This window comes from Prevotella sp. OH937_COT-195 (assembly GCF_003932845.1).
Classification (GTDB): Bacteria; Bacteroidota; Bacteroidia; order Bacteroidales; family Bacteroidaceae; genus Prevotella.
Genome location: NZ_RQZH01000007.1, coordinates 1 through 94,572, shown reverse-complemented (window position 1 = coordinate 94,572; position 94,572 = coordinate 1). Strand labels below are relative to the sequence as shown.

Sequence of the window (94,572 nt, the reverse complement as noted above, 5' to 3'; positions counted from 1 at the left end):
AGCTCTTTTATTCCTGTTCAAAACAATAAGAGAAATGCTAAGAGAGAGGTCATTGATGAATCAATTCCCGCTTAGCATCTCTTTTTAAGGGACGACTAAATTAAGCCTTTGTATGCTTAATAGTCTTATAGGAACAAAAAATCTTAGAAAAAGTGTCGAGGTTATATGGAATAGGGATAGAAGTGCATTTTCTGTAATGGACATTTTAATTGCTATTAGAAATGATGGTAAAAAGAAAGTGTTGAATTCCCAAGGTGATATAGTGCTACTAGAAAGTTTTTTTGATAGCGTTGACAGTGTTTTGGAGTTTCTTGAAAATACTGGATTGGCAACTGTCTTTAGGGAAGGTAAAATAAATGATTTAGTCGATTATGTGTTTGGAATCGAGACCGGCCTCGATAGCAATGCACGCAAAAATAGAAGTGGCCATTTAATGGAGAATATGGTTGCCGATGTGTTTAGAAGAAATGGGATAAATTTTAGACAAGAAGTGTATTCTAGAGAGTGGGCAGAGGTTACTGAGGCTCTTGGTGATGATGAAAAACGTTTCGACTTTGTCATTTATGCCCACAATGTCACTTATCTAATTGAGGTTAATTTCTATAGTGGTGGCGGTTCAAAACTTAATGAAGTTGCCCGTTCTTATTCAGATATTGCTCCAAAAATAAATGCTTTGCCTGGCTTTGAATTTGTTTGGATTACAGATGGAATTGGCTGGAAGTCTGCTCGTAATAAACTACAAGAGGCGTATGGTGAAATACCAAGCGTATATAATCTGACAAATATTAATGAATTTGTCGATTCAATAATAAGAAATCCTAATATGTAGGAAGTTCCGAATGTGTGATTTTTAGTGCTTTAGAACATGGTGACTCCTTATTACAGATCTCCTGCAAACGATTTTCTTCTTGCGTATGGAGATTCGTTTAAATTGCTTAGGGAATTTGATTTTAAGTTTGACATGATATTTGCTGACCCCCCATATTTCCTTTCAAATGGTGGAATATCATTGCAGAGTGGCAAGGTGGTTTCCGTTGATAAGGGGAATTGGGACAAAGGGAAAACAAAGGAAGAGATGCTGGTATTCAACATGGAATGGCTGGGATTGTGCCGTGACAAACTTAAAGAAAATGGGACAATATGGATTAGTGGAACATATCATAATATTTTCTCTGTGGCAAACTGTCTTACAGAACTTGGCTATAGGATACTTAATGTTATTACTTGGCAGAAAACAAATCCGCCTGCTAATATATCATGCCGCTTTTTTACTTATTCTACAGAGTTCATAATATGGGCACGCAAGTTGCATAATAAACCACATAAATTTAATTATGAACTTATGAAAAAGCTTAATGGTGATAAGCAGATGACAGACGTGTGGCGACTGCCTGCCATAGGGAGATGGGAGAAATCTCAGGGAAAACACCCTACACAAAAACCGTTAAGCATACTTACACGCATTATACTATCATCTACTAACGTTGGTGATTGGGTTTTTGATCCTTTTAGCGGAAGTTCTACAACAGGTATTGCTGCAAATCTGTGTGGCAGAAGGTTTGCAGGCATAGAACAGGAAGAGTCTTTCTGTATCATGTCTAAAGCAAGGCGAGAAGAAATTGAACGACTTGAGGCAAAAGAAAATCTTGTTCAACATATTTCGGATTTGAGAGAGTTGGATAGGGAATATATTGTTCGTGAAGATGTTCACCATGAAAATATAAATGTTCCATTTTAACCCAAATTGGCCAAGGACTCTGATAACTGATTTGGGTTAAAATATGGATTTTAATCATGGTGTATTAACTTTTAACTTGGAAAATTTGCGCGTTCCGAAAAAAAGTAGTACTTTTGCACCCGAAATTCGTGGCAACACGTTAAAGGCTTGAATAATAACAAGAAGTTTAACATATAATTTTTAAGCAAAGACATGATCATCGTTCCAGTAAAAGATGGTGAGAACATCGAGAGAGCATTGAAGAAATTCAAGAGAAAGTTTGAGAAGACCGGAGTTATTAAAGAACTTCGTGCACGTCAGCAGTACGACAAACCTTCTGTTTTGAAGCGCCTAAAGATGGAGCATGCAATCTACGTGCAGAAACTCCGTGCCGCAGAGGACTGATGTTTCTTAAGGTGGTGATTCGTAAATCCTGCCTTGACTATTAAATAAAACCGACGGATAAAGAAAGTCGGAGCGTGTCTTTTCACGCTCCTTTTCTTGTTTGTATGGTTTTTTATATTCTTTTTGTGAAAAACACGCCTACATATTTTGCGGTTCCAAAAAAAATGCGTATATTCGCTGACGAAAAACAACGACTATGAGCATGACCATCGGAAATTTTATTGATTATCTGCGCTACGAAAGAAACGTTTCGGAGCTTACGGTCGTGAAATATTCGTACTCGTTGGAGTTACTTCGCAGATTTGTCCAAGAAAAATGCGGAGGCTTGTCGTGGGAAGATGTTGACAGTGACATTATAGGTGACTGGATAGAACATGAGATGGAGACCGGATGTAAGGCGCGCACTGTGTGCGGGTATCTGACAGCCGTGAAATCGTTTTACAGATTCGCCATGGAACGAGGGTTTATAGACAGTGACCCGGCGTACAGGATGGAGGGTCCGAAAAAAGATAAGTTGCTGCCATGTTTCGTTAAAGAAAAAGATATGAACCGTCTGCTTGACGACATTGAGTGGAAAGACACTATTAAAGATGTTCGCGCCCGTACCATTATATTAATGTTTTATGAAGCGGGATTGAGAGCGGCGGAACTTATAGGTCTTGATGACGCGCATGTGGATTTCTTGAACAATCATGTCAAGGTTACGGGAAAGAGAAACAAGCAGCGCATCGTTCCTTTCGGTGGAGAGTTGCACAACGAACTGAAATATTACATCGAGGTGCGCGATAGGGAACTCGTCAGGCAATGCGATGCCCTGTTTGTTGATGACAAAGGCATGCGCATGAAATACGGACAGGTGCGACAGTTGGTGCGCGACAAACTCGGACTGGTTACGACCATGAAGAGGCGTTCGCCACACGTGTTGCGTCATTCGTTTGCCACCGCAATGCTGAATAACGAAGCAGGCTTGGAAAGTGTGCAGAAACTGCTCGGGCATGAAAGTATCGCCACGACGGAGATATATACCCATGCCACTTTCGAACAATTGAAGAGAGTATATATTAAGGCCCACCCGAGGGCGTAATTCTTTAACCTTATAAAACCGGAGGTAATATGGAGATTAAAATTCAGCCAATCCATTTTGATGCAACGGAACAATTGCAGGCATTCGTGGAGAAGAAAGTGTCGAAGTTGGAGAAATCGTTCGAAGACATTAGTACTGTTGAGGTGCAACTTAAAGTGGTAAAGCCCGCCACGGCAATGAACAAGCAGGCGAGCATAGCAGTAGTTGTTCCCGGACAAAAATTATTCGTCGAGAAAACTTGCGATACTTTTGAGGAAAGTATAGATGTTTGCGTTGATTCCATGAAAGTGCAACTTACCAAATTTAAAGAAAAACTACGTAACAGGTAAAAAAAACATGAAAAGTTTTGGCGATTAAAAAAAACGTCGTATCTTTGCAGCCGTTTTAGAACATGTCCTTCGTCACGAGTTTTGACGGCTGCAAGGATTTGCCTCTTTAGCTCAGTTGGCCAGAGCACGTGATTTGTAATCTCGGGGTCGTTGGTTCGAATCCGACAAGAGGCTCTCCGGCGGGCAAAAGGAAAAAGGCGGAGAATGAGGACGTGTAAAAAAGGGTGGTTTCCAGAGCGGCCAAATGGGGCAGACTGTAAATCTGTTGTCTTTCGACTTCGGTGGTTCGAATCCATCACCACCCACATCAGTGGATTTTTTGCGGGGTTTTGTTTGAGCCAAATTCAGTTGATTTGATAGAGGCATAGATGAAATGCCGTTATGCGGAAATAGCTCAGTTGATAGAGCACTAGCCTTCCAAGCTGGGGGTCGCGGGTTTGAGTCCCGTTTTCCGCTCAAATGCTGTAATAGCTCAGTGGTAGAGCACTTCCTTGGTAAGGAAGAGGTCCTGAGTTCAACTCTCAGTTACAGCTCTACTGTTTTATCAACCGTGTGAAGCAGAAAAAACGCGATTATTCATTAATTAAATAAAAGTAAAGCTATGGCTAAAGAGAATTTTGTGCGCACGAAACCGCACGTTAATATTGGTACTATCGGTCACGTTGACCATGGTAAGACTACTCTTACGGCTGCCATCACAACAGTATTGGCTAAGAATGGTCTTTCTGAGGTAAAGTCTTTTGATCAGATTGACAATGCTCCGGAAGAAAAGGAGCGTGGTATTACTATCAATACCTCTCACGTTGAGTATGAAACGGCAAAACGTCACTATGCACACGTTGACTGTCCGGGACACGCCGACTATGTGAAGAACATGGTTACGGGTGCTGCCCAGATGGACGGTGCCATTCTCGTTTGTGCTGCAACTGACGGTCCTATGCCTCAGACACGCGAGCACGTGCTTCTTGCACGTCAGGTAAACGTTCCGCGTTTGGTTGTTTTCCTGAACAAGTGCGACATGGTTGAGGACGAGGAAATGCTCGAACTCGTAGAAATGGAGGTTCAAGAGATTCTCGCTCAGTATGAATTTGAGGACGATACTCCAATTATTCGTGGTTCTGCTCTTGGTGCGCTCAACGGCGTTGCAAAATGGGAAGAGAAAGTAATGGAACTCATGAGTGTCTGCGACGAGTGGATTCAGGAGCCTCCGCGTGCTACCGACAAGCCATTCCTTATGCCGGTTGAGGACGTGTTCTCCATCACAGGTCGTGGTACTGTTGCCACAGGTCGTATTGAGACCGGTGTTATCCATGTTGGTGACGCAGTAGAACTTCTCGGTCTCGGCGAGGACAAGACTTCTACCGTAACAGGTGTTGAGATGTTCCGCAAACTTCTTGACGAAGGTCAGGCAGGTGACAACGTTGGTCTGCTCCTCCGCGGTATCGACAAGAACGAAATCAAACGTGGTATGGTACTCTGCCATCCGGGTCAGATTAAGCCGTTCAAGAAATTCAAGGCTTCTATCTATGTTCTTAAGAAAGAAGAGGGTGGTCGTCATACTCCGTTCGGAAACAAGTATCGTCCGCAGTTCTATCTCCGTACAATGGACTGTACGGGTGAAATCACATTGCCGGCAGGCGTTGAAATGGTAATGCCCGGTGACAACGTTGAGATTACCGTGGAACTTATCTACGCTGTAGCCTTGAACAAGGGTCTGCGTTTCGCTATCCGCGAGGGTGGTCGCACGGTAGGTTCCGGTCAGATTACAGAAGTTTTCGAAGACTAATCTGAAACATCCATTGCGTATTTGATTATTGCATGTACGCTTGGAATAAATAAATGAGGTTCCGCTCCCTGCGGGCGGAGCCTCATATACGGGAATAGCTCAGTTGGTAGAGCATCGGTCTCCAAAACCGAGGGTCGTGGGTTCGAGTCCTCCTTCCCGTGCCAAGAAAGAAAAATGATATGTTCAAGAAGATATTCATGAAAGTAGCAAATTATTGCAAAGTCTGTTACAACGAACTTGCGCATAAGACTACTTGGCCATCACGTGCCGAATTGACCCATACCGCAATGGTTGTGTTATCTGCTTCCCTTGTCATTGCGCTCGTGGTATTCGGCATGGACTCGTTGTTTAAATGGGTTATGAGTATGGTTTATCCCGGTTAATCTCTTAAAGGAAAATGGCTCAGACAGGAAAAAAATGGTATGTGCTTCGCGCTGTGAGCGGCAAGGAGGCCAAGGTGAAAGAATACATCGAGGTCGAATTGAGTCACAACGAGTTGCTTTCTAAGTATGTTTCCCAGGTGGTAATACCTATGGAGAAACATGCTGTTTCGCGTGGTACTAAGCGTGTAGTCAAGGAGAAAATTGCTCTCCCCGGTTATGTGCTTGTTGAGGCGGAACTAAAAGGCGACGTTGCTCATACATTGCGTTTCATGCCTAATGTCTTGGGTTTTCTTGGAGGTTTGGATAACCCCTCTCCCGTAAGCGAGGCTGAAGTGAACCGTATGCTTGGCATAGCAGATGATACCGAGATACAGGAAGAGGTAATCATTCCTTACTTGGTTGGTGATGCCGTCAAGGTTACGGATGGACCTTTCAGCGGATTTAGCGGTAACATCGAAGAGGTGGATACCGAGAAACACAAGTTGAAGGTCATGGTAAAGATTTTCGGTCGGAACACTCCGCTGGAACTCAGTTTTATGCAAGTTGAAAAAGAATAGTTGCGCTGTTACGAGCGTGTATATTCTTTTTATATAAAAATCAAATTTTAATTAACAAAAGAAATGGCTAAAGAAGTTGCTGGATTAATCAAATTACAGATTAAAGGTGGCGCTGCGAATCCTTCTCCCCCAGTAGGACCGGCTCTCGGTTCGAAGGGTATTAATATTATGGGATTCTGCAAAGAGTTCAACGCCAGAACCCAGGATAAGGCAGGTAAGATTCTTCCTGTCGTTATCACTTACTATACCGACAAGTCATTCAGTTTCATTATCAAAACCCCGCCGGCAGCAGTACAGTTGATGGAAGCTGCAAAGGTAAAGGGTGGTTCTGCCGAGCCAAACCGCAAGAAAGTCTCTTCGGTGACATGGGAGCAGGTGAGAGCAATCGCAGAAGACAAGATGACAGACTTGAACTGTTTTACGGTAGAGTCTGCAATGAAACTCATTGCCGGAACAGCACGCAGTATGGGTATCACTGTAAAAGGGGACTTCCCTGGATAATTTTTAATAACTTCAATTTTAAAGAAAATGAGTAAACTGACAAAAAATCAGAAAGCAGTTGCCGATAAGGTTGAAGCAGGGAAAGCATACTCTTTGATGGAGGCCGCACAGTTGGTGAAGGATATTACTACCACCAAGTTCGAGGCTTCTCTTGATATTGATGTACGCTTGGGTGTGGATCCACGCAAGGCTAACCAGATGGTACGCGGTGTCGTATCGTTGCCGCATGGAACCGGTAAGGTTACTCGCGTGTTATGCCTCTGTACCCCTGACGCGGAAGCTGCTGCCAAGGAGGCAGGTGCTGACTATGTTGGTCTTGACGAGTATATCGAAAAGATTAAAGGTGGCTGGACTGATGTTGATGTTATCATCACAATGCCGTCCTGCATGGGTAAAGTAGGACCTTTGGGACGCGTTCTCGGTCCTCGCGGATTGATGCCCAACCCAAAGAGTGGCACTGTTACTATGGACGTTGCCAAGGCCGTTAAGGAAATTAAGCAAGGTAAGATAGACTTTAAGGTTGACAAAGCCGGTATAATCCACACGTCTATTGGTAAGGTCACAATGACCCCCGAGCAGATTTATGGAAATGCAAAGGAGTTTATCAATACAGTTATCAAACTGAAGCCTGCTGCTGCCAAAGGTACATATATCAAGAGTATCTTCCTATCAAGCACTATGAGTGCAGGTGTCAAGGTTGATCCAAAGACAGTTGAATAACACTTAAAGTACGGAAAACGATGAAAAAGGAAGTAAAAGATACTATCATAGTAACACTTGGTGAGCAGTTGAAACAATATCCTCATTTCTATCTGATAGATGTTACCGGTCTGAATGCAGAGGAGACAAGCAATCTGCGTCGCAAGTGTTTCAAGAATGAAATCAAGATGGTCGTTGTGAAGAATACTCTTCTGCACAAGGCTTTCGAGGCTTCGGAAATTGATTTTGAACCTTTGTACGGCACATTGAAAGGCAATACTGCGGTTATGTTCACAAATGTGGCTAACGTACCTGCAAAACTGCTCAAAGAATATGCCAAGGTAGGCGTGCCCTCACTGAAGGGTGCTTATGCCGAGGAAGGCATCTTTGTCGGTGCCGACAAGTTGGAGGAACTCTCTGCCATCAAGAGCAAGAGCGAACTTATTGCAGATGTTGTGGCATTGCTGCAGTCTCCAATCAAGAACGTTGTATCCGGACTCAATGCCGGTGGCAAGGTTCACGGACTGCTTGACGCTATCGCTGAGCGTAACAAATAAGCGACCTTATTGAAACATTAATATTAAAAAAACAATTAAAAATTATAATAAAAATGGCAGATATTAAAGCTATTGCTGAAGAGTTGGTAAACCTTACAGTAAAAGAAGTAAGCGAATTGGCAACAGTCCTGAAGGACGAGTACGGAATTGAGCCTGCTGCTGCAGCTGTTGCTGTAGCTGCTGGTCCTGCTGCTGGTGCAGCTGATGCAGCAGAGGAGAAGTCTTCTTTCGATGTTGTTCTCGCTGAGGTTGGCGGTGCTAAACTGCAGGTTGTAAAGGCTGTTAAAGAAGCTTGTGGTCTTGGTCTGAAAGAGGCTAAGGATCTTGTTGACGGTGCTCCTTCTACCTTGAAAGAAGGTCTTTCAAAGGACGAGGCCGAGAACCTGAAGAAGGCTATCGAAGAGGCCGGTGCAAAGGTTGAACTGAAGTAATTCAGACTTGTTTTAATACAAATACGGTTAAGATCTCCTAAGTAGGGGGGTCTTAACCTTTTCTTGTCTTTTGGCTGTTTTCGGCAGAGACTTAAGAGACCTTGGAATCCCGAGTAGTCGGAGATTTCCCGAAAATAATTAACACCTTATTTATTTAATAAATATATGGCTTCAAAAATTGTTGATAACAGAGTAAACTTTGCCAGCGTGAAGAATCCCATGCCGTATCCGGATTTTCTCGATGTGCAATTAAAGTCTTTCAAGGACTTCTTACAGTTGGACACACCGCCGGAGGAACGCAAGAACGACGGACTTTACAAGGTGTTCGCAGAAAATTTCCCTATTGCAGACACTCGTAACAATTTCGTACTTGAGTTTCTCGACTATTTCATAGACCCACCTCGTTATACCATAGACGAGTGCTTGGAGCGTGGACTAACATACAGTGTCCCGTTGAAGGCCAAGATGAAACTTTATTGCACAGACCCGGAGCATGAGGATTTCCCGACATTTGTGCAAGATGTGTATCTGGGCAACATACCTTACATGACGAGTAACGGCACTTTCGTGATAAATGGTGCCGAGCGTGTCGTGGTGTCACAGTTGCACCGCTCGCCGGGTGTGTTCTTTGCACAGGGAATTCATGCTAACGGAACTGCTCTTTACAGTGCACGCATAATTCCGTTCAAAGGTTCTTGGATAGAGTTTGCCACTGACATCAACAATGTCATGTATGCTTATATCGACCGCAAGAAGAAATTGCCCGTGACAACATTGTTGCGTGCGATAGGCTATGAGAACGACAAGGATATCCTTGAAATTTTCGGTCTTGCCGAGGAGGTAAAGGTAAACAAGAAAAACATGAAAGAAGTCATAGGGCGCAAACTAGCTGCCCGTGTACTGAAGAGTTGGAACGAAGATTTTGTTGACGAAGATACCGGCGAGGTAGTTTCCATCGAGCGTAATGACGTAATGATGGAGCGCGAAACCGAAATAACCAAAGATAACGTCAACGAGATTCTTGAAAGCGGTGCTTCCACCATTCTCCTTCACAAGGACGAAGAGGCTGCCTCGAAATATTCCATTATCTTCAACACTCTTGCCAAGGACATCACCAATTCGGAGAAGGAAGCGATATTCTATATTTACCGACAACTGCGCAATTCAGAGCCTTCCGATGATACGAGTGCTCGCGAGGTAATTCTCAACCTTTTCTTCTCTGACAAGAGATACGATCTTGGCGATGTGGGACGTTACAGAATAAACAAGAAACTCGGTCTGGATACCGACATGAACGTGCGTATCCTTACCAAGGAAGACATTATAGAGATTATAAAATATCTCATACAATTAGTCAACTCCAATGCTACGGTTGACGATATTGACCACCTCTCCAACCGCCGTGTGCGAACGGTAGGCGAGCAGTTGTCAAACCAATTCTCAATAGGTTTGGCACGTATGAGCAGAACAATCCGCGAACGCATGAACGTTCGTGACAATGAGGTGTTCCAGCCTACCGACCTTATAAATGCCAAGACGATTTCGAGTGTGATCAACTCGTTCTTCGGCACCAATCCGCTGTCCCAGTTCATGGATCAGACTAACCCGCTTGCCGAGGTAACTCACAAACGCCGTCTTTCGGCACTCGGTCCCGGTGGTCTTAGTCGCGAACGTGCCGGCTTCGAGGTTCGTGACGTTCACTATACCCACTATGGTCGTCTTTGTCCGATTGAATCTCCCGAAGGTCCCAACATCGGTCTTATATCATCGCTTTGCGTATATGCAAAGATTAACGAACTCGGATTTATCGAGACTCCGTACCGCAAGGTTAAGGAAGGTATGGTTGGTCTTAGGAATGAAGATATTGTATATCTTACCGCAGAGGAAGAGGAAGGGCACATCATAGGTCAGGGCAATGCACCACTTAATGATGACGGATCGTTTATTCGTGATTTCGTAAAGTGTCGCCAAGATGCGGATTTCCCTGTCGCCGACCCGGACGAGGTTGATCTTATGGACGTTTCGCCGCAGCAGATAGCATCTATTGCTGCCGGACTGATACCGTTCCTCGAGCATGATGATGCACACCGCGCCCTGATGGGATCCAACATGATGCGTCAGGCAGTTCCGCTTCTGCACAATGAGGCTCCCATCGTGGGAACGGGCATAGAGAAGCAGGTTTGCGAAAATTCACGCACCATGATTACTGCCGAAGGCAATGGTGTAATAGAATATGTAGATGCCACAACGATACGTATATTGTACGACCGCACCGAGGATGAAGAGTTCGTAAGTTTTGAGCCGGCACTCAAGGAATACCGTATTCCGAAATTCCGCCGTACCAATCAGAACATGACCATTGACCTTCGACCCATCTGCGAGAAAGGACAACGTGTTAACAAAGGCGAAATTCTCACGGAAGGATATGCCACCGAAAACGGAGAACTCGCACTCGGACGTAATCTACTCGTTGCTTACATGCCTTGGAAAGGTTACAATTACGAGGATGCCATCGTTCTCAATGAACGTGTTGTCCGCGATGACGTACTTACATCTGTTCATGTTGATGAATATACGCTTGACGTACGCGAGACAAAGCGTGGAATGGAAGAGTTTACCTCAGACATTCCAAACGTAAGCGAGGAAGCCACTAAAGACCTCGACGACAACGGTATTATACGTGTTGGTGCGCGTGTTGAGCCGGGTGATATACTTATAGGTAAGATCTCTCCGAAGGGAGAGAGCGACCCGTCGCCGGAGGAAAAATTGTTACGCGCAATCTTCGGAGACAAGGCAGGCGATGTGAAAGACTCTTCACTCAAGGCAAACCCGTCGTTGAGTGGTGTCATCATTGACAAGAAACTCTTCTCGCGTGCAATAAAGTCGCGACAGTCTAAACAACAGGATAAAGTAATTCTTGCAAAAATAGACGAAGAGTATGAGGCAAAAATGGACGACCTTAAGGACATCCTCGTGGATAAACTTATGTCGCTCACCGAAGACAAAGTGTCGCAGGGCGTAAAAGACTATACCGGAGCCGAGATAATTACCAAGGGCAGCAAGTTTACCGTTGCCGTACTGAAAAATCTCGAGTACGACGGAATACAGAGCAACAACTGGACTGACGATGATCATAAAAATCATCTCATTCAGGCTCTTATAATGAACTATATAAAGAAATACAAACTTCTTGATGCCGAAAGCAAACGCCGTAAGTTTGCCATCTCAATAGGCGATGATTTACCTTCCGGCATTCTGCAGATGGCTAAGATATATGTTGCCAAGAAACGTAAGATTGGCGTGGGCGACAAACTTGCCGGTCGTCACGGTAACAAGGGTATCGTTTCCAAGGTGGTGCGTCAGGAAGACATGCCATTCCTCGAAGATGGTCGTCCCGTTGACTTGGTACTCAACCCGCTCGGAGTGCCTTCCCGAATGAATCTCGGACAGATATTCGAGGCCATCCTCGGTGCTGCGGGCAAACGTCTCGGCGTTAAGTTTTCCACACCGATCTTCGATGGCGCAAAACTCGAAGACCTTCAGGAGTGGACAGATAAAGCCGGACTGCCGCGTCTGTGTTCGACGCACTTGTACGATGGTGAGACAGGCGAACAGTTCGACCAGCCGGCAACCGTGGGAATAACCTACTTCCTCAAACTCGGTCACATGGTCGAAGACAAGATGCACGCACGTTCCATCGGTCCGTACTCTCTCATCACTCAGCAACCGCTTGGTGGTAAGGCACAATTCGGCGGACAGCGTTTTGGAGAGATGGAGGTTTGGGCATTGGAAGCATTCGGTGCCAGCCATGTACTTCAGGAAATACTCACAATCAAGTCCGATGATGTTGTAGGACGTTCAAAGGCTTACGAGGCCATAGTGAAAGGCGAGGCCATGCCGACACCCGGCATTCCCGAGTCACTCAATGTGTTGCTTCACGAACTACGCGGTCTTGGGCTTAGCGTAAAACTCGACTAAAATTCAGTTTAGGTATCAAAAACTTAAGGATTAAGAATTGAAATATGGCATTCAAGAAGGATTCAAAGATAAAGAATAATTTCACGAAGATTACCATCGGTCTTGCTTCACCGGAGGAAATCCTCGAAAGCAGTTTCGGCGAGGTTACCAAGCCGGAGACAATAAACTACCGTACATATAAGCCCGAGCGCGACGGTCTTTTCTGCGAGCGCATATTCGGTCCCACGAAGGACTATGAGTGTGCATGCGGAAAATATAAGCGCATACGGTATAAAGGAATAGTCTGCGACCGATGCGGCGTCGAGGTTACGGAGAAAAAGGTACGCCGTGAACGTACCGGACATATCGAATTGGTAGTACCGATAGCACATATATGGTATTTCCGCAGCCTGCCGAACAAGATTGGATATCTGCTCGGAATACCTACAAAGAAACTCGATTCGGTAATATATTATGAGAAATATATCGTAATTCAGCCGGGTATAGTTGAAGGTAGGAAAGACGCGGAAGATGCAGAAATAAACGGATCGCACAAGTTCGACTTGCTGTCTGAAGACGAGTATATCGCAATAATGGACAGTCTGCCAAGCGACAATGAATATCTTGAAGACAGCGACCCGAACAAGTTTGTGGCAAAGATGGGTGCCGAGGCTGTGTATGACCTTCTTCAAGGTCTCGATCTCGACACATTGTCATACGAGTTGCGCAACCTTGCCAATACCGACTCTTCACAGCAGCGCAAGACCGAGGCTTTGAAGCGTCTTCAGGTGGTTGAGGCTTTCCGTCAGAGCAAGGATATAAACAAACCGGAATGGATGATTTTGAAGATAGTACCCGTTACTCCTCCGGAACTTCGTCCGCTTGTACCGCTCGATGGCGGACGCTTTGCCACATCCGACCTAAACGATCTTTACCGCCGCGTAATCATTCGTAACACCCGACTGAAGAGACTCATGGAGATAAAGGCTCCCGAGGTAATCTTACGCAACGAGAAGAGAATGTTGCAGGAGGCGGTCGATTCTCTGTTCGACAACTCGCGCAAGTCTTCGGCAGTGAAGAGCGAGAGCAACCGTCCGTTGAAGTCTCTGTCCGATTCGTTGAAAGGTAAGCAAGGACGTTTCCGTCAGAACCTGCTCGGTAAGCGTGTCGATTATTCTGCACGTTCTGTAATAGTTGTAGGTCCGGAATTGAAAATGGGCGAGTGCGGACTTCCGAAACTAATGGCAGCCGAACTCTACAAACCGTTTATCATACGCAAACTCATCGAACGCGGAATAGTTAAGACTGTGAAATCCGCAAAGAAAATCGTAGATCGTCGCGAACCGGTTATCTGGGATATTCTCGAAAACGTTATGAAGGGACATCCGGTGCTTCTCAACCGTGCTCCTACTCTTCACCGTCTCGGTATTCAGGCGTTCCAGCCTAAACTCATCGAGGGAAAGGCAATCCAGTTGCACCCGTTGGCATGTACGGCATTCAATGCCGACTTTGACGGCGACCAAATGGCAGTCCATCTCCCGCTGAGCAACGAGGCTATCCTTGAGGCGCAGTTGCTGATGCTCCAAAGTCACAACATTCTCAACCCTGCAAACGGTGCACCAATCACTGTTCCTTCGCAGGACATGGTACTCGGACTGTATTACATTACCAAGATACGCCCCGGAGCAAAGGGAGAAGGACTTATGTTCTACGGTCCCGAAGAGGCAATCATAGCTTTCAACGAAAAGAAGTGCGACCTGCACTCACAAGTAAAGGTTATGGTTAAGGATCTCGACAACAACGGAAATCTTGTTGATCGCATGGTTGAAACATCCGTGGGTCGTGTAATTGTAAATGGAATAATCCCCGAAGAAGTGGGATTCGTAAATAAGGTAATATCCAAAAAATCTCTGCGCGACATTATCGCCGATGTAATAAACAAGGTTGGATTTGCCGAGGCATGCGAATTCCTCGACGGTATCAAAAACCTCGGATACCGCATGGCGTATCTCGCAGGACTGTCTTTTAACCTCGATGACATCATAATACCTAAGGAAAAGGAAAAACTCGTACAAAAAGGAAACGATGAGGTGCAGGCCATAAAAGGCAACTATAACATGGGTTTCATAACAGACAACGAGCGTTACAATCAGGTAATCGACACTTGGACACATGTTAACAACCGTCTCGGAGACATTCTTCTGAAACAGATGACAGAGGCCGACCAAGGTTTCAACGCCGTATATATGATGCTCGATTCCGGAGCCCGTGGTTCGAAGGATCAGATTAAGCAGCTTGCCGGTATGCGCGGACTTATGGCAAAACCGCAGAAAGCAGGTGCCGAAGGACGCGGTACCATCGAAAACCCGATTCTCTCTAACTTCAAAGAGGGAATGTCGGTGCTCGAATACTTCATATCCACCCACGGTGCCCGTAAGGGTCTTGCCGACACCGCCATGAAGACTGCCGATGCAGGTTACCTCACGCGCCGTCTTGTCGATGTTAGCCATGACGTAATAATCAACGAAGAGGATTGTGGTACGTTGCGTGGTTTGGAATGCACGGCTCTGAAAAACGGCGAGGAAGTAATATCTTCCTTGTATGAACGAATCCTCGGACGAGTATCCGTACACGACATAACACATCCTTCCACGGGCGAACTGCTCGTGTCAGCAGGCGAGGAAATAACCGAGAAAGTGGCACATGCCATAGAAGAGTCGCCGATAGAGATGGTCGAAATCCGCTCGGTGCTTACCTGCGAGAGTAAGAGGGGTGTCTGCATGAAATGCTATGGGCGCAACCTCGCCACACAGCGTATGGTACAGAAAGGAGAGGCTGTCGGTGTCATCGCGGCACAGGCAATCGGAGAGCCGGGTACACAGCTCACGTTGCGTACATTCCATGCCGGTGGTGTGGCCGGTAGCGCGGCAGCCAATGCAAGTATTGTCGCAAAAAGTGACAGCCGCATAGAATTTGAGGAAATACGTGCCGTACCGTTCGTAGAAAAAGGCGAACAAGGCGAAGTGAATTGTCAGATGGTTGTCAGCCGACTGGCGGAGGCTCGCTTCGTTGACGTGAACACCGGAATAGTGCTTTCCACGGTGCCGGTTCCGTATGGCTCATCACTGTATTTCACCAACAAGGCGGAAGTTAAAAAAGGCGACCTCGTGGCAAAGTGGGATCCGTTCAATGCTGTCATAGTTACAGAATATTCAGGTACGTTGCGATTCCAAAACGTCGTTGAAGGAACTACATACAAGGCGGAGACCGACGAGACAACCGGACTTACCGAGAAAATAATAATCGAGTCGAAAGACCATACGCATGTTCCTACCTGCGATATAATAAATGCCGATGGCGAAGTACTGGGAACCTACAGTTTCCCGGTGGGAGGACACGTTATCGTAGAGGACGGACAAGTGGTAAAAACCGGTACCACACTCGTCAAGATACCACGCACCGTCAATATGGGAGGCGACATTACCGGCGGTCTGCCGCGTGTTACCGAACTGTTCGAGGCTCGTAACCCGAGCAACCCCGCGGTCGTATCCGAAATCGACGGCGAGGTGACAATGGGTAAAGTAAAGCGTGGCAATCGCGAGATAATCGTAACATCCAAGACAGGCGAGCAGAGCAAATACTTAGTTTCGCTCTCCAAGCAGATCCTTGTGCAGGAACACGATGCCGTTCGTGCAGGAACTCCGCTTTCGGATGGTGTCATCACACCGAGCGATATTCTTGCCATAAAGGGTCCTACTGCCGTTCAAGAGTATATCGTTAACGAGGTGCAAGACGTTTACCGCCTGCAGGGTGTGAAAATCAACGACAAGCATTTTGAGATAATCGTACGTCAGATGATGCGTAAAGTGCAAATCAACGAACCGGGCGATACCACTTTCCTTGAACAGGAAGTGGTTGACAAACTCGATTTCGTTGACGAGAACGACCGCATCTGGGGCAAGAAATATGTTGAAGACCCGGGTGACAGTGAGATCTTGCAGAAAGGGCAAATCATATCCGCACGCAAGTTGCGCGAAGAAAACTCAAGTCTTAAACGGCGCGACCTGCGTCTGGTACAAGTGCGCGACGCAATGCCGGCTACATCTACACAGATATTGCAGGGTATCACGCGCGCCGCACTTCAAACTAAGAGTTTCATGTCGGCCGCATCGTTCCAAGAGACAACAAAGGTTCTCAACGAGGCTGCAATACGCGGAAAGGTTGACCCGCTCGACGGAATGAAAGAGAACGTTATCTGCGGTCACTTGATACCGGCCGGTACAGGTCTCCGCGAGTTCGACAAACTCGTGGTAGGTTCGCGAGAAGATTACGAACGAGTATTGGCAAACAAGAAGAACGTTATCGACTTCTCGGTAAAAGAGAACGAGGAGTAATAAAGACTATCTATATTGACAATGAAATCCCGGGGAGCAACCTTGTTCCCCGGGATTTTTTGTCGGCATATATTTTTTTGGAGTGTAAGAAAAAAATGTTACCTTTGCAGACATAATAAAATGACAGAGTAGATTATGGGAAAAATAATACTGACCGGTGACCGTCCCACGGGTCGACTCCATTTGGGACATTACGTGGGATCGTTGCGCCGTCGCGTGGAGCTGCAGAACGAAGGAGACTATGACAAGATGTTCGTATTCATTGCAGACGTGCAGGCTCTCACTGATAATGCCGACAACCCCGAGAAGGTGCGACAGAACATCATTGAAGTGGCACTCGATTATCTCAGCGTAGGTTTGGATCCGTCCAAGATCACGCTTTTCATTCAGTCCATGATTCCCGAACTCGCAGAACTGACGGTGTATTTTATGAACCTCGTTTCTGTGGCACGCCTGCAGCGCAATCCTACCGTAAAAACCGAGATGGCAATGCGCAATTTCGGGCAAGGCGTACCGGCAGGCTTCTTCACATATCCCATATCGCAGGCCGCTGACATCGCATTCTGCAAGGCCACCACTGTGCCTGCGGGCGAGGATCAGGAGCCTATGCTGGAACTGTGCCGAGAGATAGTGAGGCGTTTCAACACAACCTATGGCGAGGTTCTTGTAGAACCGCAGATAATGCTTCCGGAAAACAAGGTATGTCTCCGTCTGCCGGGTCTCGACGGCGGTGCCAAGATGTCTAAGAGTCTCGGCAACTGCATATATCTGTCAGACACGGCAAAGGAAGTGGAACTGAAAGTAAAGACGGCATACACCGACCCCGAACACATACGCGTAGAAGACCCGGGACATGTCGAGGGCAACATCGTGATGACATATCTCGATGCCTTTTCCACCGATGACGATTTTGCCGAGTTCTGGCCCGAATACAAGAACCTTGACGAGGTGAAAGAACACTACTGTCGTGGAGGACTGGGTGACATGAAATGCAAGAAATTCCTTACAAAGGTGCTTAACAGCCGTCTCGAACCCATCCGTCGGCGTCGCCATGAGTTCGAAAAGGATATTCCCGAAGTGTATAACATCCTCAAAAAAGGTTCCGAGGCAGCCCGCGAGGTAGCGGCACAGACATTGCACGAGGTGCGGGAGGCTATGCGCATAAACTATTTCGATGATGCCGAACTGATAAGGAAGCAGTCGGAGAAATATTCTGAAAATGGATAATTGGCGATAAAATAATATTAATTATATAAAAGTAATATCATGGAAGAAAATAAAAACCAACAGGGAGGTTTGCAGATGGAGTTGCCGCAGGACGTGGCTCAGGGACACTATGCCAATTTCGCGATAATAACCCACTCAAGCAGCGATTTCGTCCTCGACTTTGCCCGTATCCTTCCGGGAGTCCCCAAGGCTCAGGTAAAGAGTCGCGTAATCCTTGCTCCCGAGCACGCCAAACGTTTGTTGCAGGCAATGCAGGAAAATATCATGCGCTACGAGACACAGTTCGGCAAGATACAGATTCCCAACCAGCAGCCCCGTACCATAGCCCCGTTTGGCAATGGTAATCCGGAGGCTTAGTCTTACAAGTAAATTACATTTCACGATAAGTCCCGCATGCAGCATCGGCAAAGAGATGAATTAATAATGTATGCGGGACTTATCGTCATTTATCACAAGTTTTTCCTGCATTTTAACCCCAATCGGTCATTATAACCCTCAACCGATTTTGTTCGATTGTTGAGCAGATGTGCAGCCGTTTCATCGAAGGCGTAGCGGGCTATGTTGAGATATAATGGCCGCGCAGATGTCAGCAAGCGGGCTAAAGCGGTTGGGAAGCGTAACGGCAATAGCAAATCTAAGCAAATGCGGTCTGATGACCGATTTGGGTTTAAGTCTGAAAAAAGAAAGAGGTATGTTTCGGATTAATATCTCTGAACTCTTTTCTGTAATCTCCTAATTCTTTATATGTCAGTCGTATTGCTGACCTTTATATGCCACCTTTACTTGTTAGCCGTTTTCGTAGATTATGAAAAGATTTTCTGAAGATTCGCTGATTCCTTGCTTGCTGTCTTTAAGTTTGATGAAACACATTGTCGAAATACTCTTTGCCGATTCTTTATCGGCAGCATCCGTTTCCCCAAAATCATCATACTTTTTATCTCTAATAACTATTTCTTTGATGACTTACTTTCAAGTATTTGGCACGAATTATTGCAGATTAGAAATTGGTGACACTGAGATATATACTGCATTTTGTCGTAATTACCACCTGTTTCCAAACCAATTTAGGCGGATTTGTTTTCCAATTCTGCCTGTTTTGAAAAGTAATTTAGCCCAATTTGCATCGCAAATCTGCCGAAATTGCACTACTTTATACATGTGATTGATACAAGTAACAATGCGAAAACTATGTTTCTACGGCATGTAAAAAATGATTGGAAATTGTCGGATTGTACATTTTAAGTAATTAAAAAAAACGTATCTTACAGTTATTTTTTGTTAAAACTATAGCTGTGTAAAAAAACGGTTTTATTATTGTTAGGTGGAAAAAAAAAATATTCGTACCTTTGCACCTCAAATTGTACGAACGATAAAGAGTGTTCGTAAAGTGTTGAAAATAACGAAAATAAATATATAAATTCAAAAAAGTAAAACAATGCCTACAATTTCACAATTGGTAAGAAAAGGCAGAAAGGTACTCGTTTACAAGAGCAAGTCGCCGGCGTTGGACTCTTGTCCTCAGCGTCGCGGTGTGTGTGTTCGCGTATATACGACGACCCCGAAGAAGCCTAACTCAGCAATGCGCAAAGTTGCGCGTGTACGTTTAACTAATCAGAAAGAGGTGAACTCTTACATTCCGGGAGAAGGTCACAACCTGCAGGAGCACTCCATCGTGCTTGTTCGTGGCGGTCGTGTAAAAGACCTTCCGGGTGTACGTTATCACATCGTGCGCGGAACGCTTGATACCGCAGGCGTTGCCAATCGTACGCAGCGTCGTTCAAAGTACGGTGCAAAGCGTCCGAAAGCAAAGAAGTAAAGACATTGCGGCGGTCAGGCTAAAGCCGGAGATGGCTTGAGTCCGACCCCCGTTTTAAACAACGTCAGGGGCAGACGCTAACGTCCCCGAAAATAAAAAATAACAGTTTTGCTGGAGAATTGTTTATACAGGTTGAGTAAATGTCTTGGTGAAGACGTTGAAGAACAGAACAGGCAGCCCCATGCAGAATAAAAATTACAAAACAGTAAAATGAGAAAAGCAAAACCAAAGAAGCGCGTGATCCTGCCGGATCCGAGATTCAATGACAAGAAAGTGTCAAAGTTCGTTAACCATCTGATGTACGATGGAAAGAAGAATACATCGTACGAGATTTTCTACAAAGCACTTGATGCCGTGTCTGCAAAGATGCAGAACGAGGAAAAGCCGGCTCTCGAAATCTGGAAGCAGGCTCTTGACAATATTACCCCACAGGTGGAAGTAAAGAGCCGTCGTATCGGTGGCGCAACATTCCAAGTGCCTACGGAAATTCGTCCGGATCGCAAAGAGAGCGTTTCGATGAAAAACCTTATCCTCTATGCACGCAAACGCGGTGGTAAGAGCATGGCAGACAAACTGGCAGCCGAGATAATGGACGCATACAACAATCAGGGTGGTGCCTACAAACGTAAAGAAGACATGCATCGCATGGCAGAGGCTAACCGTGCATTCGCTCATTTCCGTTTCTAAAAAAACAGAGGTAAAAAGGTAAACAGAAATAGGTTAAGATACAAAATGGCAAAACAAGATTTATATTTGACCCGCAACATCGGCATCATGGCTCACATCGATGCCGGTAAGACCACAACGTCCGAGCGTATCCTATATTACACCGGAAAAACTCATAAATTGGGTGAGGTGCACGATGGTGCCGCAACCATGGACTGGATGGCTCAAGAGCAGGAGAGAGGAATTACCATAACCTCTGCCGCCACCACATGCTATTGGCAGTATAACGACAAGCAGTTTAAAATAAACCTGATTGACACTCCGGGGCACGTTGACTTTACCGCAGAGGTAGAGCGTTCGCTGCGTGTTCTTGACGGAGCAGTGGCCACATATTGTGCCGTTGGCGGCGTACAGCCGCAGAGCGAGACAGTATGGCGTCAGGCAGACAAGTACAACGTTCCTCGTCTTGGCTATGTTAACAAGATGGACCGTTCCGGTGCAAACTATTTTGACGTGCTGACACAGATGAAGGAAGTGCTTGGTGCCAACCCCGTATCTTTGGTCGTACCCATCGGGCAGGAGGAGACTTTCAAAGGAATAGTTGACCTGTTGAAGATGAAGGCCATCGTATGGAATAACGAAGCACAAGGCTCGGAGTTCGAGGTTACGGAAATTCCGGAAGACCTGAAAGAAGAGGCACAGGAATGGCGTGACAAACTTGTTGAGGCTGCTGCCGAGTTCGACGAGTCTTTGATGGAGAAATTCTTCGAAGATCCCAACTCGATAACGGAGGAGGAACTGATGGCTGCCATACGCAAGGGAACACTCGCCATGGAGTGTACACCGGTACTCTGCGGTTCTTCTTTCAAGAACAAAGGCGTTCAGACACTTCTCGACTATGTATGCGCATTCCTCCCGTCGCCACAAGACACGCCTGCCATTGTGGGCGAGAACCCCAATACCGGTGAGGAAGAAGAGCGCAAACCGTCTGACAGCGAGCCGACATCGGCATTGGCATTCAAGATTGCCACAGACCCGTATGTAGGTCGCCTCGTTTTCTTCCGCGTATATTCGGGTAAGGTTGAGGCCGGCTCGTATGTGTTTAACACACGTTCCGGCAAGAAAGAACGCGTAAGCCGTCTGTTCCAGATGAACTCGAACAAGCAGCAGCCGATGGAGAGCATCGATGCCGGTGACATTGGCGCAGGCGTTGGCTTTAAGGACATACGCACAGGTGATACGCTCTGCGACGAAGAACATCCGGTAATCCTTGAGAGCATTACGTTCCCGGATACCGTGATTTCCATCGCCGTAGAACCAAAGAGTCAGGCAGACATTGCCAAACTTGACAACGGTCTCGCAAAACTGGCAGAGGAAGACCCCACGTTTACCGTACATACCGACGAGCAGAGCGGACAGACCGTTATCTCCGGAATGGGCGAGTTGCACCTTGACATTATTATCGACCGTCTCAGACGCGAATTCAAGGTGGAATGTAACCAAGGCAAACCGCAGGTTAACTACAAAGAAGCAATTACTAAGGAGGTTAACCTCCGCGAGGTATATAAGAAACAGTCAGGAGGACGTGGTAAGTTTGCCGACATTATTGTCAACGTTGGTCCGGTTGATGCAGATTGGGACATTAAAGAAAAGGGTGGCTTGCAGTTCGTCAATGAGGTTAAAGGCGGTAACGTACCCAAGGAATTCGTTCCGGCAGTACAGAAAGGCTTTGAGGACGCAATGAAGAACGGCGTACTCGGAGGATACACCGTTGATTCTCTCAAAGTAACGCTGCTCGACGGCTCGTTCCACCCGGTTGACTCCGACCAATTATCTTTCGAATTGGCTGCACGCAACGCATACAAGAATGCATGCGTTAAAGCAGGTCCGGTACTCATGGAGCCAATAATGAAACTCGAGGTTGTGACACCCGAGGAGAACATGGGTGACGTAATCGGCGACTTGAACAAACGTCGCGGTCAGGTGGAAGGCATGGACGAGGCTCGCAGCGGTGCCCGCATCGTGAAAGCAATGGTTCCGCTGGCAGAGATGTTCGGATATGTTACATCACTGCGTACCATCACTTCGGGACGTGCAACAAGCTCGATGGAGTACGACCATCATGCGCCGCTCTCTTCGAGCATCGCCAAGACTGTACTCGAGGAGGTGAAAGGACGTGTAGATCTCGTGTAACAAAAAAGGAGCCGCTGAGTAAATGACTCTTTAGCGGCTCACCTTTGATTATACACAACAAAACAATATTAATAATAAAAAACAAAAGACAATGAGTCAGAAAATCAGAATCAAGCTGAAGAGTTACGACCACCAGTTGGTTGACAAATCGGCAGAGAAGATCGTTAAGGCCGTAAAGGCCACGGGCGCCATCGTGAGCGGGCCGATACCACTCCCCACGCACAAGCGCATCTACACCGTGAACCGCTCCACTTTCGTTAACAAGAAAGCTCGCGAACAGTTCCAGTTGAGCAACTACAAACGTCTCATAGACATCTACAGCGCAACGTCAAAAACCGTTGACTCGCTGATGAAACTCGACCTGCCGAGCGGTGTGGAGGTAGAGATAAAGGTATAACAAACGGCTGAGGCTTATTTGGCATCCGTGAGGATTGCCGTAGCGGCCGGAGTCAGATATATAAACATAAACTATTATAAACATTAATTGAAATGCCAGGATTATTAGGAAAGAAAATCGGAATGACATCCGTTTTCAGTGCCGACGGCAAGAATGTGCCGTGCACTGTTATCGAAGCTGGCCCTTGTGTTGTTACCCAAGTAAAGACCGTTGAAAAAGACGGTTACGAGGCTGTTCAGTTAGGTTTCGGCGAGGCAAAGGAGAAGAATACTACCAAGCCTATGTTGGGAATCTTCAAGAAAGCAGGAACAACACCGAAGGCTCACTTGGCCGAGTTCAAGTTTGACGAGGAGCATAGCCTCGGAGACACAATCACTGTGGAAATCTTCAACGGCGTTGACTATGTTGATGTTGTTGGCACCTCAAAGGGTAAAGGTTTCCAAGGTGTCATGAAACGCCACGGATTCGGTGGTGTGGGTCAGGCAACACATGGTCAGGACGACCGTGCTCGCAAGCCGGGTGCAATCGGTGCTTGCTCTTACCCCGCAAAGGTGTTCAAGGGCATGCGCATGGGCGGCCAAATGGGAGGTGACAGGGTGACAACCCAAAACCTCAGAGTGTTAAAAGTAATACCAGAAAGCAACCTTCTCATCGTGAAAGGTAGCGTTGCTGGCTGCAAAGGTTCAACCGTAATAATTAACATCTAATGGAAATTAACGTATTAAACATCAAAGGTCAGGAGACCGGAAGAAAGGTTACGTTAAACGAATCTATCTTCGGAATTGAACCGAACGACCACGTTATATATCTTGACGTGAAACAATATCTCGCAAACCAGCGTCAAGGCACTGCCAAGACAAAGGAACGCAGCGAGCATGCAGGTTCTACACGCAAACTTATACGCCAGAAGGGCAGCGGCGGTGCACGCCGCGGCGACATTAACTCGCCGGTACTCAAAGGTGGTGGTCGCGTATTCGGTCCGCAACCGCGTGACTATGGCTTCAAACTTAACAAGAAAGTAAAGCAACTGGCACGTAAGAGCGCACTCGCATACAAGGTTAAGGAAGATGCACTCCTTGTTGTTGAAGACTTCGATATGGAGGCTCCAAAGACGAAAGATTTTATAAATATTACTAAAAATCTTAAAGTTGAAGGAAGGAAAGTGCTTCTCGTTTTGCCAAAAGTAGAAAAAAATGTATATTTGTCGGCTCGTAATCTGCAAAAAGCAGAAGTAATGGTGGCTTCGGACATCAATACTTACAAAATTCTCAACGCTGACGTACTCGTCATCGCTGAGAGTTCGTTGCAGGCTATCGATGAAGTTTTAACAAAGTAATTAGGAGATACAGACATGGCATTTATAATCAGACCATTGGTTACCGAGAAGATGACCAAGATTACAGACAAGCGCCCCAACCGCTACGGCTTCATAGTAAAGCCGGAGGCAAACAAGCTTGAGATTAAAAAAGAGGTTGAGAGTCTGTATAACGTTACGGTTGAAGACGTAAATACAATGCGCTACTCAGGCAAACGTTCAAGTCGATATACAAAGGCTGGCTTGATACGTGGCCAGAAAGCGTCTTTCAAGAAAGCCATCGTTACCTTGAAAGAGGGCGATACAATCGATTTTTATAGCAATATCTAAATAGAAAAATGGCAGTACGTAAATTTAAACCCGTTACTCCGGGTCAAAGACACAAGATTATTGGCACGTTCGAGGATATTACTGCATCCGTGCCAGAGAAGTCTCTCGTTCGCGGTAAGCATTCAACCGGTGGTCGAAACAACACCGGTAAGATGACCGTTCGCTATATTGGCGGCGGTCACAAGCGCAAGTATCGCTTCATCGATTTCAAACGAGAGAAAGATGGTGTTCCGGCAATAGTGAAGACAATCGAGTACGACCCGAACCGTTCGGCTCGTATCGCATTGCTTTTCTATGCCGATGGTGAAAAACGTTACATTATTGCTCCTAACGGACTTGAGGTTGGCGCAAAATTGCTCTCCGGTGCAGAGGCTGCACCGGAGGTGGGAAATGCACTTCCTCTTGCAAACATCCCTGTGGGTACGGTTGTTCACAACATCGAACTCCGTCCGGGTCAGGGTGCGAAAATGGTTCGTTCGGCTGGTAACTTTGCTCAGCTTACTTCTCGTGAGGGCAGTTATTGTGTTATTAAACTTCCTTCGGGCGAGACTCGAAAGATTCTCTCTGCCTGCAAGGCAACGGTAGGTGTGGTTGGAAACGCCGATCATGCTCTTGAACAGTCCGGTAAGGCAGGTCGCTCACGCTGGTTGGGTCGCCGTCCTCGCAACCGAGGCGTGGTAATGAACCCGCACGATCACCCGATGGGTGGTGGCGAAGGCCGTCAGAGCGGTGGACATCCACGTTCACGCAAGGGCTTGTATGCTAAGGGTCTCAAGACACGTGCCCCTAAGAAGCACTCTAACAAGTACATTATTGCAAGAGCAAGTAAATAACAAAGTAAACTGAAGTAAATTATGAGTCGTTCATTAAAAAAAGGTCCATACATCAACGTGTCGCTTGAAAAGAAAGTTCTCGCCATGAACGAGAGCGGCAAGAAGACAGTGGTTAAAACATGGGCCAGAGCTTCAATGATTTCCCCGGATTTCGTGGGACATACTGTTGCAGTTCATAACGGAAACAAATTTATCCCTGTTTACATTACTGAAAACATGGTGGGTCACAAACTCGGAGAGTTCGCGCCGACCCGTCGCTTCGGCGGACATGCAGGTAATAAGAAATAATGCAGGGACGAGAAACCATTTTTAAACAAGAACAATAATGGGAAAAAGAAAAAGATTAGCGGCTGAACAAAGAAAAGAAGCCCTTAAGACATTGTATTTTGCGAAATTGAAGGGATGCCCCTCTTCTCCACGCAAGATGCGCTATGTCGTTGATATGGTACGCGGCATGGAAGTGAACCGTGCGCTCGGCGTACTCCGATTCTCAAAGAAAAAGGCAGCCATAGATGTTGAGAAGTTGCTCCGCTCCGCAATAGCAAATTGGGAGACGAAGAACGACCGCAAGGCAGAGGATGGCGAACTGTTTGTATCGAGAATCTTTGTTGATGAAGGTGTCACGATGAAACGCATGCGCCCTGCACCACAGGGACGCGGCTACCGCATACGCAAGCGCAGCAACCATGTGACAATATTCGTAGATACTAAACCTAACGATGAAAATTAATAAGCAGAATGGGACAGAAAGTTAATCCAATTAGCAACCGCCTTGGTATTATTCGCGGTTGGGACTCGAACTGGTTCGGAGGTAAAAACTTCGGTGACAATCTGGTAGAAGACCAGAAGATCCGTAAGTATCTGAACAAACGTTTGGAGAAAGCTATGGTGTCGCGCATAGTAATAGAGCGCACACTGAAGTTGGTTACAATAACCATCTGCACGGCTCGTCCGGGTATCGTCATCGGTAAAGGTGGACAAGACGTTGACAAACTCAAGGAAGAATTGAAGAAACTCTACGACAAGGAGATTCAGATAAATATCTTCGAGGTAAAGCGACCGGAACTTGATGCCACGATTGTGGCAAACAACATCGCCCGCCAAGTGGAAGGAAAAATTGCCTATCGCCGTGCCATCAAGCAGGCTGTGGCAAACACAATGCGTGCAGGCGCCGAGGGAATAAAGGTGCAGATTACCGGCCGTCTTAACGGTGCCGAGATGGCACGCAAGGAAATGTACAAAGAGGGACGTACCCCGTTGCACACTTTCCGTGCCGACATCGACTACTGTCATGCAGAGGCTCTTACAAAGGTGGGACTGCTGGGTATTAAGGTATGGATTTGCCGCGGCGAGATTTACGAGAAGCGTGACCTTGCCCCGAACTTCACACAAGAGAAGGGCAACAGCGGTCGTGGTAACAATGGTGGTCGCCACCAAGGCGGTCGCGGTAATCGTAAGAGAAACAATAACCGTTAAATTAAGAAATCATCATGTTACAGCCAAAAAGAGTAAGATATAGAAGACCTCAAGACGGACGCGGCAACAAAGGCAACGCCCACAGAGGTACAACACTTGCCTTCGGTTCTTTCGGAATCAAGACACTTGATGCCAAGTGGCTCGACAGCCGACAGTTGGAGGCTGCGCGTGTGGCAATAAACCGTTACATGCAGCGCGAAGGTCAAGTCTGGATTCGAGTATTCCCCGACAAACCAATTACCCGCAAGCCGGCAGACGTACGTATGGGTAAAGGTAAGGGAGATCCTGCCGGATGGGTTGCACCGGTAACACCGGGGCGTATTCTCTTCGAAGTAGAAGGCGTTCCTTTTGACATCGCCAAGGAGGCTCTCCGTCTCGGTGCTCAGAAACTGCCTGTCAAGACAAAGTTTGTAGTAAGACGTGATTACGATAAAAATGCTTAGGAAAGATGAAAAACAAGGAAATAAGAGAGCTTGAGACTAAAGAACTCGAAGAGCGTATTGATGCCGAGGTTGCTAAACTTCAACAGTTGAAGCTTAACCACTCAATAACTCCTCTGGAGAATCCATCTCAGATTAAGTTGCTTCGTCGTGACATCGCGCGTATGAAGACAGAATTGCATCAGAGAGAACTTAATAAATAACAATGGTCCAGATGGAAACAAGAAATTTAAGAAAAACAAGACAGGGTGTCGTTATCAGCAACAAAATGGATAAAACCATTGTTATTGCATCAAAGTTCAAGGAGAAGCACCCAATCTACGGTAAGTTTGTGCAGAAGACCAAGAAGTATCATGCACACGATGAGAAGAATGAGGCAAATGTAGGAGATACTGTACTCATCATGGAGACCCGTCCTCTGTCGAAGACAAAGAGATGGAGATTAGTTTCAATAATCGAAAAAGCTAAGTAATTATGATACAAGTTGAATCAAGACTTACAGTAGCTGACAACAGCGGCGCACGCGAGGCACAGTGCATACGAGTACTGGGAGGTACACGCCGCCGTTATGCAAGCGTTGGCGACATCATAGTGGTTGCCATAAAGAACGCAATACCTACAAGTGACGTTAAAAAAGGTGCAGTGTCAAAAGCTTTGGTAGTGCGCACGAAGAAAGAAATACGCCGTGCAGACGGATCGTATATTCGCTTCGACGACAACGCATGCGTGCTGCTGAACAATGCCGGAGAATTGCGCGGCAGCCGTATATTCGGTCCCGTGGCTCGCGAACTCCGTGCAGTGAACATGAAGGTTGTTTCTCTGGCACCTGAGGTCCTTTAATAATTTTAAAAGTAAATAAGTAATGACGAAGTTACATATAAAGAAAGGTGATGAGGTGATAATACTCGCCGGCAAAGATAAAGGCCAGAAGGGTAAAGTCCTCAAAGTCTTGGTAAAAGAGCAGAAGGCTATAGTGGAAGGCTGGAACATGGTTTCCAAGAGTTCCAAGCCCAGCGCCAAGAACCCTCAGGGAGGCATCATTAAGATTGAAGCACCCATTCATATCTCAAATTTAAGTCTGATAGATCCGAAGAGCGGAAAGCCCACACGTATTGCCATCAAGGTAAACGAGGAAGGCAAGAAAGTACGCATCGCTAAAAAGTCTGGGGAGGAAATCAAATAATGGATACAGCACAATTAAAGAAAGTGTATAACGAGCAGATTGCTCCGGCACTTGAGAAACAGTTCAACTACACTTCCAAAATGCAGGTTCCTGTACTCAAGAAGATCGTGGTTAACCAAGGTTTGGGAGACGCGACCCAGGACAAGAAGATTGTTGATGTTGCCATCAATGAGATTTCTACAATCACAGGACAGAAGGCCGTGGCCACATATTCAAAGAAGGACATCGCCAATTTCAAACTCCGCAAGAAGATGCCTATCGGTGTTATGGTAACACTGCGTCGCGAACGCATGTACGAGTTCCTCGAGAAACTCGTGAGAGTGGCACTTCCTCGTATCCGCGACTTCAAGGGTATCGAGAGCAAGTTCGATGGACGTGGCAACTACACACTTGGTATTCAGGAGCAGATAATCTTCCCTGAAATAAATATCGATACCATAGACCGTATTCAGGGAATGAACATAACTTTCGTTACGTCTGCAAAGACAGACGAGGAGGGATTTGCATTGCTCAAGGCATTCGGTCTTCCATTCAAGAACGCTAAAAAAGATTAACAGATATGGCAAAAGAATCAATGAAAGCCCGCGAGGTGAAGCGCGCTAAACTGGTTGCTCGCTATGCAGAGAAACGTGCAGCATTGAAGAAGATAATCGCCACGAGCGAGGATCCGGCCGAGGCCTATGAAGCTGCTCGCAAGTTGCAGAGCATCCCTAAGAACGCCAACCCGATACGTCTGCACAACCGCTGCAAGATTACGGGACGTCCGAAAGGATACATGCGCCAGTTCGGACTTTCTCGTATCCAGTTCCGTGAGATGGCTTCTGCCGGTCTCATTCCGGGAATAAGGAAAGCAAGTTGGTAAGACATTGAAACGGTGTGACGGACGTGGGTGTATGGTATTACCGCCACCCACCACCCTGCACCAATACCTGAAAAGGATATTCTTTAATATTGTCGGGGTAGTCCCGATTAATTAAACATTTTATATTTTATGACAGATCCAATAGCAGATTATCTGACGAGGTTGAGAAACGCAATCATGGCCAATCACCGTGTTGTGGAAGTTCCGGCTTCAAACTTGAAGAAAGAAATCACAAAGATTCTCTTCGAGAAGGGTTACATCCTGAACTATAAGTTTGAGGATGACGGTCCTCAGGGGACAATCAAGGTTGCCCTGAAGTACAATCCCAAAACTAAGGAGAGCGCAATACGCTCCCTCAAAAGAGTGTCAAAACCGGGACTTCGCAAATATACCGGTTACAAGGACATGCCGAGAGTAATTAACGGACTGGGTATCGCAATAATATCCACGTCTAAAGGTGTAATGACTGACAAAGAGGCTTCCGTACAGAAGATAGGCGGCGAGGTTCTTTGCTACATTTATTAATGGGGAGGGCTCGCAAATGTCAAGAATAGGTAAATTGCCAATAGCAATCCCTGCTGGAGTTACTGTTACTCAGAACGACGGTCTCGTTACCGTTAAAGGTCCTAAGGGAGAACTTTCACAGAAAGTGGATTCTTCCATCATTATGAAGATGGAGGATGGTCAAATAGTTTTTGAGGTTGATGAGAAAAGCCCGGTAAACTACAAGCAGAAGAACGCGTTCCATGGCTTGTATCGCGCATTGGTCAACAACATGGTTGTTGGTGTGAGCGAAGGGTACAAGAAAGAACTCGAACTTGTCGGCGTGGGTTTCCGTGTATCGAATCAAGGAAACCTCATGGAATTCCAACTTGGTTATACGCACCCAATCTTCTTGCAACTTCCGAAAGAAGTAAAGGTTGAGACAAAGATGGAGCGTAACCAAAACCCTCAGATTATTTTAGAGTCTTGCGACAAGGAGTTGCTCGGACTCATTTGTGCTAAAATTCGTTCTTTCCGTATGCCGGAGCCTTATAAGGGCAAGGGTATCCTGTTCAAAGGCGAGGTTATACGCAGAAAGTCCGGTAAATCGGCTTCTGCAAAATAATTTTAATTGATTTTACTATTATGACAACAAAGAAAGTAGAAAGACGAATTAAGATAAAGTTCAGAATTCGCAAGAGCGTGAATGGGACAGCAGAGCGTCCTCGTCTTAGCGTGTTCCGCAGCAACAAGCAGATATATGCGCAGGCCATCAACGATTTGACCGGTACAACTCTCTGTGCTGCATCTTCTCTCGGAATGGAGAAACTGCCAAAGAAAGAACAGGCAGCCAAAGTGGGCGAGTTGTTCGCAGAGAAAGCAAAAGAGGCAGGTATCACACAAGTGGTATTCGACCGTAACGGCTATCTCTATCACGGACGTGTTAAGGAATTGGCAGACGGTGCCCGTAAAGGTGGACTTAAATTCTAAATATTATTATGGCAATGAATAATAAAGTAAAGATAAATAGTGACGTTGAGTTGAAAGACCGTCTGGTCGCCATTAACCGAGTTACCAAGGTGACAAAGGGTGGCCGCACCTTTACATTCGCAGCAATCGTTGTAGTCGGAGACGGCAATGGCGTCATCGGCTGGGGGCTTGGTAAGGCAGGCGAAGTTACCGCCGCGATAGCAAAAGGTACTGAGGCTGCAAAGAAAAACCTTGTGAAAGTTCCCGTATTGAAGGGTACCATCCCACATGAGATGGAAGCACGATACAGTGGTGCACATGTGTTCTTGAAGCCGGCTTCCGCCGGTACCGGACTTGTAGCCGGTGGTGCCATGCGTGCAGTACTCGACAGCGTGGGTGTTACGGATGTGCTCGCAAAGAGCAAGGGGTCTTCGAACCCGCACAACTTGGTAAAGGCTACCATACTTGCACTAACCAAGATGCGTGATGCATATACCGTGGCAGGAATGCGCGGCGTGGATATGAAAAAAGTGTTTAACGGTTAAAACTTAGGAGGTTTCTTATATGGCAACATTGAAAATAAAGCAGATAAAGAGCAAGATTGGTGCTCCCATTGACCAGAAGCGTACGCTGGAGGCACTTGGTCTGCGCAAGATTTCTCAGGTGGTAGAACGTGAGGACACTCCTTCTCTCCGTGGCATGATACGCAAGGTTCATCATCTGGTAACCATTGTAGAGTAAACTTATAGTCTAACGTTTAAACAGTCAACAATTATGAAATTGAATAATTTAAAGCCGGCACCGGGTTCTACACATGCCCGCCGTCGCATCGGTCGTGGTCCTGGTTCGGGTTTGGGTGGAACATCAACCCGCGGACACAAGGGTGCAAAGGCACGTTCCGGCTATAAGAGAAAGATCGGATTTGAAGGTGGTCAGATGCCATTGCAGCGTCGTGTTCCGAAGTTTGGTTTCAAGAACATTAACCACAAGGAATACTTCGCAGTAAACCTATCGACTCTTCAGAGACTTGTGGATGAGAAGCAACTGACCAAGATTGGTATCAAGGAACTTGTTGATGCCGGACTAACAAACGACAAGGTGCTTGTTAAGATCCTTGGTAACGGCGAACTTAAGGCTAAGATCGACGTTGAAGCAAACGCTTTCTCTAAAACTGCTGAAGAGGCCATTAAGGCAGCAGGTGGTAACACAACTATAATCTGATCTTAAATGAAAAAGTTTATTGAATACCTGAAGAATTGCTGGAGGGTAGAGGATCTGCGCGAGCGAATCCTCATTACCGTCCTGTTTGTTGCAATATATCGTTTCGGATCGTTCGTGGTGCTTCCGGGCATCGATCCCGGCGACCTCGAGAGTTTGCAGAAACAGACGGCAGGCGGACTTATGTCCCTCCTCGACGCATTCTCAGGAGGAGCATTCTCCCACGCGTCAATATTCGCATTGGGAATCATGCCGTATATCTCGGCTTCCATTGTGATGCAGTTGCTCGCCGTTGCTGTGCCTTATTTCCAAAAGATGCAGCGTGAAGGAGAGAGCGGACGTAAGAAGATACAGTGGTACACGCGTATCCTCACGGTAGGTATCTTGCTGTTTCAAGCTCCGTCTTACCTTATCAATCTTCGTGCCCAATCGGCAGGAGCACTTGCCACAGGTATTTCATGGAATTATTTCATCATCGTCGGAACGATAATTCTCGCCGCCGGCAGTATGTTCATTCTATGGCTTGGAGAGCGCATAACTGACAAAGGTATCGGAAATGGCGTATCAATAATAATTATGATTGGTATCATTGCACGTCTCCCACAGGCTTTCATACAGGAAGTGGGTTCGCGTTTCACTGCCATAACCGGTGGTGGATTGGTAATGTTCATCATAGAGATACTTATACTGTATATTGTCGTCTGTCTTGCAATCCTGCTTGTACAAGGAACTCGCAAAGTTCCCGTGCAGTATGCAAAAAGACTCGTGGGCAACAAGCAGTATGGAGGTGCACGCCAGTACATTCCGCTGAAGTTGTTTGCCGCAAACGTGATGCCTATCATCTTTGCACAGGCGTTGATGTTCATTCCGTTGACGATTATAAATTATGTTACCGAACCCGGCTTCATAATGCGCAACCTGATGGATCATCGCAGTTTCCTGTATAATATCGTATTCGCAATCCTTATAATTGCTTTCACATATTTCTATACGGCAATTACGCTTAATCCCACTCAGATGGCAGAAGACATGAAACGCAACAACGGTTTTATTCCCGGTGTTAAGCCGGGCAAGCCTACGGCAGAGTATATTGACACCGTGATGTCACGCATCACGTTGCCCGGTTCTCTGTTCATTGCCTTCATAGCCATAATGCCGGCACTCGCAGGCTTCTTGAATGTACAGGATGCTTTTGCGCAGTTCTTCGGCGGCACGTCGCTCCTCATTCTTGTCGGTGTCGTAATCGATACCTTGCAGCAGATAGAAAGCCGGTTGCTCATGCGCCACTACGACGGCCTGCTCAACTCGGGTACGTCGCGTCAACGTGGCGGTGTCTCTGCTTACTAACTCTTTTCTGCTTTAGATGAAGATATTTCTTAAGACAGAAGATGAAATCGAGCTAATGCGCCGGGCTAACCAACTTGTTGGCAAAACGCTCGGCGAATTAGCTAAACATATTAAACCCGGTGTTACCACACTTCGGCTTGACAAAATCGCAGACGAATTTATCCGTGACCACGGTGCAATTCCCACTTTCAAGGATTTTCCCAATCCTTACGGAACGCCGTTCCCGGCAAGCATCTGCACATCGGTTAACGATGCGGTGGTTCATGGAGTACCAAGCGAAAGCGAGGTGCTGAAAGACGGAGACATAATCTCCATTGATTGTGGAACACTGCTTGACGGTTTCAACGGCGACTCGGCCTATACTTTCTGTGTCGGCGAAGTTGCGGACGATGTGAAGAAACTCCTCAAGACTACACGTGAGGCTCTTTATCTCGGAATACAGAATGCTATTGCAGGTCGTCATCTCGGAGATATAAGCAGTGCCGTACAAACCCATTGCGAGAAAGAAGGATACGGGGTGGTGCGCGAACTTACAGGACACGGCATAGGTCGTGAAATGCACGAAGACCCGCAAGTACCCAATTACGGTCGCCGAGGCAACGGAGTATTGCTTAAGGCAGGCATGTGTATTGCGATTGAACCCATGATAACAATGGGCGACAAGAGCATATACATGATGCCGGACAGATGGACAATACGTACTCGTGACGGAAAGCCCGCAGCACATTTCGAGCATACCATTGCGATAAGACAGGGAAAGGCAGAGATTTTATCAACTTTCGAGGAAATAGAAAACATTAATTAATAGGACAAGAAAACATACATGGCAAAACAAGGGGCTATAGAACAAGACGGAACTATCATCGAGGCTCTCTCGAACGCAATGTTTCGAGTAGAACTTGAGAATGGTGTGCCAATAATAGCGCACATATCCGGGAAAATGAGAATGCACTACATCAAGATATTACCTGGCGACAAGGTCAAGGTGGAGATGAGTCCCTACGACCTTACAAAAGGCAGAATAGTATTTAGATACAAATAAACTTAGAGAGAAATGAAGACAAGAGCATCATTAAAGAAGCGCACCCCCGACTGCAAAATAGTACGTCGAAAAGGTCGCTTGTTCGTTATCAACAAGAAAAACCCGAAGTATAAACTGCGTCAGGGTTAAAGTTAAATAAGCATAAAAAGGCAGAAGTCTCAAATATTCTTCTTAACTTTGCATGCTTTTTAGCAGGTTTTTGAAATTTAACACATTATTTTTTCATTTAAAACAATGGCAATAAGAATTGTTGGAGTAGATTTGCCCCAGAACAAACGTGGCGAAATCGCATTGACTTATATCTATGGTATAGGTCGAAGTAGTTCAGCAAAGATATTGGATAAAGCCGGTGTGAGTCGCGACCTCAAGGTTAACGAGTGGAGCGACGACCAGGCAGCCAAGATCCGTGAAGTTATCGGCGCTGAGTACAAGGTAGAAGGTGATCTCCGCAGCGAGATCCAGATGAATATCAAGCGACTGATGGATATTGGTTGCTATCGTGGAGTCCGTCATCGTAACGGCCTTCCCGTTCGTGGTCAGAGCACCAAGAACAATGCCCGTACACGCAAGGGCAAGAAGAAGACTGTTGCTAACAAGAAGAAGGCCACTAAGTAATTCACAATTATCAATTTAAAATTAACAATTAAGAATTATGGCAAAGAAAACAGTCGCAAAAAAAAGAAATGTGAAAGTTGACGCTCTTGGTCAACTTCATGTACACAGTTCTTTCAATAATATCATAGTAACATTGGCAAACGGTGAGGGACAAGTTATTTCATGGTCTTCGGCAGGTAAGATGGGTTTCCGCGGTTCCAAGAAAAACACTCCTTACGCAGCACAGATGGCAGCAGAGGATTGCGCCAAGATTGCATACGATCTCGGTCTCCGCAAGGTGAAAGCCTACGTCAAAGGGCCGGGTAATGGTCGTGAGAGCGCAATTCGCGCCATTCACACCGCAGGTATCGAGGTAATCGAAATTGTTGACGTTACACCGCTGCCGCACAATGGCTGCCGTCCTCCGAAACGTCGTCGTGTATAAAATTCAGTTTCCTGAGATTTGCAATCATCGTATTGTACAATCCCAAGAAGAAATGAAATAATAAATAAAGAATTTATATCAAAGTATTATGGCAAGATATATTGGACCGAAATCAAAAATTGCACGCCGTTTTGGTGAACCCATATTCGGCGCAGACAAAGTTTTGTCCCGGAGGAACTTCCCTCCCGGACAGCATGGCCAGAACCGTCGTCGCAAGGTGTCGGAGTATGGGGTCATGTTGGCAGAGAAGCAGAAGGCTAAATACACTTACGGTGTGCTTGAGCGTCAGTTCCGCAACTTGTTCGACAAGGCAGCCAAATCGGGTGGTATAACCGGCGAGGTTCTCTTGCAGCATCTCGAGTGCCGTCTTGACAACATTGTGTTCCGTCTCGGTATTGCTCCTACTCGTGCAGCTGCTCGTCAGTTGGTAAGTCATCGTCACATTGTTGTTGACGGTAAAGTAGTAAACATCCCTTCTTATTCGGTAAAGCCGGGACAGATAGTCGGCGTACGTGAGAAATCAAAGTCTCTTGAAGTAATCGAGAATGCACTCGCAGGATACAACCACAGCAAGTATCCTTGGATGGAGTGGGACAGTGCCTCAAAAAGCGGCAAGTTCCTCCATGTGCCTGATCGTGCCGACATTCCGGAGAACATCAAGGAGCAGTTAATCGTAGAATTATATTCTAAGAACTAATCAAATCATTAAATTAATGGCGATATTAGCATTTCAAAAACCTGATAAAGTAGTGATGCTGGAGGCAAACGACAAATTCGGCAAGTTCGAATTTCGTCCTCTTGAGCCGGGCTTCGGTGTTACCATAGGTAACGCCCTGCGCCGCATTCTCCTTTCATCGCTCGAGGGCTATGCCATCAACACCATCAAGATTGCCGGTGTTGAGCATGAGTTCTCATCCGTTCCCGGTGTAAAAGAAGATGTTACCAACATCATCTTGAATCTGAAGCAAGTTCGCTTCAAGCAAGTAGTAGAAGAATTTGAGAACGAGAAAGTTAGTATCACCGTAGAGAATTCCACCGAATTCAAAGCTGGTGACATAGGCAAGTATCTGACTGGATTTGAAGTGTTAAACCCGGATTTGGTGATTTGTCATTTAGACTCAAAGGCATCGATGCAAATCGATCTCACGATAAACAAAGGACGCGGATATGTTCCTGCCGACGAGAATCGCGAGTTCTGCACCGATGTCAATGTAATTCCAATCGATTCTATTTACACCCCCATCCGCAACGTCAAGTTCGCAGTAGAGCCGTATCGTGTTGAACAAAAGACCGACTACGACAAACTCGTTCTTGAAGTAACGACGGACGGTTCCGTACACCCGAAAGATGCACTTAAAGAGGCAGCCAAGATCCTCATCTATCACTTCATGCTCTTCTCTGATGAGAAGATCACCCTTGAGAATACAGACGTAGAGGGTAATCAGGAGTTTGACGAGGAGGTTCTTCACATGCGACAGCTTCTCAAGACGCGTCTTGTTGACATGAACCTCAGTGTTCGTGCCCTTAACTGTCTGAAAGCAGCCGATGTTGATACACTCGGCGACCTCGTTCAGTATAACAAGACCGACCTCTTGAAATTCCGCAACTTCGGTAAGAAATCGCTTTCAGAGCTTGATGATTTGCTCGAGAGTCTGAATCTACAGTTCGGAACCGACATTTCAAAGTATAAACTGGAGAAGGACTGATTCATTTATATAATGTGAACTCCTTTTCCGAAAGAAAAACAAAAAAATGAGACACGGTAAGAAATTCAATCACCTCGGTCGTACTGCCGATCATCGTCACGCATTGCTTGCAAACATGGCAATTTCGCTGATTGAGCACAAAAGAATCACTACGACCGTTGCCAAGGCCAAGGCACTTAAAAAGTATGTAGAGCCACTGATAACTCGTTGTAAGGACGACTCAACCAACTCGCGCCGCGTAGTGTTCCGCTATCTGCAGAACAAAGAGGCACTGAAGACTCTCTTCGGAGAAATCTCACAGAAGGTTGGCGACCGTCCGGGCGGATACACTCGCGTGATAAAACTTGGAGCACGTAAGGGCGATGGCGCAGAAATGGCTTTCATCGAACTTGTGGACTTCAATGAAAACATGGCAAAGACTCCCAAAACGGCAGCAAAGCGTACGCGTCGCGCCGGAAAGAAGTCTGCACCGAAAGCAGCGGAGACTCAGTCGGAAACAACAGAAGAGGCAAAGGCAGAATAAGTGTAAAAACTTTAATAACTATCATAAACTCCCGTCCTACCTTGAAAAGGGGACGGGAGTTTTTTTATATCTGTCTGCTGTTTGCATTAATGTCATCTTGCCCAGCGATTTCCGACTCGTTTTCCCGATTTAGGGTTTTCCCTATGTTAAAATAGGGAAAACGGCATCATCGTTTCATGGGAAATTAATATCTTTGCTCTGACTAACAAGATGTTCCATGGAGATTTCTTTTGCGGGGCATAATTATATAAACTAAAAAACGTGGTGAGTATGAAAAAGGTTTTATTTGCAGTGATGCTTTCAACTATCTTGTTTAGCGGTTGCACAACATACACCGGTGCCGGTGCTTATCGGGGGGCAGGCATAGGAGCAATGATCGGTTCTGCAATCGGTGGTATCACCGGTGGCGCACGAGGCAGCGATATTGGTACTTTGGTAGGCATGGCGGGCGGTGCCGCCGTAGGTGCTGCAATAGGCAGTTCTTACGAGGATTCGAGATTGAAACGTATGGATGAAGTTCGCGAGCATCGTTATCGCGACTATCAGTATGAACGTTCCGATATTGACCGGTGCGAGGAATATCGGCAGAGGAATGAAAACAATGATGCGGTGTATAATTTTGAAAATAACGGCACAGAGTTTTCTTTAGATCCCGTCAAAAGTGGCGATGACCGCATATACGATTATAATGACAATGACTATAACAGTGGTTACAGTGCTTCGACACCACGCTCTTTCGACCCGTTGTACGGCAGTGACAATGGGGTAAGTGCCACTTTCAATCCCAAATTGGAGATACGCAATGCCCGTTTTGTTGACGATGATATGGACAACACATTGCGTGCATCCGAGATGAGCAAGATTATATTCGAGGTTTATAACAACTCCGACAGAGTATTGTACGATGTACAGCCCGTTGTCGAGGAAGTATCCGGTGCAAAACATATTTATATCTCTCCGTCTATTCATGTCGAGAGCATTGCTCCGCACCGCGGGATACGATATACTGCCACCATTCAGGCAGGCAAGAGACTGAAAGACGGCAATGCCCGTTTCCGTATCCGTGCCATTCAGGGCAACGAGCAAGTTACGTCGCGCATCACGGAGTTCGATGTTCGCACGAGTCGCCGCTGATGGTTAAAAGGGCTTCGTTTGAATATGAAGTTTTTGGGGTGTATTAAAACTTATAAGAAATAAGTTCTCTCAATATCTTTGTGCACCCCTTAAACATATATTACTATGAAAATCTTAATTTATCGAACTCACGTTAATTTATTATGAAACCGGGAAAGATATATGCTTGCTGGATTTATGTAAGTGACTTACAGAAGTCAAGGCAATTTTATCAAGATATGGGCTTCGAGGTCAAACTGACAGATGGAGATTGGATAGAGTTTGATTTAGGTGAAACTTCATTCGCTATATTGAAAAGACATGCAAACGAGGGTGATGTGATTCCAAGCAAAACAAGAATTATGTTTGAAACTGATAACATAGAACTTGTATATGAGGAATTAAAGAATAAAGGAATAAAGACGATTGGAGAAATAAGAACAGAATCTTACGGAAAGTTATTGACCTTTGAAGACCTTGACGGTCATTGGTTGGAATTTTACCAAAAACTTCCTTGTGATGATTAAAAATGAAAAGAGAATATGATTAAAATGAAAAGACTGCCAAACAGTCTTATCTATAATTACATTCCGTATGATTATACTGATTCCTATGTAAAAACCGTTTCATGTCAAGAACCGGTAATGGCAGAGCAGTTTTTCGATATGGCATTCAACCATCCTTTGAATTGGGTAAAGACATTGCAAAAAATGAGAAAATGTTTTGTAAAACCACTGAAACTTGATACCGATAGCGGCTTATGTGATATGATATGTGAGAGAGATACGAATGAGATAGTTTTCGGCAAAACAGACAAACATCTCACTTTTCACACGTCTCTGCTATGTGGCAAATATTTCAATGGTAGGCAGGAACTTCGGATAACAACGGTAGTAAAGTATTATAATGCGTTAGGAAGAATTTATTTCTTCTTTATTCGTCCGTTCCATATCGTTGTTATAAAATCTCTATTGAATAGGATTGCAAAAAGCATATAGACTATTTCAAATAGGCAGAGATACGGGATATTGTTTTTTTGTTACTTTTGAGCCGTTTCATTTTTTTCATTGGCGGATAGGGTGATGGCATTTTTCGAGCAAAACTCTCAACAATATGTGATTACCCTTATAAGTATTTGAGCTATCTCGTTCACCCACGAGTTGTTGAGAGTTTTGCTCGAAAAATGCCATACGATGGTATCTATCCGCTTCCCCTTAATGAAAGCCGAAAGGATAAGTGGGTGCTCTTTGAGATAACAGGCATTAGCGAATGCACAAGGATGTATTGTTACACCTTCTTCCTAATGCTCTTTTATATATTCCAAAATGTGGAATTGTATTGTGCCGTCTGTGAAACGGATACCGAAGAATTTGGATTTGAGTTCTCGGAAACGTTTTTATGAGGTCGCACTACATTGACTTGTCCGTAACGGGTATATCCCTTGCAGATAAGGACAGTACCGGATTAAGCAATTCTTCTTATACCTGACTCACGTTAATTGATTTGTCGCGAACTGTTGGAACATATCGAACAACAAAGTAATTCTGCCGATTTTGCAGACCAATTCCGCCGAAATTGCAGTGCAAAATCGGCGAAATTGTGATTGTAAAGAATACGAAATGCGGAAATGTTGTGACTTAAAAGGATTCTGAAAGGATTTTAATTGATGTTTGTGTCTGCTGAAAACATTTTGACGTGTGTCAAAATATTATTGTCGTGTTTTATTTTATAATAAAAATGTCAATATCAAATCTGCGGTAAATGTTTCTTCGGAAACAGTATTTATAATGTGTTTTTTCTTGTTGTATTATCCCGAACCGGGTTTGTATCGGGAGACATTTTAATTTGTTCAGAACTCTGTTTACACCCTATTATTTTGATTTTATATTGAATAAAGATTAAAAACATGAAAGTATTGAGATACGATTTGCATGCGGATAAAAAATCCGAGCCAATCTCACGACCGACTCGGATTAGAATTAAAAACATTTAGAATATAGAGTGCATTTTACACAATTCCTTGATCGAGCATTGCCTTTGCCACTTTCATGAAGCCGGCAATGTTGGCACCCTTAACGTAGTCAACAGTGCCGTCGGGCTGTGTACCGAACTTAACGCACTGCTCGTGGATGCTTTCCATAATCCAATGGAGTTTGTTGTTAACCTCTTCTGCAGACCAACTCAGGTGAGCGGCGTTCTGTGTCATCTCGAGTCCGGATGTTGCCACACCACCGGCATTTACTGCCTTGCCCGGAGCGAAGAGGATACCGTTGTTTTGGAAGAAGTGGATTGCGCCCGGCTGGCATCCCATGTTGGAAACCTCGCAGCAGCACCAGCAGCCGTTAGCCTTCAATTCCTTGGCGTCGTCTTCGCTAAGTTCGTTCTGGAATGCGCATGGGAGAGCGATGTCGCAAGGAATGCTCCATGCTTTCTTGCCTGCGGTGAACTTTGCTTTGCCGGGGAATTTGGTAGCCATATCTTCAACCTTGTTGCGGTTTGAAGCGCGCATTTCGAGCATATAGTCGATCATTTCGTTTGTTATGCCCTCGGGAATTTCGCAAACACCGTCCGGTCCGGAGATTGCCACAACCTTTCCGCCGAGTTCCGTTGCCTTCTGCGATGCACCCCAAGCCACGTTACCGAAGCCGGAGATAGCGATTTTCTTGCCCTTGATGTCCTTGCCGGCTTTCTTCAGCAGATGCTCTGTGAAATAGAGTGCGCCGTAGCCTGTTGCTTCCGGACGGAAGATTGAACCACCCCATTCGAGTCCCTTGCCCGTGAGAACACCGGTGTGATACTCGCGTGTCAGTTTCTGGTACATGCCGTTGAGGAAGCCGATTTCGCGACCGCCAACACCAACATCGCCTGCGGGAATGTCCTGATCCGGACCGATGCAGTGAACCAGTTCGAGCATATATGCCTGACAGAAACGCATGATTTCGGCATCAGACTTGCCTACTGGGTCGAAGTCGGAACCACCTTTGCCGCCACCCATCGGGAGCGTTGTGAGTGCGTTCTTGAATGTCTGTTCGAAACCGAGGAATTTAAGCATTGAAGGAGTAACAGCCTTGTGGAAGCGGAGACCTCCTTTGTACGGACCTATTGCGCAGTTGAACTGTACGCGGTATCCGATGTTTGTCTGCACTTCGCCTTTGTCATCAACCCAGTTCACACGGAAAGTGAAGATGCGATCCGGCTCAACCATTCTTTCTACGATTTTTGCCTTCTCGTACTCGGGATGCTGATTGTAAACTTCTTCGATAGACTCAAGTACTTCCTGCACTGCCTGCAAGTACTCCAACTCGCCCGGATGCTTCTGCTCCAAGGCTTGCATGATTTTTTTAACTTCCATAGTATGTTTAAAAAAATATTTAAAGGTTTAATATTGACATTTTGTCAAGTAGATGCAGCAAAATTACTGGTTTTATTTGAAACCTACAAGTAAAAGCGGAAAAAAAATATCCCATCACTTACTTTTTGTTAAAAAGGAGTATAAATAAAGGATTTGTATTACTATTTTGCCTTTACTTTTTTGTTTTCTTCCCTTACCACTTCCACTATTACCTTTGCCACTCCTTGTGCCAGTATTCCTATTTCTTTTGCTGCCTGCCAAGACAAATCTACCACCCATCCTTTTGCATACGGTCCTCTGTCGTTTACTCTTACCACCACGCTTTTTCCGTTCTTTATGTTCGTGACTTTGAGTTTTGTTCCCATAGGGTGCTTTTTGTGAGCACAAACCAGTCCGTAAGCATCGTGTCTTTCTCCGCTTGATGTTTTGCGCCCGTGCGCTTTCAGTCCGTAGTAACTTGCTATACCTTTTTCTTGTGCAACGGCATTTGTCATGCACATCGTAAGCATAATGATAATAATGCTGATAATTTTCTTCATTGTTTTAATTTTTTCCGGTCTTGTCACACTTACCGTTTAAGTCTTTTTCGGGAGTCCTTTTACCGGGTTATTACTATGTTCTATTTTATTTTGTGCGCTGCAAATATAATAACAAAAAGGCACATTAATCGTTTTTGTCGTGCTATTTTATTGAAAATTAAGGATTTGCAAAACTTGTTATGTCTTTTCGATGTGTGAAACCATCAATTCGTGGAGCAGTCATGTCGAAAATCCGTTGTTGTACGAAAGTATTGCAATATGGTTTGTTGCGGGCATGTGTTTTTGTTTACTCTTTGAATATGTGTTTGGCAGATTATGTCATCTTTCATTCGGCACTTGGTTGATTTATGTCAAGAAAATAAGGAAAATAGAAATTGTTTTATTGTAATATTTGCAATTGTGTGCGAGAACAACTACCTTTGCATCGTGTTTTTCATAGTATTAGATTTAAGGTTAACAAAAAGGTTGGAGTACGGCGGTACTCCTTTCTTTTGTTATATGCTTGAATAAGAATAAATTACTACGTTGAAAATGAATGGGAATAAGAATGAAATAAAGAAATTGTATAACGAAAATGCGACGCGTATGGCTTGCGAGATAAATGTGCGAAAGACTCGCAACCGTCTTTTTGTCGCCGGTGAGTTAGTTTCTTTTTGCGCTGCAGTGGCAGCATTTGTGGCTTGGGCATCGGGCGGTTTGCATGCCCCGATGTTGTTTCTCGGTTTTGCCTTGTTGTTGTCGTATACCGTAGTAAGGCATTTTGACACGCTCAATATGCGTGCCACGGAGCATCTCGAAGCCTTGCGCGCGTATTATATAAATGAGGTGGAGGCGTTGGAAGGCAGGTTTTCGCTGTTCGATGACGGTGCCGGTTTTGCCGATACGTCCCATGCCTTTACTTTCGACCTTGACATTTTCGGAGGCGAATCTCTCTTTCAACGCATTTGCCGTTGTGTCACCCCCGGCGGAAAGGCTCGTCTTGCAAGACATCTTTCGACCCTTCCGACTGACAAGAACACCGTTCTCGGTCGTCAAAAGGCAATCGCCGAGATGGCAGACATGGAGCAGTGGCGTGCCGAGTGGAACTGTAATGTCTCCGCAGGACTTCCGCCTGTCGAACTTTCTTCCGGCGAGTCTGTGGTTCTTTCTCTTCCATCGTTTTTCTCTTCCACTTTTTCCCTTGTGTTCTCCAATATTGCCATGACCGGTTTTACGGTTTCGGTATTGCTTGCCGTATTAGGCATTATTCCCTCATCGATACCGATTTTGTGGGCTATAGTCAGGCTGGGCATTGTTATCGGTGTCACGAGCAGTCCGCTCAGGCTTATCAGCATGCGTGGTGAGAAACTGCTTCGTTCGCTTCGAGGATACATACCCCTGGCGAGACTTCTTTGTGATGCTCCTTTCCGCACTCCTGTATTGGTTTCTTTGCAGCAAGAACTTAAAGACGACGGCGATGCCCTTGAGGCTTTCGACGAACTGCGTCGCATACTCGAAGGATACGACCGTCGTGGCAATCTGCTCGGCATGGTACTTTTCAACATACTTTTCCTTAGCGATTTTTTTCTTGTCCGCCGTTACCAAAGGTGGCATTCGCGTTATGCGGGCAGGGTTGGAAAATGGCTTGATGCAATAGCCGAGACAGACTCGCTGGTATCCATGTCAACATTCACATACAACCATCCGGAGACCTCTCTTCCGATTATTTCCGACGGGGAGAGAGTGGTTTGTGAAGCACGCGGATTGTGGCATCCGTTCCTTGGCGATGATGCCGTACCCAACGATTTTACAATTCTCGACCGCAATTACTACATCATAACCGGTGCCAACATGGCAGGAAAAAGCACTTTCTTGCGCGCCATCGGTATCAACTATGTTATTGCGATGGCCGGAATGAGAGTATTTGCCTCGGAGATGAATGTAGGCATGTTCAATCTCTTTACCTCTATGTGTACCACCGACGACCTGCAGCATGGCATAAGTTATTTCAATGCCGAATTGCTTCGTCTCAGTCAATTGCTTGCCAGTGTAAAAGACAACCCGCCGTGTACCATGATAATACTCGACGAGATACTGAAAGGAACCAATTCACTCGACAAGCTGAACGGCTCGCGTATGTTTCTTGAGGCTGTCAGCAAACTTCCCGTCAGCGGTGTGATAGCAACCCACGACCTCGAATTGTCGCGTATGGCAGAAAGCAACAATCGTTTCCACAATCATTGCTTTGAAATAGAACTTGGAGAGAGTGTTACCTATGGTTATAAAATTACCGATGGAGTGGCAAAGAACCAAAACGCAACTTATCTGTTGAAGCGTATCCTTGATAATTGACAGATGTTTGGTCTTTGTGTCAATTGGTAACATAAAAGAGTTTTGTGAAAACAAACTGAAAGGGATTTTTGTGCTATGATGCTTGATTTAAATCAATAAAGTGGCATTTTGTTGCATTTTGTCATTAAAATATTTGCATCGTATTGAAAATGTCGCTATCTTTGCATCGTGTTTTTCATAGTATTAGATTTAAGGTTAACAAGGTTGGAGTACGGCGGTACTCCTTTTTTTATTTCTGTAAGTCTGCAATGTTTAAACCCAAATCTGTCATTAGACCGCATTTTCTTAGATTTGCCATTGCCGTTACGCTTCCCGACTGCTTTAGCCCGCTTGCTGCCATCTGCGCAGCCATTACATCTCGACGCAGCCCGCTACGCCTTCGATGAAACGGCTGCACATCTGCCCAACAATCGGACAAAATCTGTTGAGGGTTCTAATGACCGATTTGGGTTAAAACAATAATATACAAGCGTTTGGCTTTTTATAAACTTTTCTCTGCTTTTATCTTCTTGTTTCTTTTTGTTTTTCTTACGTCTGACATGAGTAGTGCCGCTACATTTTATATACAACGGACATACAGAAAACCAATTTATGGTTAATCAATATTGGACAGAAACTTATAATTGGGATATATAAGAATTATTTTTTGTCATGGTCTTGCTTTCTAAAAATAAAAAGACTATATTTGCATTACATTATAATTTGTAAGCAGATGAAAAAATATTTGGCAGAAGCATTGGGTACGATGGTGCTTGTATTCATGGGTTGCAGCGCGGCAATATCGCTGGGGTGTGACAACGGCATACCCGAAAGCGTAATAGGAACGGCAACAGCTTTCGGTATTGCCGTGATTGCAATGGCCTATACCATAGGCGGCATATCCGGTTGTCACATCAATCCTTCCATAACTCTTGCAGCGTTCCTTACAGGTCGCATTAACGGAAAGGACGCTGCCATGTATGTCCTTTCGCAAGTCATCGGAGGCATTGCCGGTTCTGCCGTTCTCTATGCGCTTGTCAATTCGGCAGGTCTTGTCGGAATTTTTGCCAACGATCTTCAAACCAACGGTGCAGCCGCAATTCCCGTGTTTGGCGGTCTTCTTGCCGAGATGCTCTTTACATGTGTGTTAGTCTTTGTTTTTCTTGGTGCCACTTCAAAGACCAATGGTACGACAAACAACTTTGCAGGTCTTGTCATCGGTCTTGCATATCTCCTTGTACATCTCTGTTGCATGCGCTATACCGGTACGTCTGTCAATCCGGCTCGTTCCGTCGGTCCCGCGATATTCCAAGGTGGCACGGCACTTGCACATCTTTGGATATTCATCGTCGGCCCCACAGTCGGCGGTGCCGTGGCAGCCTTGTTGTGGAAAATCGTTGCCCCTTCCGGGAGATAAAGAATGAAAATAACAGGACAGGCTTTGTCTTCTCTTCATAATTCTTTAATCGGGAAAATTAAGATAATGTAAATACGGTACACCAATTGAAAAACTTTGTAATTGGCAGTCGTAACGAGTGTAAGAATAGTTATTTAACTTGAATATACATAGAACCATTTATACCTTTTCTCATATTGAACCGGAGTGTTATATTGACGTAAAATGCGAATTTAACGAATAATTGTCGTTAAATTCGCATTTTATTATTAAATTCGCACCCATATTAGTCAAAGAAAAAAATATCGAGAATGAAAGAACTGACATTGAAATACGGCTGTAACCCCAACCAAAAGCCATCGCGAATATATATGCAGGAGGGAGAACTGCCTATCGAGGTAATGAACGGGCGTCCCGGATACATCAATTTTCTCGATGCGCTGAACTCATGGCAGTTGGTGCGAGAACTGAAAGCGGCAACGGGACTGCCTGCCGCTGCATCGTTTAAACATGTTTCGCCGGCAGGTGCTGCGGTGGGACTGCCGTTGAGCGACACTTTGAAGAAAATATACTTTGTCGATGACTTAAACATCGAACTTACACCGATTGCATGTGCATACGCAAGGGCACGCGGAGCCGACCGCATGAGTTCGTACGGCGATTTCGTGGCACTTAGCGATACTTGTGATGCCGCAGTGGCAACGCTCTTGAAACGTGAAGTGAGCGATGGTGTGATAGCCCCCGGTTTTACCGATGATGCTTTGAAGATATTGCGTGACAAACGCAATGGAACGTACAACGTGATAAAGATAGATCCCGACTATATGCCTGCCTCTGTGGAGGCGAAGCAGTGTTTCGGCATAACTTTCGAACAAGGGCGTAATGAGATACGGCTTGACGACCCCGCACTTTTCGAGAATGTACCCACGCGAAACAAGACATTCGGCGACGATGCCCGCCGCGATCTCATTATCGCGCTGATAACTTTAAAATATACACAGAGCAACTCGGTATGCTATGTCAAGGACGGACAAGCGATAGGCATTGGTGCAGGGCAGCAGAGCAGAATACACTGCACTCGCCTTGCCGGCAACAAAGCCGACATCTGGTGGTTGCGGCAGCACCCGAAAGTAATGTCGTTGCCTTTCGTTGATAATATTCGCCGTGCCGACCGAGACAACACAATCGACATTTATGTCGGTGACGATTGCGAGGATGTTCTGCGCGATGGTACATGGCAGATGTTCTTTAGAGAGAAACCCGAGCCTCTCAGTCTTGAAGAGAAAAAGGAGTGGCTGTCACGTTTAACCGGTGTGTCTCTCGGCAGTGATGCTTTCTTCCCGTTTGGCGACAATATAGAGCGTGCCCGCAAGAGCGGAGTGCAGTATGTGGCACAAGCGGGCGGATCGGTACGCGATGACAATGTTATAGAGACATGCGACAAGTACGGCATAGCCTGTGCTTTCACCGGTGTGCGTCTGTTTCACCATTGATGGATATTTGGAACGGGTGTATGCCATTTCATTTTTCATGTTAAACCAATAATTTACAACAAACCATGTCTGATTTCGATGATATTTTGATGAACGGCATCAACTTCGGCAAAGGAGGTCCGAAGAAAGTTGCCGAGGAGAAAGTTAAGACCAAGGCGAAGAAGAAAAAATACATAACCGGTGCCCACGGTAGCGGCTCTGCCATGCAGAAAGCAAAATATAGAGAGCAGAGATCCAACAGACGCAAGGGCAAATAGCATTGTGTAAAAGTATCTTCTGCGCAAAATTGTGTGGTATTATAAAACGAATCAGGCGGGAAAAGCATTGCAAGTCCCGCCTGATTCGTTGTTATTGATACGATGAATTATATCTTTTTGAATGCGTGTTCGAGATCGGCAATTATGTCTTCGACATCTTCAAGACCGATTGACAGGCGCACGAGACCTTCCGGAATGTTCGATGCGGCGCGCTCCTCCGGAGTGTATGGCGAGTGTGTCATCGATGCCGGATGTTCTATAAGGGTTTCCGTGTCGCCGAGACTTACTGCCAACGAGCATAGGTGTACGTTGTTGATGAGTGTGCGTCCGGCTTCCAGACCGCCCTTTACCTCGAATGCAATCATAGATCCCGGTTTCTTCATGTACTTCTTTGCGAGGTCGTATTGCGGGAAACTCTTCAATCCCGGGTATGCGATACTTTCCACCTTCGGGTGTTTTTCTAGGTATTCTGCCACTTTCTGTGCGTTCTCGCAGTGGCGATCCATGCGTACATGGAGAGTTTTTAGACCGCGATTTATTAAGAATGCTTCGAACGGACCGAGTACCGAACCTGTCAAATCCTTAACGCCTACGAGTCTCACTTGGTCTATATATTCTTTTGTTCCCACCACAAATCCGGCAATAACGTCGCCATGTCCGTTTAGGAACTTTGTCGCAGAATGAACCACCATGTCTGCACCATGCTCCAATGGACGGCAGAGGTACGGTGTGCAGAAAGTATTGTCCACCATTACGCGGCATCCTTCTTGGCGGTGTGCAATTTCGGCAATTGTCTCAATGTCGGCAACGTGCATGTTCGGGTTTGCCGGTGTCTCCACATATACTAATTTTGTGTTCGGGCGTATTGCTTTTTCCACTTCCTTCGGGTCGCGCATGTCAACGAATGTCACGTCAATGCCGTAGCGTTTCAGTCCGTGTTCCATGAATGCGTATGTGCACCCGTAAAGTGTTTTCCCGGCAACAATATGGTCTCCTGCTTGCACGCAAACCCATATAGCCGATGTGATTGCACCCATCCCGGAAGAGGCACTCATGCATGCCTCGGCACCTTCGAGCGATGCCACTTTCTGCTCCACGGCAGTGCAGGTTGGATTCCCGAGGCGGGTATAAATATATCCGTCCTCTTCAAGTGCGAAGCGTCGGCCTCCCTGTTCGGCGTTGTCAAATATGAAAGTAGATGTCTGATAGATTGGGGCGGCCAATGTGCCATACATGTTTTTCTCTGCACCGACGTGTACCGCCCTTGTTGCAAATCCTGCTTTTGCAATTTCTTCTGTTGTCAACATAGTTGTTTTTTATTTAAGGTTTAAAATTAAGTTGTAAACGTTTGTGAAACATTTTGTCACATACAAGGTTAAGGTATCCAATACCTTTATTTCATATAATAACGTTTGTTGTGTAAGTTTATTATATTATTTGTAATGTAAAACGTGCAACTTTTAAATTTAATTTTGGGCATCTGTTTAATAATACCAATCTTTACTTATGTCAAATATGTTTCAAAGGTTTATAAAAACATGGAAACTCTTGGTAAAGACGAAATAAAGTGTTATCTTTGCAAAAAATAAACAGGATATCATCATTATTAAATTTTATTTATTGATTATGGTAAATTACAAAAATCTTGGTCTTGTGAACACACGCGAAATGTTCAAGAAGGCCGTTGCCGGCGGATATGCGATACCGGCATTCAATTTCAACACCATGGAACAGATGCAGGCCATCGTGCAGGCAGCCGTAGAGACAAAGTCGCCTGTTATCATGCAGGTGTCAAAGGGTGCGCGTAATTATGCCAACGCAACCATCCTCCGTTATATGGCCGAGGGTGCCGTGGCATACGCGAAAGAATTGGGTTGCGAGAAGCCTGAAATAGTGTTGCATCTCGATCACGGAGATTCTTTCGAGATTTGCAAGGACTGCATAGACTGCGGTTTCTCAAGCGTTATGTACGATGGTTCGTCACTTCCTTTCGAGGAGAATATCGCCATCACGCGTCAGGTTGTGGAATATGCGCATAAGTTTGACGTTACCGTTGAGGCAGAACTTGGTGTACTTGCAGGTGTGGAAGATGATGTGGTTGCCGAGGAGAGCCACTACACAAAGCCCGAAGAGGTGATAGAATTTGCCACTCGTACAGGTTGCGACTCGCTGGCAATATCCATAGGAACAAGTCATGGAGCATACAAGTTCAAGCCGGAGCAGTGTACGCGCGACCCGAAGACCGGTCGTCTCGTTCCTCCACCGTTGGCTTTCGATGTTCTTGCGGAGATAGAGAAGAAACTTCCCGGTTTCCCGATAGTACTTCACGGTTCGTCTTCCGTTCCGCAGGAGGAAGTTGAGATTATTAACAAGTTTGGCGGAAACCTCCCCGACGCGGTTGGTATCCCCGAGGAACAACTGCGCAGGGCTACGAAGAGTGCTGTCTGCAAGATTAATATAGACTCTGACAGTCGTCTTGCCATGACAGCCGCAGTGCGCAAGCATCTTGCCGAGCACCCTGATCATTTCGACCCGCGCCAGTACTTGAAGCCGGCTCGCGAGAGCATGAAGAACTTGTATGTCCACAAGATAGTGAACGTTCTCGGTTCCGACAACAAACTCGGATAAGGCACAAACATTGGTCGTTTATTTTGACGGCTTATAATAACAATCCCCGTATCTCGTATGAGGTGCAGGGATTTTTTTGTATTGTGGTTGCCTCTGTCGGCTGCCCCTTGATAACAAATGCCGCTTTTTCACGCCGGTATATCGTTGTCCAAGAAAGTTCTCTTTTGTTATTCATGTTGGCAGATGAATCCCGTATAAAGTCTGCCTCGTAAAAAATAAAGGGCTTTCTGCATCACGCAGAAAGTCCCTTGTTGTGTTTTCATAATATTTGATAAAAGGTAATTGCTTTCGAGCACCGGTTTGTTACTTTTTTAATAACTCCGTCTTAATGTGTTCCACGGCACCCGTGGTAGGGTCAAGTATTAGTTCGGCGCGTATCTTTTTGTTGAAAAGTTCGCCACTCAGATTAATGAGCGTGCCGAACTGTGCCGCCCAAAACTCGTATGGTGTAACGGTGTATTTGTCAGACAATGTATGTATTGTGGCGCGCACTCTGCCCGGTACGGTTACGCGCAGCCCGATGTCGTCCTTATCGGGTTTGATGTTTCCGATTGGAATTTCGGGTTCCGGCATCTGTTCCTTCAAGTTCTCTATGTCAATATAATAAGGAGAACCGGCAAGGTCGTCGGCATCGAGTATGCCGAGTTTCTCGGAGAAGCGGAACAATATCAGGTCGTTCACCTCTTCGGTGGGCACATACCTTATAACTGTCTGCGTTGTGTCGCGTGTCGTTGTGCCGCAGAACATTTGCAGGAGTGCCCGTTCCTGTGTGTCGAGTTGTTGCAACATGATGCGCAGTTGTTCCCCGTCTTTCGGCATGAACTCTGCTTTCCCGCGTGTCAGTTCGTTGCGGCTGTCGCGTATGTCATAAATCTCGTGCGCCGTTAGTTCCGCCATCTTAGCCTTGCTTGCAGCCGCGAGAATTTCCTGATTTAAGAATTTTCGCGGGTCTTGCCTTGGTATTGCGGTTTGTTTTTCAAACGGAACGAAATCCTTTACAGTTTTTCCCTCGGTGTTTATTGCCGTGAGTATGCCGTTGCGGTCTATCTCCGCATGGTTTATGCAGTGTTTAGCGTCGGCTTGGAGCACGAAATATCGTGCCGTGTCCCTCACCGCTTCCGTTGCCATCGATATGCTCACAATCTTGTAGTGCTCGCTTTTTGTCTGCGGTGCATCGTTCTTTTTCAGGTATCGTCCGGCATATATGCACAACTCTCCGGGCGTTACGGTGGTTTTCTCCACCAGTACGCTTAGTCTTAGCGATGTCTTTGGCAGGAAATACGAGTACCCCTCCTGTGTTTGAATTATTTGCTGTGTTTTCGCCATCGCAGCCGTCATTAATACTATGGCAAATGCTGTTGCGGCAATGAATTTGTTCATTTTCAAAAAACTTTGTTCTTCTTTTCGCGTTATTTCAGCATTTTTAATTCTCCCGTCGTCGGACTAAGTTCGAGCGAGTATTTCTGTCCTTTCTCAAAGAATATGCCGTTTATTGCCTCCACCTTGCCGAATTGTGCAACATATATTTCCTGTGTTAAAAGGAAGTTTTTCCCCTTTTCGAGTGTCAATGTGGCCTTTCCGGGCAGGTTTACGAATATATTGGCATCGTCTTTTTTATTCTTCTTTGTTTTTATTGTTGCCTGCGGGGTATAAACTTCGTGGTTGTCCTTGATTGACAGATAGTAGGTGTTTGCCAACTCTCCTTCCCCCAAGAACACTCCCTGATCGCGAATTACATTACAGATGGGCACGCGCTTTACCCCCTTTACGGGTATGTAGATTGCCGAAATTTCCACTATGTCAGGTTCGGAAGACACCCTTTCCTTGATGTCTTTTACCTTTTCCTGTTTTTTTTGTTTCACTTCTTTGTTCACTCCGAGCAGTACCCCGTCGTCATTTTTGCATATAAAGTCTATCGAGTGGTCTTTATCTATATTTGCCTTGTAATGTTTCGTTTCGTCCGGAACACCGAACAGCGATGTCCTTACGCTTTCAATGGCATATTCCGTATTATCCACCGGCCCGCTGCGCTTTATCTCGAAAATAAATTCTATGCCCGTCATTGGCAGATAGTAGTCGTTTCCCTGCGCCGTCGCACATACTGCGAACAGCATGGCTATTATTGATAAAATTCCTTTTCTCATATAATAATTGTTTCGATTTAGTATGTTAATATATCACAACTTTACTTTTTCTCAATCTTTCAGTCTGTCGAATGCCTTGGGCATATATTCTATTATGTCTGTTGCCATGAGACTTTCCTCACCCTTGTCTTTTGCCGCGAGGTCGCCTGCGAGTCCGTGCAAGTACATTCCCAGCATGCATGCATCGGCATGCTTGTATCCCCGTGCAAGTAGTCCGGTTATGATACCCGTCAGCACGTCTCCGCTTCCTGCCGTTGCCATTCCTGCATTTCCGGTGCTGTTGAACATTATGCTTCCGTCCGGCATGCACAATGCCGAGTGATGCCCTTTAAGCAATATGTATGCTTCGAGATGTTCTGCCATGTTGCGTGCTTTCGAAAGTCTTTCGTAACTGTCGGCACATTGTGCTCCGTTAATTCTGTCGAATTCTCTCGGGTGCGGCGTCATTATTACTCCCTTTGGCATCTGTTGCAGCCATGCGCGGTGGTTTGACAGAATGTTCAGTGCGTCGGCATCGACCACTATGGGGCACGAGGCTCGCCTTATCTGCGAGATCATCGCTATTGCCGTTGTCTCCACCTGTCCCAGTCCGGATCCTATGGCCATTGCATCGAAATCCTCGGTGGCTATGGCATTGCCGATATATGTCTCTTCGTGGTCGAGGTTTACCACGGCCTCAGGCACCGATATTTGTATTATGTCGTTGTTCCTTCGCGGCGTGTGTACCGTAACCTTGCCCGCACCGGCTCTGTAACATGCCTTTGCCGCCATTGCCGCAGCCCCCGCCATGCCGAAACTCCCCGCCACGACGAGTGCGCTGCCCATGTTGCCTTTGTGCGAATAAGGGTCGCGTGGCAGCAGCATTTGTCTCACGTCGTTTTCTTCCAATATTCCGTATTGTGCCTTTATTAACTCTGTTCCTTCGGCACTCAGTCTTATGTCGAGTACTTTGAGTCTGCCTGTGAACTGTTGGTTCTCCGGGAATAGGAATGAGAGTTTCTTGTGTTGCAACGTGAGTGTGATGTCTGCCTTTACGATGTTGGCACGCACGTTGTAGGTATTGTCCTCGGTCATAAGTCCCGACGGCATGTCGATGCTTACCACTTTTGCCGCAGATTGGTTGATATATTTCACGAGCAAGGCAAACCCTCCGGCGAGCGGTTTTGTCAGTCCCGAGCCGAACAGTCCGTCTATCACCACCGTATCCTCATCAAGTTTCGGCGGGTCGAACTCCTGTGTAACCTCGGTGAACTGCATGATGCGTTTCGACTCGGCAATCCTTTTCTTGTTCGTGGCACACTCCTCGCTTAGTTTTTTGTTTATGTTGAAGAGATATACGCTTATCCGATACCCTTGCTCTGCAAGCAGGCGCGACACGGCAAGCGCATCACCGCCGTTGTTTCCCGGCCCGGCAAACGCCACCATGGGAGTCTGTGTAGTCCACTCCTCGCTGATGGCACGAGCCAATGTCTTGGCGGCACGCTCCATGAGGTCTATTCCCCGTATCGGCTCGTGTTCTATGGTGTATTGGTCGAGTTCGCGTATCTGGTTGCTCGTAAAAATCTTCATCACGATGCAAAAATACAAAAAAATGAATACAGAAACCAAAAGTTTCGGAATAATTTTGTGTTTTTCTCCAATAATAGATAAAAAGATGGAATATTTTAGTACTTTTGTCGCAAAATAAATAGAAAACTTATGTCCGTAGTTAAAATTTTAGACAAAACGTTCAAGACTTCTATTCCGGAAGCAGAGATAAAAAAACACGTAAAGGAAGTGGCAGACCGCATAAACCGAGACATGGCGGGTAAGAATCCGATACTTATTGCGGTGCTGAACGGCTCGTTCGTTTTCGCAGCCGACCTTATGCGCATGATAACCATACCTTGTGAGATTTCGTTCGTGAAACTTGCATCGTATGAGGGAACTACATCGTCCGGAAAGATAACCGAGGTATTGGGGATTAACGAAGACTTGAGCGGTCGCACGGTAATCATCGTGGAGGACATTGTGGATACGGGGCTTACCATGAAACGAATGGTGGAAACGCTCGGAACGCGCAATCCTGCCTCAATACACATCTGCACGTTGCTGTTGAAACCGGAAAAACTTAAAGTCGATCTCAACATAGAGTATGCAGCGATTGAGATACCTAACGATTTCATAGTGGGCTACGGACTCGACTACGACCAGCAGGGACGCAACTTGTCCGATATCTACACCGTGGTGGAGTAGTTGTCTGTCAATTTCCTACCGAAAGACTCCATTATTTTATAACATAAACAAGGCAAACAAATGGAAAATATTGTGATTTTCGGTGCACCGGGCTCTGGCAAAGGTACACAGAGTGAGTTAATTATCAAGAAGTATGGGCTGGGGCATATCTCCACGGGCGATGTGCTTCGCGAGCAAATCAAGAGGGGAACGGAATTGGGCAAAACCGCCAAGAGTTTCATAGACAAGGGGCAACTTATTCCCGACGACCTGATGGTGAGCATTCTGGCAAGTGTATATGACGGATTCGGGCAGGATCACAAGGGAGTCATTTTCGATGGTTTCCCGCGCACCATTCCGCAGGCAGAGGCTCTCAAAGCAATGCTTGCAGAGCGCGGACACTGTCTGGCAGCCATGATAGAACTTGACGTTCCGGAGGAAGAACTCGTGACTCGTCTCATAAAGCGCGGACAAGAGTGCGGACGTTCCGACGACAATGCCGATACGATAAAGAAGCGTCTCGATGTCTATCACAACCAGACACAGCCGCTCGTGGCATGGTATAAGCGCGAGGGAATACGCCACCATGTTGACGGTGTAGGTTCTCTCGAAAGCATATTCGCGCAGATAGAGCAGATTATTGGATAGAATTTTATACCGAAGCCCCTTACTCTTGGCGTCATGTAATGGCGCATCCCCCGAAACGAGGGCAGGGTAGGGGTTGTTTTTTTATACTTTAATATGGAGAGCAATTTCGTAGATTATGTGAAGATATACTGCCGTTCGGGAAAAGGTGGCAGGGGGAGCATGCACCTCAAGCACGTGAAATACAACTACAACGGCGGTCCCGACGGTGGCGACGGAGGCAATGGCGGCAACGTTATATTGCGCGGTAATCACAACTATTGGACGTTGCTGCATCTGAGATACCGAAGGCACGTTTATGCCGAGCATGGAGGAAACGGAGGAAAGGACAAATGTCACGGTACGAACGGGAAACACGAGTATATAGACGTGCCGTGCGGAACCGTTGTGTATGATGCGGAAACGGGAAAATATGTGTGCGACATAACTCGCGACGGACAAGAGGTGGTGCTGCTGAAAGGGGGACGGGGAGGACTCGGGAATTTCCAATTCCGCACCGCAACCAACCAAGCACCGCGCTTTGCACAACCCGGAGAACCGATGCAGGAGATGACGGTGATACTCGAATTGAAACTGCTCGCCGACGTGGGTCTCGTGGGATTTCCCAACGCCGGCAAGTCAACGTTGCTGTCTGCACTCTCGTCGGCACGACCGAAAATTGCCAATTACCCGTTCACAACACTCGAGCCGTCACTCGGAATAGTGTCATACCGCGACCAAAAATCGTTCGTAATGGCAGACATTCCGGGAATAATAGAGGGCGCGAGCGAGGGAAAGGGACTCGGACTGCGTTTCCTGAGACATATCGAGAGAAACTCGCTGCTGCTATTCATGGTGCCGTGCGACTCGGACGACATAGTCAAAGATTATAACATTCTGCTCAACGAACTGCGACGCTTCAATCCCGACATGCTCGACAAACACAGAGTGCTCGCCATAACCAAATGCGACATGATAGACGAGGAGCTGTCACAGATGTTGCACGAGGAAATATTAAAAGGAATAGACGAAAAACTTCCGCTGGTATTCATGTCGGCAGTGACACAGCAAGGATTGGGCAAACTGAAAGACATTCTGTGGGAAGAACTCAACAGCGAGAGCAACAAACTGCAGAGCATAACCGCCGAAGACATTATCGTTCATCGCGACAAGGACATGACGCGCTTCTCCAACGAACTTGCCGCAGAGGGCGAGAACGTGGAAATTGAGTTTGTCGATGAAGACGAAATAGAGGAACTCGATGATTACGAGATTGAGGATATTGAAGAATGACGTTGCATGAATACTGTCTCGGAGACACGGTGTACGCATTCTCCACAATGCGCCAAGGGGGCGTGGGGAAGGGTAATTATGCCTCGTTCAACATAAACCGCTACTGCGGAGACTCCGAAGAGAACATCGCGCGAAACCTTGAGATACTCGCCGATACATTAAATATCGCTCCGTTGAGCATAATATATCCGCGACAGGTTCACGGTACGGTGTACAAACGCATAACGAAAGATTGTATCTCGCTGCCGACTGCCGAACGCCAATCCATGATAGATGGTTCCGACGCACTCATTACCGATGTTGAGAATATATGCATCGGAGTGTCCACGGCCGACTGCATACCGATTCTTTTATACGACCCCGAACATCATTGTGCCGCGGCAATACACGCAGGTTGGCGCGGAACCGTGAGGCGGATGGCACAAATTGCGGTTGCGGCGATGTGCGACAATTTCTCGTCGAAACCCGAAATGCTGAGAGCCGTCATCGGACCGGGCATATCGCTCGAAGCATTCGAGGTGGGCGACGAGGTGTATTACGAGTTTTTGAAGGAACGTTTCCCGATGGAAGAAATTGCACGTCGTTTCCCACTTATGCACGGCACGGCAGACTCCGAGTCGCAAACCATGATGAAATGGCACATCGACCTTCCTGCGTGCAACCGCCTGCAACTCATCGCAAGCGGCATACCTGCCTCAAACATATATTCTTCCGGCATCTGCACATACGCCTCCTGCGACGCGTTCTTCTCCGCCCGCCGTCTCGGAACGGACTCCGGCCGCATCTTCACCGGCATCATTCTGAAATGACATGATATAACTTTTTCTTGTCCCTGACTGTCTTTTTCCTTGTGTGTCGCACTGAACTCGCAACCGGTTCTGTTTGTACGGCACGGCAATTTCGGTTGTTTTGGTTTTCAAAACCGCCTGTTTTGCATTGCAATTTCGCCCAATTTGTTCACCAATTCTGCCCAATTTGCTTTCCGTTTTTCCATGAAACGGGAAGGGTTCGGATATGAAACACCGCCATGCTACGGGTGCAACACGGCGGTGTAATTGTATTGTAACGATAATTGTGGTTATTCCATGTCGTGCTTAAACCCAAATAGGTCATTATAACCCTCAACCGATTTTGTTCGATTGTTGAGCAGATGTGCAACTGTTTCATCAAGGGCGTAGCGGGCTACGTCTATATGTACTGGCTGCGCAGATGTCAGCAAGCGGGTTAAAGCAGTTGGGAAGCGTAACGGCAATGGCAAATCTAAGTAAATGCGGTCTAATGACCGATTCGGGTTAAACCATTTTATCATCGTCCGGCATGGTGTTTACAGCGTTATGCTTACACCTGCATACCATGTCGCACCATATACTGGAGCATACATAAAAGCGGCATCGTCGGTGTGCTTCTCGTCCTGAATGTAACTGAAAATGTTCTTTCCGCCGGCGTATATGTTCATCGTGTCGAAGCGTTTTGCCACGCGACAGTTCCACAATGTGAAAGTATCTGTCTTCTTTATCTTTGAGTTTGCGGCATTTTCTTCAGAGTTGTAGTCGATGTACATCTTGCCTTGCAGTGAACTTGTCACTGAGAATGTCCATGTGCCGGGAGTGTATTCGAGAGTGATGTCGCCGGTCATGGCGGGGAAGCGCGATATGTTCTTGCTGTCCTCGGCATAGGCGGTCTCTTTCCAATCCTCGCGTATGTTCTTGAACTTTCCTTGGTTGAAAGTCCAATTCAGTCCTGTGTTGAAATCCTTGAAGAGGTTTGCCTTGACACCGAGTTCAATGCCCTGTACGTATGCGTCGTCAACATTCTGCCACTCGTAGGTATATCCGAGTTTTTTAACCTCTTCCGTAGCGGGCGAGAACTGTATTTTATCCATGAGGTCGGTGCGGAAGATGTTGAGGCTCAACTGATAGCCTTTGCCGTAATAATCGGCAGACAGGTTGTAACTGATTGAACGTTCGCCCTTGAGTTTGGACGATTTCCACACGCGCGGCGAACCGCTGCACAGATGCAGGTCTTCGGAGAAACCGTATGGGGCACGGAATCCCGTACCTACGTTTGCACGCAGAATTAACGACGGGTTGATTTCATACTTTACTGCAAGACGCGGGTTGAAAGATGTTTCCTTGAACTCGGTCTTCGGGAAATTTTTGTCGAACACTTTCTCGCTCGATGTATATTCTTCGCCGGAACTGTGCGTGTCGAGACGCAGTCCGGGAACTATGGTGAGTTTCGGGATAACGTTCCATTCGTCCTGAATGAAGAATCCGAATTCCGTTGCATGCTTCTTGCCGATTGAAGTGTATGGAATGCCATAGAACGGGTCGGTCTTGTTTTCTTCTCCCGACAATACATAAAGACCTGTTTCGCGCAGGCGTGTGAAATATCCCTGAACACCTGCAAGCAGAGTATGATTGCCGATAATACTCGTTATGGTAAGCGACGGCGTGAATGAGTTTTCCTTTGCCACGTATGGGCGCATCAACTCGACATCGGGGCTTGCGCCTTCGTGTGATTCTTGGTAATTCCCCAAGAAAGTGTCATTGGTGGCATTGCGCTTGTGGTGAACATAAGCCGAAGCAAAGTTCAATTCGGTGTGCGCCCCGAGAGGCAGAGTGTATGCCATGTCCAGCGACAAGCGGTTTGTGCGTATGTTTTCTGTTCCCGCCGAAAAGGGATTCAGGTACAGGTCGTTGGTCATGGTGCCTCCGTAGCGCAGCTCGTCAATGGCTTTGGCACGAAGAACGAGTTTGTCGTTCTTGCTGAACGGGTTGAAGAAATAAACGTTCATGCCGACGTTGTTCATTCTGCTGTTAACACGGTCTGAAACACCGTCTTTTTTCTTTACCTCGTCGCGTGTGAGTCCGTCTTTGGTCTCGTCTACGGCATCCATCTCGGTGTGCTGTGCCGTAACCATGAGTCCGATATTGCGGAAACGCATTGAACCGGCTCCCTTGTAACTCTTGTATCCCCAGTTGCCGAACTGTATGTCGCCCGTTACCGAAGGTTCGAACGAAGGTTCTTTCGAAATGATGTTTATGGCACCTGCCACGGCACTGCTGCCGTAGAGAGCCGAGCCTGCGCCTTTCACAACCTCGAGACGGTCGATGTCGTTGGTGCCCATCTGCTGTAGTCCGTACACTCCGGCCAATCCCGAATAAACCGGTTCGCCGTCGATGAGTACCTGTGTGTGTTCCGCTCCGAGTCCCTGCATGCGCACTTCTGAGAAATTGCAGAACTGACATTGCTGCTCCACGCGTATTCCCGGCACGCCTTCGAGTGCCTCGTAAAGGCTTTGTGCATTCTTGCGTTTTATTGCCTGCGATGTCAATACCTCGGTGCGTATGGGCACGTCTTTCACAAAATGGGAAGTGCGCGTACCCGTTACTACTACCTGACTCAGTTCCAATGGGTCTTTTTCAAGTAGGAAGCATACATTTGCCGACTTGTTTTGTTCCATCGTAACTTCGATTTCCTGCTCCTGATATCCGTCGAGTCTTGCCACCACGATTTGTTTTCCTACGGGCAGGTCGGTCAGTTTGTAGTGTCCCGTGGCATCACATTTCGTTGTAAGCGTTGTTCCTTTAACACTGATACTGGCATAAGGCAGGTGCATTCCGCCCTCTTTCGCCTTTACGTCGCCAAACAACATGGCGTCCGTGTGTTGTCCCATGGCAGTTATTGCGAATAACATGCCAAGAAACAGTAGATAAATCTTCTTCATTTTTTTCCTAAAATTTATGATAAAATCAAATAATTTTGCAAAGGTACTAAGATGTTTTTATCCGTGCAATACTTAATCGTTGTTATTTTTTTAATGAATGAAACAGAGTTTTTTATGCAGAAATATATCTCTGAATCGTGGTGAATATTTTAAAAGATAGTATGTTTTGCATGTTGAAAAAATATTGTGTGATGGTGGAAAAGACAGATGGTTAATGCTAAATATTTTTGGATATGTCGAAGCGTATTTCTTAAAAGATGTAAAAGCATTTGCTTAAACCTTTTTACGAGTAATGTTTTGTAAGTCGTTGTAACATAGAGATAACGTGGAAAAACGGAACCTTTAAACCGACTTTTGGACTATATCGAAAAAGATGTAAAGACTATTTCATGGCTATTTTTTTTTCGTATCTTTGCACTTGTCTTTCTATTTGAAGGCATTATCACGACCTAATCATTCTATTAATAATAATGAAGAAATTTATTGCGCTTACTGCCATATTGCTGTTGTTTTCGCCGTTCATACCCGCAATTGCCGGGAAAAAGAAGCACAGGGCAAAGGCTAAGGCACGTCCGAAACAGGAACAGAGAATAGAGGAGATTGACAATTTCGATTTCTTGTATATTAACGAAGGAGTAAATGTTGATTACAGCGACAACCTTATGGCGGGCAACGTACTTGACGAGGCTTTCAACCACATAGGGGCGCGTTACAGTCATGGCAGTGCCGGACCGTATGTGTTCGACTGCTCGGGCTTCACGAGTTATGTATTCGGAAAGATGGGAATATCGCTCAGTCGTTCGTCGCGCCAACAATCGACGCAGGGATACCGTATCGACAACAACGAATTGCAGAGCGGAGATCTCGTTTTCTTCACCAGTCCGCGAAGCGGCGGTAACGTCGGACATGTGGGCATTGTGGTTGATGTTGACCCGATAACCGGTAGTTTCGACTTTATTCATGCTTCGTTACGAGGGGTAAAGGTAAGCAACTCTCGCGAGAGTTACTATGCTCGCCGATACTTGTTCGGGAGAAGGGTGATGTGACTTTGAAAATACGAAATAATAAAAATAATGAGGATGCGCATAATTGCACATCCTCTTTTAGTTTTTCCGAATACTTGGTACGGGTGGTTATTTTGCCATGGCAACGGTACGCTTTTCTGCGATACGCGCTTTCTTGCCGGTGAGTTTGCGCAGATAGTACAATTTAGCACGACGCACTTTTCCAATCTTGTTTACCTCAATATTGTCAATGTTGGGGCTTTCGATGGGGAAGATACGCTCTACGCCTATTGTTCCTGACATCTTGCGAACTGTGAAACGCTTCTTCTCACCGTGACCGCAAATCTTGATTACCACACCACGATAGAGCTGGATACGCTCTTTCGTTCCCTCGATGATTTTGTAAGCAACCGTTACCGTGTCGCCGGCTTTGAACTTCGGATGTTCTTTTCCGGTTGCAAATGCTTCTTCAGCAACTTTTATTAAATCCATTGATATTAAATGATTATAATTTGAATGGTTTCGCGCAACATAGCGAGGCAACTCTTCTTCCTGCCATAGGTTACGTCGAAAAAGCGTTGCAAAGGTAATGCTTTTTTCCGAATTTTAAACTATTGATCGTATGTTTTTTCTCTTTTCAGCCTTTTTTTTGTTTTTTGTCGAGCCTGAATGCTGTTATTTGGATATATTTTATTTACCTTTGCATATCCAAACCAATATATGTAAAAAATGAGAAACAAAACTCTGTTTTTAGTATTATCAGCCGCGTTTGTAATGTCTGCATGCCGCACACACTACGAACTTACTTCGGTGTCGAAGACGCGCGTGCTTGTCGACAAGCGTTATGACGCAGCCCCGGACGCACGTGCCGCGGCATTCATTGTGCCGTTCAAGAATACGGTTGACTCGTTAATGAGTCCCGTGGTGGGAACCACAGCACGTTATCTTGAGCGTGGAAGACCCGAAGGAAACCTGTCAAACTTGCTGCCGGACATATTCATGGCAATGGCACACGAGTATGGTGAGAACCCCGATTTCGCCACATATAACTATGGTGGAATACGTGCGGCACTGCCGGAAGGTAACGTGACAAAGGGAGATATTAATGATGTGGCACCGTTCGAGAACAAAATTGTATTCATAACGTTGAAGGGAGACAAGGTGCTCGAGTTGTTCCAGCAGATGCTTGACCGAGGAGGAGAGTGCGTGAGTCACGAGGTGCGCATAGTGGCAGACAAGAAATATAAATTGTTGGAGGCTACCGTGGGAGGCGAACCGGTCGACCCGGAACGTGATTATCGCATAACGACAATAGACTATGTGCAGCAGGGAAACGACGACTTGACGGCATTCAAGAGCGGTACAAACCTGAACTCGCCGGGCGGAGACGCGGCAAATTCGCGCAACGTGATATTGCGATATGTAAAAGAACTTACCGAACAGGGAAAGAAAATTGATAGTAAGTCGGAAGGACGTATAACAATAAAGAACTGAAATGGCTATGATGAAGAAAACGATAATCGCCGTATTGATATGTATCGCAAGCACGATTGCGGCACCGGCACAAGACAAACAACTCGTTGTGTTGCACACCAACGATACACACAGCACGATATATCCGTTGAACCCAACACTTGCCGATACCATGATAGCAGGACGGGGCGGTTTTCTGCGACGGATTAAGATGATAGAGGAAGAGCGGGCAAAGCATCCGTCATTGTTGCTTATGGACAGTGGCGACTTCTCGCAAGGCTCGCCATATTACAACATCTACAAAGGAGAGGTGGAAATACAACTGATGAACATGATGGGCTACGATGCGGTAACGGTGGGCAACCATGAGTTCGACTTCGGGCTGGAGAACATGGCACGCTTGTTCAAAATGGCAAAATTCCCCATCGTATGCGCCAACTATGATTTTACCGGAACGGTGGTCGAAGGGCTCGTAAAACCATACGTCATAATCAAACGCAACGGAGTGAAGATTGGTGTCTTCGGACTTTCGCCGGCACTGAAAGGACTTGTGTTCGACCATAACTGCGTAGGAGTGCGCTATCTCGACCCTGCCAAGGAGGCGTTGAAATGGGGAGACTACCTGAAGAACGTGAAGAAATGCGACATAGTGATTTGTATTTCGCACTTGGGATGGGAAATCGGGGGCGATGACGACAACTATGCGTTTGCGAATGCACGCAACATAGACCTCGTGTTGGGAGGACACTCGCACACATATTTTAAAGGTTTGGAGTATGTGACCGACCTTGACGGAAAGACAATACCGGTGGATCAGAACGGTAAGCATGCCGTATATGTCGGCAAATTATTGCTGAACATAGACAAGAAATAATTCCCTGTCGAAGAGATATTAAAATAAATTGAAAAGCGAGAACCCTGAAAGTTATGAAAAATACTTTCGGGGTTCTCGCTAATTTATACGGCAATTAGACGTATCCGGACTTTACAATAGAGATAATTTACAGTCTGTCGCGCTCGCTTTGTCCGGCGTGCGAACCTTTATATCTGCTGTGTGTGGCATTGAAATTCCATGATATGTCTATCCCTAATCGGCGAATGTCGCGGTATTCGTTGAAACGTGTGCGTGTTTTTATGCCACCGTATGCCGTCATTCCGATTTTGCTCGTGTGGAATATGTCTTTTGCCACGATGGCGACGTAAAGACTTTTGTCCTTGAGGAATTGTCTTCCGATGTGCATATCGACAGAGCCGGAAGCCTTTATCTGTGCACACCCCGACTCGTTGTAAGGATTCAGGTTGCCTTGTATGTTCACCATCAAGTCATGTGGCAGTGTCAATGTGTTGTCCAAGGAGAATGATGATATGAGTCCGTTCCACTTGTGAGTGATGCCGAGAGGAGCATTGTCCTGATCGCTGAAACCGAGTGTGACGGAATAGTTCATTTGCCATATATCGATTTTCGGTGACATGTTGAGTATTATGCCGTAGTTGCGGCATCGAGGCATGTTGCGGTAGTCAAACATCATCACGCCCGGGTGTTTTACGTCGTCATAGCCATATTGGAACGAGCGTATGCCGTTTCTCACATACTGGTAGTATGTCTCTACATGCAGCCACTTCCATGACGAGATCCACGATACGGTATATTCCGTACTTGGTTTCAGCGAGGGGTTACCTGTGTCATACTCGTATTTGCTGCGATAGTTCACCGCCGACGACAGAAGTCCGTATGGAGGGTTGCTGCGTGTGGTGTGGAACGACAGAGTGTGGGTCCAAATCACGCCGGCATAGCCCACCGATGCACGCGGCACAAGTACGCTGTAGTCCGGACTCATGTCGCTGTCATGCAGTCCGTTAACGTAATACCTGTTGTGCTCGTTCTGCCAACGCAGTCCTGCCGTGAGGCTGAACCTGCCACATTTCAACGAGTAATTGGCAAACAGAGACCATGTGGTTGTCTGCTGTCTTATGTGTTTGTCTGCCGAGAAACCACTTTGTACGAAATCGCTTGTACGTCTGACGTGTGATGTTTCCTCGCCGAATGTCAGGCTGCCTGATGCCACGGGAGCCGTGACGACGAGTTTTTCCGCAAGCAGTAGGTTCCTTGTTGACGTGGAACTGCCAACATGAGTGTTTCCTGCCGTACTGCCACTCATGTATGCAAGGCTGTTGTCATGATAGTAGTCGGCACTGAAATCAACATCCCAATTGCCTGCTTTGCCCACATAATAGGCATTTATGCTGTGGCTCATGCGTGGTTTCGACACCGTCGCGGCAATGCTCTTTCCTTCGTCTGCAAGTATTCCGTCGCGCCATGTTTGTTCCTCGCTTTCGATCTTATCCTCGCGGTTGCCGATATAGTTAAATGCCGTATATGTTATTCCCACTGACCGGCATTCGTTTATTTCCCAGTTCCAACCGAAGTTGGCAAAATAGTACTTCATGCGGCTTTTGCGCTTGGTACTTCTTTGGAAATCCCATGTCGAAGAAGCCTCAAGCCGGTCGTCCGAACTTCCCCATATTCGTGCTTCGTTGTCAGTGTAATAATTATGTGAGAAGAAGTCCATTCCGTTGCGTGTTCGATAGTTTAGTTCGGCTCCCGTGTTGACGTAATGTCCCTTTCCTTTGCGGCATGACAAGGAAAACCTTCCGCTCCATCCCTCGCCGGCACGCCTTGCAGTCTTCAGCCTGACCACCGACTTTACGTTTGCATCATACTCTGTTCCTGGCAGAGTGATGATTTCTGCCGAGAGAATGTCTTCTGCACTCAGGCGGTATAGTTCCTCGGGATTGCGCACTTTCTTGCTGTTTACATACACCTCGGGAGTGCCGTGTCCCGCAATGGTGCCGTCTGACATCATCAGCGGCAGATGCTTCATCATTTCGGCAGCCGACCCAAATTTCTCAAGCGGAGTGCCCTTTATGCTTACCATTATGCCTTTGTCGGTTGATTTGTACATCAGTAGGCGTCCTCTCTTGATTACCACGCCGTCCAGCATGTGTGTCTCCGGCTCCATTCTTATCGTACCGGCATTCTCTTTCGTGTATAATCTGTACATGGTTTTGTAGCCAACGTATGACATGCGGGCTATGACCGCCGGGAGGTCGTATGGAATGACAAAGATGCCACTTGCGTTAGATACTCCTCCACATAGCAATGTCGAATCTTTAGGATTCAGCAGTGCCACGTTGGCATATTCCATGGGGATACCGTTCTCGTCGGTAATGGTTCCTGTTAGATGTCGGGCACTCTTGTGAGTGCATTCCACCACTATTAGCGAGTCGCTCACCACAATACGTACCGGGTAATGCCCAACCGCATCGCGCACGGCATCGGGAACCGACCGTCTGTTGATATTCGCCGTGACGCGGAAATCCTCAAGTTCGTTGTATATGAAACTTATATCATAGTGTCCGGAAGTCTCACTTATGCTTTTCAGTGCTTCCGACAGCGACACATTGTTGAACGTGCGGTTTATACGTTGTGCCCATGCGTGGACAACGACCACGATGAGGAACAGTATGACAGCGAATTTCTTCATGGCATTTGTTTCACTATTATGCAGTCTCCTTCGCGCATCACTGTGAGCCGTTCGAAGAGATTTAGTTTCTCAATGACTTTCTCTATCGGTTCCTGTGGATTCCATTGGAAATATAAGCGCAGTTCTTTAAGCCTTTCGTCATCGAACTTAACCGTGCATTTGTAATGTTGTGCTATTTCGGGAAGCATCTCGTCAAGGCGCACATTGTCGAAGGTCTCTGTTCCTTCTGCGACTCCGGTATGGGTGGCAACGGTATCTTCGGTTGTTGTCATGCCATTTATGGCAGCCTTTTTATGCACAGCATTGGCGGTTGATCTTTCTTCGGAATGTATTATAATGGTGTATATGGATGCAATTGCGATGCCCGAAATCACAATCACGGAGATTATTATGGCAGCCACCTTGCGCAGTCCCGGTATCGTTGTGTAAGGCTTACGTTGCTTTTTCCGGAAACGTTGCCATGCCTTTTCAACATCCGGATTATGGCTTACAGCGCGCCTGTACCGGTAACTTTGCTTGATCTCGACCATTGTCTTATATGTTTCGCGCGAGTCCTCGTTCCGGTTTATGATGCAGAGTATCTCTTCTTCCGTATATGCATCGGGATTTTCGATCATTTCCGGCAGAGACTTTTCCGTCTGTCTTTCTTCTCCGTGCGATACGTGATATTTTCTTCTTTTCTCCATTTTCAGTCTTGTTTAAAATGCTTTCTCAGTTGCCGGATACTTTGTCGCAGGTACTTATATACGGTATTTATGTTCATGTCGAGTCGCTGTGCAATCTCCTTCAGTGTCAATTCGTCGTCAAAACGCATACGCATAATGCTTGAGTGCGGCTCGGCAAGCATTTCGTCCATATAGTCCTGTATCTCGTTGAATTTCCGTATGCTTGTCTCTATTGGTTCCTCGTCTGCCATTCCGGTTACGGGATATAGGTTTTTCACTTGTTTTCTAAGTTGTTTTTTCCTTATTACATTGTGACAACCGTTGCGCACGGCTGTCATAAGGTATGCCTCGGTTTTGTTCTCGGGTACCGTCATTCCTTTCTCCATCAATCGTGCGAACACGTTTTGTACCACATCTTCCGCCTCTTCCTCGTCGTCAAGGATTGTCCTTGCCAACCTTGTCATTGCGCAGTAGTGCGTTCGGAATAGCAGTTCAAGCATTATTTTTTCAAGCATATCGGTAATATATGTACAGACACTTTTTTATTCCGGTCTTTATATGTATGACACGCGAGAATGTATTTTTTTTATGGAATATGGCTTTAAGTATGTGTGTTTTTTCAATAATCTGTGCAATTTATAATCATTTCCTTTGAAATATAATACGGATAATCCCTTCTCATCGAAATTGTATTATATGGCGTAACAATTATGTTCGGAATACAGATTTGGAATATAATATGTGCATTCTACATTGTATAATATAGATTATTGCGATACGCATAAGTTTGTGTAACGGACTATTCAAAGTAGAAAGTAAGTACAATCATCTTGCTGCGACCTTTGTTCACCGATTTTGTGTATTGCAACATGTTCTTGTCTTTAAGGTGATTACTGTGGTCGGTATCGAGACTGTTAGTCAGTCCGTAAGCGAATTTCAGTTCCGGTCGCAATTTGAAATAGGGTAGGTAGAAGTCGCAACCGATACCTGCTTCGAGATAAACGTCGTAACGTTTCATCTTCAGATAATCGTCATTTTTGTTAGAAAGGTTTATCATCGGATTGAGTCCCAACATCATGTATGGGCGGTGGTTGTTGAAACGTTGCGCACTGTAAATAATGTCGAAAGCGCAGGAAACGTATGCGGTTTTCAGTTCTTGTCGCTGTTCTATCGGTCGTCCGTTCTCTAATTTCTCTTTGTGATTGCGGAAAGTGAAGTGTTTCGTTCCGAAATACATTGCCGGTGCCATGCGCATGGCAAAATATGTGTCGAGCCGAAACTCGCCCAATACGCCAACATTGAAGCCTGCGTCCCAACGATCTTGGTCGCAAGTTACCAACACGTCTTTGCTACCGTTTTCGGTGGTTATCGTTTGCGGACCCACATTCGTCAGTTCGATGTCCTGAAGATGCGTACCCACCAAGACTCCGAAATGGAACGGGCGAAGGTCGGTGTAAGGTCGGTTCTCCACCGTTCGCTCTTGTGCAAAACCATGCAAGGCGCACACCGTCATTATTATTGTGTATGCGATAAGTCTTTTCATATTCTATATAACGTTGTTTTTTTATGATTATTGCAGTTCGTTATCCGGAACCAAAGTATTTTAACCCAAATCGGTCATTAGAACCCTCAACCGATTTTGTTCGATTGTTGAGCAGATGTGCAGCCGTTTCATCGAAGGCGTAGCGGGCTACGTCAAGATGAAACGGCTGCGCAGATGTCAGCAAGCGGGCTAAAGCAGTTGGGAAGCGTAATGCGCAATAGCAAATCTAAGCAAATGCGGTCTAATGACCGATTTGGGTTAAAGTATAACATAAGTTTTTAAAAGTAAAATAAATCATATAAATGTTGCAATGGTAGTATAGAGTCTAATGGCAAGAGTATCATTACGAATGTTTTCTCGAAAACTATTGATAGAGTGGTTTACACTCTTTACCCTACTTGTTTCCACTTTAAAAACTCCATAATATCATAAATAATACGCGAGTTCGGGATAAGAACTCGCGTATTGTATATAATTGAATGTATAAAGTTCATTCCTTTGGTTTCACGACACAGATTGTAACTCCTGCAAGGATTTTTTATGGTATATCATCCCGTGTCACCACGTTCTGTTTCAAGAATTCGGATCTTTTCTTGCAATAAAAGTGTTCATCATCGAAATTGATCGTGTCAACCTGCACGTCGTACTTTTTTATTATCTCATCAATGCGATTCTTTAATCCGCTCATATATATTGCTTTATTTACATTTTTATAAAACATGCCTAAATAATATTCACGAGGAAGTTTCCGTGGAAGTAATTTACTGTAATTAAGATTTGTCTCCACAGAGCATTCTCCCAGTTCGGAAACATAGAATACTATTTCTTTTAAACTATTCAAATTATAAAACTTCGAAGCCTCGCCAAGACAGGCATCAAATTCCGTCATAATTTCATCGTAGGTTCTATTTTTATAATACCTTTTCAATTTTCTTTTCTGAATTTCGTTTAAGTCTCTGAAATTGAACGAAATCCTAATATGATTACCGATATAACTATATTCCACAACAAGTATAGAATAAGTTGACGTGTCTGTCCCCATCGAGCAAAAGAACTCTCCGACAGTATTGATTCGTTCACTGTCTTCAAATATAACGGAATGAACAGTCAAGCCTCCGTTTACCATCTTGTTTTGCGATTTCACATTGAACGATATGAAAAGGGTCGTCAATAAAACAAATGTCAATAATGCTTTCATCATCTTCTCCATAAATAAGTATTAATACGTTTATCTTTTATAAATTTTGTCGCTTTAGAACTGCCATCCGCTTCAGACAGTAGCCGTAGCGGTTGAAAATCCGGATGTTGTCCGGCGTCTGCACAAATTTGTCTGGGCATAGGAAACGGCTGATGTTCCCGTTGTCGACATACGATATTTCGGAAATCATACCGAATCCCACAAGTCACAGAACTCCTGTTCGGTTATCATTTGAATGCCGAATTTCTTAAAAGTACTCTATATCGCAATTGGTATCCAACCCGAAACTGTAATTCCTTTCATCCGACATTTTAACGATAATATTTTTATTCTCATTAAATCCAATTTCACGTCAAGATTCATTGTTTTCTTCGTTGTACTCCAAATACCATTCGTCAGTATCTTTTTTGTATCCCCACTTCCAATGGAAATACCTCTTGTCGGCAGTGCGCCAATTGTAAATTGGTATCCTTGTATTCCTCAACTTCCCATTTAGATTACTCGGATAATGATTATCGATATTCTTCCTGTGATGTTGATTTGACCTCCAATGTATAGCCTTTGTCCTAAAACCACTTGCATCTGAATATGAAATATGATTTTGCCTTAACCATACTTCTGTCCCACCCACCGGTTGCAGCATTGAACCAACTTGATACCATTCCTGTTGCGCCGTTGGATACGGCTCTTTCCAATATCAGTATTTCAAATTCTGGATATACCGGTTGCAATGGCTTCTGAACAGGGCAAGTTGGTGGGAGCAAAAGTTTACAATGCCCAATAACTATAACTTCATCCGAAGGGTGTGGAGCAGATAAGTACCAAACCAAAGTTTCTCATAAAAATATTTTTATAGTAAAGATGTATTTAAGATTATTATTACCAACTGTGTGATGGTAGTGTTATGTTTATAAAGGTATGTTTTTTTATTATTATTACAAATTTAAAATGTTGAATATTATGTTAAAACTTTTGACAAAATGTGGAGTTTGTCGCATGTACCGGTTATTTGCAATCAACCTACGGGGAGATTCTCGTGTATGTTGCAGATACCGTGTATTTCAGAAATAGTGTGCCGTTTGTCTTGACAGATGCTTTTTGTAATCCGTCTGAATGTCTGTCAATATATGGTTTGTGGTTGACCGAAAATGAAAATCGGTGGTTTTGCATTATGATTTCAGCGATTTTGCATTACAAATTCGCCTAAATTGGTCGTCAAAACCGCCGATTTTGTCGTATAGAAGACATGCTTGTTTACTGCATTCGGATATTAATGTCAATACTTTTGGGTATAAATGATAGTCTAAATCATTATTAATGGGTATCGGAAAGGTGGCATTAAAGTTAATTAATGCAAAAATACATACCTAATATTAGGTATGTGACCGCGTTTTTTATTATCTTTGCAATGTGAAAAGTAAATACTATAATATTAACGTATAAAATAAGAACATTATGGCTTATGTAATTAGCGAAGACTGCATCGCATGCGGTACATGTATTGATGAATGTCCGGTAGGAGCAATCTCTGAGGGCGAGCGTTACTCAATTAATCCGGATGAGTGTACGGAGTGTGGCACTTGTGCAGGTGTTTGTCCGTCTGAGGCAATATCACTTCCGTAAGGATTTTGTTACCCTTTTGGGTAAATATTAATTGTTAGACATGATTTCGGGTGTCGGGTTCTTCGGGACAGACACCCTTTCTTTTTGTGTGAAATCAATGTCGTAAAATCTAATTTGCTTGTTTTACATCTTGAATTCCACATGTTATGCACAACAATTCGTTAAGTATGGCATTGCATCAAGACTTTTCCAAAGCATGTCTCGACATGGTGTTTCAAAACTTTACCTTACGGCATAAAAAACATCATCTTCTCGTTTGGGAAGATGATGTTTTTTATGTTTGACTTGTTTGTTTATTCTGTTGCACTTTGAGATTGTTCAGTCTCTGTGTTTTCTGCTTCTGCCTCTGCTTTCTTTTGGAACCATGTCTTGGCAATATTGTCATTGGGAGTAATCGTGATGCACTTGTCGAAGAACGGTCCTGCTGCTTCGAGGTCGTTTTTGCTCCAATGATAGTATCCCATTCGACTGTATGACGTTCCGAGATAGTAGTTCTCGTTGTCACTGCGGTCTGTCTTGTTCTCGAGAATGTTTATTATTTCCGTAAAGTAAGGTACGGACTTGTCATCGAGTTCTACCGTGAATGCAGCGTTTGCTTTCTGGTATATACTCCATACCTTTGCCTGCGGATATTTCTCTACAACCTGATCGTAAACTCCCACGAGTTTTGCAAAGTTTGCTTCTATGCCGTTGGCATCTTCCGTTTCTTTTGCTTTCTTTATCTTGTTAAGGTAGATGTCGGCTATGTCGCGGTAGTCGGCAAGTTTTGCGTTAGGATTCTTGTCAAGGTAAATTGCGCTGTATTCAAGAGCCTTGTCTTCCTGTCCCATGCCGTTGTAGGCTGCGGCAATGTATTTGTACGGCATGATGTTTGTTCCATCTATGGTAAGAGCCTTTTCGTATTTTGCGATGGCTTCTTCGTAGCGTTTGTTGCCTGCAAGAGCATTACCGTAGTAGCACAAGTCGCCGGAGTTGTTCTCGCCTTCGTTAGAAATAAGTTTCTCTGCATATCCAAGTGCTTCTTCAAACTTTTCGAGTCCGATGGTATTTATGAGTGCCAGTCGAACGAAAGAAATGTTGGCGGGGAATTTTGATATGCCGACTTTTGCCACTTCGAGGGCTTTCTCGCGGTTGCCAAGCGATGTGGCAGTTACGGAATACTCGGTAAGATGGCTTTCTTCGAGTTTGTTGATGTCAGATTTGAGGAAATACTCGAGTGCCTTGTCGTAGTTGCCGGTGTTGTAGAAAGAGTGTGCCGCTTCTGCTTCTATTGGGAAATCAGGCACGTTCTTCTTTAATTCCATGAGCATTCGTTCCGACTCTTTCGGGTCTATCTTGCGATATACGTTAGAGTAACTCATGTATGCTTGTGGGTTTTTCGGGTCGAGTTCGATCGACTGGCGATACCACATTGCTGCACCGCCTCCTTCGTCCTGCATTGCCTGAATGTCGCCTTTTAGGATATATGCGTTGCCGTAGTTCTTGTTGCGTGCTATTGCAAGGTTTGCATAGTGGTCTGCCATTTCGTAGTTTTTTACGGCGAGATAGACATTACCCAATGCAGTGAGTGCCTCCGGGTCTTTCTTGAATGTCTTGTTGTAGGTCTTTAGAAGATCTTTTGCGACATTTTTGTCGTTCGGAGAAGCTTTCAATTCTTTCAAAATAGGCTCAAGCATGGTTTTGTAATCTGCCACCTGAGCGTTTGCGGCAACCGACATGCTAAGTACTAATGCGCCGCTTACGAGATATTTCATTGCTTTCATATTCTAAATTTTTTATTTCGAATTATTGTTTTCTCTATTTCTTGTATTATTCTTTCTTTTTGAACTTGCTTTTCTTTTTTGACCTGTCTGCTATGTGAAAGTTTATTTATTTCCTTTTCACGTTAACAGTCTTTATTATAATGTCGCCTCTGTATGGCAGCAGTCCGGATTTGAATACTATGAGTTGTCCCTGCGGACCGGTAATGTAGTTTGCAAAACTCCATGGGAGAGCCTTGCGCGGATCTACAACTATTGCGTATATTGTTCTTACGAACGGATAGCGTCCGTCCAGTAAGTATGCCTGATATGGTTTCCAACTGTTCATTGGTGTTGCCTTGTCTTGCAACGATACAGACATTACATGGATATTCTTCTTGAATGTGGTGTTTGTGGAGTCTCGGCGGTCGTTTAGCCAGTTCGACCCTATAACACCTATCGAGTTTGGTGTCTTGTCAACGTATTCGATAACTTCTTTGCTGTTCTTTGCGGCATACATGTTTTCCCCTTCGATAGTTTTTCCGTTTAATATGGAGTCAACTACATATCTTACGGTTGCCGATTCTTTGTTATCGAACACCAACTCAATCTTTCCTCGCTTGGAGCCGGGATATATCTGACTCCAGTCGGTTACCTCGCCGCCAAGTATTCTCTTTATGTCTTTCACGGTGATGCAGGTGTCGTTGTTCTCGCGGTTTATGATGAACGACAGCCCGTCGTATCCAATGGGGAATACCTCGGGGATGCGGCTGTTTTTTCTGATGTATGCGTCCTCGTTGGGTTTGAGGGCACGAGAGGTAAATAGCAGATTGGTCTTCATGTCCGTTATCTGCTTCATTCCTTCCACTTCGTTGGTATATTGAGCCTGTAAGCGGGCATTCGGGAACTTGAACTCGAACTGTTCCCTGAGTTCTTCGATGATAGGACTAAAACTTTCATCGGCGACAAACTGAATTGTCCCCGATGAACGTGTGTCTGTCCTTCCGCTCTTGTCCTTCTTCCCGCTGCACGAGAAGAAGAACAAAGAGGGTAAGAGTAATCCTACTATGATGTAGAATTTGTTTTCTTTCATTTTTGTGATTACTGAAGTTTGAATGTTACAGGTACCGTATATTTTACGTTTACTTCCTGACCGTTCTGCTTACCAGGTATCCATTTTGGCATGCTGTTAACCACGCGGGCAGCCTCTTTGTCGAGTGACGGGTCAACCGACTTGACTACTCGCACATTGGATATGGAGCCGTCTTTGCTGACAACGAACTGCACTATTACGCGACCCTGCACACCGTTTTCCTCGGCCAATGTCGGGTACTTGATGTTGTTTGCGAGGTATTGCATGAGTGCGCTCTGTCCGCCGGGGAACGAAGGCATCTGCTCAACAACGTCGAATACCTTGATTGCGACTTTTTGTTGAACTTCCACCGTTGGTTCCGGTTCCACTTTGATGTCATTGCGGATGGCTTCCATCGTACGGTCTTTAGTACCTTCTTGATCGACGTTGCTGACAGCCACATCTTTTTCAAGATCGTCCATGGCTTTCAAGGTGTTCTCCTCTTTTACGAGGTCGTCTTTCTTGATGACCGGAGCGGTAAACTTCTGTGACTCGCGAACTTCAGGAATTTCTTTCTTTGGCTCAACCTTGGGTTGAACTTTGATTTCTTCCTTCTTTTCCTTCTTGGCTGCTTCCTGCAATTTTTGCAGTTCGAGTTGTTCAAGATAGGCTTGGTGTTCTGCGTCAACTTTGTTCTGGTGTACTTTGTAAGCGAGTCCGCCACCGACTAACAATGCAACGACAATCAGTATCACAAGGGCTTTGATGTTACGACCGGAAGTTTCCTTACGAATCACATACGCTCCGTAGGCTTTGTTTTTGTCGGCGAACACCATATCAACCCATTTCGGGTCGTAAAGATCTATTTTTGCCATTTTTTCTTGCTTTATGGTTTATCGTTACAATTGTACATTCTTCTCCTTGAGCATCTTAAGGTCATCGTCATTGAGTTTGTCAATGACGTATGTACCTATGCTAAGAATCTGCATTTCATCGAGAGCGTCAATCATGTTGTTGAACGTAGAGTTGTCAGTAGGCTTTATAACAACGGTCAATGTCGGTATTTTCTCTGCTCCGAGATTACCTTTCTTTATCTTTGACAGTTCTTTCTGATAAATACTGTCAGGCCATTGTTTCGGATTCTTACTGCGTTTCTGCTTCAATTCCTCCACTGCAAGTATTATACGGTTTGCGGGCTTCGTACCATCACCGATGGTGTGATAGCGGAGCACATCGCGTATTCCCTTGCTGCTCCATGTGGTTTCTTGCAACTCTTTGGCATTGCCTTCGTCATCGTATTTGGTGTAGTATATCTTGTTGTTTGCAGCAAGATATAACGTTACCGTTTGTGATGCCTTGGCTTCATTCTTCTGTTCTTCAAGTGTGTTGTCGTCGTTGCTCGGCATGGTGAGTTCCATTGTACTCGGCTTGCTGAGTGTAGTACAGAGCATGAAGAACGTGATGAGAAGCATAAGCATGTCCACCATAGGAGTGAAGTCCACACGGACATCCATCTTCTTCTGTTTGCTTTCTTTCTTTTGTGCCATATTAGTTGCCTCCCCTTACATAAGAATTTGCCTCTACCGACTTGCCGGCATCAAGTTGAGAAATCATAAAGTAATGACTCTCGTCCATGTCCTGAAGTTCGTTCATCACCTTTTTTATTGTTTTATAAGGTGTCTTGGCGTCTGCTTTCAGGGCAATCTTGATTTTGTCATTCACAGTACGTGCAGCGTCAACCCATTGCTGGAATTCGCTCATACCGCCTTGAATAGAGTCGAGAGGGATTCCCTCTTTAATAATCATTCTGTTACGGTTTGCACTGTTTTGCTGTAGATATGCACCGATTTTCGACATTGGAACTCCGAACATTGCTTCGGTCTTGAATGTCTCCATCTGCTTTGGAGTCAACGAGACGTTGAATCTTTGTGCCATGTCAGACAATGCGTTGCCGAGTTGTTCGGTGTTGTCAATGCTCATAAACACTTGGCCTTCGCCCGTGGGCTTGCCATTTGCGTCCCTTTCGGGACTTACCAATATTGTAAGGACTCCGTTTTCAGGCACCTTTATTTCCGAGATAGAACCCGGGGTGACCACCTTCACCGGCTCGTTCTTTACGAACGTAGATGTCAGCATGAAGAAAGTGAGCAGCAGGGTCATAACATCGGACATAGGTGTCATGTCTATCCAGATGTCACTTTTCTTAATTTTTACTTTACCCATAGCGATAAATTTTTAAAGGGTTAGCAAAAATTAAGCCTCTTCCGTATGGTTTGCTTCGTATGTCTGAGCAATAGAGTAACCAACCTCGTCGAGTGCAAATGTCAACTTGTCAACCTTGTTTGTGAAATAGTTGTAAGACACAACGGCGCACCATGAAGTACCGATACCGAATGCGGTGTTGATAAGAGCCTCAGAAATACCTTCTGAAAGAGCGGCAGAGTCAGCACCACCACCTGCAGACAGAGCAGAGAATGAACGAATCATACCGATAACAGTACCGAGAAGTCCGGTAAGAGTACCGAGCGTAACGATAGTTGCGATGATCGGAAGGTTCATTGTCAATGTCGGCATTTCAAGTTGAGTCGCTTCCTCGTGAGCCTGCTGAATCTTGGCAATTTTCTGTGATTTCTTCAAACCTGTTGTGTTCTCCATCTCCCTGTAAGCACGTAGAGATGCGCCAACAACGTTTGCCACCGAACCTTTCTGTGCATCACAAAGTTGCTGTGCCTTTGCGAAGTCGTTTGCGTTCAGAGCTGCCTTGATGTTTGACACGAATTTAGGCAGGGCACCCTTGCCGAATGCAGTCTTCATTGCGAGCCAACGCTCAATCGACATAGCGATTACAGTGAGCAACAGTGAATGGATGACAGGCACGATGATACCACCCTTGAAAATTGTTCCCCATACATCGATAGGACTGTTTGCAGAGTCTCCGTCCTGGAAGTGCATGTCATTTCCGAACCAGATGAAGAACAATGGGAAAGCGATAGCAGCGCAAACGATGATAATCCAAAATGCACCTCTTACTCCTGTGAAGCCCTGAGATTTTTTAGGGCTTGCGGTCTTTTGTGTAGTTGCCATAATTTAAATGTTTAATTTTAGTTGTAAATAATTTAAGTTATTAATAAATTTCTATTTAATTCAGATTTCACTCTAATCCGTCTGCACGCTTTGGGTGCAGTAGGAATAAGTTGCGCAAAGATAACAAATAATGGAAACTTATCGCGGCATTTAATAAGTTTTAACAACAAACATGTGTTTTTTTTTATTAAACAGATGATTTTGTTACCTGCGGTCGCCATTTTATTGTTACTATAATATTGCATGTATCCTTTCGAATTTCTCGCGCCATTTATCCTTCGAGATGTTCAAACTGTCTCGGAAAAGGGAGGCGTTAAGACCGGTTTTGTTTGTTGACGTAATGTCTTGTTTTAGTCCGATCTGCTTTTTAAAAGTGATTGTTTTATGCTTAAAACCAAGAAAAGTGTTTTTTATTTCATCTTTATTGTGAAAAAAAGAAAATCGGAATAAAAAGTCGGCCGCTTGTGATTGCCGTATCGTTACGGTGGTGTCTTACAAGCGGCCGTTTATGTTATTATTAGTTATATATGTAAGGTATGTCCCATGCGGTTTTTCTTCGTCTCCAAGTATCTGATGTTGTACATGTTCGGTTTTACTTCTATCGGTATGTTCTCGACTATCTGCAGTCCGTAGGCTTCCAGTCCCACGCGTTTTACGGGGTTATTGGTCAGTAGTCGCATCTTCTGTACTCCGAGTTTCATCAATATCTGTGCGCCACATCCGTAGTCTCGTTCGTCCGATTTGAAACCGAGGTGTATGTTCGCTTCCACGGTGTCGAGTCCTTCTTCTTGCAGTTTGTATGCCGCAATCTTGTTCATCAGTCCTATGCCTCGTCCTTCCTGTTGCATGTACACTACCACTCCTTTGCCTTCTTTTTCTATCATCTGCATCGATTTGTGGAGTTGTTCGCCGCAGTCGCAGCGCAGGCTGCCGAGTATGTCTCCCGTGGCACACGACGAGTGTACGCGTACCATCACCGGCTCGTTTTCTTTCCATTCGCCTTTTATGAGTGCGAAGTGTTCGATTCCGTTGCTTGTCTGACGGAACGGTACGAACTTGAAATGTCCGTATTGAGTGGGCATATCCACCGTTTCTCCTCTCTCTACGAGCGTGTCTTTTTTGAGCCGGTAGGCTATCATGTCTTTTATCGTTATGATTTTCAGTTGGTGTTCTTTGGCGAACTCGATCAACTGTGGCATGCGTGCCATGGAACCGTCGTCGTTCATTATTTCCATGAGTGCTCCGGCGGGGTACAGGTCGGCCATCTTGCACAAGTCTATGGCTGCCTCGGTGTGTCCGCTGCGTTTTAGTACTCCGTTCTCTTGTGCGTATAACGGGTTGACATGTCCCGGTCGGCCGAATGTCTGCGGCGTGCTCTTAGGGTCGGCAAGCGCTCTGATTGTTGCGCATCGGTCGTTGATGGACACACCGGTGGTACATCCCTCGAGTTTGTCAACGGTTACGGTAAAAGGTGTTCCGAGCATTGATGTGTTGTCTGTTACCTGATGTGGCAGGTCAAGTTCTTTGCATCTCGAGTTTGTTACGGGAGCGCAGAGTACTCCGCGTGCTTTTTTCAACATGAAGTTTACCATCTCCGGGGTAATCTTTTCTGCTGCACAGATAAGGTCTCCCTCGTTCTCGCGGTCTTCGTCATCTACCACTATGACAAACTTTCCTTCTTTGAAATCTTTTACAGCTTCTTCTATGCTGCTGAGTTTGAAATCTTGCATGACTTATTTTGTATTTTGGGGGATTTATATTTTATTTTGAAGAATCTCGTGAGAAGAGAATACCTCTTCAATTCTCCTTGTAATGTTATCGTTTGTACGCTTTATGGTGCGCAGGTCGCGGTAAAGGCGTATTCGGAAACAGCACATCCTTATATACAGTATGATGCCGAGGGGGAATATCAATGCTGTAATGATGTTCTCCCATTTTCGTTCAAAGGGTCGTGTGTGTGCAGTTAGCGACATTACGGGATAACTGTTGAGCTCTGTGAGGATTACCTTGTCGCGTGTGTTCGACAAGTCTTCTATGACAGAATCTAACTGTTCGCCTATATTCTTTATGGCGTTGTCCGGCTCGTATTTAAAGAACACCTTTATGGGGTTGGGCAGTTTTATAAGGTTATGTCTTTCGGCATATATCGTGATTTCCTTGCTTATGGATTCAAGAGTGTTCTTATCCTCGGTATATTCGGGTGTGTTTATTATTACTTCTTTCCTTGATATGTTCCGTTTTATGCGCATGCCGAGCACTCGCATGCCCATTTCGCGATAGGCATCTACGTTGAACACCATTGAGTCGTTGTTGGCTTTGTATGTGAAAAATATGGCAAGGGGAGTTAATATGGAAGTTGCGATGCCTTTGCCGAACCATACCGCCCACATTCCGCCTCGTGCCATTCGGTATCCGGTGTTGTCGAATATGTAATACACAATGAACACTATTACGGAAATTATTACCGGCACGCCGAGTCCTCCTTTACGTATAATGGCACCGAGCGGGGCACCGATGAAGAAGAATATCAGGCACGACAATGCCATGGTGAATTTGTTTATTGCCTCAATCTTGTGCTGCCTTATGAGACGGTCGCCGTCTGATGTAACCATCTCGCGGAAACCTATCTCCGAGATTTCCGACTGTACCTGCATCATGGCGTTGTTTACGGCACTTAGTCTCTTTTCAGTCGGCATCTTCGAGAATACCGAGTCTATGTTGAATGATTTTGCCCCGACTGCTTTTTCTGCCCTTTTCCTGTCGGGAATTCTGTTTATCGGAGTGTTCCTCGTGTTGTCCGTCGTTATGGCCAACACTTTATAGTTTTCCCTTCCAATGCTGTCGTAGGTTTGGTTCAGCGAGTCGAGGTCGCGCTTTATTCTTGCGAGACTCTTTCCCCTTGCATTGTTCGAGAGTACGCTTGCATCGGCAAGGTTGAAGTCGGAATCGAAATCGAGTACAATTCTTTTCTTCGTGAAAGTCTCTCGCCGGTAAGGAACGTTGGCATTGTCGGACAATTGTGAGTTTTTCATATTCTCGAACCACTCTCCGCTCCACAAGTTCAGCACGAGATGTTTCTTGTCGGTCGTTGATTGCAGCATGCCCGAGTCGGCGAGTATTATTGCGGCGTCCTCGAAACTGTCGGTCATTCGGTAAATCATTATGCCGTACAATTTACCCGTATTCACGTCCTTTCTTTGTACATATAGGTTGCTTCCCGGAATACCGTCATAGAACACTCCTTCCGGTATTTCCAGTTCTGGACTTTTCTGTTTCATCGACAGCAACAGTTGCGCGAACGAAATGTTTGCACTTGGTGCCACGATGTTTTGGAAATAGAACGAGACCAAAGCAATGAATACCACTATTACCGTCAGTGAGCGCATTGACTGCCGCAGTGAGATTCCTGCCGCTTTTATGGCAGTAAGTTCCGAACTTTCTCCGAGGTTTCCGAACGTGATTAGCGACGAAAGCAGTATGGCAAGCGGCAGTGCCTGCGGTATGAGAATCAGACTCATGTACCCAAAAAACTGTGCCAATACGTCAATCGTGAGTCCCTTGCCTATAAGTTTGTCGATGTATTGCCACAAAAATTGCATCATAAGCACAAATAAGCTTATGAAGAAAGTTCCGACAAAAAGCATCAAGAATTGCCGGGCGATGAACGTATCAAGTTTCTTGATTATTGCCATTCTGCCTGCAAAGGTAGTGTAAAATGAGCGTAAGACAAAATTATTTCATGCAAAAAGAATTTACCGCACAGAGACGTGCGGTTCGTGGGTTTGCTCTTTTTTCTTCGCGTCAGGCAAACAGCCGTGTGTCATGGTTTTAAATTCCCGTGGCATGATGCAATCTCTTGAAGTTCGATTCCCACACCGAGTTCAGCCAGTTCTCATCGTCAATTTCTATGAAATCGGTAACGGTAAGTACATAGTCGTCGGTTATGTCGCACCGTTTCATTCTTATTTCCACGAAATCGTTGTCATCGTCTTCCCAAGTCCATCGCAAATGGCTCATTGCAAATTCCTCTGTTATTCTTGCCGTTCTTTTCTCGTGGTGCTGTTCCGGTTCTCCCCATGTGAACTCCAATATATCTCCATTCCTTTCCACCCTGTCGGCAATCCATTTGGTAAGTCCTTCAGGGGTGCTTATCAAAGACCATATAATGTTGCCTGACCGAGACCGCAGTTCGCGTTCGAAAATGATTTTTTTCTTGTTCATCCGATATATTGTTTGTCTCCGTTTGCATTTTTTTCGTTGCAAATATAATAAAAAAACAGCAAAAACAAAATAAAATCTCAAATTATTTTGTGTATTAACAATTTTGTGTTACCTTTGCACCCGCTAATAAGAGATGGCGAGATAGCTCAGCTGGTTAGAGCGTCGGATTCATAATCCGGAGGTCGTGGGATCGTGACCCACTCTCGCTACTTTTCGTTGCAGGTTGGAATTGTCCGATGGCAATTCCTTTTTTTGTGTATAAATACGCCGGGGCGGGATAATATTTTACATTGAAAAAAGAAAAACACACTTAATTTTCATGGCAATCGAAATGCCGGGTCAGGCATGCAAAATATAAGTTCATTGACAACTTTGCCACAAATATATTGTCAGGTATTGACAACATAAAATCTTTTGTTCTCCAAAACCGTAAATGAACATCGAAATCATTTATATAGGCAGAGTTGCCATATAATTCTCACGGTAAATATCGTGACAGTCGCAATTTCGGTGGTTTTGCAGAGTAATTTCGGCGAAATTGCTTTCCAAAACCGCCGAAATTACTTGTTTTTATGCCACAAAATGGAAAGAAGAAACGGGTAGTCGTGAAAAAATAATGGCAACAATGCCGTTCAAGGATTGCCGCATACGCACCGGGGACGTGCCGATACATATCTCCTGTACGAGGTAAAAAACAGCGTAAAAGGTTCAGAAAAGACACAAAACTGTTATGTCTTTTTTGATTGCTTCTCCCCAACCGGGGGTATAAATGTATTTCGTAACGCCTCTCCACCTTCGATATTTGGGTTCGTTTTTGAGCAATTATGTACATATTTGATTTCTATAAAATAAAATAATTAATTTTTTTTAATACAACGACAATGATTGATTCGTGTCCGTTATATATAATAATGTATAAAATGTCATGCTCGACTACTTAAATATATTATGGTATATTTAATGAATAATGTATCATTTTAAGGCATGTGAAAGTTGAATATTTTAATTAATTTTTCTGCTTTTGGCACGTTTTTTCTGTCTTTTTGAATATTTTTTAGTTAAAAACGCAACTTTTCTTACTAAAAATTTGGATGTTATTAATTTTTTGTTTATTTTAGCAGAGTTAACCTATATTATTATTCCAATTAAAGACAAGACTGTTTATGGTAAAAAAACTAACAATGATGTTGGCCTGCTTGTTCCTGAGTATGGGAATGGCGACGGCTCAAACTCAAGTTTCCGGAACTGTTGTCAGTTCCGAAGACGGTCAGCCTGTTATTGGTGCCACTGTAATGCTCGTAGGTACAAACAATGGTACTATGACCGATTATGACGGTAAGTTCACATTGTCGGTTCCGACCAATGGGAAACTTCGAATTTCCTCGGTTGGTATGAAGACACGCGAAGTTACTGCAAGTCAGAACATGAAAATTGTCCTTGATTTGGAGGACAATGCACTCGACGAGGTCGTTGTAACGGCCTTGGGTATCAAACGTTCGGCAAAGGCATTGGGATTCTCTGCCACAGCCGTAAAGGGAGAAGACATCGCGGCTGCCCGCACTAACGACATCATGTCGAGTTTGCAGGGAAAGGTTGCCGGTCTTCAGATTTCAAACTCATCTTCCGATCCGGGTTCTTCCAATTCGGTTATCGTGCGTGGTGTAAGTTCTCTTGGGGGGACAAACCAACCTCTGTATGTAATCGACGGCGTACCTTTGACAAATGCCGCCACGTTTAGTTCCGACGGTCTCAACAAAGGTTATGACTTTGGTAACGGAGCGGGCGCGGTTAACCCCGACGACGTTGAGAGCATGACGATTCTTAAAGGCGCAGCCGCAACAGCACTTTACGGAAGCCGCGCCGCCAATGGCGTCATACTTATTACCACGAAAGCCGGTGTAAAGCAGAAGAAAGGTTTCGGTATAGAATATAACGGCGGATTGCAGTGGGAAACATTGCTGCGCCTGCCGCAGATGCAGAACGAATTCGGTATGGGCTGGGACGGCGAGAAAACAGACATAGAGAACGGTTCGTGGGGACCGGCATTCGACGGTTCGATGCTCAGATACGGAAACGTATATGACTATTCGCAGAAGATGAAATCGTATGTGCCGATGAAAAACAACATAAGAGATTTCTTCGATACGGGTTTCCGTTACAACAACAGTATCTCGTTCAATGGCGCAACCGATGCAAGCACGTTCTTCCTCAGTCTGTCGCAGGTACACGAAGACGGTATTATTCCTACCGATGCCGACAGTTATAACAAATACACATTCTCGGCACGCGGAAGTCACAAGGTGGAAAACTTTACTTTCAGCACTTCGCTCAACTATGCTTACCAGCGGAACAATTTCGTTTCTACCGGTCAGGGTGCGGCCTCGATGTACAACAACATCATGCAGACACCACGCGACATAAGCATCGTAGAACTTAAAAATCTCAATGATCCGTTCAACAATCCGGGATATTATTTCACACCATACGGCGTTACCAACCCGTACTATATCCTGAATAATTTCAAGAATGAGTACGAGTCGGAACGTTTCTATGGCAAGTTGCAACTCGATTACGATTTCCTTAACTATTTCAAGTTGACATATCGTTTCGGACTTGACACAAGCACCGGTCATCAGGACACAGGCGCACCGAACCTGTCGGCAATCTATGCCGGAACGCCTAACTGGGCGGATGCGCTGAAACCAATGACAGGGTACTATCAGCAGTACACATCGCGTCGTCGTGAAATCAACCAAGACTTGATGCTCGTGTTCGATAAAGACATGATTGAAGACCTGCATCTTAACGCACTCGTCGGTTTCAACGGAAACGAACGCACATTTTCATGGTTCAGAGGAGGTATTACCAACCTGAGCATTCCTACGTGGTTCAATCTCGGTAACTCGGCAGAAAAGCCGACAATCGACAGTTATAGCGAAAAACGCAGATTGATGGGTGTGTTCGGACAAACAGAACTCGCATATAAGAACATGATATACCTTACTCTTACGGCACGAAACGACTGGTCGTCAACACTGCCAAAAGAAAACCGCTCTTTCTTCTATCCGGGTGTTACTGCAAGTTGGATTTTCTCGGAGATGCTCAACGAAAACATGAAGAAAATTATCAGTTACGGTAAATTCCGTACCGCATGGGGAAAAACCGGTAACGATGCAAGACCGTACATGACGGGCTTGGTATTTGCACAGTCGGGCGCAAACTCCAGCGGATGGCACTTGAGCGAATTTCCGTTCACCAACGGCAATTGGAACGCATACACACTTGGCAACATTCTCGGAAGCAAGACGTTGAGTCCCGAGATGACTACCGAGGTCGAGATGGGATTGAACATGATGTTCCTTCAGAACCGCATAGGTTTCGACGTGGCGTTATACAACAGAGAGTCTGACAAACAGATATTCTCGCTTGATATGGATCCGTCCACCGGTTTCGGTGCACAGAACATAAATCTCGGTAAGATACGCAACAGGGGAATTGAGTTGATGGTCAACGCAACACCGGTAAAGATAAAGGATTTCTCATGGGACATAACGTGGAACTATACCAAGAACTGGAGCAAGGTTGTCAGTCTGCCCGAATCGCTCGGCGGAAGCACGGCAATATGGGCATTCACCGGCGGAACGGGACTTTATGCCGAGACAGGCAAAGAACTCGGACTTTTTAAAGCGTATGTTCCGGTACGCGACGACAAAGGACGCATCGTGGTTGACAAACAAGGACTACCCGTGAAAGATGCCGAACAGAAAGTGGTGGGAAGCATGAACTACAAGTACCAAATGGGCTTCAACAACACATTCCGCTACAAAGGTCTGACGCTATCTGTGGATATAGATGTTCGCAAAGGTGGCGTGATGTTCTCGCGTACAAAGCAAATAAACTATTTCGTGGGTAATGCAATACAGACAATATACAACAACCGTAATCCGTGGGTTATACCCAATTCGGTGGTTGAGGCAGGAAAAGACGCAAACGGCAATCCGATATATGTGGAGAACAACACTCCGCTCACTGCCGTGAACATAGGCAAATACTGGGACAAGGGTGGCAGTGACCTTGATGCTGCATTCCTTATAGACAAGTCGTATGTGAAACTGCGTTCCGTGGTACTCGGATGGGATTTGCCAACCAAGTGGTTTGCGAAAACGTTCCTGACAGGAGTGAGAATGTCATTGTTCGGCAACAACCTGATTCTGTGGACTCCTTCGGAAAATACTTTCATAGATCCGGAAATGACTTCTTTCGGAAACGACTTGGAGGGTAACTTCGGAGAGTATTCTGCCAATCCAAGTTCGCGTAAATTTGGTTTCAACGTAACTGTTAAATTCTAAAGGACAGGAGATAACTATATGAAAAAGATATTATTATATTCAGCAGCGAGTTTACTGATGTTCTCGAGTTGCGCATTAAATATTAACGACAACCCGAATTATGCAACGGGAGACGACGTAACACCGGATCTCGTGTTGCCATCGGCAGAAAACTATATTGCCAATGCACTCGGCGACCAGATGTTTACCTATGCCGGTTTCTTCGCACAGTATTTCGATCAGAGACCGGAGGCAAACCAGTATAACAATCTTGCCGAACTGAACCTCGATGAGAGCAGCAACACAATCGACCGTTGCTACCGAAATATTTACGCCGGAGCATTTGCCGACATAAACGACATACTTTCCAAAACCAACGTTCCGGCAGATATATATGTTTGCAAAGTGTTGAGAGTGTGGGGCTATCAACTTCTCGTGGATAACATGAGCGATGTGCCTTACAAAGAAGCATTGAATGGCAGCGACATTCCAACACCGAAATGGGACGATGGCAAAACCATATTCGAAAGTGTATTGAATGAACTCGATGAGGCGGAGGCAAACATCGGGGTGAGCAGCATAACGATGAAAGACCCGATATTCAAAAGCAATGTCAATGGGTGGAAAGGTTTTGCGAATGCACTGCGTTTGCGCATATATCTGCGCATGATAGATGCAGGCATAGATGCTGCCGCATATACCGAAAAGGTTAAGGCACTCGTTGCTGCCAACAAGTTCTTTGAGGGAGACGTGGCATTCAACGTGTTCACAAATGCAGAAGGTCAGTACAATCCATGGTACGGGGCATTCTTTAGATTGAAAACACTAAATTATGTGGCGGCACACCCAATCGTAAGTTACTACAAGGCTACGAACGACCCGCGAATTAATTACGGGATATTGAAAAACAGCAAGGCAGATGAGTTTGTGGGACAGATACCCGGAGCAAAGACTGTTCTGAAAGATTGGAATGGCGGAGAATGGAAAAATGCCAATGTTAGTTCGATAAATGTTGAGGTAATGAAGGCAGAACCGATTTGCATCTTCAGTCAGAGCGAACTACAATTCCTCATCGCAGAAGTGCAGTTGCGATTCAACAATGACCCCGCAGCGGCAGCCACGGCATACGAGAACGGTGTAAAAGCCGATTTCGCATCGCGCGGAATGGCAGATAAGGCAGCCGACTTCCTATCCGGTGCTTTGGTTGACATAACCAACTTAGGATCGAATGAAGATAAACTAAACCTCATTTATATGCAGAAATGGGTTGCTTTCTTCATGAGAAACCACATGGAGGCTTGGTCTGAGATACGCCGCACGGACGTGCCGAAACTTACCTCTCTCAACGCAAAAGATGTATTCGACAAGAAAGACGGATACAATCCGGGAGAGATGATTGTTCCCGCGGTGAACTATATACAGGCCGGCGGACTTGCCAAGCGTATCCCTTATCCGGGAACAGCACGCCGTCTGAACAAGAACACACCGGCAGAGAAGAAAATGAGCGACCCCGTTTTCTGGGATGTTAAGTAAGCGGAATATTATGTAACAACTTAAATTATAAGACAATGAAGAAATATTTTTTATACAGTCTGACCCTTTGCCTTATGATGCTTGGTTTCGTGGCATGCAGCGAAGACGAAGAATTTACCGACTCGCGTCTTACTTACTATGTGAGATTTGAGATACAAGGAAAAGACACATTAATGTGTCCCGTCGGGGAGGCGTATGTCGATCCGGGCTGCAAGGCAACATTGGGCGGCGAGGACTATACCGATAAAATTACCACTAAGATAGATGTCGATGTTAACAAACCGGGAATATACTATGTCACTTATTCGGGAGTGGGATCTGACGGATTTTCATCTTCCGTAACACGAGTTGTAGTGGTATATGACCCCGAAGTTACCGCAGACATCTCCGGAGGATACATAACCGTGAACGGTACATACCGCGAGACATCTAAAGGAGTTACCGAATTCCCGGGTTTCAAAGTAAACATTAAAAAGATTGCTCCGGGTGTGTTCTATGTTGACGACCTCTTCGGCGGATATTATGCACAGCTTGTTTATCCGCAGTATGGAGATTTTACTGCCATGAAAGGCATGATATGGCTGCATAAGGATATGACCATTACCGGACTGAACGGATTTAATGAATGCTTCGGCGACTCTTTCGATGCCGTAAACGGAAATTTCGACTCGGAAACCGGAAAGTTGTCATGGACAACCGACTATGCCGGAATGAAGTTTGTTGTAGTATTGGAAAAAAATAAAAAATAATTGGTTATGAAGAAATATATTTCAATGTTAATGTTCGCCGCAATGGCTGTTTTCGGTCTCAATTCTTGCAGTCTTGAAACAGACGAGGAACCCGGAGGAACCAATGTGCAAGACATGGCCGGTTTTTGGGACGTAACCATTGTTGTGCTTAATAGTGACGGCACGGTTACTCCCGCGGCTGCCGGAGAATTTAATCTCAGAACTTACAACACCGCCCAGAACGTGGATAATAACATGTGGATGGACTTGAATTGTGGAAATGCGTTTTGGAACATGAAATTCATAATTCCAATAAATTATGGTGCAAAGACTTTCTCGTGCAACGATACAAAATACGATGTTAACGATGAAAATGCAGGTAATGTCACCATAACCGAAGGCAGGGTTTTGCTTAAGAAAGGACACAACATTCACGGCATGCCGGCAGACAGCATCGTATTCAATGCGAAATTCTCCGATGACACTAAAAACCTGACATACAGAATTGCAGGTACACGCCATTCGGGATTTACCGAATAGTCTTTATTTGTGAAACAGACTCTTTATTGTTGGCAGGCGTGAAAAATCATGCCTGCCAATTTCTTTTATTCTTCCTACGCTTATGAATACATTGCGAGAATAATGCCATGCTGAGACATAATCAAAAGTAACTAATTTTGCAGATGTCTCTAACCGCTTACGTTATTTCTTATTCCGAACCGGCATCTGATTTGTGCCTGACAATACTGCAAAACCACCGAATTTACCGACCAATTTCAGCGGTTTTGTTCACTAATTTCGGCGAAATTGCCGAGCCGTTTCTGTCTAATGATGAACATGCTCGTTATCAACTTGTAGCAGAACGTATTCCTATGAGATATAGAATAAAAGTTCCATGCAGAATTGTTTTTCAAGCCCTCCTCGGAAGTAATTCGTCTTGCCGAGTTTTTATACTCTTAAAAAGAAAACCGGCTTCAAGACATAAATATATTAAAGGCTGTTTATCCAGTCAGACATGTCTTTCAATACCTCCGGAGATATTGTTTCTTCTATTGTGCTTATTTCGTTGGGATGTCCTGTGGTGCAGTGTTGCAGCATGTGGTTCAGACCCGGATAAATCTTTGTTTTGTTCTTATCGTTAGCAGGCAGTAAAGTGCGTAATGCGGCAATATTGGGCTCGGCTGGCACGTTCATGTCCTTGTCACCGTTCAGTGCGAACACCGGACAGCGGGTACTTTTAACGGCTTCCGTGGGGTCATAGTTTATGAAATAACGCATCCATTCGTTGTCGAACTGTCCCAGCATCATCTTTTTTGCCTCGGCTGCCGTCTTCGGCAACATCTCTTTCTGTACGCCCATTGCACTGTATAACATTGACAGTTGTTGCTGCATCAGTGTGTCGATGGGAATTGCCGGACCAGCCCAACTCACTATGAAATCAGGTACCTGTTCTTGTCCGAGCATGAATGCTATCATGGCTCCTTCGCTGTGTCCGAGTATGCCCACCTTGTCGAACTCCCCCGTATGTCGCAACCATTTGATGCCTGCTTTGGCATCGTCGGCAAAATCACGACTTGTGGCTTTTGTCGCATCACCCCTCGACTCGCCGTATCCGCGGTCGTCGTATCGCAACGATGCTATTCCGTTGCGCGCCAGCCAATCGGCAACCACCAAGAAAGGTCGGTGCCCGAAAAGTTCCTCGTCACGATTCTCCTGTCCGCTTCCCGTTACCATAAGTACCACCGGCACGCGCTTCCCCGGCTTGTAGTCTGTGGGATAGGAGAGTGTACCGGTGAGAATGGTTTTGGCGTCGGTATTGACAAATGTTACTTCCTTTGTTGTGTATTGCAGCGGTAGTTTCGGCTCTTGCGGTCTGTTCAGTTTCTCCTCGCCGCGTTTAAGATTCAGTGGTGCCGAGAAACCGCGCTGATGGAATGTTCCTTCAAGAGAGTCGCCCCTCATTTTAGCCGTGTATGTCATCATAATGCTTGGCACTGCGAGGCTCACCGAATCATTGTCTATATGTATTACCTCTGTGGGCACTCCCTTTGCCCCTTGTTCCGTAACGTCCATCTTGCATGTTTTTTCTGAAAAATGGAACACAATTGTAAGAGTCAGCGACCCTGCTTTCAGTTTACCGCTCCATGTTCCGGAAAGCGACTGTGCCAATGCCACGGTGGAGATGCAGAGCATAAACAAGCAAAAACAAATCTTTTTCATAAACTCAGTGTGATTTTGATTAATGTTGCAAAGGTAATAAAAAACTAATAATTAACATGATTCCGATATGAAAAATGTTCGATTCCATACAGATGCCAATAATATAGAAGTTTATTCGGCAACAAATTATATGCTGTCAATCATGACGAAAGATTTGTGGAAATCCCGTCATGATAGTTGATACTTGTTTGTGACTGTTTGGATATCATTTGTGAAGTTGCAGAGATATTCCGCTTCCACAACTTTTATTGATAATAAATGGAGAAGATGAAGAACGCCTGCCGATCAGATATATGTACCCTCCGCGGTATCCAATACATGATATGTATCGTGCGGAATCTTGTCCGGAACGGTCAACTTTACTACATTGATGTGATGAGGAATTACGAAAAGCCATAAAAACTCAATCCCGACAATCAATTTTTTCAAGGAACTGAAACAGAAATTATTCGAGGAAATGAAGCAACAAATGAAGAAATTATAAACGATCGTGTTTCACGACTTTTCTTCCCATGAAGTTAAAACAAAATTACGAAAAATAATAATATGATATGACAAGTTTCTTTTATTGCATTTTAGATCATACTCACCTGACAACTCCGTTATCTGTATCAGTGTTGTTTATTTGTTTTTGCGGATTGCGAGTTTTTCCAATTCTGAAATTGTAACTGAATGCAATCGTTACCAAGTTGCTATTGTATTTTTGATATTTATGCGTTTGTCCTTGTATAGCTTTGCTGTTGACTTCTATGGTGTTAACTGGATTCATAAAAGGGTTATTGATGCTTATAGAGCAACGTATTCTGTGAATATTATAATAAGCACTCAACTGAAGATTTGGAGCCATGCGAGTTTTGGTTTCATTGAACATGTAACTAATAGCTGTTCTATAACTGGCAAGGACTCCCCATTTGGGTTGATCGTAACTGATGGTTAATCCTCCCAATAAACCTGTATATGAGGTTGAAAACTTCAATCCGTCATTGATATAACGATTAAGCGTAAGATAGCCCGACAGATTGAGTGCTTGTGAAAACAACTTTTGACTTGCATACATGCGAATCTGGGTATGTGTGAAACTCTTCTGGTTTGATATAGTATATACAAATTTATCTATCTTAGGATCGTAATATGGTGGATTATTCGTGAAAGGATGCTTGTTGTACTGCAAATAAGCCGTTAAACTCAGAAAGGTATCTGTTCTGCGAAAACTCAGCGATACTTGATTGCTGTATGATTGATAGGGTTTGAGATAAGGATTTCCCTTACTTATTTCATATTCTGAGATTGTTTGACTAAAATCCGAACGCATAGCCAATGTCGGCTCTTGAGGGTTGATGTTTAAATGGTATTGTAGGCGAAACTTTTTTAACAACGGAATAGACAGAGACAGAGAAGGGCGAAAAAAATGGTATTGCGAAAGAATGCTGTTGTTTTTAATTCGATAAAAAGAATAACCTCCTCCCAAAGAGTAAGATAACTTTCCAAATGCACCGCTAAACTCCAAATAATTATAACTATTGAAGTTTAGGAGAGAAATTGGATTTACACTTTCTGTCATAGTATAAATATTATCTGTATGAGAATAACGCTCATAAGTGCCAACGGTTAGCCAATGACATTCTGTCAATGGATATTTGTAAATAATTTCTCCAATTATCGAATGATGCTTTCCGTTCACATCGTATGCACTCTCATATTTCGACAAAGAATTATTGGTGTATTCTTTGTTGTACCATCTGTTATAATTGCTTGTAATATGAGTTCCTGTCAGACTTGCCAGCAGATTGGATTTATTTGAAAACGATTTATCAAGATAGAACTCAAGCATTATGTTGTGAGTTTTGTTCTTTCGACTTAATATCTCTGTGAAAGTTGGGACGTCATTTTTCCAAACATTGCCAACAGAGTTATTCTTTGGTTGCCACAGACCGCTATACTTTACGGTTGCATTGAAAAAAGAATTACGGTTGTCGATAGAATGGTTGTAATCTAATTGTATGTCACCATTCCAATGTTTGCTTCGTCCATCTTCTCCAACAGAGTTTAGTGTCATGGCGGATGTCGGATAATTGAATTTCTGTGTGTTATTGGCATAAATTCCTCTAACATCTTGATACTGTCCATTAATCTTCAGATTCAAGAAATCGACTTTCCCGATCCATTTAAAGTAAGCATAAGCACTACCCATGTTCGTTGTAACTGCACTTAAAAGCCTACTCCCACCTTGAAGTCCCTCGTATTGCTGTTTCGTTTTAATTAAGATTACGGCACTCACCCCTTCACCATAAGCAATCCCGGGATTATCCACGTACTCTATCTTGGCTATATCCTGAGGTTGCAAAGCAATTAAATCGGATTGTTGAGAGAGTACGCCATTGATACGGATTTGTAATGTGCCTTGCTTTAATGAAGACAAGGAATGATTAATCATATCAAATCGGAGATCGGGTAAATTCATACGTTGGAGAATATCGTAAGCATCTACACCCTGTTTCTTGATAACATCTGAAGGATAATATACCCATCGGTCCGCTTTAGATTGCACAGTTGCAGAAACTGTAACCTCACTGAGTTCCATAGGTTTTTCTTCTACAAAGACTTCACCTAAATCAATATTCTTTGTCAACTCTATAATAGATATCTGTGTCTGTTTATAGCCCATGCAAGAAATTTGCAGGCGGTATGATGAAGCGGGAATATTTTCGAGTGTAAACTTACCGTCAAGACTGCTTAATGTATGATACTTGGGCATTATAGTGCTGTCCCTCAATAAAATCACTTGAGCTGCTTCCACCGGATTCAGAGTTGAAGCATCCTTAAGAGTTCCTTTGATATAAAATCCTTGCCCGTAGCAAATTTGTACGGAACACAAGAAAAAGAACAGGAACATCTTTTCTTTATAACAATTATAACACCCTTTAATCATGCTTCATCAACATTTCTTGATAAAAGAAGTTTCACATATTTTTGTTTGATAATAAAAACTTGATATGCAATTACAAAATTACTAATAATATTTGTAAAAGTATTGCTTTGATGTAGAAAAGTTTAATTTTTCCCTTGGCTTTCGGTATTTTGTCCACCCCTTATTGGTATATGGACGTTCTTGGAACATGGCAACAAGATAATCCGTATGGTGGGAAGAAATCTACTTTTATATAAAACTTATGATAAATTGTATCTCTGTCTTTAATGTTTAACGTTATTTTGATTCAACCAATGGTTTATCAGTTTTCAACCAATTCAGGCGGTTTGGGTTGACAATATCACCCGAATCGGTGAGACGACAGTTGTGTGTGATAACGTTTTTCCTTTCCCAATGTATTGTTATTTGTTGCGAATGTGTTTTGTTTACATTCTTCGGATATGTTGTTCGCGCTCTTTTTGATAAACATTGTGTAATCTCTTTTTTTCGCAAACGCTTGTTTAAAAGAGTGAAGATTCCATTTAGAAACGCAACGTTTTTTGTTCCTGCGCAGCCTTAAATCCATGAAAAACACTGCGGGGGTCGCCACGGCGGCGGGGGCGCAAAGTCCCCGGGAGCGTCCGACGGCAATACAAAAAAAGAAGAAAGGAGACCTGAGTCTCCCTAAGATTAATTAACTTTGTATTGTATGTCCAATCATTTAACCTCG

General features: G+C 45.1%; 98 protein-coding genes, 6 tRNA genes and 2 pseudogenes. 76 read left to right on the top strand and 30 right to left on the bottom strand.

From position 1 onward, the window contains the following. Window positions 1–97: 97 nt before the first annotated feature. The 21 genes and pseudogenes from EII32_RS04720 to EII32_RS04620 all read left to right on the top strand — a co-directional run. Window positions 98–829, top strand: a pseudogene (locus EII32_RS04720) (type II restriction endonuclease); the annotation flags it as partial. Between the two features lie 36 nt (window positions 830–865). Further along, window positions 866–1,738: a DNA-methyltransferase gene (locus EII32_RS04715; protein ID WP_199741394.1), complete on the top strand. Its 873-nt coding sequence runs from the start codon at window positions 866–868 to the stop codon at window positions 1,736–1,738. Window positions 1,739–1,930: 192 nt separating this feature from the next. Beyond that, a complete protein-coding gene (gene rpsU, locus EII32_RS04710) occupies window positions 1,931–2,122 on the top strand; it encodes a 30S ribosomal protein S21 (RefSeq protein ID WP_125234289.1) in 192 nt (63 codons plus the stop codon). A gap of 202 nt (window positions 2,123–2,324) precedes the next feature. After that, window positions 2,325–3,206, top strand: coding sequence for a tyrosine-type recombinase/integrase (locus EII32_RS04705; protein WP_125234293.1), 882 nt, complete (start codon window positions 2,325–2,327; stop codon window positions 3,204–3,206). A 29-nt stretch (window positions 3,207–3,235) separates the two neighbouring features. Next, window positions 3,236–3,535: a ribosome hibernation-promoting factor, HPF/YfiA family gene (gene hpf / locus EII32_RS04700; protein ID WP_125234288.1), complete on the top strand. Its 300-nt coding sequence runs from the start codon at window positions 3,236–3,238 to the stop codon at window positions 3,533–3,535. 100 nt (window positions 3,536–3,635) lie between these two features. Beyond that, window positions 3,636–3,709, top strand: a tRNA-Thr gene (locus EII32_RS04695). 48 nt (window positions 3,710–3,757) lie between these two features. Next, window positions 3,758–3,840: transfer RNA gene (locus EII32_RS04690), tRNA-Tyr, on the top strand. Window positions 3,841–3,918: 78 nt separating this feature from the next. Beyond that, window positions 3,919–3,991: transfer RNA gene (locus EII32_RS04685), tRNA-Gly, on the top strand. Window positions 3,992–3,996: 5 nt separating this feature from the next. After that, window positions 3,997–4,068: transfer RNA gene (locus EII32_RS04680), tRNA-Thr, on the top strand. A gap of 68 nt (window positions 4,069–4,136) precedes the next feature. Then, window positions 4,137–5,321 carry an elongation factor Tu gene (tuf, locus tag EII32_RS04675; RefSeq protein ID WP_125234287.1) on the top strand — a complete coding sequence of 395 codons (1,185 nt, stop codon included), beginning with the start codon at window positions 4,137–4,139 and terminating at the stop codon, window positions 5,319–5,321. A gap of 88 nt (window positions 5,322–5,409) precedes the next feature. Beyond that, window positions 5,410–5,485 (top strand) — tRNA-Trp (locus tag EII32_RS04670). A gap of 27 nt (window positions 5,486–5,512) precedes the next feature. Next, on the top strand, window positions 5,513–5,704 hold the full coding sequence (gene secE / locus EII32_RS04665; protein WP_125234292.1) for a preprotein translocase subunit SecE: 192 nt from the start codon (window positions 5,513–5,515) through the stop codon (window positions 5,702–5,704). Between the two features lie 14 nt (window positions 5,705–5,718). After that, window positions 5,719–6,261 carry a transcription termination/antitermination protein NusG gene (gene nusG, locus EII32_RS04660; protein WP_125234286.1) on the top strand — a complete coding sequence of 181 codons (543 nt, stop codon included), beginning with the start codon at window positions 5,719–5,721 and terminating at the stop codon, window positions 6,259–6,261. A gap of 63 nt (window positions 6,262–6,324) precedes the next feature. After that, on the top strand, window positions 6,325–6,762 hold the full coding sequence (gene rplK, locus EII32_RS04655) for a 50S ribosomal protein L11 (protein WP_125234285.1): 438 nt from the start codon (window positions 6,325–6,327) through the stop codon (window positions 6,760–6,762). A gap of 27 nt (window positions 6,763–6,789) precedes the next feature. Then, a complete protein-coding gene (rplA, locus tag EII32_RS04650; protein ID WP_125234284.1) occupies window positions 6,790–7,482 on the top strand; it encodes a 50S ribosomal protein L1 in 693 nt (230 codons plus the stop codon). 20 nt (window positions 7,483–7,502) lie between these two features. Further along, window positions 7,503–8,018 (top strand): 50S ribosomal protein L10, encoded by a 516-nt coding sequence (gene rplJ, locus EII32_RS04645; RefSeq protein ID WP_125234283.1) that lies wholly within the window; start codon window positions 7,503–7,505, stop codon window positions 8,016–8,018. A gap of 53 nt (window positions 8,019–8,071) precedes the next feature. Further along, window positions 8,072–8,449, top strand: coding sequence for a 50S ribosomal protein L7/L12 (gene rplL, locus EII32_RS04640; protein WP_125234282.1), 378 nt, complete (start codon window positions 8,072–8,074; stop codon window positions 8,447–8,449). A gap of 165 nt (window positions 8,450–8,614) precedes the next feature. Further along, window positions 8,615–12,427, top strand: coding sequence for a DNA-directed RNA polymerase subunit beta (gene rpoB, locus EII32_RS04635; protein WP_125234281.1), 3,813 nt, complete (start codon window positions 8,615–8,617; stop codon window positions 12,425–12,427). A gap of 44 nt (window positions 12,428–12,471) precedes the next feature. Continuing rightward, window positions 12,472–16,800 (top strand): DNA-directed RNA polymerase subunit beta', encoded by a 4,329-nt coding sequence (gene rpoC, locus EII32_RS04630; protein ID WP_125234280.1) that lies wholly within the window; start codon window positions 12,472–12,474, stop codon window positions 16,798–16,800. Window positions 16,801–16,935: 135 nt separating this feature from the next. Beyond that, a complete protein-coding gene (gene trpS / locus EII32_RS04625) occupies window positions 16,936–18,027 on the top strand; it encodes a tryptophan--tRNA ligase (protein ID WP_125234279.1) in 1,092 nt (363 codons plus the stop codon). A gap of 39 nt (window positions 18,028–18,066) precedes the next feature. Next, window positions 18,067–18,384, top strand: a complete 318-nt coding sequence (locus EII32_RS04620) for a DUF3467 domain-containing protein (protein ID WP_125234278.1) — start codon at window positions 18,067–18,069, stop codon at window positions 18,382–18,384. Between the two features lie 92 nt (window positions 18,385–18,476). Here EII32_RS04620 and EII32_RS04615 read toward each other — a convergent pair whose 3' ends face one another. After that, a complete protein-coding gene (locus EII32_RS04615) occupies window positions 18,477–18,659 on the bottom strand; it encodes a hypothetical protein (RefSeq protein ID WP_125234277.1) in 183 nt (60 codons plus the stop codon). Window positions 18,660–19,462: 803 nt separating this feature from the next. On the opposite strand from EII32_RS04615, the gene rpsL reads away from it, so the two are divergent. From rpsL to EII32_RS04435, 36 genes are all read left to right on the top strand, one after another. Continuing rightward, the gene (rpsL, locus tag EII32_RS04610) at window positions 19,463–19,843 is read left to right on the top strand and encodes a 30S ribosomal protein S12 (RefSeq protein ID WP_125234276.1); all 381 of its coding nucleotides are present in this window, start codon (window positions 19,463–19,465) and stop codon (window positions 19,841–19,843) included. A 210-nt stretch (window positions 19,844–20,053) separates the two neighbouring features. Then, window positions 20,054–20,530, top strand: coding sequence for a 30S ribosomal protein S7 (gene rpsG / locus EII32_RS04605; RefSeq protein WP_125234275.1), 477 nt, complete (start codon window positions 20,054–20,056; stop codon window positions 20,528–20,530). A gap of 45 nt (window positions 20,531–20,575) precedes the next feature. Next, window positions 20,576–22,702: an elongation factor G gene (gene fusA / locus EII32_RS04600; RefSeq protein WP_125234274.1), complete on the top strand. Its 2,127-nt coding sequence runs from the start codon at window positions 20,576–20,578 to the stop codon at window positions 22,700–22,702. A gap of 91 nt (window positions 22,703–22,793) precedes the next feature. After that, a complete protein-coding gene (rpsJ, locus tag EII32_RS04595; protein ID WP_125234273.1) occupies window positions 22,794–23,099 on the top strand; it encodes a 30S ribosomal protein S10 in 306 nt (101 codons plus the stop codon). 92 nt (window positions 23,100–23,191) lie between these two features. After that, window positions 23,192–23,806 (top strand): 50S ribosomal protein L3, encoded by a 615-nt coding sequence (rplC, locus tag EII32_RS04590; RefSeq protein WP_125234272.1) that lies wholly within the window; start codon window positions 23,192–23,194, stop codon window positions 23,804–23,806. Next, on the top strand, window positions 23,806–24,435 hold the full coding sequence (rplD, locus tag EII32_RS04585) for a 50S ribosomal protein L4 (protein WP_125234271.1): 630 nt from the start codon (window positions 23,806–23,808) through the stop codon (window positions 24,433–24,435). Before rplC ends, rplD begins: the two co-directional genes overlap by 1 nt. A 15-nt stretch (window positions 24,436–24,450) precedes the next feature. Continuing rightward, window positions 24,451–24,744: a 50S ribosomal protein L23 gene (gene rplW, locus EII32_RS04580; RefSeq protein WP_125234270.1), complete on the top strand. Its 294-nt coding sequence runs from the start codon at window positions 24,451–24,453 to the stop codon at window positions 24,742–24,744. A gap of 8 nt (window positions 24,745–24,752) precedes the next feature. Further along, entirely contained in the window at window positions 24,753–25,577 is an 825-nt protein-coding gene (gene rplB / locus EII32_RS04575; protein ID WP_125234269.1) for a 50S ribosomal protein L2, read from the top strand. Between the two features lie 21 nt (window positions 25,578–25,598). Beyond that, complete coding sequence (gene rpsS / locus EII32_RS04570) at window positions 25,599–25,865, top strand: 30S ribosomal protein S19 (RefSeq protein WP_125234268.1); 267 nt, start codon at window positions 25,599–25,601, stop codon at window positions 25,863–25,865. Window positions 25,866–25,902: 37 nt separating this feature from the next. Next, window positions 25,903–26,307: a 50S ribosomal protein L22 gene (rplV, locus tag EII32_RS04565; protein WP_125234267.1), complete on the top strand. Its 405-nt coding sequence runs from the start codon at window positions 25,903–25,905 to the stop codon at window positions 26,305–26,307. Window positions 26,308–26,315: 8 nt separating this feature from the next. Further along, window positions 26,316–27,053: a 30S ribosomal protein S3 gene (gene rpsC / locus EII32_RS04560; RefSeq protein WP_125234266.1), complete on the top strand. Its 738-nt coding sequence runs from the start codon at window positions 26,316–26,318 to the stop codon at window positions 27,051–27,053. A gap of 14 nt (window positions 27,054–27,067) precedes the next feature. Then, window positions 27,068–27,496: a 50S ribosomal protein L16 gene (rplP, locus tag EII32_RS04555; protein WP_125234265.1), complete on the top strand. Its 429-nt coding sequence runs from the start codon at window positions 27,068–27,070 to the stop codon at window positions 27,494–27,496. 5 nt (window positions 27,497–27,501) lie between these two features. Further along, window positions 27,502–27,696 carry a 50S ribosomal protein L29 gene (gene rpmC, locus EII32_RS04550; protein ID WP_125234264.1) on the top strand — a complete coding sequence of 65 codons (195 nt, stop codon included), beginning with the start codon at window positions 27,502–27,504 and terminating at the stop codon, window positions 27,694–27,696. Window positions 27,697–27,698: 2 nt separating this feature from the next. Then, window positions 27,699–27,965 carry a 30S ribosomal protein S17 gene (gene rpsQ / locus EII32_RS04545; RefSeq protein ID WP_125234263.1) on the top strand — a complete coding sequence of 89 codons (267 nt, stop codon included), beginning with the start codon at window positions 27,699–27,701 and terminating at the stop codon, window positions 27,963–27,965. A 2-nt stretch (window positions 27,966–27,967) separates the two neighbouring features. Then, the gene (rplN, locus tag EII32_RS04540) at window positions 27,968–28,333 is read left to right on the top strand and encodes a 50S ribosomal protein L14 (protein ID WP_125234262.1); all 366 of its coding nucleotides are present in this window, start codon (window positions 27,968–27,970) and stop codon (window positions 28,331–28,333) included. A gap of 22 nt (window positions 28,334–28,355) precedes the next feature. Next, window positions 28,356–28,676 (top strand): 50S ribosomal protein L24, encoded by a 321-nt coding sequence (gene rplX, locus EII32_RS04535; RefSeq protein ID WP_125234261.1) that lies wholly within the window; start codon window positions 28,356–28,358, stop codon window positions 28,674–28,676. Then, window positions 28,676–29,230 (top strand): 50S ribosomal protein L5, encoded by a 555-nt coding sequence (rplE, locus tag EII32_RS04530; RefSeq protein WP_125234260.1) that lies wholly within the window; start codon window positions 28,676–28,678, stop codon window positions 29,228–29,230. Before rplX ends, rplE begins: the two co-directional genes overlap by 1 nt. A gap of 5 nt (window positions 29,231–29,235) precedes the next feature. Further along, a complete protein-coding gene (gene rpsN / locus EII32_RS04525) occupies window positions 29,236–29,538 on the top strand; it encodes a 30S ribosomal protein S14 (protein WP_125234259.1) in 303 nt (100 codons plus the stop codon). A gap of 129 nt (window positions 29,539–29,667) precedes the next feature. Beyond that, window positions 29,668–30,063 (top strand): 30S ribosomal protein S8, encoded by a 396-nt coding sequence (gene rpsH, locus EII32_RS04520; RefSeq protein ID WP_125234258.1) that lies wholly within the window; start codon window positions 29,668–29,670, stop codon window positions 30,061–30,063. A gap of 16 nt (window positions 30,064–30,079) precedes the next feature. Continuing rightward, window positions 30,080–30,646: a 50S ribosomal protein L6 gene (gene rplF, locus EII32_RS04515; protein WP_125234257.1), complete on the top strand. Its 567-nt coding sequence runs from the start codon at window positions 30,080–30,082 to the stop codon at window positions 30,644–30,646. Window positions 30,647–30,666: 20 nt separating this feature from the next. Next, window positions 30,667–31,011: a 50S ribosomal protein L18 gene (rplR, locus tag EII32_RS04510; protein ID WP_125234256.1), complete on the top strand. Its 345-nt coding sequence runs from the start codon at window positions 30,667–30,669 to the stop codon at window positions 31,009–31,011. An 8-nt stretch (window positions 31,012–31,019) separates the two neighbouring features. Then, window positions 31,020–31,535, top strand: a complete 516-nt coding sequence (rpsE, locus tag EII32_RS04505; protein ID WP_125234255.1) for a 30S ribosomal protein S5 — start codon at window positions 31,020–31,022, stop codon at window positions 31,533–31,535. Between the two features lie 19 nt (window positions 31,536–31,554). Next, a complete protein-coding gene (gene rpmD / locus EII32_RS04500) occupies window positions 31,555–31,731 on the top strand; it encodes a 50S ribosomal protein L30 (RefSeq protein WP_125234254.1) in 177 nt (58 codons plus the stop codon). Between the two features lie 33 nt (window positions 31,732–31,764). Beyond that, window positions 31,765–32,211: a 50S ribosomal protein L15 gene (gene rplO, locus EII32_RS04495; RefSeq protein WP_125234253.1), complete on the top strand. Its 447-nt coding sequence runs from the start codon at window positions 31,765–31,767 to the stop codon at window positions 32,209–32,211. 6 nt (window positions 32,212–32,217) lie between these two features. Further along, on the top strand, window positions 32,218–33,555 hold the full coding sequence (gene secY / locus EII32_RS04490) for a preprotein translocase subunit SecY (protein WP_125234252.1): 1,338 nt from the start codon (window positions 32,218–32,220) through the stop codon (window positions 33,553–33,555). A 16-nt stretch (window positions 33,556–33,571) separates the two neighbouring features. Next, window positions 33,572–34,360, top strand: a complete 789-nt coding sequence (gene map / locus EII32_RS04485; RefSeq protein ID WP_125234251.1) for a type I methionyl aminopeptidase — start codon at window positions 33,572–33,574, stop codon at window positions 34,358–34,360. Window positions 34,361–34,378: 18 nt separating this feature from the next. Further along, window positions 34,379–34,597, top strand: a complete 219-nt coding sequence (gene infA, locus EII32_RS04480; protein WP_125234250.1) for a translation initiation factor IF-1 — start codon at window positions 34,379–34,381, stop codon at window positions 34,595–34,597. Window positions 34,598–34,609: 12 nt separating this feature from the next. Beyond that, window positions 34,610–34,726: a 50S ribosomal protein L36 gene (rpmJ, locus tag EII32_RS04475; RefSeq protein WP_006950529.1), complete on the top strand. Its 117-nt coding sequence runs from the start codon at window positions 34,610–34,612 to the stop codon at window positions 34,724–34,726. 105 nt (window positions 34,727–34,831) lie between these two features. Then, window positions 34,832–35,212, top strand: a complete 381-nt coding sequence (gene rpsM, locus EII32_RS04470; protein ID WP_125234249.1) for a 30S ribosomal protein S13 — start codon at window positions 34,832–34,834, stop codon at window positions 35,210–35,212. A 37-nt stretch (window positions 35,213–35,249) separates the two neighbouring features. Then, a complete protein-coding gene (gene rpsK / locus EII32_RS04465) occupies window positions 35,250–35,636 on the top strand; it encodes a 30S ribosomal protein S11 (RefSeq protein ID WP_125234248.1) in 387 nt (128 codons plus the stop codon). 88 nt (window positions 35,637–35,724) lie between these two features. After that, window positions 35,725–36,333 carry a 30S ribosomal protein S4 gene (gene rpsD / locus EII32_RS04460; protein ID WP_125234247.1) on the top strand — a complete coding sequence of 203 codons (609 nt, stop codon included), beginning with the start codon at window positions 35,725–35,727 and terminating at the stop codon, window positions 36,331–36,333. A 16-nt stretch (window positions 36,334–36,349) separates the two neighbouring features. Next, complete coding sequence (locus tag EII32_RS04455) at window positions 36,350–37,342, top strand: DNA-directed RNA polymerase subunit alpha (protein WP_125234246.1); 993 nt, start codon at window positions 36,350–36,352, stop codon at window positions 37,340–37,342. Window positions 37,343–37,388: 46 nt separating this feature from the next. Beyond that, a complete protein-coding gene (rplQ, locus tag EII32_RS04450) occupies window positions 37,389–37,865 on the top strand; it encodes a 50S ribosomal protein L17 (RefSeq protein WP_125234245.1) in 477 nt (158 codons plus the stop codon). A gap of 270 nt (window positions 37,866–38,135) precedes the next feature. After that, the gene (locus EII32_RS04445; protein ID WP_125234244.1) at window positions 38,136–38,999 is read left to right on the top strand and encodes a glycine zipper family protein; all 864 of its coding nucleotides are present in this window, start codon (window positions 38,136–38,138) and stop codon (window positions 38,997–38,999) included. Window positions 39,000–39,142: 143 nt separating this feature from the next. Further along, window positions 39,143–39,505, top strand: a complete 363-nt coding sequence (locus EII32_RS04440) for a VOC family protein (protein ID WP_125234243.1) — start codon at window positions 39,143–39,145, stop codon at window positions 39,503–39,505. 15 nt (window positions 39,506–39,520) lie between these two features. Further along, on the top strand, window positions 39,521–39,976 hold the full coding sequence (locus EII32_RS04435) for a DUF2867 domain-containing protein (protein WP_125234242.1): 456 nt from the start codon (window positions 39,521–39,523) through the stop codon (window positions 39,974–39,976). 194 nt (window positions 39,977–40,170) lie between these two features. Here the strand turns inward: EII32_RS04435 and EII32_RS04430 are convergent. The 3 genes and pseudogenes from EII32_RS04430 to EII32_RS04420 all read right to left on the bottom strand — a co-directional run. Next, window positions 40,171–40,374: pseudogene (locus EII32_RS04430) on the bottom strand (PcfJ domain-containing protein); the annotation flags it as partial. Window positions 40,375–40,986: 612 nt separating this feature from the next. After that, window positions 40,987–42,330: an NADP-specific glutamate dehydrogenase gene (gene gdhA, locus EII32_RS04425; protein WP_125234241.1), complete on the bottom strand. Its 1,344-nt coding sequence runs from the start codon at window positions 42,328–42,330 to the stop codon at window positions 40,987–40,989. 161 nt (window positions 42,331–42,491) lie between these two features. Continuing rightward, entirely contained in the window at window positions 42,492–42,869 is a 378-nt protein-coding gene (locus tag EII32_RS04420) for a septal ring lytic transglycosylase RlpA family protein (protein ID WP_125234240.1), read from the bottom strand. 531 nt (window positions 42,870–43,400) lie between these two features. On the opposite strand from EII32_RS04420, the gene EII32_RS04410 reads away from it, so the two are divergent. From EII32_RS04410 to EII32_RS04390, 5 genes are all read left to right on the top strand, one after another. Then, a complete protein-coding gene (locus EII32_RS04410) occupies window positions 43,401–45,200 on the top strand; it encodes a MutS-related protein (protein ID WP_125234239.1) in 1,800 nt (599 codons plus the stop codon). Window positions 45,201–45,491: 291 nt separating this feature from the next. Next, window positions 45,492–45,662, top strand: a complete 171-nt coding sequence (locus tag EII32_RS12360; RefSeq protein WP_199741393.1) for a hypothetical protein — start codon at window positions 45,492–45,494, stop codon at window positions 45,660–45,662. Window positions 45,663–45,912: 250 nt separating this feature from the next. Then, entirely contained in the window at window positions 45,913–46,596 is a 684-nt protein-coding gene (locus tag EII32_RS04400; RefSeq protein ID WP_125234237.1) for an MIP/aquaporin family protein, read from the top strand. Window positions 46,597–46,886: 290 nt separating this feature from the next. Continuing rightward, window positions 46,887–48,068 (top strand): phosphoribosylaminoimidazolecarboxamide formyltransferase, encoded by a 1,182-nt coding sequence (locus EII32_RS04395; protein WP_125234236.1) that lies wholly within the window; start codon window positions 46,887–46,889, stop codon window positions 48,066–48,068. Window positions 48,069–48,133: 65 nt separating this feature from the next. Beyond that, window positions 48,134–48,325 (top strand): hypothetical protein, encoded by a 192-nt coding sequence (locus EII32_RS04390; RefSeq protein WP_125234235.1) that lies wholly within the window; start codon window positions 48,134–48,136, stop codon window positions 48,323–48,325. Between the two features lie 107 nt (window positions 48,326–48,432). Here the strand turns inward: EII32_RS04390 and megL are convergent, their stop codons facing one another. Beyond that, the gene (gene megL / locus EII32_RS04385; protein ID WP_125234234.1) at window positions 48,433–49,632 is read right to left on the bottom strand and encodes a methionine gamma-lyase; all 1,200 of its coding nucleotides are present in this window, start codon (window positions 49,630–49,632) and stop codon (window positions 48,433–48,435) included. 319 nt (window positions 49,633–49,951) lie between these two features. Between megL and EII32_RS04380 the strand changes: the two genes are divergently transcribed. Next, a complete protein-coding gene (locus tag EII32_RS04380; protein WP_233582303.1) occupies window positions 49,952–50,953 on the top strand; it encodes a class II fructose-bisphosphate aldolase in 1,002 nt (333 codons plus the stop codon). Between the two features lie 31 nt (window positions 50,954–50,984). On the opposite strand, the gene EII32_RS12080 is transcribed toward EII32_RS04380, so the two are convergent. The 4 genes from EII32_RS12080 to EII32_RS04365 all read right to left on the bottom strand — a co-directional run bounded on the left by EII32_RS12080 (window position 50,985) and on the right by EII32_RS04365 (window position 54,666). Then, window positions 50,985–51,128, bottom strand: coding sequence for a hypothetical protein (locus EII32_RS12080; RefSeq protein ID WP_158611125.1), 144 nt, complete (start codon window positions 51,126–51,128; stop codon window positions 50,985–50,987). Between the two features lie 128 nt (window positions 51,129–51,256). Continuing rightward, on the bottom strand, window positions 51,257–52,333 hold the full coding sequence (locus tag EII32_RS04375; RefSeq protein WP_125234233.1) for a DUF4831 family protein: 1,077 nt from the start codon (window positions 52,331–52,333) through the stop codon (window positions 51,257–51,259). A gap of 29 nt (window positions 52,334–52,362) precedes the next feature. Beyond that, a complete protein-coding gene (locus EII32_RS04370; RefSeq protein WP_125234232.1) occupies window positions 52,363–53,097 on the bottom strand; it encodes a DUF4831 family protein in 735 nt (244 codons plus the stop codon). A gap of 51 nt (window positions 53,098–53,148) precedes the next feature. After that, complete coding sequence (locus EII32_RS04365) at window positions 53,149–54,666, bottom strand: NAD(P)H-hydrate dehydratase (protein ID WP_125234231.1); 1,518 nt, start codon at window positions 54,664–54,666, stop codon at window positions 53,149–53,151. 129 nt (window positions 54,667–54,795) lie between these two features. Between EII32_RS04365 and hpt the strand changes: the two genes are divergently transcribed. The 4 genes from hpt to pgeF all read left to right on the top strand — a co-directional run bounded on the left by hpt (window position 54,796) and on the right by pgeF (window position 58,037). Further along, window positions 54,796–55,332: a hypoxanthine phosphoribosyltransferase gene (gene hpt, locus EII32_RS04360; RefSeq protein WP_125234230.1), complete on the top strand. Its 537-nt coding sequence runs from the start codon at window positions 54,796–54,798 to the stop codon at window positions 55,330–55,332. Between the two features lie 60 nt (window positions 55,333–55,392). Beyond that, a complete protein-coding gene (locus tag EII32_RS04355; protein WP_125234229.1) occupies window positions 55,393–55,959 on the top strand; it encodes an adenylate kinase in 567 nt (188 codons plus the stop codon). 93 nt (window positions 55,960–56,052) lie between these two features. After that, window positions 56,053–57,228: a GTPase ObgE gene (gene obgE / locus EII32_RS04350; RefSeq protein WP_125234228.1), complete on the top strand. Its 1,176-nt coding sequence runs from the start codon at window positions 56,053–56,055 to the stop codon at window positions 57,226–57,228. Next, window positions 57,225–58,037: a peptidoglycan editing factor PgeF gene (pgeF, locus tag EII32_RS04345; RefSeq protein WP_125234227.1), complete on the top strand. Its 813-nt coding sequence runs from the start codon at window positions 57,225–57,227 to the stop codon at window positions 58,035–58,037. The genes obgE and pgeF overlap by 4 nt, the downstream gene beginning before the upstream one ends. Window positions 58,038–58,306: 269 nt before the next feature. Here the strand turns inward: pgeF and EII32_RS04340 are convergent, their stop codons facing one another. Both EII32_RS04340 and EII32_RS04335 read right to left on the bottom strand, forming a co-directional pair. Further along, window positions 58,307–58,486, bottom strand: coding sequence for a hypothetical protein (locus tag EII32_RS04340; protein ID WP_125234226.1), 180 nt, complete (start codon window positions 58,484–58,486; stop codon window positions 58,307–58,309). 66 nt (window positions 58,487–58,552) lie between these two features. Further along, entirely contained in the window at window positions 58,553–60,958 is a 2,406-nt protein-coding gene (locus tag EII32_RS04335; protein ID WP_125234225.1) for a TonB-dependent receptor, read from the bottom strand. A 470-nt stretch (window positions 60,959–61,428) separates the two neighbouring features. Here EII32_RS04335 and EII32_RS04330 point away from each other — a divergent pair, with 470 nt between their 5' ends. Beyond that, window positions 61,429–62,004, top strand: a complete 576-nt coding sequence (locus tag EII32_RS04330) for a C40 family peptidase (protein WP_125234224.1) — start codon at window positions 61,429–61,431, stop codon at window positions 62,002–62,004. Window positions 62,005–62,091: 87 nt separating this feature from the next. Here the strand turns inward: EII32_RS04330 and rplS are convergent, their stop codons facing one another. Beyond that, a complete protein-coding gene (gene rplS, locus EII32_RS04325) occupies window positions 62,092–62,454 on the bottom strand; it encodes a 50S ribosomal protein L19 (RefSeq protein ID WP_125234223.1) in 363 nt (120 codons plus the stop codon). A 237-nt stretch (window positions 62,455–62,691) separates the two neighbouring features. On the opposite strand from rplS, the gene EII32_RS04320 reads away from it, so the two are divergent. Both EII32_RS04320 and EII32_RS04315 read left to right on the top strand, forming a co-directional pair. After that, window positions 62,692–63,456 carry a 5'-nucleotidase C-terminal domain-containing protein gene (locus EII32_RS04320; RefSeq protein WP_125234222.1) on the top strand — a complete coding sequence of 255 codons (765 nt, stop codon included), beginning with the start codon at window positions 62,692–62,694 and terminating at the stop codon, window positions 63,454–63,456. 10 nt (window positions 63,457–63,466) lie between these two features. After that, window positions 63,467–64,309: a bifunctional metallophosphatase/5'-nucleotidase gene (locus tag EII32_RS04315; RefSeq protein WP_125234290.1), complete on the top strand. Its 843-nt coding sequence runs from the start codon at window positions 63,467–63,469 to the stop codon at window positions 64,307–64,309. A 127-nt stretch (window positions 64,310–64,436) separates the two neighbouring features. Here the strand turns inward: EII32_RS04315 and EII32_RS04310 are convergent, their stop codons facing one another. The 7 genes from EII32_RS04310 to EII32_RS12695 form a co-directional block, all read right to left on the bottom strand. Continuing rightward, entirely contained in the window at window positions 64,437–66,980 is a 2,544-nt protein-coding gene (locus EII32_RS04310; protein WP_125234221.1) for an outer membrane beta-barrel family protein, read from the bottom strand. After that, on the bottom strand, window positions 66,977–67,666 hold the full coding sequence (locus tag EII32_RS04305; RefSeq protein WP_125234220.1) for a FecR domain-containing protein: 690 nt from the start codon (window positions 67,664–67,666) through the stop codon (window positions 66,977–66,979). The genes EII32_RS04310 and EII32_RS04305 overlap by 4 nt, the downstream gene beginning before the upstream one ends. Before the next feature lie 2 nt (window positions 67,667–67,668). Beyond that, complete coding sequence (locus EII32_RS04300) at window positions 67,669–68,160, bottom strand: RNA polymerase sigma factor (protein WP_125234219.1); 492 nt, start codon at window positions 68,158–68,160, stop codon at window positions 67,669–67,671. Between the two features lie 284 nt (window positions 68,161–68,444). Continuing rightward, a complete protein-coding gene (locus EII32_RS04295; RefSeq protein ID WP_125234218.1) occupies window positions 68,445–69,188 on the bottom strand; it encodes a porin family protein in 744 nt (247 codons plus the stop codon). Between the two features lie 40 nt (window positions 69,189–69,228). After that, window positions 69,229–69,372 (bottom strand): hypothetical protein, encoded by a 144-nt coding sequence (locus EII32_RS12075; protein WP_158611124.1) that lies wholly within the window; start codon window positions 69,370–69,372, stop codon window positions 69,229–69,231. 354 nt (window positions 69,373–69,726) lie between these two features. Then, the gene (locus EII32_RS04290; protein WP_125234217.1) at window positions 69,727–70,389 is read right to left on the bottom strand and encodes a hypothetical protein; all 663 of its coding nucleotides are present in this window, start codon (window positions 70,387–70,389) and stop codon (window positions 69,727–69,729) included. 349 nt (window positions 70,390–70,738) lie between these two features. Further along, window positions 70,739–70,870: a hypothetical protein gene (locus EII32_RS12695; protein WP_255416445.1), complete on the bottom strand. Its 132-nt coding sequence runs from the start codon at window positions 70,868–70,870 to the stop codon at window positions 70,739–70,741. 971 nt (window positions 70,871–71,841) lie between these two features. On the opposite strand from EII32_RS12695, the gene EII32_RS04280 reads away from it, so the two are divergent. Further along, complete coding sequence (locus EII32_RS04280; RefSeq protein ID WP_125234216.1) at window positions 71,842–72,009, top strand: 4Fe-4S binding protein; 168 nt, start codon at window positions 71,842–71,844, stop codon at window positions 72,007–72,009. Window positions 72,010–72,302: 293 nt separating this feature from the next. Here EII32_RS04280 and EII32_RS04275 read toward each other — a convergent pair whose 3' ends face one another. From EII32_RS04275 to EII32_RS04235, 9 genes are all read right to left on the bottom strand, one after another. Further along, a complete protein-coding gene (locus EII32_RS04275; RefSeq protein WP_125234215.1) occupies window positions 72,303–73,772 on the bottom strand; it encodes a tetratricopeptide repeat protein in 1,470 nt (489 codons plus the stop codon). 106 nt (window positions 73,773–73,878) lie between these two features. Then, window positions 73,879–74,841: a PstS family phosphate ABC transporter substrate-binding protein gene (locus tag EII32_RS04270; protein WP_125234214.1), complete on the bottom strand. Its 963-nt coding sequence runs from the start codon at window positions 74,839–74,841 to the stop codon at window positions 73,879–73,881. An 8-nt stretch (window positions 74,842–74,849) separates the two neighbouring features. Further along, entirely contained in the window at window positions 74,850–75,695 is an 846-nt protein-coding gene (locus EII32_RS04265; protein WP_125234213.1) for an energy transducer TonB, read from the bottom strand. Between the two features lie 24 nt (window positions 75,696–75,719). After that, entirely contained in the window at window positions 75,720–76,367 is a 648-nt protein-coding gene (locus EII32_RS04260; protein ID WP_125234212.1) for an ExbD/TolR family protein, read from the bottom strand. 1 nt (window position 76,368) lies between these two features. Further along, window positions 76,369–77,043, bottom strand: coding sequence for an ExbD/TolR family protein (locus EII32_RS04255; RefSeq protein WP_125234211.1), 675 nt, complete (start codon window positions 77,041–77,043; stop codon window positions 76,369–76,371). A 30-nt stretch (window positions 77,044–77,073) separates the two neighbouring features. Next, window positions 77,074–77,904: a MotA/TolQ/ExbB proton channel family protein gene (locus EII32_RS04250; RefSeq protein WP_125234210.1), complete on the bottom strand. Its 831-nt coding sequence runs from the start codon at window positions 77,902–77,904 to the stop codon at window positions 77,074–77,076. 521 nt (window positions 77,905–78,425) lie between these two features. Next, complete coding sequence (locus tag EII32_RS04245) at window positions 78,426–79,634, bottom strand: bifunctional 3,4-dihydroxy-2-butanone-4-phosphate synthase/GTP cyclohydrolase II (RefSeq protein ID WP_125234209.1); 1,209 nt, start codon at window positions 79,632–79,634, stop codon at window positions 78,426–78,428. Between the two features lie 24 nt (window positions 79,635–79,658). Further along, complete coding sequence (locus EII32_RS04240) at window positions 79,659–81,596, bottom strand: LptF/LptG family permease (protein WP_125234208.1); 1,938 nt, start codon at window positions 81,594–81,596, stop codon at window positions 79,659–79,661. Window positions 81,597–81,732: 136 nt separating this feature from the next. Next, window positions 81,733–82,125 carry an START-like domain-containing protein gene (locus EII32_RS04235; RefSeq protein WP_125234207.1) on the bottom strand — a complete coding sequence of 131 codons (393 nt, stop codon included), beginning with the start codon at window positions 82,123–82,125 and terminating at the stop codon, window positions 81,733–81,735. A 135-nt stretch (window positions 82,126–82,260) separates the two neighbouring features. Here EII32_RS04235 and EII32_RS04230 point away from each other — a divergent pair. From EII32_RS04230 to EII32_RS04210, 5 genes are all read left to right on the top strand, one after another. Then, window positions 82,261–82,334, top strand: a tRNA-Met gene (locus EII32_RS04230). Window positions 82,335–83,288: 954 nt separating this feature from the next. Beyond that, window positions 83,289–86,474: a SusC/RagA family TonB-linked outer membrane protein gene (locus EII32_RS04225; protein ID WP_125234206.1), complete on the top strand. Its 3,186-nt coding sequence runs from the start codon at window positions 83,289–83,291 to the stop codon at window positions 86,472–86,474. A gap of 18 nt (window positions 86,475–86,492) precedes the next feature. Next, the gene (locus EII32_RS04220) at window positions 86,493–87,986 is read left to right on the top strand and encodes a SusD/RagB family nutrient-binding outer membrane lipoprotein (protein ID WP_125234205.1); all 1,494 of its coding nucleotides are present in this window, start codon (window positions 86,493–86,495) and stop codon (window positions 87,984–87,986) included. Between the two features lie 35 nt (window positions 87,987–88,021). Beyond that, a complete protein-coding gene (locus EII32_RS04215; RefSeq protein ID WP_125234204.1) occupies window positions 88,022–88,735 on the top strand; it encodes a BT_2262 family domain-containing protein in 714 nt (237 codons plus the stop codon). A gap of 6 nt (window positions 88,736–88,741) precedes the next feature. Further along, window positions 88,742–89,254, top strand: a complete 513-nt coding sequence (locus tag EII32_RS04210; protein WP_125234203.1) for a lipid-binding protein — start codon at window positions 88,742–88,744, stop codon at window positions 89,252–89,254. Between the two features lie 450 nt (window positions 89,255–89,704). Here the strand turns inward: EII32_RS04210 and EII32_RS04205 are convergent, their stop codons facing one another. Together EII32_RS04205 and EII32_RS04200 are read right to left on the bottom strand one after the other, a co-directional pair. After that, the gene (locus EII32_RS04205) at window positions 89,705–90,934 is read right to left on the bottom strand and encodes an alpha/beta hydrolase family protein (protein WP_125234202.1); all 1,230 of its coding nucleotides are present in this window, start codon (window positions 90,932–90,934) and stop codon (window positions 89,705–89,707) included. Between the two features lie 586 nt (window positions 90,935–91,520). Continuing rightward, window positions 91,521–93,827 carry a carboxypeptidase-like regulatory domain-containing protein gene (locus EII32_RS04200; protein WP_158611123.1) on the bottom strand — a complete coding sequence of 769 codons (2,307 nt, stop codon included), beginning with the start codon at window positions 93,825–93,827 and terminating at the stop codon, window positions 91,521–91,523. Window positions 93,828–94,572: the final 745 nt, after the last annotated feature.

Excerpts from the sequence above, each read along its gene's own strand:
- rplB (WP_125234269.1), top strand. The coding sequence starts at position 24,753 with ATGGCAGTACGTAAATTTAAACCCGTTACTCCGGGTCAAAGACACAAG.
- EII32_RS04380 (WP_233582303.1), top strand. The coding sequence starts at position 49,952 with ATGGTAAATTACAAAAATCTTGGTCTTGTGAACACACGCGAAATGTTC.
- EII32_RS04215 (WP_125234204.1), top strand. The coding sequence starts at position 88,022 with ATGAAGAAATATTTTTTATACAGTCTGACCCTTTGCCTTATGATGCTT.
- EII32_RS04200 (WP_158611123.1), bottom strand. The coding sequence starts at position 93,827 with ATGTTCCTGTTCTTTTTCTTGTGTTCCGTACAAATTTGCTACGGGCAA.
- EII32_RS04295 (WP_125234218.1), bottom strand. The coding sequence starts at position 69,188 with ATGAAAAGACTTATCGCATACACAATAATAATGACGGTGTGCGCCTTG.
- tuf (WP_125234287.1), top strand. The coding sequence starts at position 4,137 with ATGGCTAAAGAGAATTTTGTGCGCACGAAACCGCACGTTAATATTGGT.
- EII32_RS04335 (WP_125234225.1), bottom strand. The coding sequence starts at position 60,958 with ATGAAGAAGATTTATCTACTGTTTCTTGGCATGTTATTCGCAATAACT.
- rplE (WP_125234260.1), top strand. The coding sequence starts at position 28,676 with ATGGATACAGCACAATTAAAGAAAGTGTATAACGAGCAGATTGCTCCG.
- EII32_RS04310 (WP_125234221.1), bottom strand. The coding sequence starts at position 66,980 with ATGAAGAAATTCGCTGTCATACTGTTCCTCATCGTGGTCGTTGTCCAC.
- rpsL (WP_125234276.1), top strand. The coding sequence starts at position 19,463 with ATGCCTACAATTTCACAATTGGTAAGAAAAGGCAGAAAGGTACTCGTT.
- rpsE (WP_125234255.1), top strand. The coding sequence starts at position 31,020 with ATGGCAATGAATAATAAAGTAAAGATAAATAGTGACGTTGAGTTGAAA.
- EII32_RS04225 (WP_125234206.1), top strand. The coding sequence starts at position 83,289 with ATGGTAAAAAAACTAACAATGATGTTGGCCTGCTTGTTCCTGAGTATG.
- EII32_RS04715 (WP_199741394.1), top strand. The coding sequence starts at position 866 with ATGGTGACTCCTTATTACAGATCTCCTGCAAACGATTTTCTTCTTGCG.
- EII32_RS04375 (WP_125234233.1), bottom strand. The coding sequence starts at position 52,333 with ATGAACAAATTCATTGCCGCAACAGCATTTGCCATAGTATTAATGACG.
- rpsU (WP_125234289.1), top strand. The coding sequence starts at position 1,931 with ATGATCATCGTTCCAGTAAAAGATGGTGAGAACATCGAGAGAGCATTG.
- EII32_RS04330 (WP_125234224.1), top strand. The coding sequence starts at position 61,429 with ATGAAGAAATTTATTGCGCTTACTGCCATATTGCTGTTGTTTTCGCCG.
- EII32_RS04410 (WP_125234239.1), top strand. The coding sequence starts at position 43,401 with ATGAATGGGAATAAGAATGAAATAAAGAAATTGTATAACGAAAATGCG.
- EII32_RS04235 (WP_125234207.1), bottom strand. The coding sequence starts at position 82,125 with ATGAACAAGAAAAAAATCATTTTCGAACGCGAACTGCGGTCTCGGTCA.
- nusG (WP_125234286.1), top strand. The coding sequence starts at position 5,719 with ATGGCTCAGACAGGAAAAAAATGGTATGTGCTTCGCGCTGTGAGCGGC.
- EII32_RS04255 (WP_125234211.1), bottom strand. The coding sequence starts at position 77,043 with ATGGGTAAAGTAAAAATTAAGAAAAGTGACATCTGGATAGACATGACA.
- gdhA (WP_125234241.1), bottom strand. The coding sequence starts at position 42,330 with ATGGAAGTTAAAAAAATCATGCAAGCCTTGGAGCAGAAGCATCCGGGC.
- rplJ (WP_125234283.1), top strand. The coding sequence starts at position 7,503 with ATGAAAAAGGAAGTAAAAGATACTATCATAGTAACACTTGGTGAGCAG.
- rplC (WP_125234272.1), top strand. The coding sequence starts at position 23,192 with ATGCCAGGATTATTAGGAAAGAAAATCGGAATGACATCCGTTTTCAGT.
- hpt (WP_125234230.1), top strand. The coding sequence starts at position 54,796 with ATGTCCGTAGTTAAAATTTTAGACAAAACGTTCAAGACTTCTATTCCG.
- rpmC (WP_125234264.1), top strand. The coding sequence starts at position 27,502 with ATGAAAAACAAGGAAATAAGAGAGCTTGAGACTAAAGAACTCGAAGAG.
- infA (WP_125234250.1), top strand. The coding sequence starts at position 34,379 with ATGGCAAAACAAGGGGCTATAGAACAAGACGGAACTATCATCGAGGCT.
- rpsJ (WP_125234273.1), top strand. The coding sequence starts at position 22,794 with ATGAGTCAGAAAATCAGAATCAAGCTGAAGAGTTACGACCACCAGTTG.
- obgE (WP_125234228.1), top strand. The coding sequence starts at position 56,053 with ATGGAGAGCAATTTCGTAGATTATGTGAAGATATACTGCCGTTCGGGA.
- EII32_RS04315 (WP_125234290.1), top strand. The coding sequence starts at position 63,467 with ATGAAGAAAACGATAATCGCCGTATTGATATGTATCGCAAGCACGATT.
- secY (WP_125234252.1), top strand. The coding sequence starts at position 32,218 with ATGAAAAAGTTTATTGAATACCTGAAGAATTGCTGGAGGGTAGAGGAT.
- EII32_RS04440 (WP_125234243.1), top strand. The coding sequence starts at position 39,143 with ATGAAACCGGGAAAGATATATGCTTGCTGGATTTATGTAAGTGACTTA.
- rplX (WP_125234261.1), top strand. The coding sequence starts at position 28,356 with ATGACGAAGTTACATATAAAGAAAGGTGATGAGGTGATAATACTCGCC.
- EII32_RS04240 (WP_125234208.1), bottom strand. The coding sequence starts at position 81,596 with ATGGCAATAATCAAGAAACTTGATACGTTCATCGCCCGGCAATTCTTG.
- rpsN (WP_125234259.1), top strand. The coding sequence starts at position 29,236 with ATGGCAAAAGAATCAATGAAAGCCCGCGAGGTGAAGCGCGCTAAACTG.
- rpsQ (WP_125234263.1), top strand. The coding sequence starts at position 27,699 with ATGGTCCAGATGGAAACAAGAAATTTAAGAAAAACAAGACAGGGTGTC.
- EII32_RS04355 (WP_125234229.1), top strand. The coding sequence starts at position 55,393 with ATGGAAAATATTGTGATTTTCGGTGCACCGGGCTCTGGCAAAGGTACA.
- EII32_RS04205 (WP_125234202.1), bottom strand. The coding sequence starts at position 90,934 with ATGAAAAAGATTTGTTTTTGCTTGTTTATGCTCTGCATCTCCACCGTG.
- EII32_RS04260 (WP_125234212.1), bottom strand. The coding sequence starts at position 76,367 with ATGGCACAAAAGAAAGAAAGCAAACAGAAGAAGATGGATGTCCGTGTG.
- rpsK (WP_125234248.1), top strand. The coding sequence starts at position 35,250 with ATGGCAAAGAAAACAGTCGCAAAAAAAAGAAATGTGAAAGTTGACGCT.
- fusA (WP_125234274.1), top strand. The coding sequence starts at position 20,576 with ATGGCAAAACAAGATTTATATTTGACCCGCAACATCGGCATCATGGCT.
- rplN (WP_125234262.1), top strand. The coding sequence starts at position 27,968 with ATGATACAAGTTGAATCAAGACTTACAGTAGCTGACAACAGCGGCGCA.
- EII32_RS04370 (WP_125234232.1), bottom strand. The coding sequence starts at position 53,097 with ATGAGAAAAGGAATTTTATCAATAATAGCCATGCTGTTCGCAGTATGT.
- rpsD (WP_125234247.1), top strand. The coding sequence starts at position 35,725 with ATGGCAAGATATATTGGACCGAAATCAAAAATTGCACGCCGTTTTGGT.
- rplW (WP_125234270.1), top strand. The coding sequence starts at position 24,451 with ATGGCATTTATAATCAGACCATTGGTTACCGAGAAGATGACCAAGATT.
- rplO (WP_125234253.1), top strand. The coding sequence starts at position 31,765 with ATGAAATTGAATAATTTAAAGCCGGCACCGGGTTCTACACATGCCCGC.
- pgeF (WP_125234227.1), top strand. The coding sequence starts at position 57,225 with ATGACGTTGCATGAATACTGTCTCGGAGACACGGTGTACGCATTCTCC.
- rplA (WP_125234284.1), top strand. The coding sequence starts at position 6,790 with ATGAGTAAACTGACAAAAAATCAGAAAGCAGTTGCCGATAAGGTTGAA.
- EII32_RS04435 (WP_125234242.1), top strand. The coding sequence starts at position 39,521 with ATGATTAAAATGAAAAGACTGCCAAACAGTCTTATCTATAATTACATT.
- trpS (WP_125234279.1), top strand. The coding sequence starts at position 16,936 with ATGGGAAAAATAATACTGACCGGTGACCGTCCCACGGGTCGACTCCAT.
- rpoC (WP_125234280.1), top strand. The coding sequence starts at position 12,472 with ATGGCATTCAAGAAGGATTCAAAGATAAAGAATAATTTCACGAAGATT.
- rpmJ (WP_006950529.1), top strand. The coding sequence starts at position 34,610 with ATGAAGACAAGAGCATCATTAAAGAAGCGCACCCCCGACTGCAAAATA.
- EII32_RS04220 (WP_125234205.1), top strand. The coding sequence starts at position 86,493 with ATGAAAAAGATATTATTATATTCAGCAGCGAGTTTACTGATGTTCTCG.
- EII32_RS04300 (WP_125234219.1), bottom strand. The coding sequence starts at position 68,160 with ATGCTTGAAAAAATAATGCTTGAACTGCTATTCCGAACGCACTACTGC.
- EII32_RS04455 (WP_125234246.1), top strand. The coding sequence starts at position 36,350 with ATGGCGATATTAGCATTTCAAAAACCTGATAAAGTAGTGATGCTGGAG.
- EII32_RS04705 (WP_125234293.1), top strand. The coding sequence starts at position 2,325 with ATGACCATCGGAAATTTTATTGATTATCTGCGCTACGAAAGAAACGTT.
- EII32_RS04320 (WP_125234222.1), top strand. The coding sequence starts at position 62,692 with ATGAGAAACAAAACTCTGTTTTTAGTATTATCAGCCGCGTTTGTAATG.
- hpf (WP_125234288.1), top strand. The coding sequence starts at position 3,236 with ATGGAGATTAAAATTCAGCCAATCCATTTTGATGCAACGGAACAATTG.
- EII32_RS04445 (WP_125234244.1), top strand. The coding sequence starts at position 38,136 with ATGAAAAAGGTTTTATTTGCAGTGATGCTTTCAACTATCTTGTTTAGC.
- rplP (WP_125234265.1), top strand. The coding sequence starts at position 27,068 with ATGTTACAGCCAAAAAGAGTAAGATATAGAAGACCTCAAGACGGACGC.
- rplF (WP_125234257.1), top strand. The coding sequence starts at position 30,080 with ATGTCAAGAATAGGTAAATTGCCAATAGCAATCCCTGCTGGAGTTACT.
- rpsC (WP_125234266.1), top strand. The coding sequence starts at position 26,316 with ATGGGACAGAAAGTTAATCCAATTAGCAACCGCCTTGGTATTATTCGC.
- EII32_RS04290 (WP_125234217.1), bottom strand. The coding sequence starts at position 70,389 with ATGATGAAAGCATTATTGACATTTGTTTTATTGACGACCCTTTTCATA.
- rpmD (WP_125234254.1), top strand. The coding sequence starts at position 31,555 with ATGGCAACATTGAAAATAAAGCAGATAAAGAGCAAGATTGGTGCTCCC.
- rplD (WP_125234271.1), top strand. The coding sequence starts at position 23,806 with ATGGAAATTAACGTATTAAACATCAAAGGTCAGGAGACCGGAAGAAAG.
- rpsS (WP_125234268.1), top strand. The coding sequence starts at position 25,599 with ATGAGTCGTTCATTAAAAAAAGGTCCATACATCAACGTGTCGCTTGAA.
- rplL (WP_125234282.1), top strand. The coding sequence starts at position 8,072 with ATGGCAGATATTAAAGCTATTGCTGAAGAGTTGGTAAACCTTACAGTA.
- EII32_RS12080 (WP_158611125.1), bottom strand. The coding sequence starts at position 51,128 with ATGAATAACAAAAGAGAACTTTCTTGGACAACGATATACCGGCGTGAA.
- rplQ (WP_125234245.1), top strand. The coding sequence starts at position 37,389 with ATGAGACACGGTAAGAAATTCAATCACCTCGGTCGTACTGCCGATCAT.
- map (WP_125234251.1), top strand. The coding sequence starts at position 33,572 with ATGAAGATATTTCTTAAGACAGAAGATGAAATCGAGCTAATGCGCCGG.
- rplV (WP_125234267.1), top strand. The coding sequence starts at position 25,903 with ATGGGAAAAAGAAAAAGATTAGCGGCTGAACAAAGAAAAGAAGCCCTT.
- rpsG (WP_125234275.1), top strand. The coding sequence starts at position 20,054 with ATGAGAAAAGCAAAACCAAAGAAGCGCGTGATCCTGCCGGATCCGAGA.
- EII32_RS04280 (WP_125234216.1), top strand. The coding sequence starts at position 71,842 with ATGGCTTATGTAATTAGCGAAGACTGCATCGCATGCGGTACATGTATT.
- EII32_RS04420 (WP_125234240.1), bottom strand. The coding sequence starts at position 42,869 with ATGAAGAAAATTATCAGCATTATTATCATTATGCTTACGATGTGCATG.
- rpsM (WP_125234249.1), top strand. The coding sequence starts at position 34,832 with ATGGCAATAAGAATTGTTGGAGTAGATTTGCCCCAGAACAAACGTGGC.
- EII32_RS04245 (WP_125234209.1), bottom strand. The coding sequence starts at position 79,634 with ATGCAAGATTTCAAACTCAGCAGCATAGAAGAAGCTGTAAAAGATTTC.
- rplR (WP_125234256.1), top strand. The coding sequence starts at position 30,667 with ATGACAACAAAGAAAGTAGAAAGACGAATTAAGATAAAGTTCAGAATT.
- EII32_RS04390 (WP_125234235.1), top strand. The coding sequence starts at position 48,134 with ATGTCTGATTTCGATGATATTTTGATGAACGGCATCAACTTCGGCAAA.
- EII32_RS04400 (WP_125234237.1), top strand. The coding sequence starts at position 45,913 with ATGAAAAAATATTTGGCAGAAGCATTGGGTACGATGGTGCTTGTATTC.
- EII32_RS04365 (WP_125234231.1), bottom strand. The coding sequence starts at position 54,666 with ATGAAGATTTTTACGAGCAACCAGATACGCGAACTCGACCAATACACC.
- EII32_RS04270 (WP_125234214.1), bottom strand. The coding sequence starts at position 74,841 with ATGAAAGAAAACAAATTCTACATCATAGTAGGATTACTCTTACCCTCT.
- rpoB (WP_125234281.1), top strand. The coding sequence starts at position 8,615 with ATGGCTTCAAAAATTGTTGATAACAGAGTAAACTTTGCCAGCGTGAAG.
- megL (WP_125234234.1), bottom strand. The coding sequence starts at position 49,632 with ATGTTGACAACAGAAGAAATTGCAAAAGCAGGATTTGCAACAAGGGCG.
- EII32_RS04265 (WP_125234213.1), bottom strand. The coding sequence starts at position 75,695 with ATGGCAAAAATAGATCTTTACGACCCGAAATGGGTTGATATGGTGTTC.
- rplS (WP_125234223.1), bottom strand. The coding sequence starts at position 62,454 with ATGGATTTAATAAAAGTTGCTGAAGAAGCATTTGCAACCGGAAAAGAA.
- EII32_RS04305 (WP_125234220.1), bottom strand. The coding sequence starts at position 67,666 with ATGGAGAAAAGAAGAAAATATCACGTATCGCACGGAGAAGAAAGACAG.
- rpsH (WP_125234258.1), top strand. The coding sequence starts at position 29,668 with ATGACAGATCCAATAGCAGATTATCTGACGAGGTTGAGAAACGCAATC.
- rplK (WP_125234285.1), top strand. The coding sequence starts at position 6,325 with ATGGCTAAAGAAGTTGCTGGATTAATCAAATTACAGATTAAAGGTGGC.
- EII32_RS04250 (WP_125234210.1), bottom strand. The coding sequence starts at position 77,904 with ATGGCAACTACACAAAAGACCGCAAGCCCTAAAAAATCTCAGGGCTTC.
- EII32_RS04275 (WP_125234215.1), bottom strand. The coding sequence starts at position 73,772 with ATGAAAGCAATGAAATATCTCGTAAGCGGCGCATTAGTACTTAGCATG.
- EII32_RS04395 (WP_125234236.1), top strand. The coding sequence starts at position 46,887 with ATGAAAGAACTGACATTGAAATACGGCTGTAACCCCAACCAAAAGCCA.
- EII32_RS04210 (WP_125234203.1), top strand. The coding sequence starts at position 88,742 with ATGAAGAAATATATTTCAATGTTAATGTTCGCCGCAATGGCTGTTTTC.
- EII32_RS04620 (WP_125234278.1), top strand. The coding sequence starts at position 18,067 with ATGGAAGAAAATAAAAACCAACAGGGAGGTTTGCAGATGGAGTTGCCG.